The organism is Coleofasciculaceae cyanobacterium, from assembly GCA_036703275.1.
Classification (GTDB): domain Bacteria; phylum Cyanobacteriota; class Cyanobacteriia; order Cyanobacteriales; family Xenococcaceae; genus Waterburya.
Genome location: DATNPK010000028.1, coordinates 173,015 through 288,357, shown reverse-complemented (window position 1 = coordinate 288,357; position 115,343 = coordinate 173,015). Strand labels below are relative to the sequence as shown.

Genomic DNA, 115,343 nt, shown 5'->3' with positions numbered 1-115,343 from the left:
TGACGGTAAGATAAGCAGGTTTGCCAAAAAAATCTTGACTATAATCTGCTTCTCCTTGCTCATTTTGAGGTAGCTTGTTGAGATTTAAATTAGTAACGGTAAATAACTCTCCTGCCCCCTCACAGTCGCTGGCTGTAATAATCGGACTGTGAATCCAGAGAAAGTCTTTCTCCTGGAAAAACTGATGAATTGCCGTAGCGCAAGCATTCCGTACCCGAAAAACTGCTCCTAAAGTATTGGTGCGCGATCGCAAGTGGCTGATGGTGCGGAGAAACTCGAAAGAGTGACGTTTCTTTTGCAAAGGATAGGTTTCAGGATCGGCGGTACCATACACGACCGCCGACTCCCCTTTCATTTCAATTTTCTGCCCTTTTCCTGGAGACTCGACTAACTTGCCCTTTATTTCTACGGATGCTCCAGTACTTAGTTGTTTAAGAATTTCTTCATAGTTGGGCAAATCAGCATCCAGAACAGCCTGTAAACCTGCTATAGACGAGCCATCGTTGACTTCTACAAAAGAAAACCCCTTTAATTCTCTCTTGGTGCGTACCCAACCCTGAATGGTTACGGATTCATCTGGTTGACCATTTTTGAGAATGTCTGCAACTCGTCTAGTTACCATATCGCCTCTAATTCATGCTTGATATCTGAATTATTTTAACGTCAGTTTGGGTCAAGATATTAAACGGTTAGAGTAGCTCTTAGCTTTTAGTTTTTAAGTTCAACTGTTTATGTTAAAGGGTTAAGGATGTAACTTGGCTCGCAGTTCTGATTTAATTCGATTGAGAATTGAACGCTCATCTAGAGAATCAAGAATTTTCTGCACCACTATTTTAGGACTTTGTTCTCCCCAGGATGCGCCATTGGCTAAATAAGTTTTCGTTACCTGCCCAATGGCATAAGAAGATACTCCAGCCACTCCTCCTTGAGCGATCGCCACTGACAAATAAGGCGCGAGAGATAAACCACCTGTAGCGGGAACTGTTAGTCCTAAAAGCCCTTTAATCGAGCTTAAACCCAAGGTTGCAAGTAGTTCGCTAGCACTAATTCCGCCCATGCTTAGAGCAATGTTCTTTAATAACTGCACTGCCCCAGATTGGGTCATATTGATGCCATAAAGACGGGACAAAGAGAGAATAATTCCTACATCAATAATTGCCCCAGAAAACAAATCGATCGCCGTCACCGGATTAAGTGCCACCGCCATGGCTTTAACCATCATTCCCTGATTAATTAAGGCATTGGCAGCGCGATCGCGAATTGCTAATTTACGACCTAATAGCTGTTCGTTTACTCTGTCGGCAAAGAGCATACTGTTTAGAGCTACTAAAGATTTGCCTTCACGGTCTAATAGCTCTAAAATTTTTAGCCGGAGAGATTCTATTTGAGATTCACCCCGAATCCTTTGTACTTTAAGTTTACCTGTTCGATCTTTTATCCCTCTGACCTCAATTGGAGATGCAGCCACCATAATAATTTCATCAGGAGAAATCAGTTCTCTAACTCTTTCTTCCTTGATTTTCTGATAGATTGCCAGTCTGTCTGCTTCGGGATACTGATCGATTTTGTTGAACACTAACAACATCGGCTTTCCTGCTTCTCGCAGTTTGGACAAAGCACGATATTCAACTTGAGTAATATCACCCGATACGATAAACAGGATTAGATCTACTCTCTGAGCTAGATCGCAGGCTAAGATTTCTCTCGCTTCACCATTCACCTCGTCAATTCCTGGAGTATCAAGCAGTTGAATTTCTCCGCCTTGCTTTCCTGGAATAGTTAGACGTTGCAGATTTTTTGAGGTGTCGGCGATTTGTTCTGGGGTTAGTTTCCAGTCAGCACTATCGATGGTACGAGTAACGCCGTGAAGTGCGCCTGTGGGAAAAATATCTTGTCCAACTAGAGCATTGAGTACCGAAGATTTACCCCTGCCTACCATACCAAAAGCGGCAATTTGCACTACAGACTGTTCCAGTTTATCCAGCATTTGAGTTAGACGCTCTATTTCTGACTCTAATCCACTTTGTTCTTCAGCAGTCAAGTCAATGTTACTGATTAAACTGCGTAGAGAATTTTGCGCTTTACGATAATTTAGCTCGGCATTAATTTCTTCAAAGCCAACCAGTGCCTGTTCTAATTCTGCCTGATTGTTTATTTCTTCTTGAGACAACATCAGAATACCTCTTGATAAGGTGAGCTTTTTTATTGACCTTTAATTTATAGTGTGTCGTATTTTTTTGGGTTTAGGTAACTTCAGTCTGGGATCGCAGAAGCTCGCCAAAACTGGTTTTGGAGTACTGTATTATTTTGAGCTAGAACTAGATTAGTCCGCGATTGATTGAAGAGTCGCTATATTAACTAGTGAAACCTAACAATATCTACCGAGTAAACTTGCTTGTTATAAATTGTGAACCGTCGTTATCTACCAGAAACAATTGCCCATGTCCGCATCACTCAACAGTCTATTTCAATGGGTAAAATTGAAGGAGAAGTTCAAGCTGCTCAGTACGAATGGCAATTTAGATGGCGTTTCCGTCAAAGACAGCTTTCTGTTCAACCTCCTCTGGGCAGAGCTTTAATTCAAGAACCGTTAGAACGTTTTCTAGAACGCTGCGATCATCAGTTGGAAGCTGGTGGCGACTATACTTTTACAGTCAGAACAAAAATGTAATTTAAGTCACGTCAGTTCGGTTTAAGTAGAAGCAAATCAAACTAAGCAATCAACAGCAAATGATTTTTAGAGAGGGGCGGGGCTTACAAGATGTGTCTCCAAATTCTCCAATAGTTACGCGATAGCCTAACTACTCGAGCTAAAGATTTATTTGATTAGCGTCTGTTAATTAACATTTACAAAAAAAAACTGAGTTGAGCGATTAGGCTTACGCCTAGCCTTGGGATCGCTCAACTCAGATCATCAACCTTCAAGTACAAAATTTAATTAGCTTAAATATATTACCCATTATCAATTTCGTCGATGATCGCAGCAGCTTTTTCACAAAGAGCTTCATGACACTGTCCATTAGTAGCCACAATACATCCCCATCGTTTTACATCTCCCTGGTTATAATACACAGGCTCACCATTAATATAGGTGAACTTACCACCAGCTTCGGTAAGGATCAATTCTGGTGCGGCAAAGTCCCAATCTTTGGCTGCTGATTTACCCGACAAAGAAAGATAAACATCAGATGTTTGTTCGAGGAGAGTAGAAATTTTCCCCCCAACGCCACCCATATATTTTTTACCCGCAAACGGTAGGCGTTCAATTAATTGTTTAAAGCGATCGTCGCGGTGAGAACGACTAACAATTAAGTATAATTCTTCAATCTTGTTGCGCTCGGAAACTGCGCTCGGTGTGACCGTGCCATCTTTGGTTTCGACAAAACTACCTCGATCTTTAGCAGCAAAATAAACCTTACCCGCTTCAGGAATAGCCACAATGCCAATTATAGGACGACCTTGATACGCCAAAGCAATGTGCATTCCATACTCACCAGTTTTATCGATAAAATCTCTGGTGCCGTCAAGCGGATCAATAATCCAAACCCAGTCTTTAGGGATGGGTTCAGCTTTTTTGACATCAAAAGTTTCTTCAGACAAATAACCAAAATCTTCAGTTCCCAGTTCTTCTTTTAACCTGCCTAAAATATATTTATTGGCAGCTAAATCGGCTTCCGTAACAGGACCATCTTTTTTGTCTTTAACATCCAAATCAGAAGTGTCTTTGTGATAAAAAGAACTAAGAACATCAGCTGCACCCCAAGCGACAGAGCGAGCTATTTTGAGAATTTCTGGTAACTTTTCGATCTGATTGTTGCCCAAAGCTATCTCCTAGTAATATTTGGCTATTTCTTAATAATCCTAACCAATAACTATATCTCAGTTGGTACAGCAGCATACTCATGTAGTTATTGGTGATTAGTTTGTAGTTATTAGTTAATCCTATATTACGACGCTTGCATATTTCCTCGCTGATTTATTCTTTTATTGTGGGACGAAACAAGTGAGAGTGTTCGGGATGATATAAACGAGAACGGGTAGTTACGGCTTTTTGTAGTGCAGGACTAATTAGATATAAAGTGGTTCTAATTAAATTGTTTTCACGAGTAACCGCAGCCATTTGTTCTAAAGAGACTACCCAGATTTGTTCATCTTGCCAGCCGACTCGATAGCAAACTGCTACAGGAGTATCTTTGGGGTAATGTTTTAACAGTTTTTCTTGGGCTTTTTCAATATGGCGAGCCGCCAAATAAAGGCACAAACTGGCTTGGTGAGCAGCTAAAGACGCTAATTCTTCAGTTTTGGGTACAGACGATGCATTACCGCTAATTCGCGTCAAAATGATTGTCTGCACCAGTTCTGGGATAGTTAACTCAGTGCTAAGTTTGGCAGCAGCAGCCTGAAAAGCACTAATGCCAGGAATTAATTCAAAAGCAATATCTGCATCAGCGAAAGCCTGTATTTGTTCGCCGATCGCACTATATAAAGTTAAATCTCCAGAATGCAGTCGCACAACTGATTTACCTTGTCTAACCCGCTCAATTGCCAGAGGAATTATTTGCTCTAAGGTTTTGTTGCCCGTTGCCACTAATTCTGCATCTTCACGAACATCCTGTAAGATTTGTTTTGGTACTAAAGAATCTGCATAGAGAATTACATCAGCTTGTTCTAAAATTTTATAGGCTTTGATAGTCAATAATTCTGGATCTCCAGGACCTGCACCAATAATATATACAGCAGGTTTAAGCGTGAGTTGAAATGATTTCATGAAATGAGCAATAAATGAGCGATATTTAAGATTTTGCAATTAATGTATGGAGCATTGCACAATGGAAATATAGTTTGACAACTTTTACAAATTTTATCAGCTAAAGTCGTTGTCAGAGTCCTTATGTTCCCATTATGGTCTGTGGCTAGGGCTATTCTGCTGACTTCTAAGGGAAACTACATCAGGTAATGGTCGTCTGAACCAGTATAGCCAAGCAAGAATGAGTAGACCTAGCGCGATCGCACTTAAACTAACTATCTGAGCTATTTTTAATGGACCAATCATCAAGCTGTCGGTACGCAACCATTCAATCCACACTCGACCCAAACTGTAGCCAATTAAATATACGGCTGCGATCGTTCCTGTTTTTAGATGGTTAGATTGCTTTAGTCCCCAAAAAAATAAGGACATCAGCAAGACAAACACCCCCAAATTCCATAAAGACTCATAGAGAAAGGTAGGGTGGAAATATTCAAAATTTAGTAGTTCTAAAGGTCGATAGCGAGGTGCGATAAAAAGTTTCCAAGGTAAATCCGTCGGCTTGCCATAAGCTTCAGAGTTAAAGAAATTGCCCCAACGTCCAATTGCTTGACCTAAGATCAAAGAAGGTGCAATTAAATCTAATAACTGCCATAGCGAAATACGCTTGATTCGAGCAAAAATAATCGTGGCGATCGTTCCGCCAATTATTGCTCCATGAATTGCAATGCCCCCTTTCCAGATAGCAATAATATCTTCAGGACGTTGAGCATATTCTTGCCATTCAAACAAAACATAGTAGAGTCTGGCACAAGGAATAGCAGAAATAACCAACCAAATCGCTAAATCTCCCAGCAAATCTGGGTCTACTCGCCGACGTTTGGCTAAGTATTGAGATAGAGTAACGCCGATTAAAACTGCGGTCGCAATTAATAGACCGTACCAACGCACCTCAATTGGACCAACTTCAAAAATAGTTGGACCAGGAGATTGAAACTGAAACGCGAATATATCTATGTAAGTTGGCAAGGTCTTACTTTAGCTAAGGTATTTTCTAATCGCTGTTCATTATCTCAGGTTTATTAGCTTATGTATATTAGGTATTTATAAAAATTCCAGACAGATATGCGCTTTAACCTTGTCTAGAATTTTTATAATTAGTTAATTTCGTCTTCTTGCCATTTAACGATTATTTTTAATATATTTAATCAATACTCGAAGCAAACAAACACTGCTAATTTTAGTATCATCAGTAAATACCAGTAGATTTAAGCTAGTAAGTAACTAAACCTTGGGCAAACTTTATTTAGTGGGAACTCCCATCGGCAATTTAGAAGATATTACTCTTAGAGCGATTCGTATCTTGAAAGAAGTAGATCTTATTGCAGCAGAAGATACTCGCCGAACGGGTAAACTACTCAAGCATCTACAAATTAACACACCTCAAATTAGCTATCACGAACATAACCAAGACTTTAGAACTCAAGATCTGATCGCACGTCTGCAACAGGGGACAGATATTGCTCTGGTAACAGATGCTGGTATGCCTAGTATTTCCGATCCTGGAGTTAAGTTAGTCCAAGCGGCGATCGCTCAGAATATTACTGTAATTCCTATCCCTGGGGGAACAGCAGTAATCAGTGCTTTAGCTGCATCAGGAATGCCCACCGAGAGATTTATCTTTGAGGGATTTCTGCCACTGAAAGAAAGTGAACGTCAGGCAAGATTAGAATTATTACATAGCGAAACCAAGACAGTAATTCTCTATGAAGCTCCCCATCGTATTCTCAAAACTTTGAAAGATTTAGCGGCCGTATTAAGTGCAGACAGAGAAATTGTACTAGCGCGAGAGTTAACTAAAGTACACGAAGAATTTTGGCGCGGAAATATCGGTGAAGCGATCGCTATGTACAGCAACGAGCGGCAACCAAAGGGAGAATATACTTTAGTCCTAAAAGGCGCAGCCAAAACCAGCTTAATTACCTCCGAAGCAGAACTAAAACGCGAATTCCAGCAACTATTAGAGCGGGGAATGACGCGATCGCAAGCTAGTCGTCATCTATCGAAGTTAACATCTCTTTCTCGACGAGAAATTTATCAATTGGATTTGAGCAATCCCGACACGCATCCTACGATTCTACCAGAGATGAATCGTTAGTTAGTCGAGGCTTTAACCTAGCGGGTGAGTCCTGATTTTCTATGTACATAAGTAGCGTTTCTATATTAGCTCTACCTCCTACGGAAATAACACAATAAGCTCGATTCCAGAAAAGTAGTTCTTCGAGTAAAAAGGCTTTAAGTGCTGACTATATTCCTGTCTAATTCTGCGAGAAGAAACTGACTTTAGATTTTTGATTAAAAATACTAGTTCGATAGTTGGCTCTGCTTCAAAAAGACAGTGTATGTGGTCGCTTTCTCCTCCGAACTCGACCAATGAGCAATTCCATTTTATTAACAAGTCTTTGAATATTTCTTTACCCAATTGACCAAAAAGAGTATCATTGCCATCATCACCGTTTAGGGTATCATTACCGTCTCCTCCATCCAAAATGTCGTTGCCTTTTTCACCATAGAGCTTGTCGTTACCATTTCCACCAGATAAGCGATCGCTTCCAGCTTGACCGTAGAGAATGTCATTGCCAGAGCCAGCTATCAATAGATCGTTGCCCTCATTTCTTTCTACCGTATCGTTTCTTTTACCTGCTTCAATGTTGTTCGCCTAGGTTTGTGCCTAAAATAACTGTATTCATGATTTATCTCTCTAAATGTAGATCCTCGCTACCAGTCAAATCAGTGGAAGCAGAGATATCGGCTTTAGTATATTCGCTTAAATCTTTAATAAATTCTGTACCAGCTAAATCTGCACCGACATTACAGCCATAAAGCAGAATATCGCCATTATCTTGTAAATAATTATTCCAGCTAGATAATAGATTTGTATATTCAGTTAACGTATTTTGATTTAGTTTGGTATTACCTAAACTTAACTCTCCAACATGACCATGAGAGACAATATGTATCGTATCTAAACTGTCATATTTACTCAGCGAATCACTTATTTGAACTATTCCGTCACGTTGAAAATCTAAAATTACGACTTTAGTTAGTTGCGCTAAATTATCAATTAAACTTTGATAATCTTCAATTGTCGAGTCAATAAATAGAACTCGATCGTATTAAATTAGTACTCGATTATTATTGGTTAATAGTTCTGCATCGAGTCCATAATTGGCAATTTTGTGAGGGGCTTAGAAGTATTAAATAGATTTTGATATGAGCTGGCTAGTTCAATATTATTTGTTGCCATGATGGTTTAAATGTTTGGTGTTAAAGCAAGTCGATTTTGATTAGATAATACAATGCTGTATTTTTCTTTAATCAAAATCAGCAGGTTTTTATTTTAAATAATATTATTAATTGATCTTTTTCAATCAGCCACACAAGATTTTTAATCTTTATAGCAGCAAGAATTTTCTTTAGCTAAAATTTACATTTATTATTTAATTTTATCTAAATTCCAAGATTACGTAAATATAATCACACCAATTATGAAGTTAAATTGCTCTAAAAATTTAATTAATAATGTTATTTAAAAATTAAAATAATCGATAAAATTATTAGGTAGAAATAGCGAAGATTAAATAAGTTACTACATAAACCAAACTCACGTTAAGATAAATTTAGCAATCTCTATATGTATTGCTCAGAGATCAGATCGAAGAATATGAGAATCTATGGCAATCGACAACTGAGGACAGTACCAGGACAAAGAACTCGTCCCACTGCTGCCAGAGTCAGGGAAGCTTTGTTTAATATTTGGCGCGATCGCATCCCAGGCTGTAGTTGGCTAGATCTATGTGCAGGCAATGGTTCAATGGGGGCAGAAGCTTTATGTCGCGGTGCAAGTAAGGCGGTAGGTATTGAACAGTATGGTAAAGCCTGTAAGGTAATTGAACATAACTGGCAGCAGGTAGCCCAATCAGAACAATCTTATCAAGTGTTTCAAGGAGATGTATTAGTTAAAATTAAAAAGCTGACGGGACAAAAGTTTGACTGGATTTATTTCGATCCCCCCTACGATAGTTATTTATATTTACCTGTTTTAAAAGCGATCGCCTCTCTGGAATTAGTTACCCTAGAAGGCGCGATCGCAGTCGAACACAATCCTCGACTTTGGCAAGCTAAAGAAGTACCTGGATTAAAGATCTATCGCCAGAAGTCCTACGGCAACACAACCCTCAGTTTCTATGCAGTGCAATGATTGGCTGTAGGGAAACGCCTCTACAGAGTTTTTCATGATGGAGAAGCAAAATTAATGGCAAAGAACAAATCTCTTCCAGGCAAGTTAATTGTGAAAACGGGCAAGTTTGTTTGGACAACGATGTGGCAAATTATGATGTCTCAGCTTGCACCCCGTAACCAAACGGGAGAATATATTCGTCCCGAAAGCCAATTTAGAAATTTTATTAGTACTAAACCAGATAATCTTTATCAACCCGCTGCTAAGCGTTATCGTTTGTATGTGGGTTTGGGTTGTCCTTGGGCGCATCGTACCTTAGTTACTAGTGCCTTAAAGGGGCTGGAAGAAGCGATCGCCGTATCAATCGTCTATCCGTCTCCCGATGCGGGAATTTGGGTGTTATCCAAGCCAGAATTAGGTTGCAGTACCGTACCAGAACTATATCAGCTATCTCAGTCTGGCTACACAGGGCGCTGCACCGTACCGATTTTATGGGACGAACAGACTAACACCATTGTTAATAATGAAAGTGCTGAGATTATTGAAATACTCAACTCAGAATTTAATCAATTTGCCCAACATCCAGATTACGATCTCTATCCAGAAAACCTTAGATCGCAAATAGACCAGTGGAACGATAAGATTTACCATACTGTTAACAATGGGGTTTATCGCTGCGGTTTTGCCCAAACTCAACAGGCTTATACACAGGCAAGTCAGAAGTTGTTTTCTACCTTAGATGAAATAGACGCAGTTTTAGAAACTAATCGCTACCTTTGTGGCGATCGCCCTAGCCTGGCAGACGTAAGATTATTTACTACCTTGTTTCGCTTTGATCTTGTTTATTATGGGCTGTTTAAATGCAATCTGCGCCGTATCAAAGATTACAGTAATTTAGGCGCGTACCTGCGAGATTTGTATCAGTTACCAGGCGTTGCAGCTACCTGTGACTTGGAAAGCATTAAACGGGATTATTACGGTAATTTATTTCCCTTAAATCCTGGTGGTATCATTCCAATTGGGCCAGATCTGACCAATTTATTACAGCCTCACCATAGAGAAACAATAACTGTAAATTAATAGTTAATAATACTAAATCCGATTGATAAAGTACTCTTGACTTAAAGTAGCTATAACTTCTCTGACCAAACATTGAGCATTGAGCATTAAACATTGAACAAGTTATTAATAAATGTTTAATGCGCTCAGGATATGACCAATAATCTACAGTCGATCTTCTCTTTCATCATCTAGCTGTCTTTCATAAGTTTCCTGAAGATTTTGCTGTCTGGTTTTGCGAGAAGTACGCCGATATTTTTTAATTTGTAACTTTGGTTCGTATTGACTCTTACCCGAACGCTTGACCTTGAGCTTAAGGCTAGATTCTTCATCTGGCTGCTGCTGCGATGCTGCTTGACGCGCGATCGCTTTGTCTAAAAAATCCAGATAATACTCATATCTTTCCCAATCTCCTCGAACAACGCAATTTGGCTCATCTCGGTGCAGACAATTACTAAACTGACAGATTCCTTGCTTTAATCTAGCTCTGGCTTCAGGAAAATAATGCGCTAAATTACTGGGAAGACAGTCCAGCTCAGGCTGATTGAATCCTGGGCTATCGGCTAACAAACCGCCCCCAGGAAGCTCAAATAACTCTACATGGCGCGTAGTATGGCGACCCCGTTGCAGCTTGCCCGATACTTTACCCACTCGTAACTTAACGGTCGGAATTAAAGCATCAATTAAGCTGGATTTACCAACTCCACTTGGTCCTGCTACTACGGTAATTTTTCCCTTGAGGCGAGACAACAATGGTTCGATGCCTAATTGCTGTTCGACGCTAATATAGCTAGCATCATATCCCCACTGCTGAAGACGTTGCTGCCACCACTGCTGTTGTGCTGCCTCGATTAGATCGCACTTATTAAGACATAAACAAAGTTGTAGAGCCGTAGATTCGGCCTTAACCAAAAAGCGACTCAGTTGCCAGGGATCTAAAGTAGGTTCTTCTAAAGCAAATACCAGCAAAATTAACTCAGCATTAGCCACAGGTGGTCGCTGTAGCTCGGTAGTACGATTAGAAACTTCGGCAATTGCTCCTCGAGCATCAAGCCAATCTGGTTCTACCACTAAAACGCGATCGCCGACCATTACCTTTTGTCCAATTTTTTTGAGCCGAGTACGACGAGTACAAAGCAAAAACTGGGTGGCGAAGTTGCCTACCAGCTTGACCCGATAAAAGTTAGCCTGAACCGCAACTACCGTTCCCCAGATTGGCACATCAGATTTGCGATCATTAGGGCGATCGCTATTTAGTTTTCGAGCAATTAAATCCCAATCACTCACGACACTAGAGGACGACGAACTAACATCGCAAAGAAATCCTGGCGTTCATCCAACGCCTCTAGCTGATAGCCTTCGATTTTTAAGCTATCGGGAACTTGTTCGATTGGTTCGCCAGGATCGAGCCAAACTTCTAATAAAGCGCCAGGGGACATTTGCTCGAGACGAAGCTTAGTTCTCACAAAATTAATCGGACAAGGTGTACCGCGTAAATCTAGATAAGCATCTGCACGATCTGAGGTATAACTATCCGTACCTTTTAGGGGCTCAGAGTTCATTTCTGAAACAAACCTCCCAAGAATCCTTCTTTGCTGCCTTTTCCTGTTGTTTCGCCTCTAACGGTAGCTAGCTTTTCTAATAATTCTCTCTCTTCTGAATTAACTTTAGTAGGAATATTGATCTTAACCGTAATCAAATGATTTCCTCGGCTGACAGGATTACCCAACCTAGGTACGCCTTTGTTTTCTAAGGTAAGCACTGTATTAGGCTGAGTACCCGCGGGAATAGTTAGCTCTTCCTTCCCATCAACTGTATTAACCTGCAAATTACAGCCTAAAATAGCTTGTAAATAGCTAACCGTAATTTCCGATCTAATGTTAATCCCTTCTCTGATAAATTCTCGATCAGATTCGACAAACAAATAAACATATAAATCTCCAGGCGTACCGCTGCGAACTCCAGCATCTCCTTCTCCAGAGACTCTCAGACGAGTACCATTATCTACTCCAGGCGGAATCGTAATTTTGAGTTTTTTAGTTTCTTGCTGACGACCTGCGCCATGACAAGTCCCGCATTTTTCCTCAATTACCTGCCCAGTACCATTACAGGTCGTACAGGCTGATACCTGGGCGAAACTACCAAAAGGAGTACGAGTAGCGCGACGTACCTGACCACTACCGCTACAGGTTCCGCAGGTTTTAACTCCAGTGCCTGGTTTAGCCCCCGTACCGTTGCAGGTTTCGCAAGATTCGAGGTGGGGAATTTTAATTTGCTTTTCGCCACCAAAAACCGCCTCTCGAAAATCCAGCTTTAAATCTAAGCGTAAATCGTCTCCTCTAACTGGCCCGTTGCGACGGCGAGATTGGCCTTGACTGGTGCCAACGCCTCCACCAAATCCGCTAAAAATAGTTTCAAATATATCGGCGAAACCGCCCATATCGTTATAATCGAATCCTGATGCTCCTGCTGCACCACCTACACCAGCTTCGCCAAAGCGATCGTATCTAGCGCGAGTTTCTGGTTCAGAAAGAACTTCGTATGCACGATTAATTTCTTTAAACTTTTCCTCTGCTCCTGGTTCCTTGTTGACATCGGGATGATATTGACGTGCCATACGGCGATAAGCACGCTTTAGTTCATCTTTATCTACATCGCGGGATACGCCCAGGATTTGATAGTAGTCCCCTGCCATAAAATCTTAATTAATTCCTATGTTTTATTGATTGTACTTTAACAAAATCAGAACCAGTAAATATAGTACGGTTACTACTAAGAGCTAATTTTTTTAGTTTGGCTAAATTTTAGGGCTATGGCGAAAATTAACATCATACGGCAGAGCCAGTGTGACTAGTTAATCGACTGATTCATAATCGTCAAAAGACGTATCGTCATTTTGCCCCAAATCATTACCGCTTTCGACCTGAGCATTATTTGATAGGCTAACCACTGCTTTAATAGTACTATTGCTGTCTCCAGCTAAATCATCGTCATCAAAATCGTCAAAGGCAAAAGAATTATTTGATTCGGAATTTTTTTGTTGATAGACTTCCGTACCAATTGCCAGCAACGTTTGACGCAGACCATCTAAAATATCGCCAATTTCTTTAATGGTAGTGTGGGGATTATTGCAGGCTATGTTAAACTCTTCTTTAATTCGGGCGATTTGTGCTTTATGCTCATCACGAATTAAATTCCCTTGTTCACTAACAGTTGAATCATAATTATAAATTAAATTTTCAGCTTGGTTTTTCAATTTAACCAGTTCAATGTTACGGCGATCTTGTTCGGCATAGTTATCTGCTTCTTGGCGCATCTTCTCAACTTCGCTAGAGCTTAAACCTCCAGTGTTGCTAATAGTGATACTTTGCTGTTTTGCAGTACCTTTATCTTGAGCATAAACCTGTAAAATTCCGTTGACGTCGATTTCAAACGCCACTTCAATTTGAGGCATTCCTCTAGGGGCTACAGGAATTCCAGTCAGCAAGAATTTGCCCAGACTTTTGTTGTCTTTTGCCATAGCTCTTTCGCCTTGAAGAGCGTGAATTTCTACAGTTGTTTGTCCATCAGCAGCAGTAGAAAAAGGCTGCGATTTGCTGGTAGGTACAGTGGTATTTTTTTCAATGATTTTAGTGAAGACTCCACCCAGAGTTTCAATACCCAGAGACAGAGGCGTAATGTCTAACAGCAAAACGTCTTCTACTTCACCACCCAGTACTCCTGCTTGGATAGCAGCACCAGCGGCTACAGCTTCATCTGGGTTAACCGAGCGATCGATTTGCATTCCATCAAAGATAGTTTTAATCGCTGCCTGAACTGCGGGAATGCGCGTCGAACCTCCTACTAAGATGATGCGGTCTATTTCGTTTGGCTTCAAGTCAGAGTCTTTTAAGGCTAGCCTCACAGGATCTAAAGTTTTTTGAATTAAATTCTTTGCTAGTTCTTCAAACTTAGCTCGGCTTAATTCGAGTTCAATATGTTTGGGTCCAGTTTCATCAGCGGTAATAAACGGCAGGTTAATGGAAGTTGTAGGAGCGACAGAAAGCTCTATTTTGGCTTTTTCCGCAGCTTCGCGCATTCTCTGGAGTGCCATTTTATCTGTTCTGAGATCGATTTCTTCTTGAGCATAAAAAGTTTTGATCATCCAGCGTACAATAACGTTATCAAAGTCATCTCCGCCCAAATGATTGTTACCAGCCGTAGCTTTGACCTCAAAAACCCCATTGCCTAACTGCAACACAGATACATCAAAAGTACCGCCTCCCAGGTCAAAAACTAGAATATGCTCTTCTTTGTCTTGTTTATCCAAACCATAAGCTAAGGCAGCAGCAGTGGGTTCATTGACAATGCGCAATACCTCTAGCCCAGCAATCGTACCTGCATCTTTCGTTGCCTGTCTTTGAGCATCGGTAAAATATGCTGGAACAGTGATGACCACTTCGGTTACTGCTTCGCCCAGAAAGCTTTCGGCATCAGCCTTCAGCTTTTGCAAAATCATGGCAGAAATCTCTTGGGGAGTATACTGACGATTTTTAATTTGAACATCGACAGTATCATCCCGACCTGGAATACATTTATAGGGAGTGCGCGATCGCTCTTGTTCTGTGTCCTCCCAACGGCGACCAATAAAGCGTTTGATGCTGTGAATAGTATTTTGGGCGTTAGTGACCGATTGTCTTTTTGCCAATTGACCTACTAAACGAGTATTATCCTTAGCAAATGCCACCATACTGGGAGTTGTCCGCGCACCTTCTGAGTTGGCAATGATTATGGGCTTTCCCCCTTCAAGCACAGCAACACAACTGTTGGTAGTTCCCAGGTCAATACCGATAACTTTTGCCATAGTGCTTAGGCAGTAACTTTCATTTTTGTATAAATTATCAAGAAGTTGACAACGAAACTTATGGTAATATTCGGCATACCGTCATGCCTAATCAGTACTTCATAGACCTAAAACTTTAATCAGCTTCGGACCATAGAATTACTTAATCATCATTTTCTTCGTTTTCTGTCTTTTTCTCTTCCGAAGTTATCACAGGTTCTTGAGGAACAGCAACTTTAACCATAGCATGACGCAAAATTATATCTCCCAACACATATCCTCGTATAAGCTGCTCCATAACCGTTCCTTCGGGATATTCACTGGTTGGCTGCCGCAACATTGCTTCGTGATAATTGGGATCGAATTCTTGCCCTTCAGGACGCATTGCCGATACCCCCATCTTTTTAAGGCACTCGACCAAAGTTTTATATACTCCCTGATAGCTGGAATGAATTGCTTTTTCTCCGTCGCTGTCAGGTTTGAGTTGGGTTCTAGCTCGCTCAAAGTTGTCGATCACCGGCAATAATTCGGTAATCACATTTTTTTTAACCTGTAGTTCCAGGTTTTCTTTTTCTTTAACAGTTCGACGACGAAAATTTTCAAAATCCGCAGCCAATCTAGCATACTGTGCTTTGGATAAGTCTGCCTGCTGGCTTTTTTCATCTAAAAGCTGTTTAAGATTGGCATTTTCTTGCTGAAACGCAGCAAAGATTGCTTCATTCTCTTCGGAAGCTTGACTGTCTGCTTCTGTTTCTGTCTTGATTTGTGTAGCTTGCTCTGTTTCTAAAATCGACTCTGGCACAGAATTATTATTGTCTGCTGAATTATCAACAACAATAACTTCGGGATTTTCGGAAATGATTTCTGGTTGTTTCTGCTCTTCATTCATAGGAATGTTTGTCTCTCCACGTACAAAATATAGGATATTGCATTCTTTAGAAGAATTAACAATTTTTATTAAGACTTAGCTCATCAAAACTGTCTGGTCAATGACTAGGCGATCGCAAAGCAAACCCTATAGATAGTTTTCTTTTAAAGTCATCATAAGATATTTTCTGGTTAACTTTGTTCGGTTGCCAGCCAGAGATCATCTGGTTGCGAAGTATTACCAGTTATCGCAGATGGCAATCTGCGGGAGCTTACTCTGCAAAAGACTCAGCCACTTCTTTGCTCAACCTAATTTTTTGCTACCTAAGTAAGAAATCATAATTTAGTCAACTAACTTTTAGCTCAAAGGTTTAGTTTAGTTTCGTGGAAATTTTAATCGAACTTTGGGGAACACTAGTTAGCATGACCGAGATATTTTTACTGATTTATGGCTTACTCCTCTTCTAATAAAACTCGGGCGATCGCCCTACGTAATAACTTATCCCCTTTTGGTAACCAATTGGTACAAAAAGGGTTTATTGACGGTGACCAAATGCAGAAGGCTTTGGCACAGAGTCGCAAAACGGGATGCTCTTTAGTAGAAATATTAGAATCGACCACGGGAAAACAGCTTCCGCCAGATTTACTGCGTCAGTATAAAAAACATCATTTATTTGAGCTGAAAGTTCTTTTCGGTGTAGAATCAGTCGATCCCGAAATAGAAACGGATAAATTTAGCGATAACCAGATGGGGGAATTAATTAACTCCCTAATTCCTTTAGATATTTGCCGTCGTTACCGCCTGATTCCTCTACAAAAAAAAGAGGGTGAAAAACCTGTCTTGGTCGTAGCCATGGTTGATCCAGATAACCTGGAAGCCCAAGACGATCTTAATCGTATTCTGCGACCCAAAGGTATTACGGTTGAAAGGCAGGTTATTACTCAATCTGACTATCAAGAGCTAATCGATCGGTTTTTAGACGAGCAGGTCAAACAAGAAACTGTTAAAAAACAAGAAGTTAATGTCGATGTTTCCTTAGAACTAGACAATTTTGATTTTAATTTAGAAGATTCAGATGACGAACTAGCTGATGACTTGGGTGCAGCAAATGAAGCTCAAGCAGCACCAATTATTACTCTGGTTAATAAAATTTTAGCCAAAGCTTTACAGGATGGTGTTTCTGATATCCACGTTGAACCTCAAGAAGAAGGCTTGAAAATACGTTATCGCAAAGATAGTGTATTACAGCAACCTTTTGATCGGATGCCGAAAAAGATTATTCCTGCTGTAATTGCTCGTTTCAAGATTATGGCAGAGCTGGATATTGCCGAAAAGCGGTTGCCCCAAGATGGCAAAATCCGTCGTATGTTCCAGGGAAGAAAGGTGGACTTTCGAGTTAATACTCTGCCTAGCCGCTATGGAGAAAAAGTAGTCTTGCGGATTCTTGACAATTCAGCAACTCAGCTAGGTTTAGATAAGTTAATTTCTCACGAGCCTACTCTAGAAATAGTTCGAGATATGGCAAGACGTCCTTTTGGAATCATTCTGGTTACAGGACCTACGGGGTCAGGTAAATCTACCAGTCTTTATTCAGTATTAGCTGAAAGAAACAGTCCTGATATTAATATTTGTACTGCCGAAGACCCGATTGAATACTCCCTCGATGGTATTACTCAAGTACAGGTAATTCGTGAGAAGGGAATGGACTTTGCCTCGATCCTGCGGGCTTTCTTGAGACAAGATCCTGACGTAATCCTCGTAGGTGAAACTAGAGACTCAGAAACGGCAAAAACAGCGATTGAAGCTGCCTTAACTGGTCACTTAGTCTTAACTACCCTGCATACCAATGATGCTGCTGGGGCGATCGCCCGTTTGGATGAAATGGGTGTTGAGCCGTTTATGATTTCGGGAGCATTGCTAGGAGTTTTAGCTCAAAGATTAATGCGCAAAGTTTGCAGCGAATGTCGTATTGCTTATAATCCCACCCACGAAGAGTTAGCTAGATTCGGTTTATCAGCTGCGATAGAAGAGGAAGTGATCTTTTACAAAGCTCATAAGTTAGATGTGGAACAGCTTTCCCAGGCAAAAGCGAATAGGAGTCTTTGTCCAAAATGTAATGGTGATGGCTATAAAGGGCGAGTCGGGGTATACGAGGTGATGCGAAATTCGGAAAGACTACAGACTTTAATTAACGAAGGAGCAAATACCGATCGCATCAAAGAAGCTGCTGTAGAAGAAGGCATGATTACAATCCTGGCATACAGTCTAAATCTGGTTAAAGAAGGTCATACCACCCTAGAAGAGGTTGAACGAGTAACCTTTACCGACTCAGGCTTGGAATCAGAATTGAAGGCTAAACGCAAAAGTGGTTTAACCTGTCGTACCTGTAGCGCGGAGTTGCAGCCCGAATGGTTGGATTGTCCCTACTGTATGACTCCCCGTTTTAGTTAGAAAAGCCATAGCCTAACTTATTGACACTTAATTTAAACAATTTAAGAAAATTTTTGCGAAGAATAGATTATGGATTTAATGATCGAAGACATGATGGAACAACTGGTAGAAATGGGTGGCTCTGATATGCATATCCAGGCTGGCGCACCAATATATTTTCGCATCAGCGGTAAATTGACACCAATTGGGGATGAGCTGACTCCTCAAGAGTGCCAAAGATTAATCTTCAGTATGCTCAATAACAACCAAAGAAAGGAATTGGAGCAGCACTGGGAGCTAGATTGTTCTTACGGGGTAAAAGGTTTAGCTCGGTTTAGAGTCAATGTTTATAAAGAGCGAGGATGTTATGCTGCTTGTTTGCGGGCGTTATCTTCTAAAATTCCTAACTTCGATCAGTTAGGTCTGCCTGATGTAATCAGAAGAACCACCGAACGACCACGAGGTCTTGTCTTGGTAACAGGACCTACAGGTTCTGGTAAAACTACAACCTTAGCAGCGATGCTAGATTTAATCAATCGCAGCCGTGGCGAACATATCCTGACGGTAGAAGACCCAATTGAATATGTCTTCGATAACGTCAAGAGTTTATTTCATCAACGGCAAAAAGGAGAAGATACCAAAAGCTTTGCTAATGCTCTAAAAGCAGCGCTGCGCGAAGATCCCGATATTATCTTGGTGGGAGAAATGCGGGATTTAGAGACAATTTCTTTGGCCATCTCGGCAGCAGAAACAGGTCACTTAGTATTTGGTACTCTGCATACCAATTCCGCTTCAGGAACAGTAGATCGAATAATTGACGTTTTTCCCGCAGGTCAACAGGCGCAAATTAGAGCCATGTTATCTAACTCTTTAATAGCCGTCTTTAGTCAAACCTTAGTGAAAAAGAAAAATCCCAAACCTGGAGAGTTTGGACGGATTATGGCGCAGGAAATCATGATTGTCACTCCGGCGATCGCCAATTTAATCCGCGAGGGTAAAGCAGCTCAGGTATACTCAGCAATTCAAACGGGGGCAAAAATGGAGATGCAGACTATGGAACAGGCTTTGGCAGATTTGATTAAAAAAGGCTTTGTCAGTATAGAAGAGGGATTAGCTAAAAGTTCTCGCCCCGATGAACTACAGCGTCTGACAGGTGCTGCTGCTGGCATGGGTATGATGACCAATGCCAAAAATGCCCAACGTCATTAATTACTATTCAACCTAACTATTTTGTATTACTAACTTAGCTATTAGTTTATCTATGTCTATATTCGTAGCAAAAGTCAAAGACAATTCAGGTAAAATCTTTAAAGAAAAAATTGAAGCTGCTTCTGCTGAACAAGCTCGTCTGGTGCTAAAAAACAGATATGTAGCCGTCGGTAAGGTTAACAAGTCTAGTTTTGAAATTGACCTATCCGCTTTAGAAATGGCTTTAGCTAAAGTCACGGTTAAAGACAAAGCTATATTTTCCCGCCAGTTTTCGGTCATGGTTAATGCAGGAGTGGCAATTGTTCGAGCCTTGGGCATATTGGCAGACCAAGCACCTAATGTAAAGCTTAAAAAAGCTCTCTTAGGCATTAGTGCGAAGGTGCAACAAGGTATAAGCTTATCAGAGTCGATGCAAGACTACCCTGAATGTTTTAATAACCTCTATGTTGCTATGGTTGAAGCTGGTGAAACTGGAGGGGTTCTAGACGAAGTACTGATGCGACTGTCTAAACTGCTCGAAGACATGGCAAAGTTACAGAATCAAATCAAATCAGCTATGGCTTATCCCGTAACAGTAGGGATTTTTGCGGTCATTGCCTTTTTGGGGATGACGATCTTTTTGATTCCCGTATTCGGCGCAATTTTTGAAGGATTAGGCGCGGAATTACCTTTGCTGACTCGCGTCATGCTGGGTATCAGTGATATCCTTCGTAGTTGGAAAATACTAATTCCGATTGGGGTATTTTCTGTACTTAGCTTTGTAATCCGTAATTATTACAAAACGCCCATGGGTCGTCTACAAATTGATGGCTTTCTGTTGAAGATGCCCTTGTTTGGGGACTTAAACGAAAAAATTGCAGTAGCTCGCTTTTGCCGCATCTTTGGTACTTTAACTCGTTCTGGTGTTCCCGTATTGCAGTGTTTTGATATCGTCTGCGATACTATTGGGAATCAGGTACTGGTTAATGCTGTACAGGCTGCTAAAGCCGATATTCAACAGGGTGGCATGATTTCTCTGGCAATTCAAAAAGAAAATGTCTTTCCTGCCTTAGCCATTCAAATGATTAGTATTGGGGAAGAAACTGGAGAACTCGACGGCATGATGGAGAAAGTGGCTGATTTTTACGAAGACGAAGTGGAACAGTCGGTTAAAGCTCTTACTAGTATGATCGAGCCAATTATGATGGTTGGTATTGCGGTGATGGTGGGTACGATTTTACTGTCGATGTATTTACCAATGTTCTCGATCTTCGATCAGTTAGGTTAATTTTGTGGGGTGACTATGCCTTGCGTACTTTGAAAATTTCATGATATTTGTTAAAAAATCTGACTATGAAACTTTACTATCGCAATTCAGTACTCGTAGCGGGGCGATCGCTTTGCTGAAGCAACATCGCCCTTATCTCGAAGCATTACCCAGTATTCGCCGACCAGAACAGAGTCTAATTACAATTCCTCTTCCCGTAGTTCGTATTCGCCGACCAGAATTAACCTTGAACCATCCTCTACAGCTTAAAACCCCTCGCGTTGCTACTTCTTTGCCCTGCGATTTGGGAATTTTGATGTGCGATCCAGAGTGGAAAATTAAAATGGGTACAGAGATTATTGTTTTTATCCATCGTCCAGAAGAAGATTTTTCCGATCTGGTCGATCGCTGGCGACAAACCCAGGTTTATCTAGACCAAGATTATGAATGGTTAATGCCGCCTAATGAACAGCACATGATTAGCGAGGCAGCTGAGGAGATCAAGCCACTGTTTGTCGTGTTTGAAGCAACAAGCGATCGCATTAAACAAGGTTTGGCTGGGGCTGGATTTCCCTATATTGTGCAATCTCTCAATTCTGCTGCGGAATCTGAAATTAGCGACACGATCTCTAATTTAGATTAAAGCTTGATTTTTGCAACACAGTGTCAAAATTTTTGATAAAACAATCGCTAAAACAAATCGAAGAGTAAAGAAAACTTCCTTTACTCCCCAAACTTATCTACTTCTCTGTCTTTGAAACTAATGTTTCAAATCATACTGTAGAAATTTAGTGTGGATAATTATTCTTTACGAGTATTAGCATCTGCACGAGGTTGAATTACTCCATAACCACCGTGATTGCGACTATAGATTACGTTAATTTCGTCGGTTTCGCTATTATGAAACATATAAAAATCGTGGTCGATCAGCTGAAGCTGCTCTAAAGCTTCCTGAGTAGTCATGGGTGACATAGTAAAGTATTTGGTTCTAACTACTTCTACAGGCAACTCGGGAGCGCGATCGCTATTTAGCTCCTTAATTTCGACTACATCTTCACTTTCGGCTATTTCTTCTTGACGTGTATGCACATGGGCATTCTTGGCTAAATGCTTTTCTTTGTATTTGCGCAACTGTCGTGCAATTTTATCTGCCACCATATCGATACTTGCATAGAGATTTTCGCTACCTTCCTGAGCGCGAATTACCGTCCCATTGGCAAACACTGTTACTTCAGCCTTATGTTTTCTTTCGATCCGAGAGTTGCGAGCTACAGATAAATGAACATCTACTTTCCCAGTTATATTTTGGAAATGTTTGACTGCTTTTTCTAATTTCTGTTCTACGTAATCATGAATAGATTCTGTGACTGCAATGTTATTTCCTTGGATCAAAAGCTTCATATTCGCTACTCCATAATATACAGTTTAAAAGCCAATAAAAGTAGATACGGCACTGCTATGAAATTGTAGTAAAATACACAAATCTCTTAACTTAAAAAAGTTTGCTTTTATTTAAGAATAATTGGTAGCAATCATTACTTTTTTTAACCTAAAGTAATGCACTTTAAATTAAATATTTTTAAAGACTATGATCGACGTTTATAGTCTCTAATTATTTGTTTAGCAAAAGTTACGGTACTCTCCAAATATTCTTTTCTCAAGCAATTACCAAAGATTAATTGAGTTATTCAATCGAAATCTGCTTGGTTTAGATTTTAATCTGATAAACTTATATCTTTGCATTTGAGATAGTTTGCTGTTTGGTTTATCTTTCTGCAATTCCTGACAAGCAATGCTTTTTTTTTAATAGCTTTATAACTAAAATATTAACACTTTGTATCTTGCATAACATCAAAACACCCGTTTTTTTCATGTTATGTTACATTGATTGACATTTATTAAAATAGGCGAGCAATATGCCACAAAATAACAAAATTTGTCTATTAGATAATCAAGCAATAGTTGAATATACTCAAGCCTGGTCGTATCAGCGATCGCTTGTAGCCAAAAAAATAAATGATTCTAGACTAGATGATGTTTTGATTCTCTTAGAGCATCCTCCTGTTTACACATTAGGAACAGGTTCGACTGTGGATTTTCTTAAGTTCGATCCACAAACTAGCGAATTCGAGATTCATCGTATTGAACGGGGCGGGGAAGTAACATATCATTGTCCTGGTCAATTAGTAGGCTATCCAATTATGAATCTGCGCTACTATCGGCAAGACTTACATTGGTATTTAAGACAATTAGAAGCGGTCATCATTAATACTGTAGCCAACTATGGTTTAAAGGCCTATCGTGTTCCTAAATTAACTGGTGTTTGGCTAGAAGGAAAAAAAATTGCGGCTATTGGCATTAAAGTTCGTCGTTGGATTACAATGCACGGATTTGCTGTAAACGTATGTCCTGACATGAGTGGATTTGAGCAGATAGTTCCCTGCGGTATCGCCGATAAGCCAGTAGCAAGTTTGGCAGAATTTATTCCTAATATTACCGTAGCAAAAATCCGAGTTGACGTAGCGAAAGCTTTCTCTGAAGTATTTCAAGTAGAATTGGTCGAAACAGTCCAATGAGCAAGACGATTATCAATATTTGTTATCTTTAATGAATCAAACATCTCTCAAATCAATCAATAACTATCATTGGCAAAATATCCGTCTAATCGCCACAGACATGGATGGTACCTTAACCCAAACTGAGAAGTTTGACTCTAAGTTATTTCAGATATTAACTAAATTGTCGACTGCGGGAATAGATGTATTAATTACTACAGGGCGTTCAGCAGGATGGGTGCAAGCGATCGCAACTTATTTACCTGTAGTGGGAGCGATCGCCGAAAATGGCGGTTTATTCTATTGGAATCACGATCCTCAGCCGAACTTGATTAGCAAAGGAAATATTGAAGAACACCGCCAGCAGCTAAGCCGAGTATTCCAGATACTCAAAACTAAGTTTCCCCAGATAAAAGAGTCGCCAGATAATCGATTTCGCCTAACCGACTGGACATTTGAAGTAGAAAATTTGAATTTAACTGAATTAGAACAAATCGAGCGTGTTTGTCAGGCTGAAGGCTATGGTTTTACCTACAGTACGATACAGTGTCACATCAAACCAACGTATCAAGACAAAGCTTATGGTTTAAACCAAGTTATCGAGCAATATTTTCGCGATCTAAAACCAACAGAAATATTGACTATCGGTGATAGTCCTAATGATGAATCTCTGTTTAATCAAAAAGAATTTCCTGTTTCAGCGGGAGTAGCTAATGTATTAAGGTATCGAGAGCAATTAAAATATTTGCCTGCCTATGTAACCAACAAACCTGAGGGAGAAGGATTTTGTGAACTAGCAGAACTAATTATCAGACATCGCCAATAAGCCAATAATTAGATTAATTAATCTTATCTTCCTACTGCACCTGAAGCCAAAGCAGGGAATCTAACTAGATAAAAAGGCGGTTGAAAATCATTTTCTCCGTTATTTAACGGTGGAGAATTTTGTAATTGACTGACAGTAACATAAACATAATCATCGGGACTAAACGCCATGCCATCAGTCCAGTTTAGTAACTTGTCATCTTGATAAAGAGTTCGATATGCACCAGTGCGATCGACAACGCCGATCGCATTATCGGTAATGGAAGTAATATAGACATTACCTGCATTATCTACGGTAATACCATCGCAAATTGGCTTGTCGCCATAGCGTTCAACTCTGCTAGCCAGTTGCGATCGAGAAAGAGATTCATCTAATAAATCTTCAGTAGAAATACGATATAAAGATCTGCCACTCATGGGTGCATAGTAAACCCATTCATTGTTTGGATCGACGGTAATCGGGTTGGCACCGACTTTGGCAGGTTTTCCTTGCATATTGATTACACGTTCGTTAATTATCAGGGGAATATCTTCGGGACGAGTTGAGATGTCCCCTTCTAATACCCGACGAGAGAATCCTGTATTGAGATCGACTACGATTAAGGCAGAATTATTGCCGCTAGCAGTATCGGTAACATAAATCGCATTGTGGTCAAGATCCACAGCTAAATCGTTCAAAAATGAATTGTCGGCAATGATTGGCTGTGGTAGATAGATAATCTGATACAGTTGCTCATTTTCCGTATCCCAGCCGACAATCTTACCTGATTGTCCTTCTCCTGAACTGTTATCGAGCATCCAGACTACACCCTCTCGATCTGAACGAAGTCCCAAAACTGTATTTAGACCAACTCCGTTTTGATTAGGCTGACTACTCCAGGCTCGATCGGGAAAAGGTACAACACTTTCATCTAGTACTTCTACTACCCGTAAAGGCGCACCATAAAATTGATGCTGACTCATAATTAATCTGCCTTCTGGTGTGATGGCAATATTACCTGGGGGATGTTCAGCTGGAAATTCAGCCACAATCTCAAGTTCATCGATTTGGGCAGCTACAGGATGATGAATAGAAGATAATAAAACAGCAATAATCGCCACAGACACTAAATAAGCCCAGAAACTCTGTATGCGTCGAATTAAATAACTTCTATAGTCGATCATATTGAAGTGGCAATACGTTATCAGACGAACATTATGAAGTACTGCTCGTAAGTTTTCGACAGGCTGCTAACAAATCTTGATGTATTTGAGGAGAATTAGCCACGATCGCGCCATCATAACTATAATCTTTGCAGGTGTATAAAGGAGGTAAAGGTAAACCGTCAAACCCAGTTACGATACAGCCGTTTTGTTGCGCCATAAAAGCTAGTGCTGCGCTATCGATTAATTTGCCTCTTTTAGTAATCCAGCCAATTAAATCTCCTGAAAATATGCCATTGTAGTTAGGAAATTGAACAGAAGAGGAATAACAGTTTTCAATATCAATTACTTGATATTTATCTTGTAATGCAGGTTTTAAATGTGCCATTCCCCAGCCAAGCAGTATTGCTTGACGAGGATTAGTTATTTTTAATGGTGTGCAGTCATCTAAATCTTGTGCCAAATTTCCCTGATATACTCCTTGGTTTTTAATGGTGTAGTAGTAACAGTCTTGTGCGGGAGAGAGAGCAATTACTGCTTCATAACTATCAGCATTGAGAATATTTAAAATAATTTGGTAATTATCAAAGCCATCGAGATAGTATTTAGTACCATCAATTGGATCTAAAGTAATTAAATAATTATTTGTGTTTAATTCAGTAGAAGAAAAATATTTAGTATTGCGTGATTGTTCATACTCTTCCCCGTAAAAAGCAAGATCGGGATAAGTTCCTAGTAAAGCCACCTCAATTAAAACTTGAATCGATAAATCTGCATCACTAAGTGCTGCTGCTAAGATGTTATCCCCTGCATCTTTAGCTGGTAAAGAGGTAATCTTGGTTTGAATTTGGTGCGCATAACCCGCAGCTACTCTCAAATGTGGCAGTAACGTCTGGAGTATTTTACGAGGTGAAGGTTGAGAAGACATATAAAACTATATAAAAGTGAGTTTAAGCTGGATTGTTTAGTTGTTTGATTCTAAAATTTTATATTTAAAAACAGGTTAAGTTAATTAATAGTTGCTAGTTTTATTGAAAACTAATTAATTAAAAATATAAACTCTAATGTGGACAGAAATTGCTCAAGCCATAAGCCAGGCGACAGGAGAGAAATTTGCGATCGCCCAGACAAAATCAGTCAACGGTGGCTGTATTAATCAAAGTTATCAAGTAAGCAGCAATAATGCAGAATATTTCGTCAAGCTAAATGATGCTTCTCAGGTAGAGATGTTTGCAGCAGAAGCTTTGGGTTTAAAGCAAATGTATGCTACGCAGACAATTACCGTGCCACAGCCGATCTGTTACGGAACGGCTGCTAATTCTAGCTATATTATCCTCCAATGGCTGGATTTGGGAGGCGGTAATAATAGTCAAAGCTACCAAGAAATGGGTCGTCAGTTAGCAGCAATGCACCGTGAGGGGACAAGTCAACGCTTTGGTTGGGAAGGCAACAACACCATCGGTTCTACTCCTCAGATTAATATCTGGACAGATAGCTGGGCGGATTTTTTTGCCGAACATCGTATCGGTTATCAGTTAAAACTAGCTAAACGTCGCGGGGGAAGTTTTCCTGATACAAATAAAGTAATTAATGCGGTCAGAAATAAACTAGCGGCTAGACAGCCTGAAGCCTCTTTAGTCCATGGCGATTTATGGTCGGGTAATGCTGCGATCGCAACTGATGGTTCACCCGTTATCTTAGATCCTGCTACTTATTATGGCGATCGCGAAACTGATGTTGCCATGACCGAACTGTTCGGCGGTTTTCCGACTGCTTTCTATAATGGCTACAATCAAGTGTGGCAATTAGACAGCGGTTATCAACAACGTAAGAGTATTTATAATCTCTATCACGTTTTAAATCATTTTAATCTCTTTGGTGGTGGATACGCTAATCAAGCTAAAAGAATAATTGGGCAGATAATTTCCTAAAGTCTGACAAGATCGAATCTCTACAGATATATATTCTACTAAGCAAAGAACGCTAAAGAGTTAAAACTTTTTGTTAAGGCGATCGCTTTTTTAATGTGTAGAGATTGAATGGCGAGCGCCTGAATATTAGTTTTTATAAACCTAACCAACCCTTGAGAGACTTATCTAACTTTTGAGCATCAGATTTTTGCAGTTTACCAATAATTTTAATGATTAGGTTTTTCTCAATTGTATAAATGCCTCTTTTTAATGCGCTGGAAACATTTAATCCTGCTGCTTGCCAATCAGCTAAAACAAATTCTCCTGGCAGCAATGAATTAGTTTTGCTGGTGAGGGGAACTATTAGAACATCTTGAGAGGGATGTTTCACATTTACTATAATCGCTGGTCTAATCTTAGAATTAGATAAATCAGAAAAAGGATAGCGAACTAAAATAACATTATTCTTCGAGTAGTTCGGCATAAATATCATCCTCTGAATTATTCCAAACTTTATCTAGAGAGGCTTGACTAGCTTGACCCCAAAATTCAGCTTCATCATCGGATAATACTGTAACTAAAACTCTCGTCCCTTCAGGAAGTTCTAATCCCTCTGATATTTCTATTTTTCCTTGACGAACAGTTGCCATTAATGTTTTTAGCATTCTAAATAGATTCGATCATAATAAATTACAACTACGGTCGCAATTATATTTTATATCGCTTTTTTAATGTGTAGAGATTGAATGGCGATCGCAATTACAAGTAATCTAAAAAAATAATTATCGTTTTCGATAAATTTCTCGGCGATGACCAATTTTAATTATTTCGATTGTTAGTACAAAAGATTTAATATTTAGATAATTCGATAATCTCCAACACGGATACGATAAATAGAGTCGCTAGCGACTAGTTTTTTGCTATCCGATGAGTAAGGATTTTTGGCTAAATTTTCTACAGCTTGCAAAATTCGAGAGATAATTTGCTTGTCTAGTTTTTTTAATTTTTTTTTTGCCGACTTTTTCCACTCAACTTTATATAAGCTGATTTTGTTTTAATTCAGCAAGTAGCTCGGCATGACTAGTCGTCGGCTCATCTCGTCGTTCTGCCACAATCGCTAAATCTTCTGTATCTTCAAGTAATTCTTCAAATTGAGCAATAGTTAAAATTACAGCAGTTTTTCTCCTGCTTGATTAGTTATGTAATTTAAAGCTAAATCCTGAGTATTAATCATGCTTATTATAATTTAGGTCATGAAATTAATTATAGGTTATGTTTTTTTCTATGGCGATCGCTTGTTTTTTGTTGAGAAGTTATTTGGTTTTAATTTCTCGCCAAAAGGTTTATCCCGCTTAGTTTGGGGCTAAGGCGCAAAGAAAGACGCAGAAAGTTTACAGGTTGTTCGCAATGCGAGTAATACCGTTTTTGATGAGATCGGTGTTGAAGTTGATAAGTAAACCCAAGCGTTTGTTGGCCAGACGGAGATAAGTTAATAGTTGTTTTTTATGAACTGGGGCGATATGTTCTACAGATTTTAACTCAATAATCACCAAATCTTCTATAATAAAATCTGCTCTAAAACCCTCTTCCAACTGCATCCCCTCATAAACTACAGGAATAGGTTTCTGTCTCTCAAACCTTAACCCTCGCTTCTGCAACTCATAAGCCATCACCGCCTCATAAACCGACTCCAACAAACCTGCACCCAACCTCGTATGAATACAATACGCAGCATCCACAATTTCCCTTGCAACCTCATTCTCCCTCACAGATAACCCCTTCGCGTTTGTTTCTTTGCGTCTTTGCGTCTTTGCGTGAGACTTAATATTATGTTTTTTGCAGAACAAGATTTACTAACTGACTAACACTCAAGAACAAAATAGTTTCTGACTCTTCATCTGATATTTCTATATCAAATTCGTGTTCGATTCCCATTGCGAGTTCGACTCGTTCAAAATGACCAACAAAACTATCATATCTATCTTCTACACCTAAATCTGTAGTAAGGACAGCATCTAATTCTATTTTCTCTTTATTTATTGCCTCTCCATTTACCTCTAGCCGATCAACAATTACATTTTTAACCCTGTCAAAAACTTCTAAAAACGTTTCTAATTCTTCATATTTATTTATATGAATCCCTGGATTAGTTTCTTTAAATTCTTGTAATTTTTTTTGTTCTTTCTCTTTTCTTTCTTTCTCAATCTGTTTTTGTTCAGCTATTTTCGCTAGTTTTTCCGCTTCCAACTTGGCTTTAATTTTTGCCTCTTCAACTTCTTTTGCTAGCCTTTTAGCCTTCAATTCCTCTCTGATTTTAGCTTCATCGGCTTCTTTTGCTTTTCTAATTCTTTCTTGCTCTTTTCTAATTTTTTCCTTTTCAGCAATTTTTCTCTGTAAAGGCTCAACCTTCAAATTAAGAATATCTCTAATAAAAACAAAATCTATTTGATAGCCACTTTTAGAATATATATCTGTTGCTACTCTCCAGACAACCTCATTACTTTGATAAAGAATTGCACTCAAAGCATTTTCATTACTTTCAGGCAAAAGGCAATCAATACATTGATTAACAGCGTACTCCAAAACTTCAAGTTTATAATCTTCGCTTTCAACAGTCATAAAAAAATTTAAAGAAAATTACCCATACAAAAATAATTCCCTTTTCTTCCAAGACCATATCAAACACAGAACAATCGTTTGCTTCCTTCCCTTACAATTCTAAACACCAAACAAATAACCCCTTCGCGTTTCTTTCTTTGCGGCTTAGCGTCTTTGCGTGAGATAAAAAAAATCCTCCCGACTAAGCAGGAGGATTCAAAAATAACTCAAGCTTCAACTAAGCAGCAACCAATTCCTTCTCGCTCTTAGACAACTCATTCAACAACGCGCTAACATTTTGCTTCGCATCGCCGAATAACATTTGATTATTATCCATATAGAACAAAGGATTATCTACCCCTGCATAACCAATACCCAGACTGCGCTTCATTACCACCACATTTTGAGCTTTCCAAACCTCTACTACGGGCATACCTGCAATGGGGCTAGCAGGATCGTCTAGTGCGCTGGGGTTAACGGTGTCGTTTGCACCAATTACCAAGACAACATCAGTATTAGACAGATCATCGTTAATCTCATCCATTTCTAGCACTATATCGTAAGGGACATTCGCCTCTGCTAATAATACGTTCATGTGTCCAGGCATTCTTCCAGCTACTGGGTGGATACCAAAACGAACTTCTTTACCCTGCTTGCGCAGAATTTTGGTAATGTCGGAAACGGAATGCTGTGCTTGAGCTACCGCCATGCCATAACCAGGTACAATAACCACGCTTTTCGCATCGTTAAGTAGTTCAGCTACTTCTTCAACATTGGTTGCTGTAGCTTCGCCCATAGGCTTAGCTTCGCCAGCAGGTGCAGCACCACTACTACCTTCACCAAAACCGCCCAGGATTACGCTAATAAATGAACGGTTCATGGCTTCACACATGATGTAGCTAAGAATTGCCCCACTGCTACCAACTAATGCACCAGTAACGATCAGTACGTCATTGGAAAGCATAAAGCCAGCAGCAGCAGCAGCCCAACCTGAGTAGCTATTAAGCATAGAGATAACCACAGGCATATCTGCGCCACCGATACCCATGACTAGAAGAAAACCTAGTACACAAGCCAATCCAGTCATAATTAACAGAGGCTGCAAGCCGTCGGCTGGTTGCATGAACTGTACGCCAAGAACTACCGAACCAACTAATAAAGCAATATTTATTAGGTGTCGGGCAGGCAACATAAGTGGTTTGCTACCAAAAGAACCGTTCAATTTACCGAAGGCTACTACAGAACCCGCAAAGGTAACCGCACCAATAAAGATACCAATATAGATTTCTAGTTCATGAATGGTAGCTTCTACACCAGTCAAAGTATTTTCAGGCTGAAGGTAGGTGGCAAAACCAACTAATACCGCAGCTAAACCGACAAAACTATGCAGAATCGCTACAAGTTCGGGCATAGAGGTCATCGCGACTCTAGCAGCGAGAACTGAGCCAATAATAGCCCCAGGAACGATCGCCGCAATCAAAACTCCGTAACCGTTGACCTGGGCGCTGAGGGCAGTAGCGGCAAAGGCGATCGCCATGCCAATAATTCCGAACAAGTTACCCCGACGGGCTGTTTCCTGGTTGGATAATCCCCCCAGGCTGAGGATAAAGAAGGCACTGGCTGCAATATAAGCAACCGCCACAAGATTATTTGTCATATTGATGATGTAATGATTTTTGCGATGATTAACCGTAGGGGTGAACGGTCCCGTTCGCCCCTACATTAAGATGTGCATATTAATTATTTCTGGAACATTTTCAACATCCGTTGGGTAACGAGGAAGCCACCAGAAATGTTGATTGTTCCGACCAAAATGGCGATCGCGCCTAGAATTACAGAGGGTGAAGTTATTTCTCCAGAGATCTGCAACATACCACCCAAAATTATGATTCCGCTAATGGCATTGGTCACGCTCATTAAGGGAGTATGTAGTGCTGGGGAAACGTTCCAAATCACCTGATAGCCAATAAAGCAGGCTAAGACAAAGACAGTAAAGTGAGATAAGAAAGAAGTCGGCGCACCGATACCAATTCCGAGTAAAGCTAAACCAGCTAAGATTACCCAAACAACACCGCTACTAGATTTTTGCTCTTTCTGAGTAACAGGGGTTATTACCGCTTTTGCCGTGGGAGGAGGAGTAGGAGTAGGATTTTCAATCTTGGGTGGGGGCCAAGTTACTTTTCCTTCATGGACAATTAGCGCACCGCGAACTACTTGGTCTTCATAATCTACTTTATAATCTTCCGCCCCACCCATATCTTTGAGCAAGTGCCATAAGTTTGTACCATATAGCTGACTTGACTGCGCTGCCATACGGCTAGGTAAGTCAGTTAAGCCGATAATGGTAACGCCATTGTATTTGTAGATCTCGTTAGGCTTAGTTACTTCACAGTTACCACCTTGTTCGGCAGCTAAATCTACTACCACCGAACCTTCCTTCATCATTTCTACCATGTCGGTCAAAATGAGTTTAGGTGCTGGTCTTCCTGGAATCAATGCAGTAGTAATAATAATATCGACTTCTTTGGCCTGTTCTCTAAACAATGCCATCTCTGCATCGATGAACTCTTTACTCATGGTTTTGGCATAACCACCAGCACCACTACCGTCTTCTTCAAACTCTAGTTCCAGGAATTCTGCACCCAGACTTTCTACCTGTTCTTTAACCACAGGGCGAGTATCAAAAGCCCTCACAATTGCACCAAGGCTTCTAGCTGCACCGATCGCTGCTAAACCTGCAACACCAGCACCAATTACCATTACTTTCGCAGGAGGTACTTTACCCGCTGCGGTAATCTGTCCAGTAAAGAAACGACCAAAGTTATTTGCTGCTTCGATAACTGCCCGATAGCCCGCAATGTTAGCCATTGAAGATAAGGCATCCATCTTCTGAGCGCGACTAATTCTAGGCACTGCATCCATTGCCAAAACTGTAGCATTGCGAGATGCTAACTTGTTTAATAATTCTTCATTTTGCGCTGGCCAGATAAAGCTGATAATAGTTTTACCTTCGGGCATCTCCTCAATTTCTGAATCTTCAGGAGCGCGTACCTTGAGGATAATGTCAGCTTCCGACCAAAGTGAGGCGGTATTGTCAACAATTTTACAATCTGCTTCTTGGTAAGAATGGTTAGTAAAGTTAGCTGCTGCGCCAGCATTGCTCTCGACCAGAATTTCAAAGCCTAATTTTTGTAGTTTTTTAACCGTGTTGGGAGTTGCTGCGACACGACATTCATTAGGGTATATTTCTTTAGGAATGCCAATTTTACGCGGACTTTCTTTACGTCCTTCTGACTGTTGGCTGTCCTGCGTTTGTCTATCGACGGTTGCGGTCATAAATGCTCCTAAAATAAGTATTGACTTGAAAACAGTATAAAGACTAAAAAATTACCGTCAGCAACAGTAAACATTGATTGAAGTAATTTCTAGCAATATGTAATATCTTTTGTAGAGGAGAGAAAAGCTTTTGATTTATTTCGCTAAAACTTTGGCTTTAACGATTAGATTAATCGAATATTTTGTAGATGTATGTTTTTACTAAACTTGAGAATAGCTTAATTTTTAATACTCCTACTTTATTTATCATTGCCATCCTAAAACGATCCCCAATATTACAGGGCAATCTTTAACTTGTCTTAGTAATTGTCAGCTATTTTTAGTTTGTTTGCAAGTCTTTACATATATCTCTTGAAGACAAATAGCTTTTAATTGCCAAAAAATATTATCATTGATAATTTGTAAAATATTTGTAATAATTTTTAACAAAAATAAAATAGACGATGAAAATCGGTATTGTTGGTTTAGGTTCGATCGGTGGTTCTTTGGGTTTAGATTTACGCTCACAAGGACATCAAATTATTGGCATATCTCGTCAATCTATTACCTGTGAAACTGCCTTATCTAGAGGTATTGCCGATCGCGCCAGTACCTCAATGAATTTACTTCAAGACACGGAATTAGTCATTGTCTGTACACCGATCGCGGCGATCGCCGCGACGATTAAACAAATCATCCCTCACCTCAATTGTGAGGCGATCGTCACCGATGTCGGTTCAGTAAAACAGCCGATTGTCAAAGAGTGTAGCCCGTTATGGTCTAACTTTATTGGTGGACACCCCATGGCAGGTACAGCCGAAAGTGGTATTGATGCAGCACTACCTAATTTATTTACTGGGGCAGCTTATGTTTTTACGCCGACAGAACAAACCAAACCAGAGAATTTAGCCAAACTAAAAGCGATCGCGCTAGAGTTAAATGCCAGACCGTACATTTGTGATGCTAGAGTTCACGATCGCGCCGTTAGCTGGATATCTCATCTACCCGTAATGGTAAGCGCCAGTTTGATCGAAGCCTGTCTACAAGAAACACCCGATACATTACACTTAGCCAAAATATTAGCTAGTTCTGGCTTTCGGGATACGAGTCGGGTAGGCGGAGGAAATCCAGAATTAGGCATGATGATGGCAAAATATAATCGATTAGAACTATTGCGATCGCTTCATCAGTATCGAGATAATTTAGATTGTATAATTGCTTTAATTGAGCAAGAAAATTGGCAAGATTTAACAGCAATATTGCAGACCACAGCTCGAGCTAGAGCGGATTTTTTAAATTAGCAAATTTTAGTAAACTGGCAAGAAATTATTTAGATAACTTATAAAAAGTCAATTAAATTCAGTTGTGCCACCAGAATTAGCTGCCCAAGAAATATCGCTGAAAAATTTATCGCTCAGAGCCAAAATTGCTTTTTATTTGGAAGATACCAATACCAATATTGGTTTATGGTCTAATCTCAGCATATTCGGTTTAATCTTGCTGTCTTCGGCTATTTTCGTAGTCCAAACCTATCCCATCGGTAAGCAGTTTGAGGCTGGTTTAGAAATTGTCGATTCGGTAATTTTAATTATTTTCGCCGTTGAGTATTTATTGCGTCTTTGGTCAACTAAAAACCCAAAAAAGTTTTTCTTTAGTCTGTTTGGTGTAATCGATTTGATTGCTGTTTTACCTTTACTGATAGGTTGGACAGATATTCGCTTTATTCGAGTCTTCCGCTGGTTTCGGATTTTACGAGTTGTTAGATTTTGGCAGCTCGAAAATCAGATTTTGGGCTTCAAGACCAAAGAGAGTATGATATCTGTGCGAATTTTCCTCACCCTATTTACCTTAATTTTTGTCTACTCAGGACTAATTTATCAGGTAGAGCATCAAATAAATAGCGATCGCTTGGTCAGCTTTTTTGATGCTTTCTATTTCGTGGTTGTAACCATGACTACCGTTGGCTATGGCGACGTTACGCCTTTATCTCAGGCTGGTAAATTGATGACGGTGTTGATGATTTTTACAGGCGTATTATTTATTCCCTGGCAGCTAAGCGAATTAATTGGTCAAGTAGTTAAATCAAACAATTATGTCGAACAAAAATGCCTTGGCTGTGAACTATCTCATCATGAACCTGATGCTTTGTTTTGCAAACGCTGCGGCACAAAATTAGACCGCGATCGAGCATAAATCAATAGATTATCGCTCAAGTTTCGCTCAACAGCGCGATCGCGCTTTAGCTAAATATTAGTAACCGTAGTGAGCGATCGCCATTATTTTGAGTCAATACAGCCTGAAATTTTTAAGGTTAACTTAGTGATGTTCAAAAATATTTGGAAATTGCAGTATGTCTAAAGCAACAAATACGGGTATTGCCTGAAAACACTGTTGCGCCAGTTGTTCTCGTCCTTCTCTTCTCAGCATCATGGTTAATTTGTCCTTGACATTCAGCAAGTAACGAACATCGTTAGCAGCATAATCATACTGCTCTCGAGACAAATTATCCGCATCTCCCCAATCAGAACTTTGAGCGCGTTTATCTAACTCTACCCCTGTTAGTTCTGCGACTAAATTTTTTAACCCGTGATTAGAAGTATAAGTACGAGCTAGTTTGCTGGCGATTTTGGTGCAAAAAATTGGTGCGGTTTCGATCCCAAATGTTACATTAAACTGCGCCACATCAAAACGAGCATAATGAAAAACTTTGACAACGTCCCAAGACGTTAGCAATTTCTCTAAGTTGGGTGCTTCTGTTTGTCCTTTAGCGATCCGAACTGCGGTAATAAAACCCTGAGAGTCACATAACTGTACTAAACATAAGCGATCGCGCCCGAGAGCTAAACCCATCGTTTCTGTGTCTATAGCGATCGCCTCAGCAGACAGATAACGAGCTAAAGTAGCCACGTCTAAGTCTTCATCACAAACTTGAACGTTGTCTAAAACCATATTGCCAATCTAATTTTCCAAGATAAAAATTTGCGTGAAGTAGTATTCCCCTTCTTGATTTTGGGCTACTCCAATACCTGTTAGATTATAGTTGCCGATAATGTTTTGTCGATGAGTTTCGCTTTCAATCCATCCTATTACGGCTCTATCGGCCCGATTGCGGTAGCCTTGGTTATAAGCCACGTTTTCAGCTGCGCTGCGATAAGAAATATTAGCTTCTAAAGCTTCAATTCTGCCCTCAAAACCCTGATGACCAAGCTCCACTACTTGCTGTGCCATATCTTGACTGTGAATTTTGGCTTGTTCACTAATTAAAGCATTTAAACTCAAAGGAGCAAGATTCAAAGAGCCACGATACTGATTAATTTGTTGATGAACCTGCTGGACTAAGTTTGTCATTTCTAAGCTTTCAGCGTCGCTTGAGGCTGCTGTTATCATGCTGTTTGACTCCAGCAAAGTTGGCTCAGAAGCTACACTCGATCTTGACCAAGATACCAATCCTATAGCCAATGATATAGAAAACATAACTTTGATTAATCGAGGCGTTGGCAGTAAAATTGGTGGTCGATACACGGCTTTTAATTAGGGGATGCAGTTTAGTAATTTTATTGTAGTATTTTTGTGAATTGTGTGACCACCGCAATTTCAACCATTTTAAAACGGCAAATAAGGGAATTCAATGATCCTCGCTTTAAAATTGATCGCCTAAGTATTTAGCTACGGTCTGCACGTCTTTATCTCCCCTTCCCGAGCAATTTAAAACAATTCGCTGAGTTCCTGTCAATTGAGGGCAAAGCTGCTCTAGATAGGCAAAGGCATGGGCAGTTTCTAAAGCAGGAATAATACCTTCTAATTGTGACAAAAGACGCAAAGCGGCGATCGCTTCGGTATCGGTAATGGCATAGTATTCGGCTCGTTGAGTATCTTTTAAATAGCTATGTTCTGGACCCACACCAGGATAATCTAAACCAGCGCTAATCGAATGAGCTTCAATAATTTGTCCTTGGGTATCCTGCAAAAGATAGCTCATTGCACCATGCAGCACCCCTGGACGACCTTCTGTTAAGGTAGCAGCGTGTTTGCCAGAAGCGACACTTTCTCCAGCAGCTTCAACTCCAATTAAGCGAACGCTAGACTCGGGAATAAATTCATAAAATAAACCTATTGCATTAGAACCACCACCAACACAGGCGATCGCAATATCGGGAAGTCCGCCCCATTTTTCAGCGCACTGTTGGCGAGTTTCTTTACCGATGACAGCATGAAAATCTCTAACCATCATGGGGTAAGGATGAGGTCCTGCTACCGAACCGAGAATATAGTGAGTGCTTTCGACATTAGTCACCCAGTCACGAATTGCTTCGGAAGTAGCATCTTTGAGCGTACCAGTACCAGCAGAAACAGGTTGAACTGTTGCCCCCAATAGACGCATCCGAAAGACATTGAGCTTTTGTCTTTCCATATCTTCTACGCCCATATAAATGATACATTCCAAGCCAAAGCGAGCGCAGACGGTGGCGGTAGCTACTCCATGCTGTCCTGCCCCTGTTTCGGCAATAATTCGCTTTTTGCCCATCCGAATCGCCAAAAGAGCTTGAGCTAGAGCATTATTAATCTTATGCGCTCCCGTATGGTTTAGATCTTCCCGCTTAAGATAAATTTCTGGTTGAAAATCGGGACGAGTATAGTGTTGACTGAGACGTTCGGCAAAATAAAGCGGATTGGCGCGACCGACATAATCTTTTAGTAGTCCCTGCAATTCTTGAATAAATTCAGGGTCGTGTTTGTATTTATTGTAAGCGGTTTCTAATTCAGCCAAGGCAGGCATCAAAGTTTCAGGAACATATTTACCACCATAGGGACCAAAGCGTCCTAGCTCATCGGGTCCAGACAGAGTGAGATCGTGTTTTATTGGAGTAGCAGTCATAAAAGAACGTTGTATGTTTAATAGTAGATGCTATTACAATTTTACCGTTTAGTGTGATGAAGCTCTCGATCATCAGCGCTCGGTATTTATTTGTCTACCGAAGGCAGTGTAACGATGACTATTTTGATGAGCTACTTTGAGCAATTATTGCTGTATTTAAAGTAAATAAAAGCTAAAAGCTATCCTCACCATTGAATTTTTTAAACTCAAACTGACATTATTGCCAACCAGTGTTTAAGATGTGGTGCTACTTAAAATTAAGTCTATCTTTTAGATGTGGAATAGCAATCGAATAGCACAGACATCAACTGAGGCAGAGATAAACCGCCTCAACAACATTGAAAATCATCTTTTTTATAATCAAGAGTGCGATCCCCAAATTTTGTTTAGCTTGTATCAGCAGGTTTGGCAACAACAAGAGATTATTGCTACTGGAAGCAAGGCAGAACATGAGTTACTCAAAAGCGGGTTAGTAGTTCTATACCAGCATAAAATTAGGTTAGATCCAGCTCTCGATCGCGATAGTTTCAACGATAGTTGGATTGAAAACCAACTCATGCGTTTACGCCCCTATAGCAAGATCAGACTTAAATTGTTTGATTTAGATCTTAAAGCTAGTCTTCCCTATAAAGTTTTAACCGAGGTAAACGCCTGGACGGATGGACACCCTTTCTTAAGCCAAAAAATCTATCAAATTATTCGCGATCGCCAATCTTTTATTCCTCGAAATCAAGAAGTAGCTAAAATTTCCCAGTTAGTCCATCTATATATTATTGATGACTGGGAAAAGGGGATAGCTGCAACACATCTTCGACAATTAAAGTCTCAAATGCTGGCTTATTCTGGTTCGAGCGAATATTTATTGCTTAGTTATCAAGCAATTTGGCACAGTCAGTCTACTTTTTTCGACCAAACACCAGAACAAGAATATTTACTGAGAATTGGTCTGATAAAGTTAAAGAAAGATCGAGTCCAAATAGCTAACCGCATCTACCGCGATGTTTTTAATCATGTCTGGCTAAAAAATCAACTGATTCAAAGTGACAGCTTAATCAATCACAATGAGAACAACAATTCTGCTAACTTATTTCTCCAACAAATTTCTAATGATGTGAGATCAAATTTTTCTAGATTAGCCAAAATTATCACTTGCCTACTGGTCATCGCGGCGATCGCTGGGGGAAGTTTTTATTTAATAGCTAAATATTTTCAGTTTCAGCAGTTAGATCGAGCTAAAGATTTGCTGAACCAAAAAAAATATGCCGCCGCAATTACCGCTTATGACCGACTATTACAAACCGACAGAGGTCAGTCCCATCAGCTGTGGATTAATCGCGGATCTGCCTGGTCAGGATTAAAGCAGTACGATCAAATGTTGCAATCGTGTTCTACGGCCACTTTAATTAAACCCAAAGCCTCCATGGGTTGGAATTGTCGTGGAGAAGCACTATATTACTTGGATCGTCTTGAAGCTGCCCGAAAAGCTTTTGAGCAAGCGATCGCGATTAATCCTAACCAGGCAACTTTTTGGCTCAACCAAAGCCAAGTTTTAGCTCGTCTACAACAGCACTCTCAGGCAATAGCTGCCAGTGAGCGAGCAATTAAATTACTCCTAAAATCGCCATCCGAAGCAACTGATCGCCGTAATTTAGCGATCGCTTTTAACCAAAAAGGACAAAGCTGGTTAAAGCTAAATCAGAATCAACCAGCGCTATCGGCTTTTGAGCAGTCTCTAGAATATTCACCAGACTACTTATCAGGCCTACAGGGTCAAGCAATTGCACAATATAGATTGGGTCATTATACCGAAGCAATTACAGCTTTTGCCGAGATTTTACAGCATGACAATTTGACGCAAGAGCAACAGGCAATTAACTGGCTGTACAAGGGGATTAGCCTCTGTGAAACTCCTGAAGCTTCGGCTGCGCCACAGGCTTTTAAACAAGTTTTAAAGTTGACTACAGATCGTCAAGCAAAAGCGATCGCGCAAGCTGGCTGCGGTATTCGCTAACTAAAAGCTGAAAATGGATATAGTTTAAGTACTTTGATGAAACCAGGCAGTTAAGGCGATCGCTAAAGCATCGGCAGCATCATCAGGACGAGGAATAAAGTCTAAAGCCAGTTCTCGCGCTACAGCTGATTGAACTTCCAGTTTGTCGGCATTACCGTAGCCCGTTAATGCCTTTTTAATTTCTGGCGGTGTAAATTCTACATAGGGAAGACGAGCCTGACTTAAAACTAACATCAAAACACCTCTTGCTTGAGCTACGGTAATTGTGTGACTCATGCGATAAAAGAATAGTTTTTCTACCGCTACTAAATCGGGATTGATTTCGTCAATTAACGTATGTAGATCGTCATAGATCGTACAAAGGCGATCGCCAAAAGGAGTTTTGGCAGCAGTTTCAATTACTCCAAAGTCTTCAAGCTTAACTAAATCAATCGTATCGACTTTACCTGAGGTATGACAGATAATAGTGCCGAAACCTAATATGGCTATTCCTGGGTCTAATCCTAAAATTTTAATTTCCATTTCTGGCAGGATACGATTAATCTTAAAATCATAAGCTCTTTCAATAGCCAGTCCGTTGCGGTTCAGCACTTTCGTTGCGGAGGTATCCTCCGTTGAGAAAAGCGCGAAGAGCCGTTGCGCGGTTTCACCGCGTTGAGGCTACTGAGCAAGAAGCGCGACGGCACTGCGGACGGGTTTCCCGCCGCAGGTGACCGTCGTAAGAAGTGCTGAACCCGAAGGGGTCTGTGACCCGTTGAAGGAACTGACGTTTATTAATGTAATAGTAGTTATTCAGCTTATTAAGTCGTTTGAAGCTCAAGTGTTTAGGTTTATGATAACGACTCTGACATTAATACTTAGAAAATGTTTTTTTACCTGGGATGAAAAATTCATCTTTTTCGCGCAAAAAAAATCTTGGTCACAGAACTCGATTATTCAAGTGGTTGTCTCCAGGACTATTTATTAAACGATGGCTACTCTTAAGTGCTAGCGGTTTTGTTTTGGCAGCTATTGGGACTGCCATTTGGAGCAAGCTTACGCCGATTTATCGTTTGCTATCCTTTACTTCAGAGTTTTTAGAATTTTTAACTACCGTCGTTCCTAGCTATGTTTCTGGACCAATTGTTTTAATCGCGGGAATATTTCTGGTTTTTTGGGGACAATCTCGCACGATGGGTTCGATCACTGATGTTTTGGGAGTAGACAAAGATAAAAGACTGGTCGATATGCTGCTAGACCGTCGTCGTCTGAATCGTGGTCCGAAGATTGTTGTTGTTGGCGGTGGAACTGGGCTATCTACCCTTTTAAGAGGTTTAAAAGAATATAGCAGCAACATTACGGCTATTGTTACCGTAGCCGACGATGGAGGGTCTTCTGGAAGGCTAAGAAGAGAAATAGGAGTATTACCTCCTGGAGACATTCGCAACTGCCTAGCAGCTTTAGCCGACGAGGAGGAATTGCTGACTGAATTATTTCAATATCGCTTCAAAGCAGGAGATGGTTTAGTTGGGCATAGTTTTGGCAATTTATTTCTTACCGTGATGAGCGAGATTACTGGAGATTTAGAACAGGCAGCAACTGCTAGCTCAAAAGTTTTAGCCATTAGCGGGAAAGTTTTACCTTCTACCTTAAGCGACGTTAGTTTGTGGGCAGAAATGGAAGACGGAAGAATAATTGAAGGAGAATCAAATATTCCTGAAGCCAAAGGCAGAATTAAAAGCATTGGCTGTATTCCCGCAAATCCTCCTGCACTCCCCACAGCAGTAAAAGCAATCGAAGAAGCAGAATATATTATTATTGGTCCAGGCAGTCTTTATACCAGTATTATTCCTAATTTATTAGTACCTGATATCAGAGATGCGATCGCTAATGCTAATATTCCTCGCATTTATGTTTGTAATATTATGACTCAGCCTGGAGAAACAGAAGGTTATAGCGTTGGGGATCATATTCGCGAAATAGACCGCATCAGCAAAAGAAAATTGTTTGATGCTGTTTTAGTACATCGTAAACTTCCTAGTCCTGTATCATTACAGCGCTATGCTTTAGAAAATTCTCATCCAGTTGATTTAGATCGCCAAGAGATCGCTAAATTAAACAGAAGAATAGTTACGGCAAACGTGATGGAAGAAGATTTATCACAAGGTCACGTACGCCACAACTCCGATCAGCTAGCCAGAGTTCTACTGCGATGGTACAGTGGCAAGTGGCAGCCTAAGATTTAAAAATCTAATAGTTGAGAGGCGTATTCTTGAAAGTATTGCCTCTAAAAATTAGAATATATTGAAGTTAGTTAAAGAGATAAGGGAAGTAACAAAGCAAAACAGCCTAGTCAGCCGCTTTACTTTGTTATCCCAACTTAAAGTTACTTGGCTTATTTATAATCTATCAATTCATTATGAAGAACGTGTATTGCAACCCACTAATTAATATGAAATTTCGATAAACTTTTTATTTGCCTGAAACAGTCTTTGTTTTCCTCAGCCTATTAGGCAGCATTTTTTATTTTTCAATTAAGGCTTGCTATCGATGCCTACAATACTTTTGCCTACTCTCCAAGATACTCGGCATCTTGGTTATCTGCTAGGTAAACATCTTCTTCCTGGTCATACTATTTTCCTCTTGGGTAATTTAGGAGCAGGCAAAACCACTTTAGTTCAAGGAATTGGTCAAGGTCTTGATATTAGCGAGTCGATAGTTAGTCCTACTTTTACGCTAATCAACGAATATTTAGATGGTCGTATACCCTTGTATCACTTAGATTTGTATCGCCTGGAGCCGAGTCAGGTTGATAGTATCTATCCCGAAATCTATTGGTCGGGTATTGAAGTCGAGCCTGGTATCACGGCGATCGAATGGTCGCAACGCTTATCTATTCGACCGTCTAGCTATTTAGAAATTGAGCTTACTGCTACTGCACCATTCCCGCAAAGACAAGCCCGCCTTCAGGTTTACGGCATAAATACTTACGATCTAAAGTTTATCCAAAGTTTTCGCCAGATTACCTAATTATGGTAGAGCATTATAGATAGACCAAATAAAAAGAGCAAAGAAATTAAATTTATAGTTTCCTTACTCTAGTCAATTTTTGATTGATATATTAGTCTTAACTATTCAAAATAAAAGTTTCGCTTTTAAAATTTAGTCAATACCTAACTGATTACCGCGCTTGTATTGCATATAGGCAGCGAAAAACAGTCCTGCCAAGGTAATAAAAATTAGACCTAAAACAATACCCAAAAGTAAAGGTTCTATCACAATAATGTCTCCTTAAAATAAATTATTTAACTAAAATATATCCTACGCTAATTTTGGTATGGCTGTCATCCAAACCAAGCTCGAGCAAAATTAGCCAAAAATGAAACTACAATTACATCTTGCCTTGGCTCACCTCTAGGTTTTAAGCTAGTTTATAAATCATAATAAATATAAGTAAACATTCATAAATTTTTTTAAGATCAACAGTGGATAACCAGTTAGTCCAATCTCGTGTTTGGCTAAACCGTCTTTTATTAATCATCATGGCTGTAATGCTTATTGTCGGATTTAGTATTCTGGGTATCTATTGGCAAAAAACTTCAGACCCCTATGCTTACGATGTGTTGTCCTTGGAGGGAGATACTCAAAAAGGTTTAGCTATGTTTCAAATAAATTGTGCGGGATGCCACAATTTGCGAGCAGATAAAAATGTTGGTCCGAGATTAGAAGATATTACTAAACGTAAATCTCAGCGAGACATTATTACCCAGGTAACTAGTGGCAGAACACCCCCAATGCCCAAATTTCAGCCCAGCAAGCAAGAGATGGCAGATTTACTAAGTTATTTAAGTCAGCTTTAAATTCAAAAGCAGTCAATCGAGAAGCTAATTGACTGCTTTTAATTATTTAAAGAAAATTTTTAGGTTAAAATTTAAAATCTTTCTACACTACCGAGGAATACTGGTTCTACTCGAATAGCTAAAACGTTTCTAGGTCGGAGTACCATGTACTCTCCCTGAATGTTTTTAATTGGTACATTAACAAAATCTTCGGAATCAGATTTTGCCACTAGCGAGCTAGTGTACCATTTTTGAAATTCTTGAACAGTGTTGAATCGAACTTCTTCTCTGTGACCACCAGAAATTAAGATATGAACTGCGTATTCGTCGGCTTTTCTAGGCATAGAAACTAGTTGAAAACTGTAAGATTTATAGTTCCCATAAATTTGCTGAGAAACGTCATTAAACCATAAATAATATGAAATACTTAAATGTTGGCTACAAATAAAAATCTGTAAGGGCGTTTGGCAAACGCCCCTACGAAAAATTGTGACGCATTATTTTTTCTATTTCATATAATCAAATTAACTACTGAAAATAAGAAAAAGGGTTAGGCACAATGCTTAACCCTTTGATCGTTAAAAGTATGAATAATTTAACTTAGCGACTCTAGATAATCTCTAATTAGGTTTCTGCGTCGGGGTTGACGTAGTTTTTGTAAAGCTTTGGCTTCAATTTGGCGTACTCGTTCACGAGATAGTTCTAAGCAGCGACCAATTTCCGCCAGAGAAAATGGTTTTTCGCCACCAAAACCAAAGCGCATCTGAATTACTTCCCGTTCGCGACTGGTTAATTCTGATAGCAAATAATGCAGGTCTTTCTGTAAAGATTCCCGCATTAAGGTTTCTTCTGGAGAAGCGCTTTCAGTTTCGAGTAAATCGCCTAACTCAGTGTCTTTCTCTTTACCGACTTTGATTTCTAAAGAAACGGAACGAGGTACGCGCAACAGGACTTCGCGAATTTGAGCAGCAGTCATATCTAGCTCTTGAGCAAGATCCTCAATTTTGGGAGTACGTCCTTTTTCTTGAGAAATTTTGCGCTGAGCTTTTTTAATTTTGTTAAGCTTTTCCGTAATATGAACAGGGAGGCGAATCGTTCTGCTTTGAGTAGCGATCGCTCTAGTGATTCCCTGGCGAATCCACCAGTAAGCATAAGTACTAAAACGGTAACCTTTGGTGGGATCGAACTTTTCGACTGCTCTTTCTAAGCCGAGAGTTCCCTCTTGAATCAGATCGAGTAATTCTAAACCACGATTTTGATATTTCTTGGCAACAGAAACCACTAGGCGTAAATTCGCTTTAATCATGTGTTCTTTAGCGCGGATGCCATTTTTTTGGATTTTGTCCAATTCTTTGGCATCGCAGCCCATGGCTTGGGCCCAAGCTTGTTTACCTTCGGCTAATTTGGTTTTTAAAACAGGAATTTCCATACCCACCGCCATCGACCATCTTTTGATCGAAGGACGATGACTAAGTTGAGTTACGAGGCGATCGTGTACATCAACCAACTTAATAAATTCTTGCAGAATTACGTTACCAGCTTCGGCAGCTTCAACACGTCGTTCTAAAATATTGATGTGGCGTTGAACTTTTTGTGCTTCTGAAACTTCTTCATCTCTTTCTAGTAGAGGAACTCTGCCAATTTCCTGTAGATATAATCTGACTAAATCGGTAGTAGTCCGGCTGCCTCTGCGAGAAATAATATCTGGATCTGCACTATCTAAATCTAGTTCGACAAGCTCTTCTGGCAACTTATCAAGAATATCTTTATCATAGTTAGCTTCTGAATCCAAATTAATATCAGTGTCAGGTGAAGAATTGTCTCCTTCGATTTCAACGTATGAAGAATTAGCAAGCATAGCGTTCTCTTAATTACGACTCCAGTGAAGGTTGTGGTCACAGATGACTCAGACGTAAGACGACGGAGTTGGCTGTGACTATTGGTGAATGTGACTTCCTCCTCTGAAAATAGATTGCCCAATTCATCGTAAAAATGAACATCAACCGCAAGTTTTTTTGGCTATTTTCGGTTGGCTGCAACTATTCTCAGTAACAACACGGTTGGCTGAATGTTGTTTAAATCACACGGATTTTAAGGAAGTCCTTAAATATTGCTTTCTGGTGTGTGGAAGTATTTGCCTGATTAAAAGTTTCCGAAAATTCAAAATTGTTATATTTATTTACATACTTCTTTGAGCGATCACGAGATTTAACTAGTCAAATAAGTATCTCTATTCTTTTGATAACAAGAGATACAGCAGCTTTTGCTTTTAGTTCCCAAAAATAACCAAAAAAAAGAAACCGTCAATTAATCGCGGTTTCGTTATTGTGGAAAATTAAGTATTTTTCAGTGATTATACGGTAGCAATGTTAGGTTTTTGACGTGGATAAAGCTGCATCAATGCTCTAACTTGTTCAGCATGATAAGAACTTCGGGTTAATGGACTAGAGACTACCTGCAAGAAACCAATCGACTCGCCAAATTCTTGCCAAGCTTGAAACTGTTGAGGGGTCACAAAATCTTTGACTCCTAAATGTTTTTGAGAAGGTTGAAGATATTGTCCAATAGTCAAAATATCGCAGTCAACATCTCGTAAACCCTGGATAACTTCTCTTACTTCTGCGTCGGTTTCACCCAAACCAACCATGATGCCAGATTTGGTATATACCCAAGGCGCAAATCTGCGGGAACGTTGTAAAAGTTCGAGCGATCGCTGATAATTCCCTTGAGGACGTACTCTTTTATATAGTCGAGGAATAGTTTCGGTATTGTGATTTAAGACATCTGGTTGAGCAGCCAAGATAATTTCTAAGCTATCCCAATTGCCACACAGATCGGGAATGAGTAACTCAATCGTGGTTTGCGGGGAAACTTTACGCACCTCTTCAATACAGCGTACAAACTGAGATGCCCCCTCGTCTGGTAGATCGTCGCGATTTACCGAAGTAATTACTACATGATTAAGCTTAAGACGGCGTACTGCTTCGGCTAGCTGCAACGGCTCGTTTGGATCGAGAGCCTGGGGTTTTTTCTCAAAGTCAATATCACAATAAGGACAGGCGCGAGTACAGGCTGGCCCCATAATTAGAAAGGTAGCTGTACCTACAGCAAAGCATTCCCCAATATTAGGGCAAGAAGCTTCTTCGCAGACGGTATTTAACGATAAATCGCGCAATATCTCCTTAACGCTACCCACTCGTTCAAATTGCGGTGCTTTAACCCTTAACCAGTCTGGCTTGACTACCACTCCCTCTTGCTCCAATTTACTTAAGATTAATTACTGCTTATTCTATCTTGTCTCTAAGTGCCTGTATTGATTTTGCGTTTAACCCCCAAATTTGGGGTAGGGCTGTTTCATTCTTAGAATAATCGAGCATAATTGGGCATATTTTCTGAATTACATCAATAATTCAATAAGAAAATAGTGCATCTGCATATTTAAGCCCAGGTATTGGCATATCTACTTTAGGTGTAGGTGATGGAGACATAACGGTAACAGACGATACTCGCCTTACTTGGCAAGCTAAAGTAGGAATATCCGCACCTGTTAGTAAAAGATTAAGCATTTTTGGACAAATGAGATATGCTAGCCAATTCGAGGAAAACACTGTTGATTTCTTTGGAACAGAAATAGGACTTAATTTTGAGTTTTAAAGTTATTAGGTGAGTTAAACACATCTGTATTTTTATGGATATTTACGGCTTCCCTTTTCAAAAATAGTTATTTTTATATGTTTCTATATGAAGTAATAAGTAATTAAAATACGGAAGCTAATTGGAATGACTATACTTACCTTTTTTACCGCCAATTTTCTACTGATAAATTTTCAATTTTAGAAAACTCTTTAATATTACTTGTTACTACAATTAGATTGTTTGCCAGTGCTGTTGCAGCAATTAAGAGATCATAATAGCCAATCGGACTACCAGCTTGTTTTAGTTCGCTTCTAATTTTTGCTGCTATATTAGCTTCTGCAATAGAAAAATCAATAGTTTTAATTTTTTGATAAATAGCTGTCAATTGAGGAGTAATTTTTTGGCTCAAGCTGGGTTTTAGTTTTAACCCATACTCAATTTCAAATCTGGTAATGGATGAGACAAAAATATTATAGGGGTTCTCTTGCTTAAGTCTTCCCATAGTGTTGATGTCACCTTTTATATAATCTGAAAGACTACAAGTATTTAACAAATAAGTCATTAAAAAATGTCTTCCTTTGGTTGGAGTAGATTATCTTCGCTGCTAATTTCAAACTCTGGACAACCTTGCCAATTTAAGACTTCTTCTCCCCAATTCGTTGCTTCACGCTCTTCGATTAATCGAGCTATGGCTTCATTGATCAAATGGTTACGTGATACCTCTTCTCGTTCAGAAATCGCCTGCAATTTTTTTCCTAAATCATCGTTAAGGTAAATACTAAAATTCATTAGATTTAATTTATAACATCATATAACATATTATAAATTATTTTCAGCTTCTCGCTCGAAGTATGGTGGTAAAGTTGCTACTCGATCGTAATCAGCGGATTTAAATAGTGCGATCGCAACTGCATCATTATTTTTTCGCAACCCTTCATAATGGAAAAAAACCTGTCCAGATAAATGGCGATCGCGATTAGTTTTAATACACTTAATCAAGTCTTTAGTAGTTACATCTTTACCGTTAGCGGTAAAGGCAATTCCAGGGGCAAACTTAGATAATGAATTGCGATCGAAAGTTTTAATTAGCTGCTTTACTTCTTGGTTATAGCCAGAGAAACTAGGACGATAAATTTGCGGATGGATAATATCGACTAAGCCTTGTTCTACCCAAGCTTTGGCATCTTGCAGCAGGTTATTTAAACAGAAAGGATATACCGCAGGAGATAAAGAAACAATTGCCTGGGGTTTAATTGCTTTCACCTCTCGATACATTTTGGCTAAAAAGTTGGTTAATAAATCGGCGCGCCACTGTATCCACTGCTTGTCATGATGGTTTTTAGGAGGAAGTTTGCCAAAGACGGATTGATATTGACGGGTAGTATCGCTATCATATCCTGCGGTAACGGGGAGGGCGGGAAGGCGATCGCAACCTTGGATTCCATCTACACTATATATACTGACAATCTCAGTAATTATTTCTAGCATAAACTGCTGTACTTGAGGCTGAAAAGCATTCATCCAGGTTAAGCCACCATGTCTCACTTTTGCGCCGTTTTTGTCTATTGCTTGCCAATGGGGATATTGTTTTAAAATATGTCCTCCGCTGAGGAGATGGGAAGCAGCAAAGCCATATTCCAACCAGGGAATAACTTTAATCTGACGCTGGTGTGCTGCGGTAATAATTTCTGATAAAGGATTGCGCTGCTGTTGCTCGTAATAGGGATCGATGACAGGTAACTTATATCGATCCATCGCCTGACTAGGATAGAGTGTATAACCTCGATTCCATACCACAGGAAAGATTACGTTAAAGCCGTAAGACTGCAAAAAATCCATTGCCTCAACAATGTTATCTTGTGACTCTAATACCTGGCTGTGAGGACGATTAGCGATCCAAATCCCGCGTATTTCTGACATTAAGCTTGATTACTAAAATATATTGCTGCAATTACGATTAAGCCTAATAGAAATAACGGCACTAAAAGATTAACTGGTTCAATCATTGATAAACTCCTGCATCTGATGACTAATTTTACGAGTAAAGACTCGATCAAACCAAATGACTGAATATTTAAAAGTCAGACGGATGTTTAGGTGTTGATTCCATCTAAAGGATAATTCAGCTTAAACATTTTATAATTGCTTTTTCACCCAACTGCGAAAAGCTTTTATCCCCTTATTTCTGCCTTCGATTCGACATTGATTCAAATATTGAGGAATTACTTCAATTAAAGAAAAATTGGCAAAAATACTACTTTGATTTGACTCTACATATTTACCATCTAATAATAGTAAAATTTGTAACTTACTCCGTTTATATTGCCATAATTCTGGGACACCTAAAGACTGATAAATCTCTGGATGAGAACGATTAGTAATATCTATTTCTAAAGCTAAATCTGGTGGCGGATCGACAGTTAAATCTAAGCGATTTTTACCTCTAACTACGGCTTCATTTTGAATGTAAAAACAACTATCAGGTTCAATCCCTTTGAACATTAACGGATTTTTAAAAGTAGTAGAACCCAAGGGACAAAATTCAATATCTAGTTCTTCTAAAAGAATTTTTACAAAGTCACTAATATATTCTTTATTAACTTGGTGTTCTGGTAGAGGGGTCATAATTTCTAATTGTCCTCGGTCATAAGCTATTCTAAAACCGCGATTTTCGCCCAAATCTTCTAAAATAGACTCAAATTCAGCCCAGCTAACACCATCTAACATTACTGTTTGTCCTGGCGGAACTATAATTCTTTTTACTTCTAGCAACATAGTTTTTTCATGATGCGATCGCACTATTAATTAAATTTATCTAGAGATGATAATCTAAAAGTCATTGGATGTTATTATCCTAATCTTTTTCAATAATCAGGTATATACAAACACGAATGACATTGAATATCGAACTATTGGAGCGTAGCTTTAGTATAGTTAAAGAACACGACACGAATTTTACTCAAACATTCTATCAAAACCTATTTACTAATTATCCAGAAGTTCAACCACTATTTGCCCATTCTCAAATGGAAAAACAGAGAAAAAAGTTGTTTGATTCTTTAGTTTTGACGATTGACAGTTTACGTCAACCAGAAATTTTAACTGAAACCCTTAGAGGTTTAGGTACTAAACATATCAAATATGGTGTTTTACCAGAACACTATCCGATGGTAGGAAATAGTCTTTTAAAATCTCTGGAATCTTTTTTAGGAGAAAGTTGGACAGATGAAGTTAAACAAGCTTGGATTGAAGCCTATACTGCGATCGCTCAATTGATGCTAGAAGGAACAAATTTGGAGGATTAAATGAATTTGCCCCGTGTAATTTCCTTTTAAGTTAGGTTGATTAAGTCGAATTCAGGAAACTGTTTGTAGGCGATCGCGGCGTTACTTTCTCAGCAAATAATCATAAAACTATCTTAGGAAAGAATAAAAAAACTCTTAGCATTAGTAAAAATAAGCAGTAAGGAAGAATATTCTCTAATAAAATTAAAACTATGACTACTACTTTTTCACCCTCTAGCACTATTGAATCTACATTAGGCAGCGAAGCTGAAAGTCTTTTGACCTACAAAGCTAAAGTATCGAAAGATATGCTGCATCTACCTGGAAAAGATTTTATCGAGCGTATTTTTAGTCAAAGCGATCGCAATCCTCAAGTCTTGCGTAGTTTACAACAGCTTTATTCCACAGGAAGACTAGCTAATACTGGTTATGTTTCTATTTTGCCTGTAGATCAGGGCGTAGAGCATTCTGGGGCAGCTTCTTTTGCGCCTAACCCAATTTATTTCGACCCCGAAAACATTATTAAATTGGCTCTCGAAGGTGGTTGTAATGCCGTAGCGACTACTTTAGGGGTATTGGGAATGATGTCTCGTAAGTATGCTTATCGCATCCCCTTTATTGTCAAGCTAAATCACAATGAATTACTAACTTATCCTAATCCTTCCGATGAGATTATGTTTGGTAATGTCGAACAAGCCTGGAATTTGGGTGCAGTAGCCGTAGGTGCAACTATTTATTTTGGTTCAGAACAGTCATCGCGTCAGATCCAAGAAGTAAGTGAAGCTTTTGCTCAAGCTCATGAGTTAGGCATGGCGACTATTCTCTGGTGCTATTTACGCAATGACGTTTTTAAACAAGATAAAGACTACCATGTGGCAGCGGATCTTACAGGACAGGCTAATCACCTTGGTGTAACTATTGAAGCCGATATCATTAAACAAAAGCTACCTGAATGCAATGGCGGATATGGAGCGGTTGCTAAGGCCACAGGTGAAAAATATGGTCGTACACACGATTTAGTCTACAGTGAACTAACTAGCGATCATCCTATCGATCTAGCCCGTTATCAGGTGCTTAACTGTTATGCAGGACGTAGTGGTTTGATTAATTCGGGTGGTTCTTCTGCAGATAATGATTTTGTCGATGTAGTACGTACCGCGGTAATTAATAAGCGGGCTGGAGGTTGCGGTTTAATCTCTGGCAGAAAGGCTTTTCAACGTCCGATGTCAGAGGGAGTCAAGTTATTTCATGCTATTCAAGATGTTTATTTATCTGATCAAGTGACAATTGCCTAAAAACATTTTTTAGGGTAGGCAGAGAAAATCAGTCGAATGCAAATACTTAATGCGCTTTTCAACAGCGCGGTTGGATATGCTGACTCAGGTTCAGCATCCCCCGCGCTCAAATCAGTAGACCACAATAATAAAATTTACCAAAGCTAAAAGTGAGACAGTTGTGTCCCTGAACGGACGACGCAGCATTGCTTTGCTTTGCGCAGCTACGAACTAACTAATTTAAGTAGTCTATTCAACTGAAAACGGCTGTATATATTCCTGTCATGCCCACCCTATCTATTGAACCTAGAAGCTAGCAGAAAGATCTTATATGAAATACTTAAATGTTTGCTAGAAATAGCGCGTCTGAAATAAAGTCCCATCCCGTGACAGATGCGATCGTTAATGGAGTCAGCTTTGATAAGACTCGAGATAACTTTCTTCTCAAGCGTTTAAGATTATCAAACAGTTCCCATTTGGAATGCTTTTTGATTTCTTTCCATAATCTCTCAATCGGATTGACTTGAGGACTGTGACGAACCAGATATCTGTCAAAATTGTCTGTTACTGTCATCTTGGTCGCAACAACACATTGAGGCACTCAAACCCTTTGTCGATCGCTATTGGGAAGAAAAAAGCGAAGAACCAGAACGACTCACTAAAACACTGTTTGAAGAACCGCGCAGTGGTAGTCTAGCTTTACTGCGCGACCACGATCTCTGTTTGATGGTCAATGAAGTTTCTTTGTGTTGGATAGTTTTATTGCAAGCTGCCAGAGCTGTACGGGATAAAGAACTCGAAGCAGTTTGCGAACGGCTTGATGGCGAAACAAACCGACTTTCTTGGTTGCTGACTCGAATTAAACATGTCGCACCTCAGACACTTGTAGTTGCAGCGTAGAAATCTGTTGCCAGTATCAAGTAATTAATCGCTTCTTCCTTCCTACTTCTTCCTTCATACTTAGTTTGAGATTCAAGCTATGATATTTTGGTCGCTAATGCTTTAAATTGGACAAATAATTGTTTAGTGAACCGTTCTTCGTGGACAGCGTTTTAGCTCCCGTTTGGATTTCTCTAAAAACAGCAGTTACCACTACGATAATTACTTTTTGTTTAGGAGTTTCGGCTGCATGGTGGATGAGTCAGTATCAAGGCAAAGGAAAAAGCGTCATTGAGGGAGTATTAACTGCGCCTTTGGTTTTACCGCCGACAGTAGTGGGATTTTTATTGCTGTTAGCTTTGGGTAAAAATGGGTTTTTAGGGCGATCGCTAAATTTAGTGGGGATAAGAGTGGTTTTTTCCTGGTATGCCACCGTTATCGCGGCGACAGTGGTGGCTTTTCCTCTAATGTATAAGTCTGCTTTAGCAGCGTTTCAACAAATCGATCGACCTGATAATAAGGCTTCACAACGTAATTTGATTGCCTGCGCCCGAACTTTAGGGGCTAGTGAAACTACAATTTTTTGGCGAATTATTCTGCCCTTGGCTAAGCCTGGACTAATTGCGGGTACTTTACTCGCTTTTGCTTGTGCTTTGGGTGAATTTGGCGCAACTTTAATGGTAGCGGGAAACATTCCTGGTAAAACTCAGACTATTCCTCTGGCGATTTATCTTGCTGCTGAGAGCGGCGCAATGGATCGGGCTTTAAGATTAGTGATTATTCTGCTCGGTATTTCTCTGGGCCTCATAGTAAGCATTAATTATTGGGACAAGGAAAAAAATTGTCACAAAAGTAGAAATCATCGAGGTAGCAGTAGTAGAGCATATAAAGCCAACAAGAATATAAGTACTGAAAAAATTAACTTGCAAGTCGATATTCAAAAGCAATTACCTGACTTTTTGTTAGACATTTCCTTTGAGATCGATAGCGCACAAATTCCGCTTGGAATATTGGGGGCTTCAGGGGCAGGAAAAACGACTCTCTTGCGCTGTATTGCTGGCTTAGAAAGTCCCGATCGCGGAGTAATCAGGCTCAACAATCAAACTTTGTTTAATTCAGCAAGAGCGAGAAATAGGTTTCGTATTTCAAGATTATGCTCTTTTTCCTCACCTTACCGTGGCTGAAAATATTGCTTTCGGTATGTCGGTTAAACAATCCGCTTCAGCTATCCAACAAGAGGCGATCGGACAATTACACCAGGTAGATCTAACCTCTTTAAAAAACCGTTTTCCTCATCAACTATCAGGAGGTGAGCAACAAAGAATTGCCTTAGCTAGAGCCTTAGCTAGTAATCCTCAGATGACTTTATTAGACGAGCCATTTTCTGCCTTAGATGCCAATTTGACCACAGAATTACTTAAATTGCTCCAAAAACGTTTAACTTTCTATCCTGGTTTAACGTTATATGTTACTCACAATTTGACACAAGCCTATAGTGTTTGCCCCCAACTATTGGTCATCGATCGCGGTAAAGCGATCGCTTTTGGGACAAAACAAGAAGTTTTTAATCAGCCACCAAATTGGCAAACGGCTCAATTAATGGGATGTAACAATTTTTCTCAAGCAAAGCTAATTGCACCTAAAACGATTGAGGCTACAGAATGGCAATGTAATATAGAGATTGAGCCACCAATATCCCAAAATCTGACTCAGATTGCAATTCATTCTCATCATATTGGGTTTTCCCTAAGCAGCAAAGGGATAAATGTTTTCCCTACTTGGCTTGCAGCTCATAGTGAATTTCCCAACCAAATCACTTTGTATTTGAAATTAAACTCAACTCCTAGCAGCCTTGAAGACTATCATTTAGAAGCGGAGGTTTCCCTCGGCAAATGGCAGGAATTACAGCAGATAGCTTGCCCTTGGTATATTCAACTGCCTCCTGCTAAGATAATCATGTTTGATTAGCTTTTAGCTCTTCTTATATTTAACCTTCAGCAAAATCAGTTTCTGATTTTAAAGTTTGAGCTACTGTTAACAGTAATTGCTCAATATCAATTGGTTTGTAAATTAAACCGTTAGCTCCTACGGCGATCGCTTTATTATTGCTGATATATTTATCCGCAGTTACCAGAAATACTGGAATTGACGACAAGCTTTTATCTTTTCGTAATCGCTTAATTACTTCATATCCGTTCATCTGAGGCATCATTACATCTAGCAAAATTAGATCGGGATGGTCTTTTTTTACTTGTTCTAATGCTTGTTCGCCACTATTAGCCAAGCCAACTTTATAACCTTGAGTTTCTAAAATAAACTGCATTAAATACAGATTGTCTGTAGAATCATCAACTATTAATATGCATTCTTGCTTGCTATTTTGTGCTAGGGTCATCTTCACACTGTCTCAAAGTTATTCATAATTGGCTTGTTATATATGTTACATATTCTATAAAATTATCTTCTCAGTATATGTCTATCAAATGATATAGTCTCACTCTAAATAAATGCAGAATGTTAAAATAACAAGCATAAATGTAACCTTTATCTTTCTTAATTAAAAATAAACTTTTTTCAGCATAAATTGTTTATTGTTAAATGAAAATTAAATCTAGAAAGCCAGACAAGGTTTATGTAATCATTAGGTAGAGGGTTATGTAGCTTTGCAGTCTATAGTGATTAACACAGTTATCAAGTTTATGGATGGTTTGATTTACAACCGGAGGCAGCGGTAGATGCAAATCGATCCAAAACAGGCTCAAAGTTCGATTAAAGGATTGAGGGTGATAGTAGTTGATGATGTTTTAGATTCTAGAGACATTGTAGAAATGTTTTTAAATCAAGAAGAAGCCCAAGTACAATCTGTTAGCTGCGCCAAAGATGCCTTAAATATTTTAGAAAAGTTTCAACCAGAATTAATTATTTCCGACATTTATATGCCAGAAGAAGACGGATACTGGCTCATTAAGCAATTAAAAACCATCGATCAGAATTCCCTTCGCTAGATCTGGGCGATCGCCTTAACCGCAGCAGCCAAAGAAGATAGATCGCCAGCAACTAATTTCGGCAGGATATGACGGTTACCTCACTAAACCTTTTTTGGTTGAAGATTTAATTGTTTTGATTGCTCGGATAGTTACTTAAAATTATTTTGTGATCTAAGTTACAAAATAATTGGCTGTTCTGATAATTCTCTCGACTTTTTCTAGACTATTTATTCATAAGCAGCAATAAGTCATCAGTCGGCAATAATTTAATTTCCATTTATAACTAAAGATAGAGAACATTTAAATTTATTTTATTTATCTTAAAAGTAGTTCATTACAAATTGTAAAAAGGAATAATTAACATGGAAAATCAAACACCAAATGAACATTATGATGTTCAATCCAGTCGCAAATATGGTGAGTTTGCTACGAAGTTTCAGTTCGGCTCTAATCCTAGTGCTGAAATTTGGAATGGTAGATTAGCTATGCTGGGATTTCTAGGCGCACTAGTGGTTGAATTAAGTACTGGACAAGGCTTTTTTCACTGGTTAGGTATAGCATAAGTAATTAATTCTCTGCTAGCAAATTTAATTTTTAACCCTGTTTTTTAGCAGGGTTTTTTATCAACATGGTACTAATTAATCGAAATAAATAAGATGAATCAAAGTCAAACTTCTTTTCTAATTGGGATAACATTTGTAGCTCTGGGAATATTAGGATTTGCTCCCAGCGTAGTTTCGCTTCCCCCCGTAGGTTTTAGCTCGGATATTCCCTTAGATCCCACCATATATCCTTATGCCCAGGGCTTTGGCTACATATTCGGCTTATTTGCGACCAATTTAATGCACAATTTAGTTCGCTTAACGGTAGGACTTTTTGGTATTGCTGCCAGTGGCGATCGCATTACCGCCCGCAGTTTTAATCGTATTTTTGCCTTAAGCTATATCTTGTTAGCAGTTTTGGGATTATTTCCCTTTGGTCATACCTTGTTTGGCACCATGCCCTTGTTTGGTAACAACGTTTGGTTTAATGCTTTGCTGGCACTAATTGCTGGTTATTTTGGTTTTGTTAAACCTCAAGCAACCGAAGTCAAGGTTTAAATAGTAAAGCTAATAGCTAATAGCTATTAGCTAGTTAATCAGCAGCATAGTCTATCAAGCAAGAAAACTACTGTAATTCGTTCAATTCTGCCTTAACAAAAGTCCATTTAAGGTACTTGCGGGGTGCTACTTTTAAAGCTTCGATCAAACTTTTATTATCAGTAAATTCAATCTGGCTCAAATAAGAAGCTTCAACTTCGACCGTAAATTTATCCTGAGCAAAGCACCAAGGAATAACAGTTAACCATCCCGCTTGCGACTGAGCTACATAGTAAGTCTTGCCGTCTGCGTCTTGATTAATTTCTAATGTTCTTTGGTTTTCGGGTATTTGACGCTGACAGAGAATTAAGGAGAGGCGATCGCACCACTTCATAAACTGATAAGCAGATTCCGCTTGCTTTCGCTCGATTTCCAGCTCTTTACACCATTTTTGCTGCAAATTTTGTTGTTCGCTAACAAAATCTTTAATTTCCTTAGATTGCTTATCGCTTTGATTTAAAAAACATAGGTGCATTGAGGTTAATAGTGCCACCCAACGTCCTCTATAGAGAGAATCTTCAATATGTTGACGTAGTTTTTTGACGGGGGTTTGTTTCTCTAGGGTAAAATCCATCGGCGCACCCGCGGGTGTAAGCATATCCTCTGACCATTCGCGTTCGAGATCGTCATGGTGAGAAATAGCCGCGATCGTATCAAAGATTCGTACAGAATCATCCTGCTTTCTGGCATTGGCAATCTGCCCAGCTAATAAAGCATGAGCGCGATGATAAATAATTTCCCAACCATCGGACTGTAAGTTGACAATCATGGATCAATCTCGTGGTGTAGCGATTTAACTAAAATTTTGTTGGACATACTCAATAACTAAAGGCGTAGTTTTATCGGTTAAGGCAGTTATTAACTCGCGATCGGATTTTGTCCAGATTCGGGGTGCGCCAAAAACAGATGGCTGCAAAACACCCCAAAGGCGATCGCCATGACAAAGATGAGCATGAATTAAGGCACGATGCCCAAAATGCTTCCGTTCAAATTTACGATTAACTACTTGCGGACTGGCAGTCTCCACATCCTCGATAAAAATACTGGGCTGACAGTTTAAGGCTGCGGCGAACATTGGATCTTGCTGCTTAAGTTTAATCGACTCTTGCTCCCATTTATTCCCAGCAACATTGGGAAAACTGCGATCGCGACAGTAACAAAAAGCAGCTTGACCCATACAACTATCAGGCTCACGCACGTAAAGAAAACAGCGATCGCAATTGAGCAACTTAACTATTTCTGCCATTAAGCCTGAGAGTTTGGCATCGAGGTCTTGCATAACTCCTATTTAAAAATCTCAGTCGCATTATCTAGCAACTTGTTCAACGGCTTTTGCTTTTGTAAAAAGACATGGGCGCAGTTACGACCAGGCATACCAGAAATAGAGCCTCCTGGATGAGTGCCAGCACCAGTAAGATAAAGCTTGTCGATGGGAGTAGTATAGTTCGCTATCTCTGGAAGAGGACGGAAAAAGACCATCTGATCTAGGGTCATATCGACGTGATAATAATTACCTTTGTACGCCCCTAATCTCTCTCCTAATTCGGCAGGACTCTCAACGCGACGAGCAATAATTGCATCCTTGACGTTGGGTGCATAGTCCGCTAATTTATCGATTACGCGATCGGCTACCTGATTTTTTAGTTCATCTGTCCATCCCGTACCCTTAAGACCCGTTCCTTCTTTACCGGCAATCTGATAGGGGGCAAAAAATTCAATCCACATCGTATGTTTGCCATCAGGAGCCATAGAAGGGTCTAAAACAGTGGGAATATCGAGATACATTGAAGGATTAGCATCGGGTATTTTACCCATCGACGGAAGGGCGTGAGACTCTTCAACATGGTTAACCGAGTCAGCAATCAAAATTGAACCGACCAAAAATTCTTCTTTGTGATCGTACCTTTCAAAGCGTGGTGGTTCTGAAAGGGCGCAGTCTATTTTAAGGATAGTTTCATTGTTGTTCACAATGCGTCTTTCCAGTCTTTCTCTCAAGTTTGGATCTGCTTGATTGGTAGTGGCTTCTGGAACTAGCTGCAAAAATAAGCGTCGCGCATCGATATTAGAAATTACGCCGATTTTAGCCCGATATTCCGTACCGTCGGCGACTCTAACTCCTTCTGCACTGCCGTCATTACCGACCAAGACTTCTGATACAGAGCGATCGCATAATACTTCCCCTCCTTTATCTTTTACCAAATTTAATAAGGCTTGAGTCAATGCTCCAGTCCCGCCACGGGGTCTTGCCATTCCAGGATGGTGACGCATCGACATCATCATCGAGCCGATGCCAATAGTCTTTTGCGAAGGAGGCGCGCCAAATTCCGCTGCTAGTCTAGCTAGAGGAGCTTTGAGAAATTCTGAGTCAAACCAATACTCGAGGCTATCTTGGGGACTGGTAAGCATAGTCCGAACCAAATCTAAGGTCTTGTCAACTCCACCTAAAGTAGAAAAAAGATTTTTGACGTTACTCCAGCCATAGTTACCGATCATATCAATAATCGATTTGGGAGGCGCATTAAATACAGGCGTAATTCCCTGAGTTAAACGCTGCCAAAAATCAATAAATTCGCGGTATTTAGCAGCGTCTCGTTCGCTGTAGCGAGCAATTTCAGCACAGGTTTTATCTATCGAACTATGTGCCAGAAAATATTTACCGTCAGGATGGGGACAAAAAGTTACGGGGTCACAAAAAAGATATTCCAGACCATATTTAGTTAATTCTAGTTCTTCAACTACAGGGCCTAAATGGATAAATTCATGATCGATCGCACAAAGATTAAACTTAAATCCTGGTGCTTCTTCGGGCAAAGCTTCTTCTGTGGTTGCTCCACCACCAGGAACAGAACGCTTCTCCAGTAAAAGAACGCTGTATCCTGCCTTTAATAAATAGGCTGCACAGACCAAGCCATTATGACCTGCGCCTATGATAATGGCATCGTATATTTGCATAAGAAGCGGTTTTCGACAATTAGCTAGTAATAATTCTTTAATCGTAAAAAAAAGTTCTAAATACTTTATCTATCATTGGAAATACATTGTTACTATAGTCGTACAAAATGAGATGAGCTCATTACATCGATCGTAGGGACAAATGGCGACGCGAAGGACGCGATTTTAAAAAAAAGAACGAGTCGATTAGTTCTCGTTCTTTTTAAGACTATTTATTTTCTTAGCTTATACTAGTTGCCAGATTTACTTCTTAGTCAAGTTGGTCAATACCTGATTAGAACGTTCGACAAAAGCTTTCATACCATCAGCATCAAAGGCTTTTTGTGACATTAATGCCAGATCGTAAATGTGGTTGCACATTAAGTTAACCATCGAATTAGAATTGTCACCGCTTTGAATAATCGTGGTTTTGTTCAAATCTAATAAATTCTGGATTAAAGGATGTGCTGTGTTAATCATCAAGACATGATCTTCAGGAAATGCCATCGTTTTTTCCTGCATCAAGGCTGCCATTTCCTGCATCCGACGCATTGCTTCTGGTAGTAGCACCATTGCAGGAGGAGTACCTTGAGGATCGTCTGATTTGATTGCCTGAGTTTTAATATTAACTCTGGGTTTGTTGAGTGCTTTTTCAAACAACTCTTTGATTAGTTCACTGCGAGTTTTGTTAGTGGTAGGATCGATAATTTCCTGTGCTTTGTCGTCTTCGACTAGCGTGTCGTCTAACTCAGAATCAACACGGGCAAACTTAACTTCCGAATATTCTCTCTCCAGGAAAGGAATGAAGTAATTCGCGTCAATAAAGGAGTCGAGAAAGAGAACTTCTAATCCTTGATTTTTATAAAGTTCAACAAACGTGTTTTGAGTACTAGGATCGCTACAATAGTAAACTTGATTTTCTCGTTTGTCCTTGTTCCGTTCCAAATATTCTTGCAGGGTAGTATAGGGTTCGGTAGCTGTATTATTTTTGTCTTCATTGACATCGGACCAAGCATCATCACCCGCAGACTGAACTTCTACCTTTGGTGCAGCTTCGACTTTAGCTGTGTCAGCCTGATAGGTAGTGCGGTAAATAATTAGATCTTCTACCTGCTTCTTAAACTTCTCGTCTCTGATTGCACCGTATTTGACAAACGTGCCGACATCAGACCAAGAGCTAATGTATTTACTGCGGTCTTCATTGTATAGTGACTTAAGACGATTACCGATTTTCTTAGTGATAAAGTCAGCGATTCGGCGTACAGTGCGATCGTTAGTTAAGGCACTACGAGATACGTTGAGAGGAATATCAGGACTATCAATCACACCCTGCAACGGCATTAAGAATTCAGGAATGATTGCCTCGCAATGTTTGCTGACAAATACCTGGTTACAGTAAAGCTGGATTTGCCCTTTAGAAAAATCAACGTCGGGCTTAAGTTTGGGAAAATAAAGGATGCCGTTGAGCAAGAAGGGATAATCAGTATCAAGATGCACCCATAACAGAGGATCTTCCTGAAAAGGATATAGATAACGATAAAATTCTAAATAATCTTCGTCAGTTAAATCGCGGGGGGACTTTTTCCAAAGCGCTTCTTGCTTGTTGATTTGTTCGTTATCAAGAATAATCTTGACAGGTATAAAGTCGCAGTAAGTTTTAACTAACTGTTTAACTCTTTGGGGTTCGGCGTATTCTAGTTCGTCGTCTTGGAGAGTAAGGGTAATAGTTGTACCAACGGTAGTGCGATCGCTTTCGGTCAATTCAAATTCTGGAGAACCATCACAAGACCAATGTACCGCAGTTGAGCCTTCTTGATAAGAAAGAGTATCGATCTCTACTTTGGCAGCCACCATAAAAGCGGAATAGAAACCTAAACCAAAGTGACCGATCAGATCGTTAGAATCTTTCTCGTATTTTTTGATGAAATCTTCGGCGCTAGAAAAAGCGACTTGATTAATGTATTTTTTGACTTCATCGGCAGTCATGCCAATTCCGTTATCGGAGACGGAAATAGTTTTTTTGGTTTTATCAACTGCGATCTTGACTTCTGGTTCGTCAATTTCTCTCTGCATTTCTCCTGCCAGAGATGCCATTTTTAGTTTTGAGATCGCATCTACTGAGTTAGAGATTAGTTCCCGCAAGAAGATTTCGTGATCTGTATAGAGAGACTTCTTGATAATAGGGAAGATATTCTCGGTATGAATCGTAATGTTGCCTTTTTCAAGTACAGCCATATTTATAATTGCAATATCAATCGTAAACTTCTTTTGATATCAATATTGTCCGATCGCGCCCCTTAAAATGTTCCAGGATACCCCACCTGCAACCATGCGGATTACCCTACCTTTTTTGATTACCGATTATTTGCGAAGCTTATCCTTTAGGACTGATGACATAATTTACAGGCGATCGCGTTCAATATCCTCAATGGCTTTTTCCCAATACCAAATTTCGGCTCGATCTGGGTGAAGCTGCATTAATCTTTCAACCAGGCTTTGGGCGATGTTCCAATTGCCTACCAAAACATAAAGTCGATTTTGAACTGCGTTTTGAGGATGAAGGGTGCGAACTAAGCGAGGCATTTGTTGTCTGGAAGGAGTATGCTGATAAACTTTTTCTAGCTGTAATTCTAAGCAGCGTCGTTCTAGTTTTTCTGACTCGGCAATATTTCCTTGAGTGCGGAAACATTTTGCAGCCTGGCGTAAATCTTGTTGCGCCCGAGCGTATTCTTTTAGTTGCACATTTATATTACCCCGACATTGATAAGCTTTGGCATTATGAGGATCTAGCTGCAATAGCCAGTTACAGTCTTTATACGCTTCTTGTAAATTACCTTGACTTAGCTTTTGCTGAATTTGTTGCAGGAAAACCTGATTGGTCATCCCGCCTTGTGCTGCGATCTTTTGTTGTTCAATTTGACGAATACGGGCAATGCAGAGGCGACAGCTTTCTTTATCTTGGCGTTCTAGATAGATTTTACCTGCTTGTTTGAGATAGTCGATCGCCCGATCGTATTCTTTGAGTCTCAGGCAAATATTAGCCCGCAGTTTATAAGCGAGATCGCAATCAGGATCGAGGCTAAAGATAATTTGTAGATCGATAATACTGCTTTGAATATTATCTACGCACAAGAAAGCCATTGCCCGACTGAGGTAGACATTCACCTGTTGGTCATCGAGATTAAGACTCTGATTATAATCAGCGATCGCCTGTTCTATTTTTCCTGAATCATAGTAAGCTAAACCGCGACGATAGTATGCTTCGGTAAATTCGTTGTTAGAGGCGATCGCTTGATTATACGAATTGATTGCCGTTTCATAATCTCCCCGTTTAGCTTGAATAATCCCCTGCTGTAAAAAATCTTCCATCTTAGATAGATACCTCTTACCTCGTCAGTTACGAACCGAAAACTTCGCCTTCGATTCCCTTCCACCACTCCCCTAATTTTAACAAATCTGCTTGAATATCTTCTAATTCACTCATGTATTCCTGGGGGGGGATTAAATTCTTGCGTTCCTGTAGCTTACTTAATCTTAGCTGCACCAACAACCAAGGTTTAGATATCCCATCTGTAGCTTCAATATACTGCGCTAATTCTTTACTATCCATTGGTTGGTTAAAAAAGGTTTTATATTTCTTTAACCATAGCGTAGTGCAATAGTCATTCTAGTTAATTGCCCCTAATTTTAGTTGCTTATTGAGTTTCTATTAAGTCGACCTTGAGGATTATTTTACCGAATGAACATCAGGGCAATTCCACTTAAAGAAATCACTACACCTAATATTGCCCGCAAACTAATCTTTTCTCCCTGCAATGCCACAATGGGTAAAATAAATAAAGGGCTGGTGGCTAAAAAGGTTTGGGCAATTCCTGTGGGGGCAAACTTAAGAGATATTTGCTGTAGCCAAATGCCTAAATAGGTACTTGCCATAGCTGCGATCGCAATTACCATTAAATTACGCCCAGATAATTGCCATTTAATTTCTGACTGTTTAGCAATAGGTACGAACAATAAGCCAATGACAATTACAGTACCGCCGACTAAACGAATTAGACTGCTTTCTAAGGGGCTTATATCCGACTGGAGCAAGGCATAACGAGAAATAACTGCGCCTATAGCTTGGGCGATCGCCGCTAAAATTCCCCAAACAATACCTTGACGTGAAACGCCGATTTTAGCTACAGGATTTCTTTCACTAACTACCCAGGCTATCCCCACGATAGTTAATAAAATACCACACCAAGTACTATAAGTTAATTGTTCGCCAATAAAAATTAACGCCAGTAATGCACCTATCGGTGGAGATGAAGTTTCTAACAATAGAGTGCGCCTGGCACCCAGACTATTCAAGGCGGCAAAGTATGCCGTATCTCCTAAACCAATGCCGATAATACCGCTAAAGAATAGTAAAGCGATGGTAGAAAGGGATAAATCGATAAAGGTTGCCCCTTGGATCGAGAGGGTTATGCTAAGCAAAGCGATCGCAACTATGCCTTTGTAAAGATTAAGCTGTAGTGGGGGAATCTTTAAGCCCAGGCGACTATAAACAACTGAAGAGAGCGCCCAAAGCAACGCAGCACTTAAAGCAGCTATTTCTCCGATAAAATTATTGAATTGAAACATCTATCATGCTGAACCAGCAGTTTTTACTTTTATCATCATCAAATCAGCTTGACATCATTTAGTTTTGGCTTCGTGAATATTAATCTGTTTCATAACTTAGTTTAATAAACTTAGCTAATTATAGTGGAAGCATTAATATAAGAATGGTGTCTCAGAAAAATCAGGTACGAATTGGCATATCGCTCAAGCTCATTCAATAGCTGTTCAATCCATAAATGATAGGACTTTGAGCTTTCATAGAAGGGTAAATATCCACATAGCCATCTTCTGACACAATTAGAGCCAAGCAGTCAATATTACGGCTTTTTTCTGCATCAACATAACGAATAGCCGAGTTATATCTTGCTCCCCTAGAAGAATTGCCATTTTTAGAAGCTTGTCCATCAAGTATGACCCCAAATGAATGTACAATCCCATCAGGGGAAATTAAAATTGCCCCATCAACATTGGATATATGAGAGATAATCTTTCTAGAAGCCATAATTGGCTCAATTGGAGTACTTTGAGCAGCTAATCGCGCTGTCTCTTGTTTGGCTTCAGTAGTAATCATCAACATTGTACCGTGGCGTTGCTCCACTGCTGCCTCAACAGCTTCGACTAAAATACTTGCTGTAGTTCGGCTGACTTGGAAAAGTCGCTCTAATTGCTCGTTAAACACTTCTCGGTCGAATCGTGGTCTAGGTAATCTCGGCTGTCTATATTTAACCCGAAGCATAATATTTTCAGCATGAACTAATTCCCAGGTGTGGTGTTCGACAAATCTAATTTCAAACAAATTTTCTAAGCTGGGTTGATATGTATCTAAGGGAACTCCGAAGCCCCAAACGCTTTCCCCATCGCATAGCAAAGCCATTTGATTACTAGAAACTTCCAGCAACTTACGGATACCTCGGTAGTTATAAATCTCGATTGGAACTTTAAGCTTAACTTTGGCTGAAATATCTGGATGATTAGTTTGACAGACGATCAATCTACCTTTACCGATCGTACCCTCATAACGTTCAGCAGCGATCGCATTAGCAAAAGATAGCAAATCAACCTTATTCCATTGATTGACGTGAACTTCAATAGACTTGAGAAAATTGGATGCAGCATCTTCAATAACCCTCTCAGGATTAGCGATCAAAGAAGTATTTCCCGCTGATGGTCTTTGCAGTTCTAGTTCGCTTTCTTCTAATATTTGATAAATTACGGCTTCGAGAAAACAGCGATCGATTCTATACTTACGCATCGAATGTATTTCGTGCATTTCTTTGGTCAAACAATATTGACTATCGAAGCATTGCTGATTAAGTTGAACTACTGTCATTACCCAGTGTTCGTTTTTTTGCACGGGAAAACTACAAAAGGAGACTTGTTTTTGTTCGAGATCGTGCTGGTTGAGAATAGACTGAACCGCTTTGCGTAGAGCTTTAGGGTAGAGAGAGTCTTTATGAGCTTGATTCAAATGGGGGCTACCCCTAAAAAATAATTGTTCAGGATCGTTATCGAAATGCTCTTTGGACAGGTTAAATACTTGTTTAAAATTATGAGGCATAAATCCACAGTCTTCTGGCTCAAAGCAAATTTTGGCGACGTTTTCCGTAGAAATAGGAATTGCAAGCACGAAGATGTTTGATACTGTTGGCAGTTCAAGAATTTGAAAGATGTTTTTTAAAAGACGTTCAACTACATTCTGAAAAATGTGTTGCCATCGCCAGATGAACATTTTGATTTGCAAGACGATATTTTCCTCGCAATTTTACTAATTGCTTGGCTCAACTTTTGATCCCAGTCATTTGTTTAATCTATCGTATCTGGAGAGAGTCCTAATGCCCAAAAAAATACTACCTTCTACTTCAACGCCCAATACAAAATGATCCAGTCTACTTTAGACCTACTGGCAATGAGCCAAATTCGGCGATCGCCTTTTTTTCGACCTAACTGACTCTTCAAAGTATTACCTACCAGATATTCGATATAGTATAAATCAGAGGATGATCGATACAGAAGGAGATTTAAGTTTTGACCCAGATTAGTGAAAACCTGATTAATTCAGATACAGTCAAGCCAGCTAGATATTTGGGTAACGAACTTGGTGCAGTTCACAAGCCTTGGACAGAAGCTGAGGTGCGTTGGGTGCTGACTTATCCCGAAGTCTATGAGGTAGGGGCATCTAACTTAGGTCATATCATTCTCTACAACATTATTAATGCTCAACCGCAACAGCTATGCGATCGCACTTATCTCCCCGCGCCAGATCTATCGGCCAAGCTGCGATCGACTAATACACCTTTATTTGCCTTAGAATCTAAACGTCCCTTATCAGATTTTGATATCCTAGGCTTTAGCCTCAGTTACGAATTAGGGGCGACCAATATCCTAGAAATGCTCAGTTTAGCCAATATTCCTCTTACTTGGAAAGAAAGAGATGCAGGTGATTATCCACTGATTTTTGCAGGGGGACAAACCGCTACTTCCAACCCCGAACCCTATGCTGATTTCTTTGACTTTGTTGCTTTAGGAGATGGTGAAGAATTATTGCCAGAAATAGGTTTAATTATTCGAGAAGGCAAAGCACAAAGACTGAGTAAAGAGGAGCTATTGTTAGATTTAGCTCAAGTTCCTGGGCTATACGTACCTAGATTTTACGAAATGGCAGAAGATGGCTCAATTCATCCAATTACTGCTGATGTCCCCAAACGGATATTACGTCGAGTTGCTACTCCGATACCTGCCTACTCCATTGGCCTAGTGCCTTTTATCGAAACCGTACACGATCGCCTTACCGTAGAAATTAGACGGGGTTGTACTCGTGGCTGTCGTTTTTGTCAGCCAGGGATGTTAACTCGCCCCGCAACGGATGTCGAACCAGAAAAAGTCGTAGACGCGATCGAAAAGGGAATGCGGGCAACTGGCTATAATGAGTTTTCTTTATTATCTCTTAGCTGTTCTGATTACTTAGCTTTACCTGCGGTAGGAATGGAGATTAAAAACCGCTTGCAGGAGGAAAATATATCTCTTTCTCTTCCCAGTCAACGAGTAGATCGCTTTGATGACAACATTGCCGATATTATTGGCGGAATCAGAAAGTCTGGGCTAACTTTTGCCCCCGAAGCTGGTACTCAGCGGATGCGGGATGTAGTTAACAAAGGGTTAACCAACGAAGAGTTGCTACGAGGAATACAAACCGCCGTTGCCCGTGGCTGGAGTAAGGTCAAGCTTTACTTTATGATTGGTTTACCAGGAGAAACTGACGTTGATGTTATTGGTATTGCCGATACGGTGCGTTGGTTACGTCGCGAATGTAGTCAGATTAGCAACAAACGCCTGAACTTTAATATCACTATTTCCAACTTTACTCCTAAACCCCACACTCCTTTTCAGTGGCACTCTGTCTCTACTAGCGAGTTTAGACGCAAACAAGATTTATTACGAGCAGAATTCCGCCGTATTAAAGGAGTTAAAATCAACTACACCGATGTCCGTATTTCAGCGATGGAAGACTTTGTGGGACGAGGCGATCGCCGTCTGGCAGGCGTAGTCAAACGGGCTTGGGAATTAGGTGCAGGCATGGATGCCTGGTGGGAAAATTTGGATCGAGCTTATGATGCTTGGTCACAGGCGATCGCGGAAACAGATTTAACCTGGAAATATCGTCAGGTAGAAAACGGCGAGTGGAATCTCTTTCTAAATCCCGACACTGCAACCTCGATCGCAGATGCTACGGGCGCACCTCTACCTTGGGATCATCTGAATACGGGTATTGACAAACAGTGGCTCAAAGAAGACTTGCAAAGAGCTTTAGATGCTGCTACTGTGCCTGATTGCGCTTTTGATGGCTGTTCTCATTGTGGTGTCTGCGGGACAGATTTTGGACATAATATTGTGGTTGAACCACCTAGCATTCCCAAGTTTGAGGGGCATTTTAAACCCAACCAAAACAAAGAGCAAAAGATCAGAATGTGGTTTGGCAAAATAGCTGAAATGAGTTTAATCAGCCATTTAGATCTTGTACGTCTATTCGATCGCGCAATTCGTCGTGCTGCTTTACCAATTTCCTTTACAGGAGGATATCATCCAGGGCCAAAGATTTCGATTGCCAATGCTTTATCTTTGGGTATTACCAGCAATGGGGAAATAGTTGATTTTGAATTGACTGAAGACATTGAGGTAGAAGAATTCCGCAGCAGATTAGCTGCCCAGTTACCTGAGAATATTCCGATTTACAAAGTTGAAGAAGTAGATCTAAAATCTCTTAATGCCAGCCGTGTAATGGATCGAGCAGAATATATAATTACCGTGCAAGCAGAGGAAGATAGAGAAACTTTATGGCAACAGTGGATTGATGCGATTAACAATAGTCAAGAAATTCCCTGGGAGAAATTTACTAAGTCGGGGAAGAAGCAAGTAGTTAATTTGCGCGATCGCCTCTTCTCTCTTTCCTTGGAATCTGATGGCGATCGCAAAGCAGTTATTCGCTTTACTGGTAGCTGTCGAAATGATGGTACTAATTTATCTCCAGATAACCTGATTTATCTGCTGGAACAAATAGCAAATATTGAATTTCAATTACTCACTGTGCATCGTCAGCAATTGATTCTGAATTAAAGTTAATAATTTTATTTTGCTGGACAATAAATTAAAAAGTTAAATACAACAAATAAGTTAAAAATGAAGAGAAGCAGTCCTAAAGGATTAGCGACAAGTCATAAGATAGCTAAATTTGTTTTGATTCTAAGGTAACTTTTTTACCATTTATAGTTACATTTTCATCCCAAACTTCAAAAGGACAATATTGAAAAATTGATGTTTGTAACAAAGAGCGGATATTAATTGAATATTCAAGCGTCTTCATAGGTAAATAATCTAGAGCGGAACCAAAATATCTTGATGATAGTTGACAACGTATCCAAAGAAAGGGTAAAACTTCAGTAGTCTTATTGTAATTTTGCCAAATTTCTTAACTGACAGACATTAAGTAGCAGAGATACTTTTCATAAAACAAGTAAGGTTTATCATTAATAGTTAATCTATATTCAGAGCGTGAGTCATTTAGTGAATATAAATTACCGAGCAATTCTTTATTTGACGGTTGTATAGTTTTTTCAACCCAATGAACGTTCAATTCATCTTCAATATATTTAGGAGATAAAACATCGGCTGAATGCTCTATCTTCGCAATATAATATTTTTGGTCGCAAGCTTTATTTAAAACAATAATATTAAAGCGATCTGTATCTTCCCAATTTGTTGCAACTTTGCTTTTTTCAAACCCTACTGCAATAAATTGCTCTTCTCGTATCTCTGTATAGCCTTGGGTTAAACTAATTCTAGGAACAAAATCTACAAAATAGATTGTTGAAAGCTTAATTAAGTTCATGTAATCTTTCTTTAATCTCACATATAAAATTAGCGATCGCTTCTTTACTCAAAGACATAACCAAAAAAGGCGATCGCATCTAAATATAAGTACCAAGCTAAATTTAGCTTTCACTTCTCCAATTAATTAGAACTAAATCTTTAACTAGTTGAAAATGTTTGATATTGTTGGTAACAACTACTAAGTTGTGTTGCAATCCAGTTGCAGTAATTATGGCATCACAGTGACTAGCAAATTTATCGTTTTGGCTAACCATTCTCATACCAATCTAGGAAGCCGACATTTCGTGGAATGTATCCTTGGTCGGTAACCTCTCCATCTGCCCAAATTTGTCCTCTTGTTGGACCAGTAATTAGCAAACGTTCATAGTAACCGCATCCTTCATCACTGATAATCATTGTTCCTGCGGCTGTATAATAATAAGCTGCATCAAATTCTGACTCTGTTATTTCTTTGCGATCACATTTTTCTTCTAATTCTATAAAATACGGATCGTCATTAGGAATATAAGCTGAAGTATGAATAAATGGAGTTCTGAAAAAATCATTACTAACTAAATAATTAGCACTTAATACCAAACAATTATTACCTAATATAACTAGGTTTTCTAAAGAACATTCCAGACTTAATAAACCTAATCCACCATCGCCAACGGTAGTTATAAAAGCTCTATACTCGGCAGGCAATTCTATTTCGTATTTCTTTTCTAGTTCAAGCACTTTTTCTAATCCTATTGGTGGATTTAATCTAGGATTATTAATTAGCTTTTGCTTGAGAATTGCAATTCTAGATTCTAAATTATTCATATTTTCATAGAATATTTAAATAGATGAGCGATCGCTTCTTTACTCAAAGACATAACCAAAAAAGGCGATCTCATCTAAATATAAGTCCCAAGCTAAATTTAGCTTTCACTTCTCCAATTAATTAGAACTAAATCTTTAACTAGTTGAAATTTTTATTGCATTGTCGATTGGCACGCAGTAGACGGCGATGAGGGCGCAGACTGGCGATCACCACAAACACAGCAAAAAACCAAAGATTTTTGGCGTTATATGGCACCCCGCTTTAGCAATTATCCCAACGTTATTTTTGAGCTTTATAATGAACCTGGTTATCCCAAACTGCTAACTGCGGAAAATTGGCAAAATTGGCGCGATGTTGCGCAAAAGTGGGTAGATTTAAGAAGAGAACAAGCCCCAGACAACATTATTTTGATTGCTTCTCCTCTATGGGCGCAAATTATTCAATTTGCCCCTGAATATCCTTTTGAGGGCAACAATCTCGCTTATGTCAATCACACCTATGGGGGAATGGAAAAAAGTTGGTCCAAAGAACTAGGTTTAGAATATGACTGGGAGCAAGTATTTGGTAAAGCAGCCGATCGCGTTCCCATATTTATGACTGAATTTGGTTGGCAGGCCGATGCTGAGTGGGAATTTGGCAAGGCGACAACGGCAGAATTTGGTCAACCGATGAAAGAATTTTTAAACAAACGACCTAATATAAACTGGACAATTTGGACTTACGATCACTATTGTTCTCCCAGGCTGGTAGATGAAAACGATCGCGTGTTAGGGGGCAAAAAAATGGGGATTTTTGTTCGTGATTGGCTAAAAGAGGAGTGGGCAAAGTCTACTAATCCAGTAAAGTCATCATGTGTTGATTGTGAGAATCTTTAAAAAATAGAATCGCTGTATCTTTGATGTTGCAATATTTATACTAAATTAAACGGTATTCATTATAGATTAATCGTAAGGGCGAATCGCCCCTACAAATAATGATGTGTCATATTTTTAATTTTAAATTGGTATTAAATGAACTCAATCTAATTCTCCTGTAGGAATAGAATTAATTAATTTGCGAGTATACTCAGTTTTGGGGTTGCGATAGATTTCTTCTGACGTGCCGATCTCTTCGATTCTGCCCTTGTTCATCACGATGATGCGATCGCTCATAAATTTAACCACGCTTAAGTCGTGGGAGATAAAGATATAGGTTAAGCCCATCTGGGTCTGTAGTTCTTTGAGTAGGTTTAATACCTGCGCCTGTACCGAAACATCCAGGGCGGAAACGGACTCATCACAAATAATAAATTGCGGTTCTAATGCCAACGCCCTGGCAATACATACTCGTTGTCTCTGTCCACCAGAAAATTCATGGGGATAACGGTCGATCATGTTAGGATTTAAACCAACCCGTTCTAAAAGTTCGGCTACCTTCTTTTGACGATCGCACTTGATGTTATGCACGACTAAAGGTTCGGCGATCGCTTTACCAATATTGATCCTAGGATTAAGAGAATTATAGGGGTTTTGGAACACAATCTGCATTTGTCGGCGCAGCGATCGCAGTTTCTGGCTTCTTAGTGATAAATTAGTAATGTTGTCGCCGTCAAACATAACATCACCTTCCATCGGTTCAATCAAACGTAGCAACGTTCTGGCTAAAGTAGATTTCCCACAGCCAGATTCCCCTACTAGTCCTAAAGTTTCCCCTGGATAAACTTCAAAAGAAACGTCGTTTACCGCCATCATATATTTCTTAGTTTTGCCAAATACGCCCTTGATCGCGAAGCCAACCCGTAGCTGTTTGACAGACATCAAAGGCTTTTGTTTTAGAAGCTGTTCTAATCTGGATTTCTGTTCGGCTTCAGTAACAACTTGATTGAGCTTATGTTCTATATCTGTTCGCTTCTCGGTAATCTTAATTTCACCTTCTGGGGTGGTAGATACATCCATAAAATCTACTACTGTAGGTAAAGTTTGCAGCCGACGATCTAGACGAGGGCGACAAGCAAGCAAACCTTTAGTGTAGGGATGCTGGGGTTGTTTAAAGACAGACTTAATCTTTCCTGTTTCTACTACCTTCCCAAGATACATTACCGCTACCGAATCAACCAGTTCAGCGATTACGCCAAGATCGTGGGTAATAAAAATCAAAGCCATGCCTCGTTCTTGGCAAAGATTACGCAACAAATCTAAGATAGTAGCCTGAACCGTAACATCTAAGGCTGTTGTAGGTTCATCAGCAATCAAAACAGCAGGATTACAGGAAATCGCCATCGCAATTGTTACCCGCTGTAGCTGTCCCCCAGATAGTTCATGAGGATAGCGTTTGAGTATTTCTTGCTTGCGTCGATTGATCCAGTTGGTTAATTCTCGATCGCTATAGTTCGGATTTTCTTGACTACACTGCTGTTTCAACTCTTCATCACTGGGTAAAAGCTGAACTTCTTGTAACAGGGCGATCGCTTTGATTCTCGCTTCAACAGAAGACACCTTTTGATGTAATAAAATAGCCTCTGTAAGTTGAAACCCAATGTCATAAACGGGATTTAACGCACTCATCGGTTCTTGAAAAATCATGGCGATCTCTCCGCCACGGTAGCTTCTACGTTCGGCTTCGTTCACCTGTAATAGATCGACTGTCGATCTGCCTTCGGGGGTAAACAGAATCTTGCCCTGAGTAATACGCCCAGGAGTAGGAACTAAGCCCATGATCGCCAACGAAGTTACTGACTTACCCGAACCCGACTCCCCAACAATGCCTAACTTTTCCCCTTTACTAAGTTGGAAGTTGAGATGATCGACGGCAACAATAGGTTTACTTTCGGTAGTAAATTGGACTTGTAAATGGCGAACATCTAGAACGGGTTTAGTCATAGTTGAAGGATGAGGGATAAAGGCTACCTTGATAATTGATTTTTTGTTCCTTCAGGGGAATCTTTAAATCAGCTATTCCACGCTCAAAGGTTAACAGAATTTTAACTGATGAATCGCTTAGTTGAATCTTATTAGCAGATTATCCAAACCATTAAAATATTTTTGTAACAACTGTTTCAGCTATAGCGATCGAGATCTCGTTTCTTTGTGATAGTAGCCAAAGGTTCTAGATAACAATCTTGTTAATTTAATCACAATCGTTTTATTTATTTTTAGCTTGCACCAGAATCAACCTCAGAAAGCTCATAAAGAACTCAACGATCGATCATTTATTTTGTGCTTAATTTTTAGAATATCAGTCGATCTCAAGGCAAATTATTTCTATCTAAATTTAGATTTAAGTAATGAAACGTTCAAAGTAAACTGTCAATAATTAATCTCACGGATTTACTGCGATCTAGATCATTGCTGATAAGCAAAATAAGATCCAGGCTATAAATCAATATTTTCGCTGTTTATAAAATTAACTTAAAGCTTTAAATTTAAAAGAGCATAACCACACTAAATCTTTATACACAAGGGCTTAAAGCCAATGTAATAATATATATATTAATTAAATATACTTACTTTATATGGTTGATTTTAAAAGTTGAATTCGTAAGACGGTGCAGAAGTCAGATTGTGAACTACCCGCTCCACTAAGAGATTTGTTTTGCACTTTGAACGCATCGTCAGAATATAATTTGTCGATCTTTATTAGAAACATAAGCGATTTTCATTTAATTAAAATTGAGATTTGGCGTCCTTTTGAAAACAGCCAGCAAGAATATTACTTTTTGTGGTCTGAATGTTTAACTAAGCAGAAGGGTATTATCTGATATGAGAACGAATGTCAGACCAATTCAGCTTGCGATCTACATTTTTATTTTAAAATCTCGGCACTGTTAGACAAGTAAGCATCCTAAATAAGAAAAATAATTATTTTATGAATAATCAAACACAATCTAATTTTATTGAACGTATTAGCATTGGCAGTAATGGTGTTCAAGCTAATGGATACAGTGGCTCCAGCTCGCTCAGCGATGATGGTAGTTATATTTCTTTTGAATCTAATGCTACTAATTTAGTACCCAACGATACTAACGGCTATACTGATACTTTTATTTATAACCGTTTAAATAAAACTGTTGAACTAATTAGTATTGAGCCTAACGGTACACAAGCTAATGGCTCTAGTAGTTCTGGCTCGATCAGCGGTGATGGTAAGTATATAACCTATGCCTCGTTTGCCAGTAATTTAGTCTCAGGAGACACTAATGGACTAAACGATATCTTTGTCTACAATCGTGTAGATAAAACCACCGAATTGATTAGTGTTGCTCCTGATGGTACACAAGCCAACGGCTCTAGCTACCCCAGCGTCATTAGTGATGACGGCAGATATATTTCCTACGAATCTGAAGCAAGTAATTTAGTCTTGGGAGACACTAATGGACTAAACGATATTTTTGTTTACGATCGCATCGAGAAAACTACTGAACGGGTCAATATTGCAGCCAGTGGCATTGAGGCTAATGGTTCTACTCGTCTAGGCTCAATTAGTGATGATGGTAGATATATCGTCTATGAATCTGACGCTAGTAATTTAGTCTCGGAAGACACTAATGGACTAAACGATATTTTTGTTTACGATCGCATCGAGAAAACCACTCAGCGAATAAACGTTGCAGCCAATGGCACTCAAGCCAGTGGTAATACTAATTTTGGCTCAATTAGTGGTGATGGCAAATATATTATCTATGAATCTGACGCTAGTAATCTAGTCTTAGATGACACTAATGGACAGCGCGATATTTTTATTTACGATCTCATTAAGCAAACTACCGAACGAGTTAATGTTGCAGCCAATGGTACTCAATCTAACGGCTATAGCGAAAAAGCTTCAATCAGTGATGATGGAAGATATGTTGCTTTCTTGTCTGATGCGAATAATTTAGTCTCAAATGACACCGACGCTAAAGCTAATGTTTTTGTTCGCGATCGCTTTACGCAAACTACCGCGCGTTATACTGCTGATTCTTTTCCTACTCTCAGCGGTGATGGTCAAAATATATTATTCAATTCTAGTATCAGCAGCTTAGTTCCTGGCGATACCAACAATGCGGGAGATGTGTTCGTCATCAACCGTGGTAATCCAGGCATGAGTCGTTTTACTACCGAAAACGTTCATCGTTTTTATCAGTTTAAACTTGGCTCACATCTGTATACTACTGATAAAAATGAAATTAACGTTGTTAAAGCAAAAAGCGCAGCAGGAGAACTATCCTATCAAGACGAAGCAGAGAAATATACTGTCCTAACTAGTAATAAGGATGCTTTAACTGGAGAAACAATTGCTGGAGTCAAGCCTATTTATCGCTTTTTTAATACCCAGACAGGTTCGCATCTATACACTATGGATGAGAATGAAAAAACTTTTATCGAGCAGAAGTTGCCGAATTATAATTCTGAAGGAGTTAAATATCACGCTTTTGAATTTGAACCAGCAGCAATAGAAACTATTCCGGTGTTTAGAATGCTCAACAGTGATTCGGGTTCTCACCTTTATACTATCGATCAAAATGAATTAAATAGTATTAAAGCAAATTTACCCAATTATTCCATGGAAAACAACGGTAATCCGGTTTTCCATGTGTTTGAACTGTAGATCAGATCGATTAGAGTCAATTAAAAAGCGATCGCTCCTAACACACGAGCGATCGCTTTTTAGATTAATTGTTCTTAGTCGGCTAATGAACCTAGAATACTAAGTAGAAAAACTGTTGTAATCTAGCGCAGATATTTATCATGACTGATGACGGTCTAGCATTACATCACATGAATCCTCTGAGTCGATTTACCAGTCGTGCTGAAGATTATGCTAAGTACCGACCTAGTTATCCTGGTGCGTTAATTGACCGTATTGTGGATGGATTAGATATCGATCGGTTAATTGCTGCGGATATTGGCGCGGGAACGGGAATTTCGAGTCGTTTATTAGCCGCTCGCGGAATTAAAGTTATTGCAATTGAGCCAAATGCAGCTATGAGAAGAGTAGCGAAGGTTCATCCCTTAGTAGAATTTCGTGATGGTAGTGCAGAGAATAGCAAATTACCTGATGCCTCAGTCGATCTAGTTACCTGCTTCCAGGCTTTTCACTGGTTTAATCCCGAACCTACCCTGAAAGAATTTGCTCGTATTCTTAAGCCACAAGGTAAATTGGCAGCAGTTTGGCATAATTACGCTCGAGAAGATCCATTTACCAGCGAGTACACTGCACTTACTCAAATAGCTTCTAATAATTTTTCTAAATTGCGTCATGGCACAGAAAGATTTTTACGAAATACTTCTTGGTTTAATCCTGTCCATCATTTAGTCTTTTGTAGTCGACAGGCTTTAAGTGCGGAAGCTTTAGTCGGTAGAGCGATGAGTACTTCATATATTCCCCAAGAAGGAGAAGTACATCAAAAATTGGTTCAAGATTTAGCTAATTTGCATCAACAGTATTGCGATCGAGCAGGTTTAGTTTATTTGCAATATAAAACCAGCCTTTATTTAACCGAACTATCGGCTAGAAGTTAGCAATGAAAAACAATGTACAAACTATATGATTTTTTACCTTCAGGTAATGGCTATAAAATTCGCTTACTGTTGAATTTATTAGAAATTCCTTAGAGAAACTAGAACTCCTGAGTTTTTGTCAAAAAACCCTAAATCCTAAATTAACCTGAACTCGGGATAAGCTGAAAGGCTTGTATTTTCGTTCGCTGCCAAACTGTTATTTTCCTGGAATTTTTAAGAAGCGATTAGCGATTAGCAATTAGCGATTAGCTTTCATAACCCTTAAATTGCCTTAACCCGAACTGAGGTTAAATTAATAATTCGGTTTTTACTCCTAGGCGATCGGGAAAACCGTAAATTTAAACTATTGTAAATAAAACAAGTTTTTGTTACATTTATTTACAGATAAAGATAAATAACTTAACAAAGCAAAACGGAGTATTAACGATGACTACTTTATTAATTGCAGTATTCTTAATTGGCTGGACAGCAGCAGCGGTAATTGGAACTCAAGCTTATTTTCTGGGAGAACAATCTAAGCCTATCCATGAACGCAATCTTAAATCAGAATCATTTGAATTGTTGGCTAAATCATTCACGGGAAGAGATACAGACTATGGCGAGCGCATTCCTGCTTTTGCTTTAGATACCTACGCCAGCAATAATCTGACTCAAAAATAGATTTGAGGATTCTCTTGTCGCAGCTTTTAGTTAACTTCGGTACTACCGCTTTATACATCGTTCAGTAGTAATGCAACAATGCAATGCCAAAAATGTTCTAATACTACTAAGATCAAAATCAAGAACAGGTATATTTCGGTAAAATAATCGGTAAATAAAGACGAATCAGAACTAAATGCTGCCGAGAGAAGACATATTAAAGCGTGTAGAAAACAAAGAAGAAATTGTTCGCGTTATCGACAAAGCTGAACAAGCAATCAAAAACTGGGAAATAGTCCTTACTGATTTTCTTTCTCCTCCCGTACTTGCAGAGGTAGAAACAATCTTTGAGAATTTAACCGAAATTACGGCTTTACCCTGGGGTGGCTATCCCCAAGCCGAAAGACAGCGAGTAGCATTATCTCGTCCTGATATTCCTCTAGATGAGTCACAAGTTGAGTTAGCTGCTTTAGATATCGCAGGTAACTTTCTTTTCGATCCTGCTACTCATCGAGATTTTCTGGGTTCGATTTTGGGTACAGGTATTACCCGAGACAAGGTAGGAGATATTATTGTTTTAGGGGAAAGAGGCGCACAGGCAATAGTTGTTCCAGAGATGGTAGAGTTTTTAACTTCTTCCTTAACACAAGTACGTTCGGTTGCGGTTAAGACTCAGCAGATCGAATTTAGCGAATTAAAAATTCGTCCACCAACAAAGAAAGAGATGACTACAGTAGAAGCCTCGATGCGCCTAGATGCGATCGCCTCGGCTGGATTTGGTATGTCTCGTAGTAAAATGGCAGATGCCATCACTGGTAAAGACGTTCGAGTCAACTGGAAGGAAATAACCCAGTCTAGCTATAACGTTAAAGAAGGAGATCTAATTGCAGTGAGGGGTAAAGGTAGATTAGAAATTGGCGAGGTATCTGTAACTAAGAAACAACGCTATCGAGTTAATTTAGTGCGATATAAATAAATAATTAAACTCCAAATACCATCAAACACCATAACATTACCCAGCTAAACTGATGACTACAACTCCCCAATCACCCACAACCGATGAACTGAAATACGGCGAAAGAGCGATCGCTGAAGGCGAATTGATCACTTTTCCCAACCCCAGAATTGGACGCAAATATGACGTTAGTATCACTTTGCCAGAATTTACCTGTAAATGTCCTTTTTCTGGCTATCCTGACTTTGCCACGATTTATATCACCTATTCTCCCGATCGAACAGTAGTAGAACTAAAAGGTTTGAAGCTATATATTAACAGCTATCGCGATCGCTATATTCCTCACGAAGAAGTAGTAAATCAAATCCTCGACGATTTTGTAGCCGCTTGCGATCCCTTATTCGCTACTGTAAAAGGAGACTTTACCCCTAGAGGTAATGTTCATACAGTAATTGAAGTACATCACCAAAAATCATAGATTTGTTTTGTTGACACGGCTTGCAAATCTAGCTTTCGTGTTCTTCTTTGTAGTAGCTTATGAAGACTTAAGAATTGCTAACATGGTTAAAAACCATAACCTTGCCAAGTTTATAACCGACACTGGATGGTATCAATTTAGAGTCTGGCTGGAGTATTTCGTTGCTAAGTTTGGGAAGATAACTATTGCGGTTGCTCCTCAGTACACCTCAGTCAATTGTTCTGAGTGTGGAACGAAGGTAACCAAAACACTTAGCACGAGAACTCATAAATGCAAGTGTAGCTGCAATCTAAGACGTGACCATAACGTAGCTAGAAATATACTCTCAATAATTGGCTAAATTTAAAACATTGTAATGAGCTGAAGAATCTTTCATAATTATCTCAACGATAATCAGAACTTTGAATATCTTGCAAACGAGCTTCATTACGCAAAAAACGATCCATTTGAGCCGTAAAAAACGCCCGATTTTTTTGCAAATGTTCGGGATTCTCATCATCTAATGGATACAGTAAAGCTTGGCGCAAGGCTTGAATTACTGCCGAAGTAACGTTGTACATTGAGCGCTGAAAAGTAATTCCTAACTGTACCAGCATATCGTCTTCCCCACGACAGTGTTGTTTGTAGTAGTCCACCAGATAATCTGGTAGAAAATGCCACATGTCATCCATCAGCAGCGTAGGAGGAATCCCTGCCATCCCCACAGGTAAGACATCGGCATAGAGAATCCCATAGTGAAAGTCTGGCTGATTATCTGGTACTTGTTTGGCTTGAGCGTTATAAGATTTAGTGCCACGAAACGGAGAAGTCCGATAAAAGACAGCCTCTACATAGGGTAAAGCAGCTTCATATAGCCAGGTAAAGCCTTGGGATTTGGGGATAATTTCATAGCATTCATCACCAATGTATACATGATGGTAAATTGGTCTACCTGCCACCGCAAAGATTCCGTTAACCAAGAAGTTCATTGCTTCGGGGACATCTTTAAATCCACCCTCATCATAAATATCGGACATTTCTAAAAATACGGGACACATCACCTCCCAAAATAGTCCTAAATTAGAATAGTAAGAAAGCTGTCGCACCTGTTCTAAAAACATATCGGGGAATAATTTATACATTCCCAACATTGCGGGGTTGTTTTTAAAATAGGCTTTGATTGCCCGATCCGCATTGGCTTGATATTCCTCACTATCTAAATATTCGTTGAATTTAGGATTAAGATCCTGATGCCAAAACATCGCCCGCATACAAGCCTCGGCAAATTCCATATTGATGCGATCGTGGTTGAGGTGATGTAATAATTTGGGCATTTTTCCCGTTTCCCCTTTAGCCATAAACTCTAAAAGTTCTGGATGGGCTGATGCTTTACCGCGCCACACTTGAAGGTCAGCGTCTTTTCCTGCATAGTGATTGGGTAAATCTAAATATTCTTGGGGCAAAAAGTATTTAAACCAGGGTAAAGGATTGAGAAATACTCGTTCGGCAATATAAAGTAGATCGCGCCAATAAAAATCCATGGGGATAGCATAAGCTTTATAAATACCAATGATCTGCATCAAGTTTTCGGGGGTATCAGGTAGCATCGATCCTCCCGCCTCTAAGCGATGAATTACATCGGCAAATTGATGATTGGAAGGTAAAAGTTTAGTTTTAGATTGGATCATTTTAATTGTTAGGGGCGAACGGCCGTTCACCCGTACTGTTACAGTTATTAATGGTTAATTGTTAAGATCTCTTTTTGAGCCACAGTAGTTGCAGTAGTCGGATGACTGGCAATAACGCTAAATTCAGTGAGGTTAGTTAACCATGCTGGTTGTAAACCCAAGATGACAATTAGCATAGCTAGAACAAATGCGGGCATACGTTCAGCTAACTTTACTTGAGGATAAACATTAGGGGTTTGCCGACAGTCAATTTTGCCGAAGAAAGTTTTATTAAGCAGAATGACAAAGTAAACTGAAGTCAGACCTGTAGCAATCAGGCAAAGTATAGTCAAAGTTGGAAATACGGTAAAGCTGCCCTGAAAAGAGATATATTCACCGATAAACCCGACCATGCCAGGTATCCCTGCACTTGCCATTACCGCCAGAATAGTTAAACCGCCAATGAGGGGTAAACCCCGTTGGGGATTCATCAAACCAGTAAGAACATTAAGATCTCGACTGCCAGTTTTGGTTTCTACTATTCCGACTAAGTAAAATAATAGTGCCACGATCAACCCGTGCGCAAACATTTGGCAAATTGCCCCCGAAATGGCAATCGAAGTCCCCGCTGCTGTAGCTAACACGACAAAAGCAATATGAGCAATGGAACTATATGCCACCATTTTTTTGAGGTCAGTTTGGGAAATAGCCACAAACGAGGCATACAAAGCACTAACTGTAGCGATCGCCGCCAACCAAACTGCAACATTATTCCATAATTGAGGAAATAACCCTAAACCAAAGCGAATTAACCCATAAGTTCCTAATTTTGAAAGTATACCGCCTAAAATCATTGATACAGATGTCGGTGATTCTGTATAGGCATCGGGCAACCAAGTATGTAGAGGAACAAGAGGGGTTTTGATAGCAAAGCCAATAATTAAAGTGATTAACAAAATTAGTTGTTTGCCAAAAGGTAAGATCTGAGTCTGTACCATTTCATAATCAAAACTACTATTTGTCAAAAAGACAATTCCCAAGAAAGCAGCTAGGACAAAAATACCTGAAAATGCCGTATAAAGTAAATACTTAGTAGCTGCATAACCACGATTTTTTCCTCCCCAAATATTGATTAACAGATAAACGGGAATTAATTTTATTTCGTAAAAAATGAAGAACAAAAGTAGGTTTTGTGCGAGTAATGCACCATTGATGCAACCTGCCAAAATTAGAATTAGACCGTAAAAAAGTTTAGGTCTAGCAAAAAGGCTATTTTCTTCTTGAGGTGAGTCACCGTTATAAATTGCCAGACAAATAAGTAAATTATTGAGGACAATTAAAGGTAAAGATAAGCCATCAACCCCCAAATTATAATTAAGCCCTAAGACTTCAATCCAAGGTAAAAATTCAGTTAATTGTAAACCTTGAAGTTGAAAGTCATAGCGGGAGATTAATAATAAAGAAAGCAAAAAACTAATGGTACTAATTACTAAACTTGTTATCCGTATTATTTGTGAATTTTTATTTGGTAAACAAGCAATAATTAATACCCCTACAATAGGTAGCCAAACTAAAAAACTAAGCATGAGAAAGTAGGGAAATAAATTAACTAACTAGTTACTGGTTTAAGTAATTAACTGGACTTCTGCTGTGTTTAAATCGAAATAACCACCGACAATTTTTAATTGATTTTCGCTAATTAGTTGAGAGATTACTGGAGATGAGTTTAATCGATCAATTTGGAGCAAAACGTTACGTTTAACAGTATCTATCAGATAGCTTTTGGAGGTTTTATCTCCTTCTTTAATAGCTGGTTTAATTGCTGCTAAAATACTCCCAATACTTCCTGGGACTGGTTTACCTGCAATAGTTGCTTTAACAGCACCACATTCTTCATGACCAAGTACTAAAATTAACTTGCTACCTAACACAGCACTGCCAAATTCCAGGCTGCCAATTTCTTCGGGGGTGGCGATATTTCCCGCATCGCGAACCACAAAAGTATCTCCAAATCCCTGGTCGAAAATGATTTCTACAGGAAGACGGGAATCAGCACAGGCGAGAATCGAAGCAAAGGGAAATTGTTCTTTGGCAACTTCTGCTATGTGTTCAAAATCTTGATTGGGATATTGACTTTGATTATTAACAAATCTTTTATTACCCTCCATTAGTAAATTTAAAGCTTCATCTGGAGTAATATTTTCGTTGCTAGTCTGAGAATTAATATCGGTAGATTCGGCATGAGTTAAATTAGCTGTTAAACCATTAACGGCAACTGTTGTTCCTAGAGCGATCGCTCCGTATTGTAATAATTTTCTTCTATTAAGCGATAAATCGTGTTTCATTTTGTAACAAAAATTCCTAATTTTAGAGTGTTAAAGTGTTAATCCAAACATTAAGCCGAGCAAGATTGTTCCCAGCACAATGGAGAGAAGATAAAATTGTGATTGACCTGAATTGCTATACTTCAAAGCCTGTCCGCTAAATAAAGTTCCAAAACCAACTAGGTTAACTGCACCGTCAACAATATAGCGATCGCACCAGGCAACAACTTTTGATGTAATCTCAATTAAGCTCACAATTGTCCAACGATATATGTCTTGAATATAAAGATCGTTGGCTAAAGTTTTTTGCAGGAATGACGGCACTAATTCCCCTGGTTTAATCTTACTTTCTCTAAGGTATAAAAATGCAGCCAAGCTAAGACCAGTAAGACTTGAACCAATTAACAGCAAAGCCACGTTTTTATCTAAATTAGCCCAGGTTGGTAATAAATTAAACTGCTGCAAGATCAAAGGAAAATGGAGCGTAAACCCAGCTAAAACCGTCATGGGCAAAATCATCGCCCACAAAACTTCAGGGCAACGTTTAGTCATCTCCTGAGGCTTGCCGCCATAAACCAAGCTAAATACTCGCATTAAGTTAAAAGCAGTTAACCCATCCACCAGTACCAAAACTCCCAGCAATATAGGCTGCACCGTGAGTAAATAATCTCCTAATTCCAGTAATGCCCAAAAACCACTCAAAGGAGGAACAGCAATTAAGCTAGCTGCACCGACTAAAAACGCTAGTCCGCTAACGGGACGACGAGAAAAAATCCCGCCCAACATTGTAATATCCTGAGTAATATTGCTAATAATGATTGTGCCAGCACTCATATATAACAAAGTCATAGCGATCGCATGAATCAAAATCAAAAGTAAGGCTGCATGATTTGCCCCTACCGCCACGGCGATAAAAACAAAACCCATATAGGCACTGACGGAATAGGATAGGGTTCGTTTAATATCGATTTGGGCGATCGCAATTAAAGACGCGCTAATAGCCGTAAAAGAACCGACAACTGCCATTACCAAATTGGAAATAGATGATTGTGCTAGTACTGGCTGTAGCTGAATCAGTACATAAGCCCCCGTCGCTACTACAATTGAATTACGCAGCATCGAAGCGGGAACAGGACCTTCCATCGCTTCATCGAGCCACAGCTGTAAGGGAAACTGGGCACATTTAGCCAAAGGGCCCGCAATCAAAGCCAAACAGAGTAGGTTAGCCGTTACTGGACTTAAATTAGCTACCTTTGCCCACTCGGCTAGATCGTCATAATTCCAAGTCCCTGTAAAAGACCACAGGGCAATTATTCCAATCAATAGTAATAAATCTCCTACTCGCTTTGTCCAAAAGGCATCTCTCGCCCCTGTAACTACCAGAGGCTGGGCAAACCAAAAGCCAACAATTAAATAGGTTGCTAAGGTAAGAAGTTCTAAAAATACGTAGCTGAAAAAGAGCGAATTACACAGAGCTAGACCACATAGACCTGCTTCAAAAAAGCCCATCAAAGCATAAAATCGCCCCCAGCCCCAGTCCATTTCCATATAGCCAACGGCATATAGCTGAGCCAGAATATTTAGACCTGTAATTAAAACTAATGCGCCTACGGTAATAGCAGAAATTTTGACATCGAAAGATATATATAAACCTGCTGCTGTCAACCAGGGAAATCTTATTTCTTGTACTGGCTGTTGCCAAACTTCTTGCAGAGCCAAAACACTATGAACAAATGCCACACAGGTTATAACCAAATTAATATATCCTGCTGGTCTAGAACCAGTTTTTTTGATAATTCCTGGCGACCAAAGTAAGGCTAAGCTTGTCCCGACTAGTGCATAACAAGGAACTAGCCAGATATTTTCACTAAACAACTGCTCCATAATTTTGTTCGATAAACATTAAATTAGCTTAATTAGCTACAAAACAAATATAGACTAAATCCAATGTTTTGTGAAGCAGCATTTATTTATTTCTATGATAAGTAAATTTTAAGCCGAAGTATTTGGAGATTATTATTGCTAGTAAAAAATTCTAAGAATCAGGATAGCCAAACCAAGTAGGGTCGATATAGTTAATCCGAGCGCAGGGTTCGAGAGCAGATAAAATGGTTTTGCCGTAGCTACGGAAGTTAACGCGGTTGTCTAGCAGAGCGACAATACTTTGGGACTCTCTTAAAGGGACTGTAGTTTGTTCCAGGATTTTGAGGGCAGAAGGTAATAAATACAGTCGAAACCAATCCTGACGCTGGTTCTTATAGTAAGTAACCAGATTAGCAACCAAGGGATTTTCTAAAGAGGGTATGGGCAAGGTGGCGATAATCAACAGTCGCGGAACAGGTAGTAATTCCTGATGTAGCTGCCAAAAAGACCAGCCACAAATCAAAATACTGGTATCAGAAACATTGGTCTTTTCGACTCTGACTCTAGAGCCGAATTCCCCCGCTAAAACTGAACCTACCTGTCCTTGCAGGGGTACATCATCCGCAATCACCACAATTAACTGCTTAATACTGCTGCTAAGGCTAACCAAGAGCAGACTTTGTTCGATAAATGCCGACCGAAAATCTGGCGAATTAGGCATCGGAAAGCGATCGGGTAAATAAAGTTGAATATGGTTGTTCTGGCGGTTAGGAGTAAACTTAAGACTCAACATTTCCGAGTTTAAGCCGACTCGCTGTCGGTAGGTTGTAGCATCTGCTTCGGTGTCTAAAAAGCTGCCAATAATCACGGCTGGCTGTTGTTGCCAAATTGGTTTGAGCTTATTGCTGACTCGAGCTGGGGACAGATTAATAGTAAATGAACCCCGTTCGCGATCGCGAGAAATCCAAGATATATTTGATTTATCAGCTATTTGTTGCCAAAATTGCTCAAATTTACCCTGAAGCAGTTGTTGTTTGGCTAATACTTGGCAGAGATTGGCAATGATGCTCAACTCAGAATCTAATAAGACATAATTACGATAAGGATTTTCGGGACGAGCATAAATCGACTTAGTTAGCTTGACTCTAGCGTTGCGAATCAACTCTTGATGTTGCGCAAAAGCCTGTAGCAGTGCGTCCCAGTCAGCGGTGGTAATCTGAATCGTTAATAACTCTCTGGTCCATTCCTCAAGACTGTCGGCGCGATCGATAATTGTGGGAATATTGGCGGGAAACTGTTGGCGATCTTCTATGCGATCGCCTAACCAACTTTGAGGCGAAGTTAATAATACTCGATCCTGAGACTGCCAGCGATCGCCCATTCTGACGTTTTTAGTTACTCCCAACCAATTCTGGAGCTTAGGAATTTCAATCTCAAATAAATATTTTTGGGTCGTTGGCGGAGCGACAATAATTACCGACCAATCCCCTAAAAGAATTGGCGTTAAATAGCTCAGGCAGTATTTACTAACGCTGCTGCCCGTCTGCATCAGAGCTGGGCGACCTAAACGCAAAGCGCGAGCGATGAGTCGCGCCATAGTCAGATGGTGGGGGAAATTTCGATTTCCATGTTGTCGCAAAAAATCTCGCAGGGATGAATGAACATCTGCTTCGATCGCGTTCATACTACTTTACAAAAAAGAACTAGGGTAATTTCTGCTATTACTCAAGCTTGTCTTGAGGAAAAGCACTTGGTTTTACTTTAAGGGTTTTTGCTTGACCATTCCGAATAACTTGTACCTCCAATTCTGTACCTATTTCACTAAGCTCTACCTGTTCTTGCACCTGAAGCGAAGTTGTGACGGGCAGATCGCCAACTTGATTAATTACGTCCCCTGGTTCCAAACCACTTTTGGCAGCAGGAGAACTAGGAATTACTCTAACCACTAACACTCCTTCTTCTGGAGCGATTTTGAAGTTAAATTCTTTGTTGGCGTTAATTTCTTCCTTCGTTTCTTCGTTGAGGTTGACCATGTGAATTCCCAAATAGGGATGATCTGCTTGTCCTTTAGCAAATAGCTGATTAGCGATACGTCGTGCCGTTTCGATCGGAATGGCAAAACCTAATCCTTGAGCATCGGCGCGAATTGCTGTATTAATCCCGATTACTTCTCCATCGGAGTTAAGTAAAGGTCCTCCCGAATTACCAGGATTGATTGCAGCATCAGTTTGAATAAATCTGACGCGCTTGTCAGGAACACCTACCTGAGAACTAGAACGACCCAATGCACTGATGATGCCCACAGTGACGGTATTGTCTAATCCTAAAGGATTACCAATAGCGATCGCCCATTCCCCAGGAGTTAAATTTTCTCCAGTACCCAGACTTACCGTTGGCAGATCGGTTGCATCAATTTTAATTACCGCTACGTCTGTAAAGGAATCAGTGCCTAATACTTTGCCTTCATAGCTTGTACCATCTTTAAGGGTTACCTGAACTTTTTCAGCACCGTTGACGACATGAGCATTAGTAATTAAACGACCATCAGAAGCAATAATAAAGCCAGAGCCAGTACCTCGTTCAACTCTATGGGGTGCAGAGTCTAAAGAACTATCGTTTTCTCGTTCATTACCAAAAAAGCGACGAAACAAAGGATTTTTTAAATTCTCTGGCAAAGCTGTAGAGATTTCGCGTGAAGCATCGATTCTGACTACTGCTGGACCAACTTTTTGCACGGCGGTAGCAATAAAGTTAACGTCCTGATTGTTCTTATTATTGATACGAGGAGGATTAGACTGGGTAGGAATTGCCGTTGGATAAACTTGGGACTGCCTTATTGGCGTTGGTTGTCTGATGTTGCGACTTCCCCAAAAGCCCAAGCCGCTTCCAAGTGCAAATATACCAAGATAAACACCTAGCTTATTAGATAAGAATTTCATATTATGATTGATTTATGTTGGGTTAATTCCCTAATAATAATTATTACAGACAAAAATCAATCAAGCTTTTCTCTAAGCTAGAGGCAAACTAATTGATTGTATTTGTGCTAGATGGCGATCGCAAACCTGACTATTTACTATTCTGCGCTTTTATCGCAGGTTTAAACCCTAAACCCGATAATTTATAAAGATAGTTTACAAATTAAAAGTTTAATTAGAGTTCAATTAAACCTTTAATTTTTTGCGCCTGCTGCTCATATTCGTTGTCTTCCATTACGGGAGTCAATCGATTCATCGCCAGGGGTTCAATCAAGTCAATCCACGATTTACAGCCACCATAAGCATCGTTGTACGGGATAGTTAAAGATGATGCCAGACGATAAACTTTTAACAGCAAAACCATTACTGGTTGTTGAGGCTTCCATTTCAATCGCTCGCCAATCATTTGTTCACTCCAAATATGATATGGTTGCAATGCTGCTATTTGGTTATGGCTAATTGGCAAGACATCGGTAACTTCGGCACAGCTTTTAATTTCTACCGTATTAGGATGCCAACCAGATTTTACAGGAGTTACAGCAGAAGCATATTCAGGCTTGAGTAGATCTGGTTTTTGATGCTCATAGGTAGGATATAGCCAAACCAAAGGATATTTAACCTTAAAACCTGCCTCTCGAATACCGCCCTTGCGTAATAAAATAATCGTTTTTCCTGCACTCAAAGCATTAACTGCGATCGCCCATTCTTTTAGAGCGTGTTTAAGCTGCTGGTTAGCCAAGGTCATATAGTCACCCTAGTTTGTTTAATCGCTCGGACGCAAGTTATTAGCGCAATTATCCTGCTGTTACTTAAGTCCTAAAGAAATTTTAGCTAATTTAAACAAACCTGATATAGAGCTTATATTAATCTTTCTAGATCGAGAATAAAAATAGTTATAGTTCGATCGCCTTGAGGAATTACGGTTACATGACTGGCAATTTCTAAAGTATCGGCATGACGATAAGAATCAGGAACAAGACGAATTTGCTCTAGAGGAACATCAACTAAGCCAGGAGCTTGAGAGACTAAAATTCCTAATGCTTCTCCCAGAACATTTTTACTAATAATAAAATATCCTTAACTCTGAGCTTTGGCCAGACTAACTTTGAACAGCTTTTGATGTAGATCCGACCACAGCTACTTCTCGTTCACCTAAGTGAGTCAAGCTGACATGACTCAAGCCACTACCATGAACCTCGCTTTGCCTGACTACCTTTTCTACCTGTAAAATTGGTAACGCCAAAGTCAAATGACCTATCTTAAAGACCAAGAGTTTAATTAAAACATTATTTTTATTGGCTGTATTTTGATTGAGATCGACTGTTAAATTACTCATGATCGCTGAAGCTAATTGTTAATAAATAGATAGAAAAGATAGAAACGAACTAATAGTGATTGAGCGGGCAAGAGCGATTTACTGCCAATCGTGAATAAAATATTCTATATCTTGGAGAAACTTGTCTTCTACATAGGGCTTAGTAAAGAATCCGTCAGCCCCAAGCTAGTAGCTAATGCTCGATGTTTATCACTATTGCCAGAAGTAAGCATGACTACGGGGATTTTAATCAACTTAGGGTTTTTACGACGAGTGGTTAAAAATTCAAAGCCATTTACGTTAGGCATTTCCACATCGCAGATCACCAAATCAGTCTGCAAATTATCGTGCAGCTGCTGTAGCCCCTCAGAGCCATCTCTACCCTGTAAAACGCGATAACCTCTTTGTTCTAGGCTCAAAGCTAAAGTACGTCTGAGGGCAGAAGAATCATCAATAATTAAAATAGTTTGCTTTTTAATCGCGATCGCGTCATTGGGGTTATGGTGGCTAAATCTGCTATTATCAGCCAAAATTTGGTGAACTTCTGGAATAAATTCTTGTTCAACATAAAGAGTAAATCGGAATTAATTATATTATTGAGGCATAAAAACCGCTGCTGGTTAGCCAGCTTAACCTGCTCTGGGGTGGGAATAATATATTTCTTCAATACTGTCTGAAGAAATAGCAAAGGCGCTTGAGCCGAGAGAGCAGACTAACAACTTGGCAATGGTTAAAGTAAGAGGCAGGCGCATCGTAAAGGTAGAACCTTGACCAGGAGTAGAAGTAACGCTAATTTTGCCTTTGAGAGTTTCAATTTGCGATCGCACAATATTCATGCCAACTCCTCGTCCAGAGAGCTCACTAACCTCACTGGCTGTGGAAAATCCTGGTTCAAAGATTAGCTCAAATAGCCTTTCTTGAGTGGCAGAAGCGGCTTCTTGCGCCGAGATTAAACCCTGCTCGATGCCCTTTTGGGTAATTTTAGCCAGATCCAAATCTTTGCCATCATTCTTAACCTCAATGACAGTTTGATTACCTTGATAATAAGCCTGAATTTCAATTGAGCCAGTGGCAGGTTTACCCTGTTGGGTTCGGCTCTCTGGGTCTTCTATGCCGTGGTCAAAACCGTTACGCAACAAATACAGTAGAGGATCGGCTAACTTTTCTAGTACCGCCTTGTCTATCAATACACCAGTACCAGTTACTTTTAAATCTACTGGCTTGCGGTATTTATTAACTAGCTCTGGCAAAGTACGGGGAAAATGTTTTAAGATTTGCTCTAGGGGCAACATTCTGACCCACATTAATTCATCGCGCATTAAACCCAACATTTGACGCTGGCTATTGATAGTGCGATCGGATTGCTTGGCAAAGATGAGTAATATCATCAACGCTTTCCTCTAGCTGCACTATCTCTTCTAGCACCTCCTGTAGAGATGAATAGAGTAAGCTATAGCTGTTCATCTCTAGAGAATCAAACTCAGTTATAGCTTCTGTAATAGTTCTTGGGCTTCTTCGATAAAAAATTGATACGCTCGATCGCCGATATCAGGATTGAGTGACATGGTTTAGGTATAATTGGCAATTTATGAGCAGAGTTGAGACTAAGTTTTGAAGCGATCGATATCTAGCTGGAGTCTTTCGACAATCTCAGATAATTGTCTTAGGTCACCAGATACTTTGGTTGCAGACTGAGAATTACTTTCAGCGATCGCCGCTACTTGAACGATAGTTTGACTAACCTCGGTAGATGTTGCTGATTGCAGCTCGGCTGCTTGGCTAATTGAGACGACTAGCTGACTAATTTCGTTACTAACCTGACTCACCTGAATCAAGCTTTGGCTTGTCTGCTGCACCAGTTCGTTACCCGAAGCAATTTGCTCAGCCCCCTGATTCATCGCCTCTACCACTTCAACTGTTTCCAGTTGAATTTTACTAACCAAAGTTTCGATTACTGCGGTTGCTTCAGCAGATTGAGTAGCTAGAGATCTGACCTCTTTTGCGATCACCGCAAAACCTTTACCCTGTTCTCCGGCTCGTGCTGCTTCAATCGAAGCTTTGAGAGCCAATAGAATGGGTTTGAGCAGCAAAGCGACTTAATTAAACGATTAATTCTTTTACCTTGCGAACCAGTTCGGTTTGATCTATTGGCTTAGAAATATAGGCCTCTGCTCCCTGTTTCATGCCCCAAAACTTATCCATTTCTGTATCCTTGGTAGAACAGAGAATAATGGGTATCTGATTAGTATGTTCTGAACCTTTGAGTTGCCGACAAATTTCAAAACCACTGCGTCCTGGCAAAACTACGTCTAAAACAATCAAATCTGGGGAATTTTGCTGAATTTTTTCCAAAGCCTCTTCACCGCTTAGAGCAACGGATACATTAATCCCGACTTCTTGTAAACAGTTCGTAATAATTGATCTTTCAGTAGCGGAATCATCAACAATCAGAGTGTATCCCATAATAATTGTCACCTCAATTTATAATCAACCAAATTTTTTCTCGCTCGCTGAGACCTCATTTGAACCCAAAAATTAACATTATTGGTTTAGCGATTTTTAAGTTAACAATATTTATAGTTCCCTCAAATAGCTGCACAATAACCATTAGTATAAAAAGCTGCTTAACTTTTGCTGCCTTAGAGCAACTCCATAAAACCAAAAATGCTAATCTTTTTTCTGAGTTATGTGTTTATTAATCATGGCTAAAACTTGCTCGGAATTGACTGGTTTGCCGAGAAAATCAGTTGAACCAACCATTTTGGCGCGAACGCGATCCACAATGCCACCATTTCCTGTGAAAATTACAATCGGGGTATTTTTAAAGAAAGAAAGCTTGCGCAACTGGGAGCAAATTTCGTAACCGTTAGTATTGGGCATTACCAGATCGAGAAAGATTAAGTCTGGTTTACGGCTGAGTAAAATAGCGATCGCCCTCAAGCCATCCATTTCAGCGACAAAATTGTATCCAGCCTCAGTGATAATGCTTTGCATCGTCTGACAAATAAGCGGACTGTCATCAACACAAGCAATAGTAATTCGACGCGGAGTTTTGTTCTCGAATAATTTTCCCAATACAGGAGTTGATGTAGGAAGAGCAAGATCATCCACAGCAACCAACTGTACCAAGCCCAGTTGAAGATAAGGCAACAAAGAGCGGGTAAGGGTAACTACGTCGCGCTTCATACGAACGCTTAGATCTCTGAGGGTTTGGCGACCATTTAGCAGTTGACTTAAATTTTGATAGATTTGAGGTGAAGTCTTGCTTTTAAGCACTTCTGGTTGTCGAATAGTAGGAGCAAGATCGAGAGAGCGATCGGCAATTTTGGCTTCTTGCCAAGCAGAATAAAGCTTGCTTGATTCTTTAATTACCTGTTCGGCATCAATTAAGATTAGCCTGGTGGTCAATAAATTATCTCTAATCGATTCGCACTCAACCTCCATCGCTTGTGTAATATCAAACAGAATTTCGACTACGCTAGCCCGAATGACTTGAGTGGCTTGTTCGCGACTGATTTTATCCTGGTCAATCCAAATAGACAGTAGCTGATATTCCCAAGAAATTCTTGATTCTTTAGCAATACCCGCTAAAGCTGACTGTAATTCTTCAATCTTAGTTAGTCTCTCAGGACAATATGCAACAAGCTGTCTTCTCCATCTTCTAACGGGATGAACTCCTCCGCTAGCATAGACAATTCGCCCTAAGTACAGATAAATTACCCAGGTATGCTCTTGAGCATCAAAGACGAGTAGCTGACCACTAAATCGAGATTCTTTGAGAGATTCAAAAAACTCAATCTGTTTACTAGCCGTAAAGTGTTGAATATGAGTCCGAGTATGACTAGTTCCGTTTTTGGCAGTCGTCATTGCAAACTTCCTCTTATAAAAGCGATCGCAATTTACTAATAGACTGTTGCTCAACACATATTGGTTGAATTAGAGACATATTAATAATTGTTTTGGCTAAGTTAATGACCAAAATTTGTATTGCGATTTGTGATAATTTTGAGCACTCTCAATCTTTATAGTTCCCGAAAATTAGATAATACTATCAACTTTATTAATATTTCCCCCTCCAGCGTCATCTAGTCCTTCATTTAACTTTTGGTAGCAATTTTGATTGAGTCAACCAAGCCAAAGTAAATAACTTTAATCGAGAATAAATATTAACCTGACCCATTGGGAAATAACTAATAAAAATTTTGAGAAATTGCTATCTTCTTCTTCAAGAGGCAGTTTAAAATTATTACGTATTTGGCAAGCCTTTAAATAACATGAATCAAGATTCATACCAGACTAATAAAAAATTGCTTCAAGACTTGATGGAGCGAGTTAATATTGCTGACATTAATGAACTTAGCCAGGTAGCTAACGTTGCACGGCTACAGTTGATTAGAATCCAGAGAGGGTTGATTTTTAATATCTCATTAGGTGCGATCGCCAGAATCGCCAAGGCTTTAAATATATCCATCGATAGTTTGGTCAAAACTTTTGCCGAGCAGTCTCTGGGTAGTAATGAATCGTTAACATCTAACAGCAATGACGCTTTGGCTGCTTGTCAACAAGAGTATCAAAAGCTTCAGCAAGCCATGGATCGGCAACGAGAAACTTTAACCACAGAGTTTCAACAGGCTAGCCTAGAAACGATTGAGTCTTGGCTATTACAATGGCCTACTGCTGCTACCGCCGTGCGCCAAAATCCTCAATTACCAGCAGTCAGATTGTTATCTTTGGTTGAGCCAGTAGAGCAACTGCTCGAACAGTGGCAAGTAGAATCTATTGCCACCGTAGGCAAAGAATTAGCTTACGATCCTCAGTACCATGAGTTAATGAAGGGAACAGCACAACCAGGAGAACTAGTAAAGGTACGCTATGTAGGCTATAAACAGGGAGATAAATTACTATATAAGGCTAAGGTAAGTCCTGTTTAATTACTGATTATCTCGCTCCTGCGATGAGGATTGAATACATATGAACTGGTGGCAAAAACTCAAAAAAAATACTTTGGCACGTTTAGGGGGAACTATACTAGTTATCTTTTATCTGGCGGTGATCTTTGCCGATTTTATTGCGCCGTATTCTCCGTATGCTTCTCAAGAAAATGGTTCTTTGTTGCCACCGACTGAGATTCATTGGCGCAATTTAACACCTGTTGTTTACCCTACTACTCAGGGAATAACCGATCTGGAGACGGGCGATCGCCTTTTGATCATTGACCAAGATAATCCTTCTCCTGTCGGTCTTTTAGTTCAAGGTAATCCTTACAATTTATTTGAAATCTCGTTACCTATATCTCCCAAGTTTGAATCAGTGACTATCTTTGGTGGTATTCCTTTAAACAGACATTTATTTGGTACTTATGGGGATGCCAAGATTAACATTTTGGGTACGGACGAACAGGGCAGAGATTTATTTAGTCGCTTACTGTTTGGCGGCAGAATTAGTTTATTTATCGGGCTGGCGGGGATTGCAGTATCTTATCCCTTAGGAATGATAGCAGGAGGTATTTCTGGGTATTTTGGGGGCTGGATTGATGCCGTAATTATGCGTGTAGTAGAAGTTTTGATGACCATACCAGGTATCTACCTCTTAATTGCCTTAGCTTCCGTTCTTCCGCCTGGCTTAAGCAGCGCGCAAACTTTTTTATTAATTGTTTTAATTACTTCTTTTATTAGTTGGTCGGGATTAGCGCGAGTAGTTAGAGGACAAGTTTTATCAATTAAAGAACAAGAATTTGTTCAAGCAGCCAATGCAATGGGAGCAAACCCCCTGTATATCATAGTGCGCCACATCTTACCCCAAACGGCTACCTATATTATTATTTCCGCAACCTTGGCCGTACCTGGCTTTATTATTGCCGAATCAGTATTGAGCTTGATTGGTCTGGGTATTCAGTCCAAAGACCCTAGTTGGGGAAATCTATTATCCTCGGCGACTAACGCCTCGATTTTAGTGTTGCAGCCTTGGCTAATCATTCCTCCTGCCTTACTAATTATCTTGACAGTTCTAGCGTTTAACCTACTTGGAGATGGTTTGCGAGATGCCTTAGACCCTCGCAGCCTATATCAAAATAAATAATTAGTTATTTGTCATTTGTCAGCCTATCAATATATATATCTATCAAATATCTATCAAAAACCCAAAAACTACTTGGTAAGTCAACAAATCATCTGCGTTCATCTGTGTGTATCTGTGCGATATGCCCGTGCATGATTTGCGACGCGAAGGACGCGACGTAAGGAGCTAATCCTTTAGGGCTAGTGCTAAAGCATACCGCTCCGCGACGCGAAGCTAGTCCTTTAGGGCATATCCTTTAGGGCTCCGCATATCCTTTAGGACTAACTACGTGTGACGCGAACTTCTAATCCTTTAGGGGACAATTCTCATGCCTCAAATTCAGTAATCAATAAATCAAAACATGGATAATCCTTTAGAGCGAGTCCGTATTTCCAAAACTGCCGAAGATCAGCTAGTTAAACTCAAGCGCAGTACCAAAGTTAAACAGTGGAATATCCTCTGTCGTTGGGCTTTGTGCCGTTCTCTAGCCGAACCTAGCGTTCCTTCTCCTGTGCCAATCAAGACAAACAGTAATGTTGAAATAGCCTGGAATGTTTTTGGCGGAGAAATAGCAGACATACTATTAATTGCGCTCAAACAAAGATGCCATCAAGATGGACTGGGAACAGACAAAGATACCTTAAAAGAGCAATTTACCCTGCATCTGCATCGTGGGATTGGTTACTTGGCTGGAGATAATCAGATCGAGCAGATAGAAGATTTAGTAGCCTTGGGATTAGGAGAGTCATGAACTAATCTTTGGCTTCCTCAGCTTCATTTTCCATTGTTTCGTCCGTTGGGTTTTCTGGATCTTCCTGAGATTCGTCCTGTTCACCAGCGCATATTTTAGCTTCTTTGATGCTATCTACTTCCTCAACACATTTTTCGTACTCTTGCCATTTTGCCGTAACTAATTTTTTAATTTCTTGGTGCTGAGAAACACCTTCATAGGCATAGCGGTTGAGATTGCGATCAACAATCAATCTTTCCATATAATCGATTCTTTGTTTGGTATTAGGATGACTAGACAGCCAAGCAGGAGGTTCGGAATTATCTTCATCCCGAGACTTATCCAGTTGAGCCATTAAATTGCGGACTCCATCAGCCGCATATCCAGCATTAACTAAGATCCTCGTACCAAAGATATCTGCCTGCTTCTCCATAGCTCGACTGTAGTTAAGTACGATTAGGCTACTAGCTGTATTGCCGACATAGGGAATATAGCTAACGATATTGGCAGTGAGATTTCCTTTGGTAGCTAACTGAAAACCATGAGATAAGGCACTATGAGAAACTTCATGAGCCAGTAATCCTGCTAACTCCGCCTCAGAATCGGTTTTCATAATCGCCCCCGCGTTAACAAATACTTTTCCGCCTGGAAGTGCAAAGGCGTTAAGGGCATCATCCATCACAATATAAAATTGATAGTCAAACTCTTCTCTTCCTGATGCGTTGGCAATCTTTCGACCAATTTGGTCAACATAGTTAGTAACTTTCTTGTTTTGAACCAGAGGTACCTGTTTTTTAATTTGTCCAACAGAAGCTTCTCCAACAGCAGATTCTCCTCTTAGCAACAGAGAAGTAGTTTCTAAAGCCGAAAGAGGACCAAACAAATTACCCGTCAAGGCAAACCCGACTGTTCCTGCGATCGCATTTCCAATCGCATTCCAGGTAATACTTTCTCGTAGGTTACTCTGATATTCTGCCAAATATTCTTCTGCTAGGCGATTAAATTCTTCTGCTTGGGGTGAATCAGGATTAAATAGGGCGAACTGACGCGCCATAATTGAAGCATCTAGCCAATTCTCAGCAGCAAGATCCGCATTCATTTTGGCTCGTAATAACTTGGGTTCGTTGGGATAGCGATTAACGGCTCGGTTTAAAACTTCGAGGGACTCTGTCTCTCGCTCAGACGCTAACAGTACCTCAGCGTAATGAATATGACCAGAAATAAACTGAGGTTCTCTAGTGGTTAACAACTTTAAAGCACTAATTACTTGGGTTTCTAACTGTCGTTCTTTTCCCTGTTGATAGTTACGCCAAAATACTTTTCCTGCGGGACTAAGCTTTGCTGGATCGTCAAAAGTAATAATAATTAATTCGTCGTTTTGCTTACTAGCCTCTTGCTCAATCTTCCAGGGTTCTTTTGCTTCTCGATAGAGTTTAACGGCAGCAGCTTTATTTCCCGATATATACAGTCGATCGGCTTGCGCTAGTTTGGCTAACCGAGCAATTTCTTCTGGGGTAGGTTCTTTGGCTTTATCTTTAACATCTTCTTCGGACTCAGATGTATCGTCTTCAACTTCTTCAGTTTCTGATTCAGAATTTTCAGCTAATTTCTCATCTTTGCCGTGTGCCTTAAAAGCTCGTTCTGTGACTGTTTTTTCCTCTGAATAAAGCTGACTGAGATGAACTTGATTATGACTAGGTTCAATTGTCACAGACTTAGCTAAAGTTACGGTCGGAAAAAGAAAAATATTTAACAGGATTAAACTTAAATTTAAAGATTTCATCAAAATACCTGGTTATTTTAGAAGATGGAATTATCAGCCTGATTAAAGACTCACCAACAAGTTATAAAAGTTAATTTTTGTTTCTTTCTAAGACGCTTAATGTATTGTTGAATATAGTTTGTTCAGTTATATAGTATTTATGTGTGTTAAATGTAGTAATCAACGCAATATTGAGCAAAATATAAAACTGGTAATAAATAATCAAAAAATATTAACTATTTCTTTCTATTTTACAATCGGTACATTTTAAATTAGAAAATAGTTATTAATAACTAAAGTAAAAATTAATGACTACGCACTTTATTACCGCCGAAATCGAACTTCAGGAGACTCCTCTCCAACTTCAAGAAAAAATTGAATCACAGCTACAGCAGAAAGGAGAGCCATTGCGCTGGGCTGTTACCAAGATAGACAAGGAAAAACAAACAGCTACAGTGGAAGCAATTGTTACCAAAGAAAACTAAGTTTTAGTTTGAGAACATATTTAGAGCAGATATTTATGTCAACATTTACTGTTGTTCTGATTGTTCCCACAGGAGTCGGTGCAGCTATCGGTGGTTATGCGGGAGATGCGCTTCCTGTAGCTAGGGCGATCGCCGAAATTAGCGATCGCCTGATTACCCACCCTAATGTGCTCAATGGCGCACAGCTTTATTGGCCGTTAGAAAATACCTATTATGTTGAGGGCTATGGCTTAGATCGTTTTGCTGCCAAAGAGTGGGGATTGCGTCCCGTAAGGCAAAACAAGGTGGGTTTACTATTAGATCGGGGCATTGAACCAGAATTACGTCTACGGCAGCTCCAGGCTGCTGATGCCACCAGAGCTACCTTGGGGCTGAATTTAACCGACTATGTAGTTACCGATGCTCCTTTAGAAGTAGAATTACGTACTGCCGATTCTGGGGCAAGTTGGGGCACAATTGGCAATCCTGGCAGCTTACTAAGGGCTGCCCAGAAGCTAATCACTCAGGGGGGTGCAGAAGCAATTGCTGTAGTTGCTCGTTTTCCCGATGATGATCGGAGTGTGGAGCTACAAAACTACCGTCATGGTTCAGGGGTAGATCATTTAGCTGGGGCAGAAGCAGTTATATCGCATTTAATTGTGCGCCACTTTCAGATTCCTGCTGCTCACGCTCCCGCACTTGGACCTTTGAAGGTCGATCCTCAGGTATCGCCTCGCGCTGCTGCTGAAGAATTAGGCTATACTTTTCTTCCCTGTGTGCTGGTAGGTCTAAGTCGCGCTCCACAGTTTATTACAACTCAATCTCACTCGTCTGAAGCGATCTGGTCGGAATCGGTAGATGTGGCGATCATTCCTTATAATGCCTGTGGCGGTAGTGCTATCCTAAGCATGGCTAATTCAAAAACTCAAATTATTGCCGTAAGTAACAACTCAACCCAAATACAAGTTCCTCCCGAACCTTTGGGCATTAAAGTAACTAAGGTTAATTCTTATTTAGAAGCTCTGGGCATTTTAGCTGCTCGTCGCGCTGGTATTGATTTTCGAGTCTTAAATCCTTCTATATCTTCTCTTCGTTGCTTATAAAACTAGTGGCAAATCCTAACAATCCCGAACTTGAACCCCTTAGTCGTACCCAAATTCTCGTATTTATGGGTGTCACCGCCGTATTATTATTAGCGATCGCCAAAGTTTGGCAAAAACTAGGAGCAGTTGAGTTATTATCCGTACGGTTTACTACTCAAGCTCTATTGTGGAGTGTGGCTCTAGCAATAGGTATTACCCTGACAAGTGGGGTAATTTATCGCCTGTGGCCTGCATATCGGCGTAGTGCTGATGTTTACTTAGAATTGGTGATTAAACCTTTGATGTGGACTGACATAATTTGGCTGGGACTATTGCCAGGTTTAAGTGAAGAACTATTGTTTCGGGGAGTAATGCTACCTGCTTTAGGTTTAAATCTGACTGCGGTGTTGATTTCCAGTATTCTCTTTGGAGTTTTGCACCTTAGTGGTAATAATCAATGGCCCTATGTAGTTTGGGCAACGATTGTCGGTTTTGCTTTAGGATACTGTGCCTTAGTTACGGGAAATTTAGTTGTGCCTGTAGTTGCTCATATAATTACTAATTTGGTTTCTGGTTCTCTGTGGAAAGTCAGCCACTGGCAGAAACAACAGGCAGGTTCTAATTTAGATGATTAAAAGTTTGATTAATTTAGGACTTGCGCACTATGAACTGAAACTAAAGATCTTAATTCAATTTTGAGCGATCGCCAATACGACAGTTGGATTAGCTCAAGCTAGAAAAAATTAGGTATGAAACTATCAGCAACATAGTAACAATACAGCCTATTTGAATTTTAAACAGATATTTTACGTTTTGTTCTAAACGTTCTTGATTATATTTCAGGCGATCGACTTTAAATTGAAGATGAGAATCACGATCTCTCAATAATGACATTTCTTTTTGGAGCACTTCTGCGATTTTGCGCTCTATTTTGACTTCAAGACCAGTTGATTGAATTTTATTAACCTTTTCCTCTAATTTCCTTAAAGTTTTATCCAGATAGTTTACTTTTCTTTTTACCTCAGAAATTTCCCCAAATTCCGAATCAACTCTAACAATCTTTTGAAGATACTTTTCAGTTAATTCTATACTTAGCTGGAAGTAACCCTGATTTGCATAATAAATAGCATTTTTAAGTTCTTGAGCTGTAGTAGTTTTGAGGAGATATCCTTTCGCGCCATTTTTTAATGCCTTGCTTAAATGCTGCTCATTATCATGAACCGTTAAGATTAAAATCTTCGCTTGTACAAACCTTTGCGTGATGATTTTGGTAGCTGTCAAACCATCCATTTTGGGCATTTCTAAATTCATGATAATTACGTCTGGCTGTAGACGAGAAACCTTTTCAATTGCCTGCTGACCATTTTCTGCGAAACCGATTATTCTAATTTCTGGTTCAGATTTTAAATACGTTCCTATTAGCCTCTGATTTAAATTTTGATCGTCAACAACAAGAACGTTAATCATGCAAAATTACAATTAATTACAAATTATAGTCTTAAAGACTGCGCTTAAATTGCTCGATTTTAAATTTACTGATTTAGTATACAGTTTTATTCATCAGATATTCAATAGAAACCTAATAGTAGTTTCCCTTCGAACTTTAGCTTAGAAAGCTTTGGTTAAAATAGTTGGTTATTTTAAGTTATTTGTTTTTATTAAATATTTATTGAAATGAAGCTCGCTCAAAAATTTAGAAATTCTGCTTTGGCAAATTGCCAGCATTTTACTACTTATAACGTATCTGTAAATTACCTATTTGCATTTTGTTGATTTTATCTTAAAAATAATCTAATCAGGTTAGATATCTTATAATATTTTCTTCTTTTTTCTATATATTGAATTTTTTATCGTTGATCAAAGAGGTTGATTTAAGGCTAAAGCTTAAGCTAAATTGCTTAGAAAAATAATCTCAGAGATATTACTTCAATTAATTTGCCAATATTGAAGATTAGTTGCATATATCGATAATATTCGCGAGTGCTAGATTAATTGGAGCGAAAAAATCTAATTATATTAGCTAATAAAAACAAGTTGTAAAATTCAATAAATTAGTCAAGCTTTGGTTGGCTTTCAAACGCAAAAATATATTAATAACAAGATCCAAAGCAAAACTGCAACTATTAAAAATAGTCAATTACAGTGCGCTCAAAACTATAAAATTAAATACCTAAATACAATATTAATTTACTCGATCGCAGCTTGCCGTTTTTTTTGATTAATATTCTTTAAGGAGAATCTAGCTAGAAGAACATTTTTGGTCGTGTTCCTAAATTAAAAGCGATCGTTGCCAATAGCCATCAACCTGATGGTTAATAGAACTAAGGCAACTTGCTCCACATTGTGTAGTATATTTTGCTTGATTGGCAGTCTACTCAGTCTATGCCATCCAACTACTCAACCAGATGGCGATCGTGCTGATGCTAACTCCAATCACGACTGCTACCGGCAAAATAATTCCCGTATTGGTTATTTTGACTATAGGAATAGAAATTGCCATCATTCCTGTAGCTAAACTCCAAATAATAGCTGTACTGCCAATTTTTGCCCCTTGTCCTTCCATTAGTCCTGCTCTTAATCTAAGTCCACTGTATTTATTAAGTCATACATCAACTAGACTAGGTTTAGTTTTCGCCGAAAATTTTAGATTTTATTTATTCTTAATAAAATTACTCTGTATTGGATTGAGAAATAGTAAATTTTAAGTTGGCGACGATAACTTTTTAATTTTTAGCTAATTTAGCAATTTAGCTATGTAGCTTTTCTACTTATCATATCGCTCATAAGCAGCTACTATCTTCTGCACCAGAGGATGACGTACTACGTCTGCTTGAGTTAGCTCACAAAAAGCAATCCCTTCGACATGACGTAAAATTCTGCGTGAGACAATTAAACCAGAATCTTGATTAGAAGGTAAATCAGTTTGAGTAATATCACCTGTCACTACCATTTTAGAACCAAAGCCCAGACGAGTTAGCACCATTTTTAATTGAGCAGGAGTCGTATTTTGTGCCTCATCCACGATCACAAAAGCATCTTTCAAAGTGCGTCCCCGCATGTATGCTAAGGGCGCAACCTCTATTTTTCCTCTCTCCATTAGGTCAGGGACTTTTTCAGCATCAATAAATTCATACAGTGCGTCATACAAAGGACGTAAAAAGGGATTTACCTTTTCTTGTAAATCTCCTGGCAGAAACCCCAGCTTTTCTCCAGCTTCTACCGCAGGACGAGTCAGAATGATTCGGTCACATTCATCACTAAGTAAAGCCTTGACTGCCAATACCGCAGCTAGGAAAGTTTTACCTGTTCCCGCCGGGCCAATAGCGAAAGTAACGTCGTGTTGCTGGATTGCTTTAATATATTGCTTTTGTTTAAAAGTTTTAGCTCGAATTACTTCGCCTTTCTTGGTACGAGCTAGGACGTTCTTTTGTAAGTCGCTATATTCTTCGGTTCTGTCAGTATCGATCGCCTGAAAGGCAGTCAAAATATCAGGCTCATATAAAGTTTTGCCCATAGACCACAACGGCTCTAAAGTTCTAATCGCTTTGGCGCATCGTTCAACGGCTTTTATCTGACCTTTGATGAGTAAATCTAGTCCCCGCAGCACCAAGGTTGCTCCTGTATGGCGAGATAGCAATTTAAGATTCTGTTCGTTGCTTCCGGCTAAGGCGATCGCGCTTTGGCTGTCGGACAAATAGATAGTTTGAGACTTTTCTGTCATGTAATGATTTTGGACTTTAACTTTTATCTTACTAGTTCTGCTCAGCTGAGATAGTTCAATCTTAAGCTTTTGGTAAAGAAAAATGATCGAGCTGAATCTAAAGATCTAATTAAACTAAAAGGCGATCGCTTCTTTGAGTAAAGCGATCGCCTACCTTACCTTACTTTTCTTTTGTTTAGTCTTCTTTTAAATATAATTAAATTTTAACTAATCACGCCTTAAGTGTTATTTACAGCAATATCTTGAAAAAGTAATCGAGTTAGCTATCGATTATTTTCAGGACTTTTTAATTTTAACTTTAGAATTCAAGCGGTTAAAGCAAGATTTTTAAACCACAAGCCAATCCAATTAATTTAACTTTAGCAACCACATTATTTATCTCAATTTTCTTAGCTTCTTGATTCTATCTAGATGGTGATTATTTCTTTAGATTTTTGGGTATAAAGTGCAATAATAATAACTACAAAAATCAATTTATTTATTTAAAATATGAAAAAAACTATTTTGACTTTTTTAGGTTTGTTAATTATTTCATTTCTATTAGTAGTTAATTTTGGTCAAATCAACCTTTTTCATTCAACTACTTTTGCTCAATCCAGCCAACCAATAGATTTAACTGTTTCAGCAGCAGCTAGTTTGCAAGATGCCCTCGAAGCAATCAAACCGATTTATGAAGAAAAGACAGAAGTAAGTATTACGTATAATTTTGGTTCTTCTGGTTCGCTACAGCAACAAATCGAACAAGGTGCGCCTGTAGACGTTTTTGTTTCTGCTGCTGCCAAGCAAATGAATGCTTTAGAAGAAAAAAATCTCTTATTGCCTGGAACTCGAAGAGATTTGCTTAAAAACCAAATGGTTTTAATCGTACCGAAAAACAACACAACTATTAAAAGCTTTGAAGACTTAGGCACAGATGCTTTAACTCAAATTGCTTTAGGCGAACCAGAAAGCGTTCCTGCGGGTAAATATGCCCAGGAAATCTTAACCTCCTTGGGAATTCTTGATGCAGTAAAACCAAAAGCAGTTTACGGTAAGGATGTGCGACAAGTACTAAATTATGTAGCTACAGGAAACGTCGATGCAGGGATTGTTTATCTTAGTGATACTAAAGTTTCTGACGACATAAAAGTAGTTGTCACTGCGCCTGAAGATACTCACTCTTCCATAGTTTATCCGATCGCAGTTCTGCAAGATAGTGCCAATCTAGAAGCAGCCAAAAAATTAGAAAATTTTCTTTTTACTCCTGAAGCTAAAACTATTTTTGAACAATATGGTTTTATTTCTCTTAATAGTTAATCATGAAATCTTTGTGGCAAAAATATCATTTTCACCTCGCCTTTGCTATAGCTATTCCTATTGCAATTTTAGGTGGATTAATGGGTTTGGGTGGTGCAGAATTTCGCTTACCAGTCTTAGCCAGTTATTTAGGTTATTCTGCCCGTCAAGCAGTACCTTTAAATTTAGCCATTAGTTTAGTAACAATTGTTTTCTCCCTGTTGATTCGTAGTAAAACACTAGCTATAGATTCTCTAATACCGAATCAACAAATACTATTATCTTTAATTGCTGGTGCGGGAATTTCCGCTTGGTTGGGCGCAAGTTGGGCGAGAAAGATTTCTAATGAACAGTTAGAAAAAATTATTTTAGTATTTTTAGTTTCCATTGGTTTGGCTTTAATTGTAGAAGCTTTTTTACCAGAAGCTTTACCCGCAATTGTTCCAGTAGTTTTATTGTTACAAATTCTAGTCGGAATCATCTGCGGTTTAGCAATTGGCTTAGTTAGTAGCTTACTGGGAGTAGCAGGAGGGGAATTAATCATTCCCACGCTGATTTTTGGTTTTGGTTTAGATATTAAAACCGCAGGTACGGCAAGTCTAATTGTTAGTTTGCCGACAGTAATTACTGGTATTGTTCGTTATGCCCAGAAACAAGCTTATAGCGATCGCCCTGCCTTCAAAAACACCATCATCCCGATGAGTTTGGGTTCGATGATTGGCGCAATTTTCGGAGGAATGCTAGTGGGAATAATCTCCGCCAAATTACTAAAACTAATTTTGGGTTCAATTTTAATCATTTCTGCCTTTAAAGTCTTTAATTCCCTCAAAAAGCATGATTAATTTAGACTTATCTCCTATGTGGATTTCCTTAAAAACAGCAATTACTGCCACTGCGATCGCCTTTTTTCTGGGAATTATTGCTGCACGTTGGATGCTAGGATATCGAGGCAAAGCAAAAAGTGTAATTGAGGGATTTTTGATTGCACCTTTAGTGCTTCCCCCTACCGTAATTGGCTTTCTACTTTTATTACTCTTCGGCAAAAACGGATTTCTCGGACAATTTTTAAAACTATTTAACTTTACGGTTATTTTCACTTGGTACGCTACGGCGATCGCTGCTACGGTGGTTGCCTTTCCTTTGATGTACAAAACTACCCTTGGCGCATTCAAACAAATCGATGAAAATTTTCTTGCTTGTGCCAGAACTTTAGGAGCTTCAGAATGGCGGATTTTCTGGCAAATTATGCTGCCTCTAGCGAAACCTGGGCTAATTGCTGGTGCTTTACTTTCTTTTGCTCGCGCTTTAGGTGAATTCGGTGCAACCTTAATGTTAGCAGGTTCTATTCCTGGTAAAACCCAAACAATTCCGATCGCAATTTTCTTTGCTGCCGAAAGTGGTGCGATGGATGAAGCCTTGTTATGGGTATTAATCATCCTGACAATTTCTTTAGGTGTGATTATTGCCGTTAATTATTGGACAGAAAGTAAAGGGGCAAAGTGGAGCAACGAAGCGTTGAAAAATAAGAAAAGAAGCAAAAAAGATATTTATCGTTCAATAGCTCAAATATTGTCAATTTTAGTTCAAAAACCGTATTTTTGCGCTCGGCAAAGGAGCTATCCTTTACCACAATACCCAATTGAATTAACTGTCGATATTCAAAAACAACTCCGTGACTTTTTTTTAGATGTATCTTTTGCAGCCAATCAAACACCTTTAGGATTATTAGGTGCTTCTGGTGCAGGAAAAAGCACGATTGTCAGATGTATTGCAGGTTTGGAAACTCCAGATCGAGGCAGAATTGTTTTAAATGGTAAAGTTTTATTTGATTCAGAACAAAATGTCAATTTACCACCGCGCGATCGCGCCTGTGGCTTTCTCTTTCAAAATTACGCCCTTTTTCCCCATCTTACTGTAGCTGAAAATATTGCTTTTGGCATTTCCCAAGGTACATCTTCTTCGATCATTAAACAAGAAGTTGCCAAACAATTGCTAGCCTTAGATTTACCAGATCTAGGCAACTGCTATCCAGGCGAACTCTCAGGCGGACAACAACAAAGAGTCGCATTAGCCAGAGCTAAAGCCAGTAAACCTGAAATATTATTACTAGACGAACCTTTTTCCGCTTTAGATACTTATTTGCGCGATAAACAAGAAAAATTACTCCAAAAAACCTTAATTACCTATCAAGGCGTAACTTTGTTTATTACCCATAATCTCGAAGAAGCCTATCGGGTATGTTCCAACCTACTCATAGTAGATGAAGGAAAAACGATCGCTTACGACTCAAAACATAATATCTTTGAACACTCTCCCAATTTCAGAGTAGCTCAATTAACCAATTGTAAAAACTTTTCCCGTGCTGTAGCTATTTCTGGACAAACTATTCAAGCTCTTGATTGGAATTGTACTCTAGAAGTCATTGAACCACCTTCAGCATCTCTAGCTTACCTAGGAATTCGCGCCCATCAAATTCTGTTTGACGATACAAATACTGAAGCCAATACCTTTCCTTGTTGGCTAGCTAGCATTAGCGAAACTCAACACCGAATGACTTTGTATATAAAATTACATCATGCTGCTATTAGCCCTGATGATTATCACCTGCAAGCAGAAGTATTTAAAGAAAAATGGCAGGAACTAAAAAAGCGTCCTTTTCCCTGGTACGTTCAACTACATCCTTTACGTTTGATGCTGTTATCGAACGAATAACCTTCAATGTTTTCCTGCTTTAATAAATAAGCGATCGCTCCTTTGAGTAAAGCGATCGCCAATTTAATCATTTAAAATAATATTCGAGTTTATTTAGCTGTTTTTTCGTGAAATATTTCTCTAATTTCTTTCCAAAGCTCTTTTAAGAGTTGTTTTACCTGTTTTTCTTTGCGAGCGGCTGCACCGCCAGTTGCGCCTAGCTTTTCCTCGAATTCGGCTCTTTTACGTTTGACGGGTTCGGTAAAGACTTCTGGATCTTCTTTAGCTTTGCCGTACCAAACTTTAGCATCTTCTAGATATTTGCCTACTTCTTCGTATTGTTCACCATAACGGCTGGCTAAATTGGCCTGTAATACCGCAGTTTGGGCTTTTAGACGTGCATAATGTTTTTGCAGAATGGCAAACTCTTCGCTATTGCCGATGTTAATCATTGCTTCAGCGATCGCTTCTCTGACACTATCAGTCTGAACCTCGCTTTTAGTTTCAACTTCTGCTAAAGCTTCGTCGATTTCCTGCTGTAATTCTTGCTCTTGTGATACTACTTGAGCTTCGAGAGTGGTTATTTCTGATTGAGTTTGAGCAATTTTTTGTCTTCTGGCTTCGCTGATACCGTCGATTGCACCCTGAATAGAAGCCGTAACTTCTTCTTTTATTTCACCACCTGTTTCTTTAGCCGTTTCGGTAACGGCAGCGATCGCATCTTGGACTAAGCTAGTTATTTCGCTCCTACCCAATTTAACTTCTTTGACAGCTTCGGCGATCGCATTTTTGATAATTTCGCGGATCTTCTCGGTTTTTAATTCCCCAGTCTGTTTTGCCTGTTGCAGATCGGCAATAATTCTATCTTTCCTTGAGTCTGACATAATCAACCACCCTGGTTATCGATTAACTTGAATTAATCTTCAAGTCTTGTATATTCATCTTAGAAGCGGAGTAGTGCCTGTCGTGTAGTACTAACGGTAGAAAAAACCCCACCTTAAAGGCAGGTGAAAATTTCTTTAGCTATTAGCCCTTAGCTTTTAGTTGAAAACTGCTGTAATGTTTATCGAGAACAATTTTAGAGATAACAAAGATCAAAAATAAACTAAAGGGCGGTTTAGTAATGAAAACGACCAAATAAACCAAATTATTGTACCAGCGCGTCTAGGCTAGAATGCTAGGCTGATTCCCCCAAGTTTGGGGGGTAGGGGGCTGAAAATAATTTTTAATACCCAATAAATTAATCTAGACGCGCTAGTATAGCTAGCTGTACAAAAATCACTTGCTAATTATTTGGTCAACGTTACACCACCGCTTTCTGGAAAACCACGGCATTTCTAAGTTCAGAATATTTTAATTGGAGGTAGTCTAGAAAAATGAGACTAAATCACTACGGTACAAAAGATTGCTATGACGAATATATTCTGGCTTCAGGAGAATCTCGCTCGGAAGTAGCCCCTATAGTGGATTGGCTACAAAAACTTGCTTCAGGAGAACTTCAGCATCATCAGGAAACTGCCCAACAGCTCTTAGCCGAAAAAAATATCACCTTTCGGGTGGGAGACGAAGAGAGGGTGTTTCCTTTCGATCTGATTCCTCGCGTTATTCCAGTAGCCCAATGGCGCAATCTCAAAAAAGGACTTCAGCAACGCGCTGCGGCGCTTAATCTTTTCTGTGCAGATATTTACGATCGCCAGTTAATCGTCGAAGACGGCAAAATTCCGCGAGAAATTATCAATTCAGCTGCGAACTTTATTCCTGAATGTCGAGGTATTAAACCACCAGCAGGTGTTTGGTGTCATATCAGTGGGACGGATCTGGTGCGCGATCGCTCTGGAAAATGGTATGTCTTAGAAGATAACTTACGAGTTCCTTCAGGAGTATCCTATACCATGGAAAACCGTAAGGTAATGGAAAAATTGCTGCCTCAACTTCTAAAAAAATTAGCGATCGCTCCTGTAGATGATTATCCTCAACAATTGCGCAAAACTTTGCTTAATTCCGCCCCAAATGGAGTTAGCCAGCCTAATATTGCTATTCTTACGCCGGGTAAACAGTCTTCTGCCTATTTTGAACACGCTTATTTAGCCAAACAAATGGGGGTTTATTTGATAGAAGCAGAGGATGTAGTATTAAAAGATGGCTATCTACAAATGCTTACCGCGGATGGACTACGACGAGTTGATGTTATCTACCGACGGGGAAATAAAGAACTGTTTGATTCTTTGAAGTCGATCGGCGATTATCCTTCTGGCACTGCTGCGATCGCCGCTCTCTGTCAGCAAGGTAAACTCGCTGTAGCTAATGCTTTGGGTACAGGGGTAGCAGACGATAAAGTTGTATATGCTTATGTTCCAAAAATGATTCGTTACTATTTAGGTGAAGAACCAATTTTGCCTAACGTCCCTACCTATTTATGTTGGCAGGAGTCAGATTGCCAGTATGTTCTCGAACATCTTGATGAGTTGGTGGTCAAATCAGCCAGTGAAGAAGGGGGACATGGAATGTTGATTGGAACTAAAGCCAGTAAATCTGAACGAGAAGCGTTTGCTCAAAAAATTAAATCCCAACCTCGAAGCTATATAGCGCAACCAACAATTGATCTTTCTAGCATTCCTACCGTGTTCGGCGATCGCTTAGAAGGGCGACATACAGATTTACGTCCTTACATTATCCATCAAGGAGAAGAGATTTATGTCTATCCTGGTGGACTGACGCGGGTTGCAATGGGGTCAGGACAATTAGTGGTTAACTCTTCTCAGGGTGGTGGTAGTAAAGATACTTGGGTACAGACTGAATAATCTTGGCGTTGCGTCATGATGAGATGGTAAAGGCTGACTTGAGGACTTGGAAACTGGGGGATTCGGAGATAATGTTTCTTATTTATTAGACCAATGAGCAGTAATAAAATATTAAGCCTTATTACTTCTTACTTAATTACCTTCCTAAAAAAGATCGATACTCCTGCCAATAACAATAGTGTCGGTGTCAGCCAGTCTCCCCAACGCACATATAAAGTTTGGTTTTGCCGACGGTAGATAGTGTGGGAGTGAATTGCATACTGGTTAATGTCTGAAATCCATAGAGTATTGCCGTGAGGATCGACGATCGCACTATAGCCCGTATTAGTGGCTCTAGCAGCCCAGCGATCGCTTTCAATCGCTCGCATGACATCATGAGCATGATGTTGGGTTGGCATTGTCGTACTATAATGGGCATTATTTGATGCAGTAATGATATACTCTCCCCCTGCTTTTGCCTGTCGCCAGAAGTGTTGGGGAAAGGCTGATTCATAGCAGATCGCCACAATTGCTCGACCAAAGGGAGTGTCAAAGATTTGATTGGGTTTACCTGCTGCTAGATGAGCTTCTAAAGGAGACAAACGCGCAATAAATTCACCTAGAATAGATTCAAACGGGATGTATTCGCCTAAAGGTACAAGTTTGTACTTATCATAGCGACTATAGGTTTGACCTTCACCAGTCAAGGTAAATAAACTGTTGGTAAAGCTTTTGCCATCTCTACCGTTTGCACCAACCCAAGCAGGTACTTTTTCCGTAATTACTGCCTGATAAAAACTAGAACCAGCAACAATATCTTCCCAGTAAAAAGGTAATGCCCCTTCGGGAGTTAATACTACATCTACTCCTTGTTTGGCTAATCTTTGATAGCCAGAAGTATAGCCCGCGATCGCTTTGCGCCACCCTTGAGAAAACAACTTGATTTCATTTGGTATATTACCTTGAATAATGCCAACTTTTAACGGTGCTAAATTATCTTTTGCTAGGGGAATTTGATAGAGATAATAACCTAATATATGACTAAATAATAAAACTATTAAAGAAGACCAAAGTAATATTTTACTTTGAAGATTAATTTTGTTACGTCTAGCTAAAATAGCTTCTGCCAGCAATCCATTTACAGCAATAATTACTGCTGCAACCGTATTAATTCCTGATATTTTTCCTAACTGTAAAACAAACAAATTATGTGGACTTTGAGTATAGGCGATCGCTGGCCACCACAGAGGCGTATAGCTCCATAATGTTTCTAAACCACACCATAAAGCTACTCCCATCAAAACTCTGATTAAAGCACTTAAAACACTTTTGTTATTGATTTTTTGAGTAATTAAGCTGAATAAAATCGACCAGCTAACTACTACACCTGCACCCCACAAAGTAATAAAAACCCAGCAAAAAATGGCGATCGCTAAACTAGCTAACCAGGGTACTCCCATCCAAGTCATTGGATGAACTCCTGTAATCCAAAATAACGCTAAACCATCATAGCCAAGTCCCCAGGCTACAGCGAGAATAGCTATTTGTTGCCGAGACTTTTGTTGTCTGATTAATATCCATAAAGGGGTTAAAGCAAACCAGGCAAAATACCAAGCATTGAACGGTGCTGGTGCTAACCCCATCAGGACACCACTGAGTAAGGATATTAATATTAAGTGAAAGTTTTTTGGCATTAATTGAAGTCCACAAATAAACACAAATTATTTTTCTTAATGACTTCGGATTTGATAATTAGTAGAAAAAGGTGGTTGTTAATAATTATCTTCAAAAATCTTTTCGCTCGGGTGAGCATAATTTGAAAGATAAAAAAATATTGCGCTTAATAATTTGTCCACCAAAACCTTAATAGTCTACATTCTTTCTAAGACATTAATTCCTAATAACGACAACCCTAACTTAATCGTACGTGCCGTTAGATCGGCTAAGATTAAACGTGAAGTTCTTTGAGTTAATTTTGCTTCTAAAATTTCACATTGTTCATAAAACTGATTAAACTTTTGACTTAGTTCAAATAGATACAGGCAAATTCGATTAGGTAACAAGCTCGACTCTACTTCTTTAATTACTTCTTCAAGCTGCAAAATATGTTTTGCTAAGGTTAATTCAGCATCTTCAGTCAAAATAATTTCTGTATTAGTCTCTAGCTGAGAAAAGTTAATGTTTCCTTTACGGCTAACACCTTGAGGACGTACATAAGCATAAAGTAAATAAGGTGCGGTATTACCTTTGAGATCGAGCATCTTATCGTAATCAAATTTATAATCTGAGGTACGATTTTGGCTCAAGTCGGCATATTTAACTGCACTCAAACCAACTACTTGAGATACACGATCTACAAATTCTGAAGTTTCTTCTCTTTCTTCTTCTTCGAGTCTATTTTCTAAATCATTACGAGCGCGATCTATTGCTTCATCTAACAAATCTTTAAGCTTAATTGTTTCACTCGAACGAGTCTTGAATCTTTTGCCATCTTGACCTAAAACTAAGCCAAAGGGTACATGAACTACTTCCACATCCTCAGGTAAGACTCCTGCTTTTTTAGCTACCTGAAATACTGCTGCAAAGTGATTTGCTTGTCCAGAATCGGTAACGTAGATAATTCTCTTGGCGCGATCTTCTTTCACCCGATATTTGATTGCTGCCAAATCTGTAGTGGCATAATTAAATCCGCCATCACTCTTCTGCACAATCAGAGGCAAACGATCGCCATCTTTGTTGGTAAAGCCATCCAAGAAAACGCATTTTGCACCTTCGCTTTCTTCTAGTAAACCTGTTTGCTTTAATTCATTAACAATATCTTCTAGAAAAGGATTATAAAAAGACTCTCCTCTTTCCTCTATATCGATATCCAATAAATCATAAATCACTTGAAACTCTTGGCGAGATTGATCGCAAAGCAGCTTCCACGCATGACGACTATCTTCTGCGCCAGTCTGTAGCTTGACTACTTCTTGTCTGGCTGTTTGTTTAAACGCTTCATCTTCATCAAAACGAACTTTCGCTTTTTTGTATAGAGATACTAGATCGCCAATATCTAAAGCATTAGCCGTAGTTAAAGCTTCGGGATAAGCTTCTCTAAGATAAGCAATCAGCATACCAAACTGAGTACCCCAATCACCGACATGATTAAGACGCAGCACATCGTAACCTCTAAATTCTAAAATACGAGCGATCGCATCACCAATAATTGTCGATCGCAAATGTCCCACGTGCATTTCTTTGGCAATGTTAGGACTGGAAAAATCGACAATAACTTTCTGTGCTGGTTGTACCTTGGGAATACCTAATCTTGCGTCTGGCTGAATTTGGCTAAGGAGTTGCCCAATATAATTATATTTTAGCTTAAAGTTGATAAAACCTGGCCCGGCAATTGTTGGTGTTTCGCACATATCTTCGTTCTGAAGATTGTCGATAATTGCTTGCGCGAGCGCGCGGGGATTTTGCTTGAGGGGTTTAGCCAGAGACAAAGCCACATTAGATTGATAATCGCCAAATTTAGGATTATTGGTGGGCGCGACAAGAGGATCGGTATCGGCCAATTCTGCGCCAAAAGCAGACACCAAAGCTTGGCTAACCGAATCTTTAAGCTGTTGGAGAATAGAAGTCATGATGTTTGTTTAGTTGAGCCAGAAAACAGTTTTAGCCGATAAGCAGCTATTCCCAGGATAATTAATTTATCATCAATTTACCTAGTAAGGGTGAATGGTCATTTGCCCTTACCGATTTATAACTTGCTTAAGATCTATCCCTCGTAGCAATAAAGATTGAACCTGTATGGGCTTGAGGGGCAGATTGGTTTTCTACCGTAATCGCAATTTTATTAATCGTTCTCGGTTCGAGATGTGATTGGAAAATAGCAATTTGTCGCTTAAAATCGCCTGATTTGTTTACTTGAAAAACCGCAGTCAAAATTGCTCCTTTATCGTCCGTAGTATAGGGAACATTTTTACCCACCACCGTCCACAAAGCGTAAACTTTTCCTGGAGGTAAGACTGGTAAATTGTTGGCGATCAAAGTAGCGTTTAGTTGGTTAGGGTTAACAATCAACTTGGCTGTTGTTGTCTTTGGTAAATCTTCTCCCTCTAATAAGTAGGTATTTTGAACGATCGCTGAATCGACATCAGTTTTAAGCGTTTGGATCGTGCGCCACAAACGATAGTTGGCGACACCCAATATGGCAATTGTCGCTAAAGCGATCGCTCCCAAAATTTTACCGAGTAATTTAGGCTGGAGTGAGTTAGTAACTTCAGCATGATTGACCGAAGGTTTTACTGTTTCAACATTAACTTTTTGAGCCTTGGCTGCTGCTAAAACGCGATCGCCCAAAGTGGCTGGTGGGGATATTTCTGGAGTAATGTAAGCCAAATCTAAAGCTTGTTGCATGGCTGTTATCTGCCCGATTAGGTCGGGATTTTCCCTCAGCATTTCTTCAAACAGCAAAGCTTCGGCAGGACTTAGATTTCCCAATACATAACCCGATATTAGCAATTGTTCGCATTCTGGTGGTAGTGTTGACATAATGCTAAGAATGCTCCCTCAAGTTGATTAGAGCTTGACGCAGTTTGAGTAAGCCACGGCGCGATCTTGACTTTACTGTGCCCAGTGCAATATTTAACTGTTTGGCAATCTCTGACTGGCTTAAGTCTTGATAATATGCCATTCTTAATACTTGTTGTTCTTGAGTTGACAGCTGTTTGAGAGCTTGTTGAACCTCATGCGATCGCTCTACTTGAGAAACTTCGACCATTGGGCTTTCGGACAAAGCCTTAGCACTTTCATTCAATGATTGATTGTGGAGTCTTTTTTGGTTTTTGCTGCGGGATCTCAGACGATCTAAGGCACGCGATCTCGTTAATATTGCTAAATAAGTACGTAAAGTTCCTCGCTTGGGGTCATAAGAACATTTTTTAGTTAGGATCAAGAATATATCCTGGGTCAAGTCTTCTGCTTCGGTAGTATTTTTCAGCAGTCGCAATGCTATCCCATATACCAAAGCAGCATGGCGATTGTATAAGATGGCTAGGATATCGGTCTGCCCATTCTGCAAGAGCAAAAATAAGTCTGCATCAGCCTTACAAGAATAGCTGGGTAGTTCAGAAGACATATATGAAGACGAAGAGTAGCTTATTTACATCATATCTTCTCTTGAACCTGCTCATCCTGACTCAGCTTAAAATATAAAACAAAATATAGAACAAAAAGTTTAGAGCGAAGAAAAGCAACTTCGGCTACACATCTTCAATTTAGCTACGCTTAATTGTTTGCCAGGGGAAGAAAGGCACAAATAAAGTCGAGCATTTGCTTAGTTACTATGACCGAGCTATCTCGACTTTTAGAGGCATACTTCCCCTTTTGCTGCTTACTAAAGCTGCTTACAATTAGTTACAGTGCGAGCGATTATTTTAAACAAAATCATATTTAACCACAAGATCGCTGTAATTAAGATCGCCACTATTAGACGAATCTTCAAATCCGAGAATGTTGTC

At 39.5% G+C, this 115,343-nt stretch carries 115 protein-coding genes (2 of these 115 running past the window's edge); 44 read left to right on the top strand and 71 right to left on the bottom strand.

Going from position 1 to position 115,343, the window contains the following annotated elements:
- Window positions 1-622, bottom strand: the beginning of a protein-coding gene (gene asnS / locus V6C71_08100; protein ID HEY9768461.1) for an asparagine--tRNA ligase. 770 nt of this gene lie to the left of the window's left edge; only the first 622 of its 1,392 coding nucleotides appear in the window; it begins with the start codon at window positions 620-622; its stop codon lies off the left edge, out of view.
- Window positions 623-742: 120 nt separating this feature from the next.
- Window positions 743-2,173, bottom strand: coding sequence for a GTP-binding protein (locus V6C71_08095; protein ID HEY9768460.1), 1,431 nt, complete (start codon window positions 2,171-2,173; stop codon window positions 743-745).
- 234 nt (window positions 2,174-2,407) lie between these two features.
- On the opposite strand from V6C71_08095, the gene V6C71_08090 reads away from it, so the two are divergent.
- Entirely contained in the window at window positions 2,408-2,671 is a 264-nt protein-coding gene (locus V6C71_08090) for a DUF3146 family protein (protein ID HEY9768459.1), read from the top strand.
- A gap of 281 nt (window positions 2,672-2,952) precedes the next feature.
- On the opposite strand, the gene V6C71_08085 is transcribed toward V6C71_08090, so the two are convergent.
- The 3 genes from V6C71_08085 to lgt form a co-directional block, all read right to left on the bottom strand.
- Window positions 2,953-3,822, bottom strand: a complete 870-nt coding sequence (locus V6C71_08085) for an inositol monophosphatase family protein (GenBank protein ID HEY9768458.1) — start codon at window positions 3,820-3,822, stop codon at window positions 2,953-2,955.
- A gap of 154 nt (window positions 3,823-3,976) precedes the next feature.
- Window positions 3,977-4,768, bottom strand: a complete 792-nt coding sequence (gene cobM, locus V6C71_08080) for a precorrin-4 C(11)-methyltransferase (protein HEY9768457.1) — start codon at window positions 4,766-4,768, stop codon at window positions 3,977-3,979.
- A 132-nt stretch (window positions 4,769-4,900) separates the two neighbouring features.
- Complete coding sequence (gene lgt / locus V6C71_08075) at window positions 4,901-5,776, bottom strand: prolipoprotein diacylglyceryl transferase (protein ID HEY9768456.1); 876 nt, start codon at window positions 5,774-5,776, stop codon at window positions 4,901-4,903.
- 262 nt (window positions 5,777-6,038) lie between these two features.
- Between lgt and rsmI the strand changes: the two genes are divergently transcribed.
- Window positions 6,039-6,905 (top strand): 16S rRNA (cytidine(1402)-2'-O)-methyltransferase, encoded by an 867-nt coding sequence (rsmI, locus tag V6C71_08070; GenBank protein HEY9768455.1) that lies wholly within the window; start codon window positions 6,039-6,041, stop codon window positions 6,903-6,905.
- A gap of 78 nt (window positions 6,906-6,983) precedes the next feature.
- Here rsmI and V6C71_08065 read toward each other — a convergent pair whose 3' ends face one another.
- The gene (locus V6C71_08065) at window positions 6,984-7,457 is read right to left on the bottom strand and encodes a transposase (GenBank protein ID HEY9768454.1); all 474 of its coding nucleotides are present in this window, start codon (window positions 7,455-7,457) and stop codon (window positions 6,984-6,986) included.
- A 1,014-nt stretch (window positions 7,458-8,471) separates the two neighbouring features.
- On the opposite strand from V6C71_08065, the gene rsmD reads away from it, so the two are divergent.
- Window positions 8,472-9,008, top strand: coding sequence for a 16S rRNA (guanine(966)-N(2))-methyltransferase RsmD (gene rsmD / locus V6C71_08060; GenBank protein ID HEY9768453.1), 537 nt, complete (start codon window positions 8,472-8,474; stop codon window positions 9,006-9,008).
- A 54-nt stretch (window positions 9,009-9,062) separates the two neighbouring features.
- Window positions 9,063-10,067, top strand: coding sequence for a glutathione S-transferase family protein (locus tag V6C71_08055; protein HEY9768452.1), 1,005 nt, complete (start codon window positions 9,063-9,065; stop codon window positions 10,065-10,067).
- Between the two features lie 144 nt (window positions 10,068-10,211).
- On the opposite strand, the gene rsgA is transcribed toward V6C71_08055, so the two are convergent.
- The 5 genes from rsgA to grpE form a co-directional block, all read right to left on the bottom strand.
- Window positions 10,212-11,333, bottom strand: coding sequence for a small ribosomal subunit biogenesis GTPase RsgA (rsgA, locus tag V6C71_08050; GenBank protein HEY9768451.1), 1,122 nt, complete (start codon window positions 11,331-11,333; stop codon window positions 10,212-10,214).
- On the bottom strand, window positions 11,330-11,608 hold the full coding sequence (locus tag V6C71_08045; GenBank protein ID HEY9768450.1) for a sulfurtransferase TusA family protein: 279 nt from the start codon (window positions 11,606-11,608) through the stop codon (window positions 11,330-11,332). Before V6C71_08045 ends, rsgA begins: the two co-directional genes overlap by 4 nt.
- Entirely contained in the window at window positions 11,605-12,741 is a 1,137-nt protein-coding gene (gene dnaJ / locus V6C71_08040) for a molecular chaperone DnaJ (GenBank protein HEY9768449.1), read from the bottom strand. Before dnaJ ends, V6C71_08045 begins: the two co-directional genes overlap by 4 nt.
- Before the next feature lie 159 nt (window positions 12,742-12,900).
- Entirely contained in the window at window positions 12,901-14,889 is a 1,989-nt protein-coding gene (gene dnaK, locus V6C71_08035; GenBank protein HEY9768448.1) for a molecular chaperone DnaK, read from the bottom strand.
- A 142-nt stretch (window positions 14,890-15,031) separates the two neighbouring features.
- Window positions 15,032-15,757, bottom strand: coding sequence for a nucleotide exchange factor GrpE (grpE, locus tag V6C71_08030; protein HEY9768447.1), 726 nt, complete (start codon window positions 15,755-15,757; stop codon window positions 15,032-15,034).
- Between the two features lie 426 nt (window positions 15,758-16,183).
- Here grpE and V6C71_08025 point away from each other — a divergent pair, with 426 nt between their 5' ends.
- The 4 genes from V6C71_08025 (at window position 16,184) to V6C71_08010 (ending at window position 21,264) form a co-directional block, all read left to right on the top strand.
- Window positions 16,184-18,187 carry a GspE/PulE family protein gene (locus tag V6C71_08025; protein HEY9768446.1) on the top strand — a complete coding sequence of 668 codons (2,004 nt, stop codon included), beginning with the start codon at window positions 16,184-16,186 and terminating at the stop codon, window positions 18,185-18,187.
- 69 nt (window positions 18,188-18,256) lie between these two features.
- Complete coding sequence (locus V6C71_08020; protein ID HEY9768445.1) at window positions 18,257-19,375, top strand: type IV pilus twitching motility protein PilT; 1,119 nt, start codon at window positions 18,257-18,259, stop codon at window positions 19,373-19,375.
- Between the two features lie 52 nt (window positions 19,376-19,427).
- Entirely contained in the window at window positions 19,428-20,642 is a 1,215-nt protein-coding gene (locus V6C71_08015) for a type II secretion system F family protein (GenBank protein HEY9768444.1), read from the top strand.
- A gap of 40 nt (window positions 20,643-20,682) precedes the next feature.
- Window positions 20,683-21,264: a hypothetical protein gene (locus V6C71_08010; protein ID HEY9768443.1), complete on the top strand. Its 582-nt coding sequence runs from the start codon at window positions 20,683-20,685 to the stop codon at window positions 21,262-21,264.
- A 158-nt stretch (window positions 21,265-21,422) separates the two neighbouring features.
- Here V6C71_08010 and raiA read toward each other — a convergent pair whose 3' ends face one another.
- The gene (gene raiA, locus V6C71_08005) at window positions 21,423-22,022 is read right to left on the bottom strand and encodes a ribosome-associated translation inhibitor RaiA (GenBank protein ID HEY9768442.1); all 600 of its coding nucleotides are present in this window, start codon (window positions 22,020-22,022) and stop codon (window positions 21,423-21,425) included.
- A 515-nt stretch (window positions 22,023-22,537) separates the two neighbouring features.
- On the opposite strand from raiA, the gene lipB reads away from it, so the two are divergent.
- Both lipB and V6C71_07995 read left to right on the top strand, forming a co-directional pair.
- Window positions 22,538-23,197, top strand: a complete 660-nt coding sequence (lipB, locus tag V6C71_08000) for a lipoyl(octanoyl) transferase LipB (protein HEY9768441.1) — start codon at window positions 22,538-22,540, stop codon at window positions 23,195-23,197.
- A gap of 31 nt (window positions 23,198-23,228) precedes the next feature.
- Window positions 23,229-24,002, top strand: a complete 774-nt coding sequence (locus V6C71_07995; protein ID HEY9768440.1) for an HAD-IIB family hydrolase — start codon at window positions 23,229-23,231, stop codon at window positions 24,000-24,002.
- Between the two features lie 23 nt (window positions 24,003-24,025).
- Here V6C71_07995 and V6C71_07990 read toward each other — a convergent pair whose 3' ends face one another.
- Both V6C71_07990 and V6C71_07985 read right to left on the bottom strand, forming a co-directional pair.
- Complete coding sequence (locus V6C71_07990; GenBank protein HEY9768439.1) at window positions 24,026-25,165, bottom strand: L-dopachrome tautomerase-related protein; 1,140 nt, start codon at window positions 25,163-25,165, stop codon at window positions 24,026-24,028.
- 31 nt (window positions 25,166-25,196) lie between these two features.
- Complete coding sequence (locus V6C71_07985; protein HEY9768438.1) at window positions 25,197-26,072, bottom strand: inositol monophosphatase family protein; 876 nt, start codon at window positions 26,070-26,072, stop codon at window positions 25,197-25,199.
- 136 nt (window positions 26,073-26,208) lie between these two features.
- Between V6C71_07985 and V6C71_07980 the strand changes: the two genes are divergently transcribed.
- Entirely contained in the window at window positions 26,209-27,075 is an 867-nt protein-coding gene (locus V6C71_07980) for a fructosamine kinase family protein (GenBank protein ID HEY9768437.1), read from the top strand.
- Between the two features lie 133 nt (window positions 27,076-27,208).
- Here the strand turns inward: V6C71_07980 and V6C71_07975 are convergent, their stop codons facing one another.
- The 6 genes from V6C71_07975 to pntA form a co-directional block, all read right to left on the bottom strand.
- Entirely contained in the window at window positions 27,209-27,538 is a 330-nt protein-coding gene (locus V6C71_07975) for a type II toxin-antitoxin system PemK/MazF family toxin (GenBank protein ID HEY9768436.1), read from the bottom strand.
- The gene (locus V6C71_07970; GenBank protein HEY9768435.1) at window positions 27,516-27,719 is read right to left on the bottom strand and encodes a hypothetical protein; all 204 of its coding nucleotides are present in this window, start codon (window positions 27,717-27,719) and stop codon (window positions 27,516-27,518) included. Before V6C71_07970 ends, V6C71_07975 begins: the two co-directional genes overlap by 23 nt.
- Window positions 27,720-28,445: 726 nt before the next feature.
- On the bottom strand, window positions 28,446-28,823 hold the full coding sequence (locus V6C71_07965; protein HEY9768434.1) for a GxxExxY protein: 378 nt from the start codon (window positions 28,821-28,823) through the stop codon (window positions 28,446-28,448).
- 58 nt (window positions 28,824-28,881) lie between these two features.
- Complete coding sequence (locus V6C71_07960; GenBank protein ID HEY9768433.1) at window positions 28,882-29,673, bottom strand: hypothetical protein; 792 nt, start codon at window positions 29,671-29,673, stop codon at window positions 28,882-28,884.
- Window positions 29,674-29,890: 217 nt separating this feature from the next.
- Window positions 29,891-31,309: a Re/Si-specific NAD(P)(+) transhydrogenase subunit beta gene (gene pntB / locus V6C71_07955; GenBank protein HEY9768432.1), complete on the bottom strand. Its 1,419-nt coding sequence runs from the start codon at window positions 31,307-31,309 to the stop codon at window positions 29,891-29,893.
- Between the two features lie 83 nt (window positions 31,310-31,392).
- Window positions 31,393-32,988, bottom strand: coding sequence for a Re/Si-specific NAD(P)(+) transhydrogenase subunit alpha (gene pntA, locus V6C71_07950; GenBank protein ID HEY9768431.1), 1,596 nt, complete (start codon window positions 32,986-32,988; stop codon window positions 31,393-31,395).
- A gap of 443 nt (window positions 32,989-33,431) precedes the next feature.
- Between pntA and V6C71_07945 the strand changes: the two genes are divergently transcribed.
- Window positions 33,432-34,268, top strand: a complete 837-nt coding sequence (locus tag V6C71_07945) for a prephenate/arogenate dehydrogenase (GenBank protein ID HEY9768430.1) — start codon at window positions 33,432-33,434, stop codon at window positions 34,266-34,268.
- A 64-nt stretch (window positions 34,269-34,332) separates the two neighbouring features.
- On the top strand, window positions 34,333-35,160 hold the full coding sequence (locus V6C71_07940; GenBank protein HEY9768429.1) for an ion transporter: 828 nt from the start codon (window positions 34,333-34,335) through the stop codon (window positions 35,158-35,160).
- A 123-nt stretch (window positions 35,161-35,283) separates the two neighbouring features.
- Here V6C71_07940 and V6C71_07935 read toward each other — a convergent pair whose 3' ends face one another.
- Window positions 35,284-35,916 carry a ribonuclease D gene (locus V6C71_07935; GenBank protein HEY9768428.1) on the bottom strand — a complete coding sequence of 211 codons (633 nt, stop codon included), beginning with the start codon at window positions 35,914-35,916 and terminating at the stop codon, window positions 35,284-35,286.
- A gap of 9 nt (window positions 35,917-35,925) precedes the next feature.
- A complete protein-coding gene (locus V6C71_07930) occupies window positions 35,926-36,354 on the bottom strand; it encodes a CAP domain-containing protein (protein HEY9768427.1) in 429 nt (142 codons plus the stop codon).
- Between V6C71_07930 and V6C71_07925 the strand changes: the two genes are divergently transcribed.
- Window positions 36,353-36,502: a hypothetical protein gene (locus tag V6C71_07925; protein ID HEY9768426.1), complete on the top strand. Its 150-nt coding sequence runs from the start codon at window positions 36,353-36,355 to the stop codon at window positions 36,500-36,502. The genes V6C71_07930 and V6C71_07925 overlap by 2 nt on opposite strands.
- 105 nt (window positions 36,503-36,607) lie before the next feature.
- On the opposite strand, the gene trpB is transcribed toward V6C71_07925, so the two are convergent.
- The gene (gene trpB, locus V6C71_07920) at window positions 36,608-37,843 is read right to left on the bottom strand and encodes a tryptophan synthase subunit beta (GenBank protein ID HEY9768425.1); all 1,236 of its coding nucleotides are present in this window, start codon (window positions 37,841-37,843) and stop codon (window positions 36,608-36,610) included.
- A gap of 274 nt (window positions 37,844-38,117) precedes the next feature.
- Here trpB and V6C71_07915 point away from each other — a divergent pair, with 274 nt between their 5' ends.
- Entirely contained in the window at window positions 38,118-39,854 is a 1,737-nt protein-coding gene (locus tag V6C71_07915) for a tetratricopeptide repeat protein (protein ID HEY9768424.1), read from the top strand.
- 24 nt (window positions 39,855-39,878) lie between these two features.
- Here the strand turns inward: V6C71_07915 and ruvC are convergent, their stop codons facing one another.
- Window positions 39,879-40,445 (bottom strand): crossover junction endodeoxyribonuclease RuvC, encoded by a 567-nt coding sequence (gene ruvC, locus V6C71_07910; protein HEY9768423.1) that lies wholly within the window; start codon window positions 40,443-40,445, stop codon window positions 39,879-39,881.
- Between the two features lie 290 nt (window positions 40,446-40,735).
- Between ruvC and V6C71_07905 the strand changes: the two genes are divergently transcribed.
- Together V6C71_07905 and tsaE are read left to right on the top strand one after the other, a co-directional pair.
- Window positions 40,736-42,079 (top strand): gluconeogenesis factor YvcK family protein, encoded by a 1,344-nt coding sequence (locus V6C71_07905; GenBank protein HEY9768422.1) that lies wholly within the window; start codon window positions 40,736-40,738, stop codon window positions 42,077-42,079.
- Between the two features lie 304 nt (window positions 42,080-42,383).
- Window positions 42,384-42,863: a tRNA (adenosine(37)-N6)-threonylcarbamoyltransferase complex ATPase subunit type 1 TsaE gene (tsaE, locus tag V6C71_07900; GenBank protein HEY9768421.1), complete on the top strand. Its 480-nt coding sequence runs from the start codon at window positions 42,384-42,386 to the stop codon at window positions 42,861-42,863.
- Window positions 42,864-42,995: 132 nt separating this feature from the next.
- Here tsaE and petG read toward each other — a convergent pair whose 3' ends face one another.
- Window positions 42,996-43,112, bottom strand: coding sequence for a cytochrome b6-f complex subunit PetG (petG, locus tag V6C71_07895; protein HEY9768420.1), 117 nt, complete (start codon window positions 43,110-43,112; stop codon window positions 42,996-42,998).
- 206 nt (window positions 43,113-43,318) lie between these two features.
- Between petG and V6C71_07890 the strand changes: the two genes are divergently transcribed.
- Window positions 43,319-43,693, top strand: a complete 375-nt coding sequence (locus V6C71_07890) for a c-type cytochrome (GenBank protein ID HEY9768419.1) — start codon at window positions 43,319-43,321, stop codon at window positions 43,691-43,693.
- A gap of 71 nt (window positions 43,694-43,764) precedes the next feature.
- Here the strand turns inward: V6C71_07890 and V6C71_07885 are convergent, their stop codons facing one another.
- The 8 genes from V6C71_07885 to V6C71_07850 form a co-directional block, all read right to left on the bottom strand.
- Window positions 43,765-44,016 (bottom strand): hypothetical protein, encoded by a 252-nt coding sequence (locus tag V6C71_07885; protein HEY9768418.1) that lies wholly within the window; start codon window positions 44,014-44,016, stop codon window positions 43,765-43,767.
- Window positions 44,017-44,267: 251 nt separating this feature from the next.
- Window positions 44,268-45,530, bottom strand: coding sequence for an RNA polymerase sigma factor SigC (gene sigC / locus V6C71_07880; GenBank protein HEY9768417.1), 1,263 nt, complete (start codon window positions 45,528-45,530; stop codon window positions 44,268-44,270).
- A 495-nt stretch (window positions 45,531-46,025) separates the two neighbouring features.
- Entirely contained in the window at window positions 46,026-46,934 is a 909-nt protein-coding gene (gene lipA / locus V6C71_07875; GenBank protein ID HEY9768416.1) for a lipoyl synthase, read from the bottom strand.
- 148 nt (window positions 46,935-47,082) lie between these two features.
- Window positions 47,083-47,238, bottom strand: coding sequence for a hypothetical protein (locus V6C71_07870; GenBank protein HEY9768415.1), 156 nt, complete (start codon window positions 47,236-47,238; stop codon window positions 47,083-47,085).
- A gap of 233 nt (window positions 47,239-47,471) precedes the next feature.
- A complete protein-coding gene (locus V6C71_07865) occupies window positions 47,472-47,870 on the bottom strand; it encodes a PIN domain-containing protein (GenBank protein ID HEY9768414.1) in 399 nt (132 codons plus the stop codon).
- Window positions 47,870-48,097: a ribbon-helix-helix protein, CopG family gene (locus V6C71_07860; GenBank protein ID HEY9768413.1), complete on the bottom strand. Its 228-nt coding sequence runs from the start codon at window positions 48,095-48,097 to the stop codon at window positions 47,870-47,872. Before V6C71_07860 ends, V6C71_07865 begins: the two co-directional genes overlap by 1 nt.
- A 30-nt stretch (window positions 48,098-48,127) precedes the next feature.
- A complete protein-coding gene (locus tag V6C71_07855) occupies window positions 48,128-49,228 on the bottom strand; it encodes a family 10 glycosylhydrolase (protein HEY9768412.1) in 1,101 nt (366 codons plus the stop codon).
- A gap of 216 nt (window positions 49,229-49,444) precedes the next feature.
- Window positions 49,445-50,083 carry a Uma2 family endonuclease gene (locus V6C71_07850; protein ID HEY9768411.1) on the bottom strand — a complete coding sequence of 213 codons (639 nt, stop codon included), beginning with the start codon at window positions 50,081-50,083 and terminating at the stop codon, window positions 49,445-49,447.
- A 116-nt stretch (window positions 50,084-50,199) separates the two neighbouring features.
- On the opposite strand from V6C71_07850, the gene V6C71_07845 reads away from it, so the two are divergent.
- Window positions 50,200-50,613, top strand: coding sequence for a globin family protein (locus V6C71_07845; protein HEY9768410.1), 414 nt, complete (start codon window positions 50,200-50,202; stop codon window positions 50,611-50,613).
- 191 nt (window positions 50,614-50,804) lie between these two features.
- On the top strand, window positions 50,805-51,887 hold the full coding sequence (locus V6C71_07840; GenBank protein ID HEY9768409.1) for a class I fructose-bisphosphate aldolase: 1,083 nt from the start codon (window positions 50,805-50,807) through the stop codon (window positions 51,885-51,887).
- Between the two features lie 319 nt (window positions 51,888-52,206).
- Here V6C71_07840 and V6C71_07835 read toward each other — a convergent pair whose 3' ends face one another.
- A complete protein-coding gene (locus tag V6C71_07835; protein ID HEY9768408.1) occupies window positions 52,207-52,440 on the bottom strand; it encodes a hypothetical protein in 234 nt (77 codons plus the stop codon).
- Window positions 52,441-52,592: 152 nt separating this feature from the next.
- Here V6C71_07835 and V6C71_07830 point away from each other — a divergent pair, with 152 nt between their 5' ends.
- The 3 genes from V6C71_07830 to V6C71_07820 all read left to right on the top strand — a co-directional run bounded on the left by V6C71_07830 (window position 52,593) and on the right by V6C71_07820 (window position 54,713).
- Window positions 52,593-52,766: a hypothetical protein gene (locus tag V6C71_07830; GenBank protein ID HEY9768407.1), complete on the top strand. Its 174-nt coding sequence runs from the start codon at window positions 52,593-52,595 to the stop codon at window positions 52,764-52,766.
- Window positions 52,767-52,906: 140 nt separating this feature from the next.
- Window positions 52,907-53,929: a molybdate ABC transporter permease subunit gene (modB, locus tag V6C71_07825; protein HEY9768406.1), complete on the top strand. Its 1,023-nt coding sequence runs from the start codon at window positions 52,907-52,909 to the stop codon at window positions 53,927-53,929.
- On the top strand, window positions 53,922-54,713 hold the full coding sequence (locus V6C71_07820; GenBank protein ID HEY9768405.1) for an ATP-binding cassette domain-containing protein: 792 nt from the start codon (window positions 53,922-53,924) through the stop codon (window positions 54,711-54,713). Before modB (V6C71_07825) ends, V6C71_07820 begins: the two co-directional genes overlap by 8 nt.
- Window positions 54,714-54,732: 19 nt before the next feature.
- Here V6C71_07820 and V6C71_07815 read toward each other — a convergent pair whose 3' ends face one another.
- Complete coding sequence (locus tag V6C71_07815; protein ID HEY9768404.1) at window positions 54,733-55,140, bottom strand: response regulator; 408 nt, start codon at window positions 55,138-55,140, stop codon at window positions 54,733-54,735.
- A gap of 340 nt (window positions 55,141-55,480) precedes the next feature.
- Here V6C71_07815 and V6C71_07810 point away from each other — a divergent pair, with 340 nt between their 5' ends.
- The 3 genes from V6C71_07810 (at window position 55,481) to V6C71_07800 (ending at window position 56,832) form a co-directional block, all read left to right on the top strand.
- Window positions 55,481-55,750: a response regulator gene (locus tag V6C71_07810; GenBank protein HEY9768403.1), complete on the top strand. Its 270-nt coding sequence runs from the start codon at window positions 55,481-55,483 to the stop codon at window positions 55,748-55,750.
- Window positions 55,751-56,094: 344 nt separating this feature from the next.
- Window positions 56,095-56,295, top strand: a complete 201-nt coding sequence (locus V6C71_07805) for a chlorophyll a/b-binding protein (protein ID HEY9768402.1) — start codon at window positions 56,095-56,097, stop codon at window positions 56,293-56,295.
- Between the two features lie 93 nt (window positions 56,296-56,388).
- Window positions 56,389-56,832, top strand: coding sequence for a DUF4383 domain-containing protein (locus V6C71_07800; GenBank protein HEY9768401.1), 444 nt, complete (start codon window positions 56,389-56,391; stop codon window positions 56,830-56,832).
- 67 nt (window positions 56,833-56,899) lie between these two features.
- On the opposite strand, the gene V6C71_07795 is transcribed toward V6C71_07800, so the two are convergent.
- The 8 genes from V6C71_07795 to V6C71_07760 form a co-directional block, all read right to left on the bottom strand.
- On the bottom strand, window positions 56,900-57,640 hold the full coding sequence (locus V6C71_07795) for a DUF3891 family protein (GenBank protein ID HEY9768400.1): 741 nt from the start codon (window positions 57,638-57,640) through the stop codon (window positions 56,900-56,902).
- 24 nt (window positions 57,641-57,664) lie between these two features.
- Window positions 57,665-58,150, bottom strand: a complete 486-nt coding sequence (locus V6C71_07790) for a GAF domain-containing protein (protein HEY9768399.1) — start codon at window positions 58,148-58,150, stop codon at window positions 57,665-57,667.
- 5 nt (window positions 58,151-58,155) lie between these two features.
- Window positions 58,156-59,823 carry an NAD(P)/FAD-dependent oxidoreductase gene (locus V6C71_07785; protein ID HEY9768398.1) on the bottom strand — a complete coding sequence of 556 codons (1,668 nt, stop codon included), beginning with the start codon at window positions 59,821-59,823 and terminating at the stop codon, window positions 58,156-58,158.
- A gap of 243 nt (window positions 59,824-60,066) precedes the next feature.
- Complete coding sequence (htpG, locus tag V6C71_07780; GenBank protein ID HEY9768397.1) at window positions 60,067-62,037, bottom strand: molecular chaperone HtpG; 1,971 nt, start codon at window positions 62,035-62,037, stop codon at window positions 60,067-60,069.
- Between the two features lie 165 nt (window positions 62,038-62,202).
- Entirely contained in the window at window positions 62,203-63,171 is a 969-nt protein-coding gene (locus tag V6C71_07775) for a tetratricopeptide repeat protein (GenBank protein ID HEY9768396.1), read from the bottom strand.
- A gap of 28 nt (window positions 63,172-63,199) precedes the next feature.
- Window positions 63,200-63,412, bottom strand: coding sequence for a hypothetical protein (locus V6C71_07770; protein HEY9768395.1), 213 nt, complete (start codon window positions 63,410-63,412; stop codon window positions 63,200-63,202).
- 122 nt (window positions 63,413-63,534) lie between these two features.
- Complete coding sequence (locus V6C71_07765; GenBank protein ID HEY9768394.1) at window positions 63,535-64,428, bottom strand: DMT family transporter; 894 nt, start codon at window positions 64,426-64,428, stop codon at window positions 63,535-63,537.
- Between the two features lie 193 nt (window positions 64,429-64,621).
- Entirely contained in the window at window positions 64,622-66,136 is a 1,515-nt protein-coding gene (locus V6C71_07760; GenBank protein ID HEY9768393.1) for a DNA integrity scanning protein DisA nucleotide-binding domain protein, read from the bottom strand.
- Window positions 66,137-66,432: 296 nt separating this feature from the next.
- On the opposite strand from V6C71_07760, the gene V6C71_07755 reads away from it, so the two are divergent.
- A complete protein-coding gene (locus tag V6C71_07755; protein ID HEY9768392.1) occupies window positions 66,433-69,018 on the top strand; it encodes a TIGR03960 family B12-binding radical SAM protein in 2,586 nt (861 codons plus the stop codon).
- Window positions 69,019-69,127: 109 nt separating this feature from the next.
- Here the strand turns inward: V6C71_07755 and V6C71_07750 are convergent, their stop codons facing one another.
- From V6C71_07750 to V6C71_07735, 4 genes are all read right to left on the bottom strand, one after another.
- Entirely contained in the window at window positions 69,128-69,265 is a 138-nt protein-coding gene (locus V6C71_07750; protein HEY9768391.1) for a hypothetical protein, read from the bottom strand.
- Between the two features lie 105 nt (window positions 69,266-69,370).
- Window positions 69,371-69,790, bottom strand: coding sequence for a hypothetical protein (locus V6C71_07745; GenBank protein HEY9768390.1), 420 nt, complete (start codon window positions 69,788-69,790; stop codon window positions 69,371-69,373).
- A gap of 103 nt (window positions 69,791-69,893) precedes the next feature.
- On the bottom strand, window positions 69,894-70,046 hold the full coding sequence (locus V6C71_07740; GenBank protein ID HEY9768389.1) for a hypothetical protein: 153 nt from the start codon (window positions 70,044-70,046) through the stop codon (window positions 69,894-69,896).
- Window positions 70,039-70,596, bottom strand: a complete 558-nt coding sequence (locus tag V6C71_07735; GenBank protein ID HEY9768388.1) for a hypothetical protein — start codon at window positions 70,594-70,596, stop codon at window positions 70,039-70,041. Before V6C71_07735 ends, V6C71_07740 begins: the two co-directional genes overlap by 8 nt.
- A 159-nt stretch (window positions 70,597-70,755) precedes the next feature.
- On the opposite strand from V6C71_07735, the gene V6C71_07730 reads away from it, so the two are divergent.
- Window positions 70,756-71,472 (top strand): cellulase family glycosylhydrolase, encoded by a 717-nt coding sequence (locus tag V6C71_07730; GenBank protein ID HEY9768387.1) that lies wholly within the window; start codon window positions 70,756-70,758, stop codon window positions 71,470-71,472.
- Between the two features lie 141 nt (window positions 71,473-71,613).
- Here V6C71_07730 and V6C71_07725 read toward each other — a convergent pair whose 3' ends face one another.
- On the bottom strand, window positions 71,614-73,455 hold the full coding sequence (locus V6C71_07725; protein HEY9768386.1) for an ABC transporter ATP-binding protein: 1,842 nt from the start codon (window positions 73,453-73,455) through the stop codon (window positions 71,614-71,616).
- Window positions 73,456-74,440: 985 nt separating this feature from the next.
- On the opposite strand from V6C71_07725, the gene V6C71_07720 reads away from it, so the two are divergent.
- The 6 genes from V6C71_07720 to V6C71_07695 all read left to right on the top strand — a co-directional run bounded on the left by V6C71_07720 (window position 74,441) and on the right by V6C71_07695 (window position 79,488).
- Window positions 74,441-76,162 carry a hypothetical protein gene (locus tag V6C71_07720; GenBank protein HEY9768385.1) on the top strand — a complete coding sequence of 574 codons (1,722 nt, stop codon included), beginning with the start codon at window positions 74,441-74,443 and terminating at the stop codon, window positions 76,160-76,162.
- Between the two features lie 140 nt (window positions 76,163-76,302).
- The gene (locus tag V6C71_07715) at window positions 76,303-77,076 is read left to right on the top strand and encodes a class I SAM-dependent methyltransferase (protein HEY9768384.1); all 774 of its coding nucleotides are present in this window, start codon (window positions 76,303-76,305) and stop codon (window positions 77,074-77,076) included.
- Window positions 77,077-77,502: 426 nt separating this feature from the next.
- The gene (locus V6C71_07710; protein HEY9768383.1) at window positions 77,503-77,736 is read left to right on the top strand and encodes a hypothetical protein; all 234 of its coding nucleotides are present in this window, start codon (window positions 77,503-77,505) and stop codon (window positions 77,734-77,736) included.
- A gap of 175 nt (window positions 77,737-77,911) precedes the next feature.
- Window positions 77,912-78,691, top strand: a complete 780-nt coding sequence (locus tag V6C71_07705; protein HEY9768382.1) for a photosystem II S4 domain protein — start codon at window positions 77,912-77,914, stop codon at window positions 78,689-78,691.
- A 52-nt stretch (window positions 78,692-78,743) separates the two neighbouring features.
- Entirely contained in the window at window positions 78,744-79,148 is a 405-nt protein-coding gene (gene queF, locus V6C71_07700; protein ID HEY9768381.1) for a preQ(1) synthase, read from the top strand.
- Window positions 79,149-79,230: 82 nt separating this feature from the next.
- Window positions 79,231-79,488, top strand: coding sequence for a zinc ribbon domain-containing protein (locus V6C71_07695; protein HEY9768380.1), 258 nt, complete (start codon window positions 79,231-79,233; stop codon window positions 79,486-79,488).
- A 43-nt stretch (window positions 79,489-79,531) separates the two neighbouring features.
- Here the strand turns inward: V6C71_07695 and V6C71_07690 are convergent, their stop codons facing one another.
- The 13 genes from V6C71_07690 to V6C71_07630 form a co-directional block, all read right to left on the bottom strand.
- Window positions 79,532-80,815 (bottom strand): CO2 hydration protein, encoded by a 1,284-nt coding sequence (locus tag V6C71_07690; protein ID HEY9768379.1) that lies wholly within the window; start codon window positions 80,813-80,815, stop codon window positions 79,532-79,534.
- Window positions 80,816-80,862: 47 nt separating this feature from the next.
- Window positions 80,863-82,380, bottom strand: coding sequence for an NADH-quinone oxidoreductase subunit M (locus tag V6C71_07685; protein HEY9768378.1), 1,518 nt, complete (start codon window positions 82,378-82,380; stop codon window positions 80,863-80,865).
- A 39-nt stretch (window positions 82,381-82,419) separates the two neighbouring features.
- The gene (locus V6C71_07680) at window positions 82,420-83,139 is read right to left on the bottom strand and encodes a carbonic anhydrase (GenBank protein ID HEY9768377.1); all 720 of its coding nucleotides are present in this window, start codon (window positions 83,137-83,139) and stop codon (window positions 82,420-82,422) included.
- A gap of 30 nt (window positions 83,140-83,169) precedes the next feature.
- On the bottom strand, window positions 83,170-85,002 hold the full coding sequence (locus V6C71_07675) for an NAD(P)H-quinone oxidoreductase subunit F (GenBank protein ID HEY9768376.1): 1,833 nt from the start codon (window positions 85,000-85,002) through the stop codon (window positions 83,170-83,172).
- 151 nt (window positions 85,003-85,153) lie between these two features.
- Window positions 85,154-86,665 (bottom strand): helicase C-terminal domain-containing protein, encoded by a 1,512-nt coding sequence (locus tag V6C71_07670; GenBank protein HEY9768375.1) that lies wholly within the window; start codon window positions 86,663-86,665, stop codon window positions 85,154-85,156.
- A gap of 37 nt (window positions 86,666-86,702) precedes the next feature.
- Entirely contained in the window at window positions 86,703-87,920 is a 1,218-nt protein-coding gene (locus V6C71_07665) for an HhoA/HhoB/HtrA family serine endopeptidase (protein HEY9768374.1), read from the bottom strand.
- A 214-nt stretch (window positions 87,921-88,134) separates the two neighbouring features.
- On the bottom strand, window positions 88,135-88,704 hold the full coding sequence (locus tag V6C71_07660) for a DUF1802 family protein (GenBank protein ID HEY9768373.1): 570 nt from the start codon (window positions 88,702-88,704) through the stop codon (window positions 88,135-88,137).
- 354 nt (window positions 88,705-89,058) lie between these two features.
- Window positions 89,059-89,295: a hypothetical protein gene (locus V6C71_07655; protein HEY9768372.1), complete on the bottom strand. Its 237-nt coding sequence runs from the start codon at window positions 89,293-89,295 to the stop codon at window positions 89,059-89,061.
- Between the two features lie 128 nt (window positions 89,296-89,423).
- On the bottom strand, window positions 89,424-89,804 hold the full coding sequence (locus tag V6C71_07650) for a response regulator (protein ID HEY9768371.1): 381 nt from the start codon (window positions 89,802-89,804) through the stop codon (window positions 89,424-89,426).
- Between the two features lie 99 nt (window positions 89,805-89,903).
- Window positions 89,904-90,662, bottom strand: a complete 759-nt coding sequence (locus tag V6C71_07645; GenBank protein ID HEY9768370.1) for an ATP-binding protein — start codon at window positions 90,660-90,662, stop codon at window positions 89,904-89,906.
- 216 nt (window positions 90,663-90,878) lie between these two features.
- The gene (locus V6C71_07640; protein HEY9768369.1) at window positions 90,879-91,364 is read right to left on the bottom strand and encodes a methyl-accepting chemotaxis protein; all 486 of its coding nucleotides are present in this window, start codon (window positions 91,362-91,364) and stop codon (window positions 90,879-90,881) included.
- A gap of 10 nt (window positions 91,365-91,374) precedes the next feature.
- Window positions 91,375-91,737 carry a response regulator gene (locus V6C71_07635; protein HEY9768368.1) on the bottom strand — a complete coding sequence of 121 codons (363 nt, stop codon included), beginning with the start codon at window positions 91,735-91,737 and terminating at the stop codon, window positions 91,375-91,377.
- Window positions 91,738-91,941: 204 nt separating this feature from the next.
- Window positions 91,942-93,141: a response regulator gene (locus V6C71_07630; GenBank protein HEY9768367.1), complete on the bottom strand. Its 1,200-nt coding sequence runs from the start codon at window positions 93,139-93,141 to the stop codon at window positions 91,942-91,944.
- Between the two features lie 407 nt (window positions 93,142-93,548).
- On the opposite strand from V6C71_07630, the gene V6C71_07625 reads away from it, so the two are divergent.
- The 3 genes from V6C71_07625 (at window position 93,549) to dndE (ending at window position 96,082) form a co-directional block, all read left to right on the top strand.
- Window positions 93,549-94,205, top strand: coding sequence for a hypothetical protein (locus V6C71_07625; GenBank protein HEY9768366.1), 657 nt, complete (start codon window positions 93,549-93,551; stop codon window positions 94,203-94,205).
- Between the two features lie 40 nt (window positions 94,206-94,245).
- Window positions 94,246-95,352, top strand: a complete 1,107-nt coding sequence (locus V6C71_07620) for an ABC transporter permease (GenBank protein HEY9768365.1) — start codon at window positions 94,246-94,248, stop codon at window positions 95,350-95,352.
- A 340-nt stretch (window positions 95,353-95,692) separates the two neighbouring features.
- Window positions 95,693-96,082: a DNA sulfur modification protein DndE gene (gene dndE, locus V6C71_07615; protein HEY9768364.1), complete on the top strand. Its 390-nt coding sequence runs from the start codon at window positions 95,693-95,695 to the stop codon at window positions 96,080-96,082.
- Between the two features lies 1 nt (window position 96,083).
- On the opposite strand, the gene V6C71_07610 is transcribed toward dndE, so the two are convergent.
- A complete protein-coding gene (locus tag V6C71_07610) occupies window positions 96,084-97,844 on the bottom strand; it encodes a M48 family metallopeptidase (GenBank protein HEY9768363.1) in 1,761 nt (586 codons plus the stop codon).
- Window positions 97,845-98,131: 287 nt separating this feature from the next.
- Between V6C71_07610 and V6C71_07605 the strand changes: the two genes are divergently transcribed.
- The 3 genes from V6C71_07605 to V6C71_07595 are packed head-to-tail and all read left to right on the top strand — an operon-like array spanning window position 98,132 to window position 100,004.
- Window positions 98,132-98,308, top strand: a complete 177-nt coding sequence (locus tag V6C71_07605) for a hypothetical protein (protein ID HEY9768362.1) — start codon at window positions 98,132-98,134, stop codon at window positions 98,306-98,308.
- Window positions 98,309-98,343: 35 nt separating this feature from the next.
- The gene (locus tag V6C71_07600; protein ID HEY9768361.1) at window positions 98,344-99,390 is read left to right on the top strand and encodes a DUF3326 domain-containing protein; all 1,047 of its coding nucleotides are present in this window, start codon (window positions 98,344-98,346) and stop codon (window positions 99,388-99,390) included.
- Window positions 99,391-99,395: 5 nt separating this feature from the next.
- A complete protein-coding gene (locus tag V6C71_07595) occupies window positions 99,396-100,004 on the top strand; it encodes a CPBP family intramembrane glutamic endopeptidase (protein HEY9768360.1) in 609 nt (202 codons plus the stop codon).
- 88 nt (window positions 100,005-100,092) lie between these two features.
- Here the strand turns inward: V6C71_07595 and V6C71_07590 are convergent, their stop codons facing one another.
- The 3 genes from V6C71_07590 to V6C71_07580 form a co-directional block, all read right to left on the bottom strand.
- Complete coding sequence (locus V6C71_07590; GenBank protein HEY9768359.1) at window positions 100,093-100,836, bottom strand: response regulator transcription factor; 744 nt, start codon at window positions 100,834-100,836, stop codon at window positions 100,093-100,095.
- 913 nt (window positions 100,837-101,749) lie between these two features.
- Window positions 101,750-101,932: a hypothetical protein gene (locus tag V6C71_07585; protein ID HEY9768358.1), complete on the bottom strand. Its 183-nt coding sequence runs from the start codon at window positions 101,930-101,932 to the stop codon at window positions 101,750-101,752.
- Between the two features lie 201 nt (window positions 101,933-102,133).
- The gene (locus V6C71_07580) at window positions 102,134-103,090 is read right to left on the bottom strand and encodes a PhoH family protein (GenBank protein HEY9768357.1); all 957 of its coding nucleotides are present in this window, start codon (window positions 103,088-103,090) and stop codon (window positions 102,134-102,136) included.
- Between the two features lie 489 nt (window positions 103,091-103,579).
- Between V6C71_07580 and modA the strand changes: the two genes are divergently transcribed.
- The 3 genes from modA to modB (V6C71_07565) are packed head-to-tail and all read left to right on the top strand — an operon-like array spanning window position 103,580 to window position 107,077.
- On the top strand, window positions 103,580-104,386 hold the full coding sequence (modA, locus tag V6C71_07575; GenBank protein ID HEY9768356.1) for a molybdate ABC transporter substrate-binding protein: 807 nt from the start codon (window positions 103,580-103,582) through the stop codon (window positions 104,384-104,386).
- A gap of 2 nt (window positions 104,387-104,388) precedes the next feature.
- Window positions 104,389-105,207 (top strand): sulfite exporter TauE/SafE family protein, encoded by an 819-nt coding sequence (locus V6C71_07570; GenBank protein HEY9768355.1) that lies wholly within the window; start codon window positions 104,389-104,391, stop codon window positions 105,205-105,207.
- A complete protein-coding gene (gene modB, locus V6C71_07565; protein HEY9768354.1) occupies window positions 105,200-107,077 on the top strand; it encodes a molybdate ABC transporter permease subunit in 1,878 nt (625 codons plus the stop codon). The genes V6C71_07570 and modB (V6C71_07565) overlap by 8 nt, the downstream gene beginning before the upstream one ends.
- 89 nt (window positions 107,078-107,166) lie before the next feature.
- Here the strand turns inward: modB (V6C71_07565) and V6C71_07560 are convergent, their stop codons facing one another.
- Entirely contained in the window at window positions 107,167-107,940 is a 774-nt protein-coding gene (locus tag V6C71_07560; protein HEY9768353.1) for a histidine kinase, read from the bottom strand.
- A 492-nt stretch (window positions 107,941-108,432) separates the two neighbouring features.
- Here V6C71_07560 and V6C71_07555 point away from each other — a divergent pair, with 492 nt between their 5' ends.
- A complete protein-coding gene (locus V6C71_07555; protein HEY9768352.1) occupies window positions 108,433-109,857 on the top strand; it encodes a circularly permuted type 2 ATP-grasp protein in 1,425 nt (474 codons plus the stop codon).
- Window positions 109,858-109,985: 128 nt separating this feature from the next.
- Here V6C71_07555 and lnt read toward each other — a convergent pair whose 3' ends face one another.
- The 5 genes from lnt to V6C71_07530 all read right to left on the bottom strand — a co-directional run.
- Window positions 109,986-111,479, bottom strand: coding sequence for an apolipoprotein N-acyltransferase (gene lnt / locus V6C71_07550; protein HEY9768351.1), 1,494 nt, complete (start codon window positions 111,477-111,479; stop codon window positions 109,986-109,988).
- A 228-nt stretch (window positions 111,480-111,707) separates the two neighbouring features.
- Entirely contained in the window at window positions 111,708-113,465 is a 1,758-nt protein-coding gene (gene argS, locus V6C71_07545; GenBank protein ID HEY9768350.1) for an arginine--tRNA ligase, read from the bottom strand.
- 127 nt (window positions 113,466-113,592) lie between these two features.
- The gene (locus V6C71_07540) at window positions 113,593-114,375 is read right to left on the bottom strand and encodes an anti-sigma factor (GenBank protein HEY9768349.1); all 783 of its coding nucleotides are present in this window, start codon (window positions 114,373-114,375) and stop codon (window positions 113,593-113,595) included.
- A gap of 4 nt (window positions 114,376-114,379) precedes the next feature.
- On the bottom strand, window positions 114,380-114,961 hold the full coding sequence (locus V6C71_07535) for a sigma-70 family RNA polymerase sigma factor (GenBank protein HEY9768348.1): 582 nt from the start codon (window positions 114,959-114,961) through the stop codon (window positions 114,380-114,382).
- A gap of 298 nt (window positions 114,962-115,259) precedes the next feature.
- Window positions 115,260-115,343, bottom strand: the 3' portion of a protein-coding gene (locus V6C71_07530) for a DUF4394 domain-containing protein (GenBank protein ID HEY9768347.1). Its footprint extends 1,884 nt past the window's final position; 84 of the gene's 1,968 nt are visible here — the last part of the coding sequence; its start codon lies off the right edge, out of view; it ends in the stop codon at window positions 115,260-115,262.

What these genes read in the sequence shown, in the direction of transcription:
- V6C71_07815 (HEY9768404.1), bottom strand. Translation starts at nt 55,140, where the DNA reads ATGACCCTAGCACAAAATAGCAAGCAAGAATGCATATTAATAGTTGAT.
- V6C71_07800 (HEY9768401.1), top strand. Translation starts at nt 56,389, where the DNA reads ATGAATCAAAGTCAAACTTCTTTTCTAATTGGGATAACATTTGTAGCT.
- V6C71_07605 (HEY9768362.1), top strand. Translation starts at nt 98,132, where the DNA reads ATGACTACGCACTTTATTACCGCCGAAATCGAACTTCAGGAGACTCCT.
- V6C71_07555 (HEY9768352.1), top strand. Translation starts at nt 108,433, where the DNA reads ATGAGACTAAATCACTACGGTACAAAAGATTGCTATGACGAATATATT.
- V6C71_07620 (HEY9768365.1), top strand. Translation starts at nt 94,246, where the DNA reads ATGAACTGGTGGCAAAAACTCAAAAAAAATACTTTGGCACGTTTAGGG.
- V6C71_07885 (HEY9768418.1), bottom strand. Translation starts at nt 44,016, where the DNA reads ATGCCTAGAAAAGCCGACGAATACGCAGTTCATATCTTAATTTCTGGT.
- tsaE (HEY9768421.1), top strand. Translation starts at nt 42,384, where the DNA reads ATGCCTACAATACTTTTGCCTACTCTCCAAGATACTCGGCATCTTGGT.
- V6C71_07810 (HEY9768403.1), top strand. Translation starts at nt 55,481, where the DNA reads ATGCAAATCGATCCAAAACAGGCTCAAAGTTCGATTAAAGGATTGAGG.
- V6C71_07685 (HEY9768378.1), bottom strand. Translation starts at nt 82,380, where the DNA reads ATGCTTAGTTTTTTAGTTTGGCTACCTATTGTAGGGGTATTAATTATT.
- htpG (HEY9768397.1), bottom strand. Translation starts at nt 62,037, where the DNA reads ATGGCTGTACTTGAAAAAGGCAACATTACGATTCATACCGAGAATATC.
- modA (HEY9768356.1), top strand. Translation starts at nt 103,580, where the DNA reads ATGAAAAAAACTATTTTGACTTTTTTAGGTTTGTTAATTATTTCATTT.
- V6C71_08025 (HEY9768446.1), top strand. Translation starts at nt 16,184, where the DNA reads ATGGCTTACTCCTCTTCTAATAAAACTCGGGCGATCGCCCTACGTAAT.
- V6C71_07980 (HEY9768437.1), top strand. Translation starts at nt 26,209, where the DNA reads ATGTGGACAGAAATTGCTCAAGCCATAAGCCAGGCGACAGGAGAGAAA.
- V6C71_07990 (HEY9768439.1), bottom strand. Translation starts at nt 25,165, where the DNA reads ATGATCGACTATAGAAGTTATTTAATTCGACGCATACAGAGTTTCTGG.
- V6C71_07585 (HEY9768358.1), bottom strand. Translation starts at nt 101,932, where the DNA reads ATGGAAGGACAAGGGGCAAAAATTGGCAGTACAGCTATTATTTGGAGT.
- pntB (HEY9768432.1), bottom strand. Translation starts at nt 31,309, where the DNA reads ATGACAAATAATCTTGTGGCGGTTGCTTATATTGCAGCCAGTGCCTTC.
- queF (HEY9768381.1), top strand. Translation starts at nt 78,744, where the DNA reads ATGACTACAACTCCCCAATCACCCACAACCGATGAACTGAAATACGGC.
- V6C71_07610 (HEY9768363.1), bottom strand. Translation starts at nt 97,844, where the DNA reads ATGAAATCTTTAAATTTAAGTTTAATCCTGTTAAATATTTTTCTTTTT.
- V6C71_07870 (HEY9768415.1), bottom strand. Translation starts at nt 47,238, where the DNA reads ATGCTTAATCTTTTACTAACAGGTGCGGATATTCCTACTTTAGCTTGC.
- lnt (HEY9768351.1), bottom strand. Translation starts at nt 111,479, where the DNA reads ATGGGGTTAGCACCAGCACCGTTCAATGCTTGGTATTTTGCCTGGTTT.
- V6C71_07625 (HEY9768366.1), top strand. Translation starts at nt 93,549, where the DNA reads ATGAATCAAGATTCATACCAGACTAATAAAAAATTGCTTCAAGACTTG.
- V6C71_07765 (HEY9768394.1), bottom strand. Translation starts at nt 64,428, where the DNA reads ATGTTTCAATTCAATAATTTTATCGGAGAAATAGCTGCTTTAAGTGCT.
- V6C71_07785 (HEY9768398.1), bottom strand. Translation starts at nt 59,823, where the DNA reads ATGCAAATATACGATGCCATTATCATAGGCGCAGGTCATAATGGCTTG.
- V6C71_07655 (HEY9768372.1), bottom strand. Translation starts at nt 89,295, where the DNA reads ATGAGTAATTTAACAGTCGATCTCAATCAAAATACAGCCAATAAAAAT.
- V6C71_07960 (HEY9768433.1), bottom strand. Translation starts at nt 29,673, where the DNA reads ATGACTGTTGAAAGCGAAGATTATAAACTTGAAGTTTTGGAGTACGCT.
- V6C71_07665 (HEY9768374.1), bottom strand. Translation starts at nt 87,920, where the DNA reads ATGAAATTCTTATCTAATAAGCTAGGTGTTTATCTTGGTATATTTGCA.
- V6C71_07745 (HEY9768390.1), bottom strand. Translation starts at nt 69,790, where the DNA reads ATGAACTTAATTAAGCTTTCAACAATCTATTTTGTAGATTTTGTTCCT.
- argS (HEY9768350.1), bottom strand. Translation starts at nt 113,465, where the DNA reads ATGACTTCTATTCTCCAACAGCTTAAAGATTCGGTTAGCCAAGCTTTG.
- V6C71_07840 (HEY9768409.1), top strand. Translation starts at nt 50,805, where the DNA reads ATGACTACTACTTTTTCACCCTCTAGCACTATTGAATCTACATTAGGC.
- dnaK (HEY9768448.1), bottom strand. Translation starts at nt 14,889, where the DNA reads ATGGCAAAAGTTATCGGTATTGACCTGGGAACTACCAACAGTTGTGTT.
- V6C71_07925 (HEY9768426.1), top strand. Translation starts at nt 36,353, where the DNA reads ATGCTGTTTGACTCCAGCAAAGTTGGCTCAGAAGCTACACTCGATCTT.
- V6C71_07560 (HEY9768353.1), bottom strand. Translation starts at nt 107,940, where the DNA reads ATGTCAGACTCAAGGAAAGATAGAATTATTGCCGATCTGCAACAGGCA.
- V6C71_07725 (HEY9768386.1), bottom strand. Translation starts at nt 73,455, where the DNA reads ATGACTAAACCCGTTCTAGATGTTCGCCATTTACAAGTCCAATTTACT.
- V6C71_07805 (HEY9768402.1), top strand. Translation starts at nt 56,095, where the DNA reads ATGGAAAATCAAACACCAAATGAACATTATGATGTTCAATCCAGTCGC.
- sigC (HEY9768417.1), bottom strand. Translation starts at nt 45,530, where the DNA reads ATGCTTGCTAATTCTTCATACGTTGAAATCGAAGGAGACAATTCTTCA.
- cobM (HEY9768457.1), bottom strand. Translation starts at nt 4,768, where the DNA reads ATGAAATCATTTCAACTCACGCTTAAACCTGCTGTATATATTATTGGT.
- V6C71_07775 (HEY9768396.1), bottom strand. Translation starts at nt 63,171, where the DNA reads ATGGAAGATTTTTTACAGCAGGGGATTATTCAAGCTAAACGGGGAGAT.
- trpB (HEY9768425.1), bottom strand. Translation starts at nt 37,843, where the DNA reads ATGACTGCTACTCCAATAAAACACGATCTCACTCTGTCTGGACCCGAT.
- V6C71_07930 (HEY9768427.1), bottom strand. Translation starts at nt 36,354, where the DNA reads ATGATAACAGCAGCCTCAAGCGACGCTGAAAGCTTAGAAATGACAAAC.
- V6C71_07600 (HEY9768361.1), top strand. Translation starts at nt 98,344, where the DNA reads ATGTCAACATTTACTGTTGTTCTGATTGTTCCCACAGGAGTCGGTGCA.
- V6C71_07630 (HEY9768367.1), bottom strand. Translation starts at nt 93,141, where the DNA reads ATGACGACTGCCAAAAACGGAACTAGTCATACTCGGACTCATATTCAA.
- dndE (HEY9768364.1), top strand. Translation starts at nt 95,693, where the DNA reads ATGGATAATCCTTTAGAGCGAGTCCGTATTTCCAAAACTGCCGAAGAT.
- V6C71_07580 (HEY9768357.1), bottom strand. Translation starts at nt 103,090, where the DNA reads ATGACAGAAAAGTCTCAAACTATCTATTTGTCCGACAGCCAAAGCGCG.
- V6C71_07680 (HEY9768377.1), bottom strand. Translation starts at nt 83,139, where the DNA reads ATGAAACACGATTTATCGCTTAATAGAAGAAAATTATTACAATACGGA.
- V6C71_07865 (HEY9768414.1), bottom strand. Translation starts at nt 47,870, where the DNA reads ATGACTTATTTGTTAAATACTTGTAGTCTTTCAGATTATATAAAAGGT.
- V6C71_07935 (HEY9768428.1), bottom strand. Translation starts at nt 35,916, where the DNA reads ATGGTTTTAGACAACGTTCAAGTTTGTGATGAAGACTTAGACGTGGCT.
- V6C71_07760 (HEY9768393.1), bottom strand. Translation starts at nt 66,136, where the DNA reads ATGTTCATCTGGCGATGGCAACACATTTTTCAGAATGTAGTTGAACGT.
- V6C71_08045 (HEY9768450.1), bottom strand. Translation starts at nt 11,608, where the DNA reads ATGAACTCTGAGCCCCTAAAAGGTACGGATAGTTATACCTCAGATCGT.
- V6C71_07970 (HEY9768435.1), bottom strand. Translation starts at nt 27,719, where the DNA reads ATGCTAAAAACATTAATGGCAACTGTTCGTCAAGGAAAAATAGAAATA.
- raiA (HEY9768442.1), bottom strand. Translation starts at nt 22,022, where the DNA reads ATGAAGCTTTTGATCCAAGGAAATAACATTGCAGTCACAGAATCTATT.
- V6C71_07770 (HEY9768395.1), bottom strand. Translation starts at nt 63,412, where the DNA reads ATGGATAGTAAAGAATTAGCGCAGTATATTGAAGCTACAGATGGGATA.
- V6C71_07995 (HEY9768440.1), top strand. Translation starts at nt 23,229, where the DNA reads ATGAATCAAACATCTCTCAAATCAATCAATAACTATCATTGGCAAAAT.
- V6C71_08020 (HEY9768445.1), top strand. Translation starts at nt 18,257, where the DNA reads ATGGATTTAATGATCGAAGACATGATGGAACAACTGGTAGAAATGGGT.
- V6C71_07905 (HEY9768422.1), top strand. Translation starts at nt 40,736, where the DNA reads ATGAAAAATTCATCTTTTTCGCGCAAAAAAAATCTTGGTCACAGAACT.
- V6C71_07590 (HEY9768359.1), bottom strand. Translation starts at nt 100,836, where the DNA reads ATGATTAACGTTCTTGTTGTTGACGATCAAAATTTAAATCAGAGGCTA.
- V6C71_08015 (HEY9768444.1), top strand. Translation starts at nt 19,428, where the DNA reads ATGTCTATATTCGTAGCAAAAGTCAAAGACAATTCAGGTAAAATCTTT.
- V6C71_07740 (HEY9768389.1), bottom strand. Translation starts at nt 70,046, where the DNA reads ATGGTTAGCCAAAACGATAAATTTGCTAGTCACTGTGATGCCATAATT.
- V6C71_07635 (HEY9768368.1), bottom strand. Translation starts at nt 91,737, where the DNA reads ATGGGATACACTCTGATTGTTGATGATTCCGCTACTGAAAGATCAATT.
- V6C71_07830 (HEY9768407.1), top strand. Translation starts at nt 52,593, where the DNA reads ATGGTCAATGAAGTTTCTTTGTGTTGGATAGTTTTATTGCAAGCTGCC.
- V6C71_07750 (HEY9768391.1), bottom strand. Translation starts at nt 69,265, where the DNA reads ATGAAGACGCTTGAATATTCAATTAATATCCGCTCTTTGTTACAAACA.
- rsmD (HEY9768453.1), top strand. Translation starts at nt 8,472, where the DNA reads ATGAGAATCTATGGCAATCGACAACTGAGGACAGTACCAGGACAAAGA.
- V6C71_07660 (HEY9768373.1), bottom strand. Translation starts at nt 88,704, where the DNA reads ATGACCTTGGCTAACCAGCAGCTTAAACACGCTCTAAAAGAATGGGCG.
- V6C71_07535 (HEY9768348.1), bottom strand. Translation starts at nt 114,961, where the DNA reads ATGTCTTCTGAACTACCCAGCTATTCTTGTAAGGCTGATGCAGACTTA.
- dnaJ (HEY9768449.1), bottom strand. Translation starts at nt 12,741, where the DNA reads ATGGCAGGGGACTACTATCAAATCCTGGGCGTATCCCGCGATGTAGAT.
- V6C71_07705 (HEY9768382.1), top strand. Translation starts at nt 77,912, where the DNA reads ATGCTGCCGAGAGAAGACATATTAAAGCGTGTAGAAAACAAAGAAGAA.
- V6C71_07670 (HEY9768375.1), bottom strand. Translation starts at nt 86,665, where the DNA reads ATGAACGCGATCGAAGCAGATGTTCATTCATCCCTGCGAGATTTTTTG.
- V6C71_08055 (HEY9768452.1), top strand. Translation starts at nt 9,063, where the DNA reads ATGGCAAAGAACAAATCTCTTCCAGGCAAGTTAATTGTGAAAACGGGC.
- V6C71_07790 (HEY9768399.1), bottom strand. Translation starts at nt 58,150, where the DNA reads ATGCAAGACCTCGATGCCAAACTCTCAGGCTTAATGGCAGAAATAGTT.
- V6C71_07710 (HEY9768383.1), top strand. Translation starts at nt 77,503, where the DNA reads ATGACTACTTTATTAATTGCAGTATTCTTAATTGGCTGGACAGCAGCA.
- V6C71_08095 (HEY9768460.1), bottom strand. Translation starts at nt 2,173, where the DNA reads ATGTTGTCTCAAGAAGAAATAAACAATCAGGCAGAATTAGAACAGGCA.
- lipB (HEY9768441.1), top strand. Translation starts at nt 22,538, where the DNA reads ATGCCACAAAATAACAAAATTTGTCTATTAGATAATCAAGCAATAGTT.
- V6C71_07645 (HEY9768370.1), bottom strand. Translation starts at nt 90,662, where the DNA reads ATGATATTACTCATCTTTGCCAAGCAATCCGATCGCACTATCAATAGC.
- V6C71_07690 (HEY9768379.1), bottom strand. Translation starts at nt 80,815, where the DNA reads ATGATCCAATCTAAAACTAAACTTTTACCTTCCAATCATCAATTTGCC.
- V6C71_07570 (HEY9768355.1), top strand. Translation starts at nt 104,389, where the DNA reads ATGAAATCTTTGTGGCAAAAATATCATTTTCACCTCGCCTTTGCTATA.
- V6C71_07540 (HEY9768349.1), bottom strand. Translation starts at nt 114,375, where the DNA reads ATGTCAACACTACCACCAGAATGCGAACAATTGCTAATATCGGGTTAT.
- grpE (HEY9768447.1), bottom strand. Translation starts at nt 15,757, where the DNA reads ATGAATGAAGAGCAGAAACAACCAGAAATCATTTCCGAAAATCCCGAA.
- V6C71_07715 (HEY9768384.1), top strand. Translation starts at nt 76,303, where the DNA reads ATGACTGATGACGGTCTAGCATTACATCACATGAATCCTCTGAGTCGA.
- V6C71_07855 (HEY9768412.1), bottom strand. Translation starts at nt 49,228, where the DNA reads ATGTCAGAAATACGCGGGATTTGGATCGCTAATCGTCCTCACAGCCAG.
- V6C71_07735 (HEY9768388.1), bottom strand. Translation starts at nt 70,596, where the DNA reads ATGAATAATTTAGAATCTAGAATTGCAATTCTCAAGCAAAAGCTAATT.
- pntA (HEY9768431.1), bottom strand. Translation starts at nt 32,988, where the DNA reads ATGACCGCAACCGTCGATAGACAAACGCAGGACAGCCAACAGTCAGAA.
- V6C71_07850 (HEY9768411.1), bottom strand. Translation starts at nt 50,083, where the DNA reads ATGTTGCTAGAAGTAAAAAGAATTATAGTTCCGCCAGGACAAACAGTA.
- V6C71_07695 (HEY9768380.1), top strand. Translation starts at nt 79,231, where the DNA reads ATGGTTAAAAACCATAACCTTGCCAAGTTTATAACCGACACTGGATGG.
- V6C71_07675 (HEY9768376.1), bottom strand. Translation starts at nt 85,002, where the DNA reads ATGGAGCAGTTGTTTAGTGAAAATATCTGGCTAGTTCCTTGTTATGCA.
- V6C71_07795 (HEY9768400.1), bottom strand. Translation starts at nt 57,640, where the DNA reads ATGATTGTCAACTTACAGTCCGATGGTTGGGAAATTATTTATCATCGC.
- V6C71_07975 (HEY9768436.1), bottom strand. Translation starts at nt 27,538, where the DNA reads ATGCCGAACTACTCGAAGAATAATGTTATTTTAGTTCGCTATCCTTTT.
- V6C71_07845 (HEY9768410.1), top strand. Translation starts at nt 50,200, where the DNA reads ATGACATTGAATATCGAACTATTGGAGCGTAGCTTTAGTATAGTTAAA.
- V6C71_07915 (HEY9768424.1), top strand. Translation starts at nt 38,118, where the DNA reads ATGTGGAATAGCAATCGAATAGCACAGACATCAACTGAGGCAGAGATA.
- V6C71_07720 (HEY9768385.1), top strand. Translation starts at nt 74,441, where the DNA reads ATGAATAATCAAACACAATCTAATTTTATTGAACGTATTAGCATTGGC.
- V6C71_07985 (HEY9768438.1), bottom strand. Translation starts at nt 26,072, where the DNA reads ATGTCTTCTCAACCTTCACCTCGTAAAATACTCCAGACGTTACTGCCA.
- V6C71_07860 (HEY9768413.1), bottom strand. Translation starts at nt 48,097, where the DNA reads ATGAATTTTAGTATTTACCTTAACGATGATTTAGGAAAAAAATTGCAG.
- V6C71_07835 (HEY9768408.1), bottom strand. Translation starts at nt 52,440, where the DNA reads ATGACAGTAACAGACAATTTTGACAGATATCTGGTTCGTCACAGTCCT.
- V6C71_08010 (HEY9768443.1), top strand. Translation starts at nt 20,683, where the DNA reads ATGATATTTGTTAAAAAATCTGACTATGAAACTTTACTATCGCAATTC.
- V6C71_07945 (HEY9768430.1), top strand. Translation starts at nt 33,432, where the DNA reads ATGAAAATCGGTATTGTTGGTTTAGGTTCGATCGGTGGTTCTTTGGGT.
- modB (HEY9768354.1), top strand. Translation starts at nt 105,200, where the DNA reads ATGATTAATTTAGACTTATCTCCTATGTGGATTTCCTTAAAAACAGCA.